General features: G+C 60.1%; 126 protein-coding genes, 1 tRNA gene and 2 pseudogenes (1 of these 129 cut by a window edge). 84 read left to right on the forward strand and 45 right to left on the reverse strand.

Annotated elements, in window-relative coordinates:
- Nucleotides 1-106, forward strand: a 106-nt coding sequence (locus IE038_RS24390; RefSeq protein ID WP_229775624.1) for a hypothetical protein, incomplete at its 5' end; no start/stop codon positions are given.
- A gap of 115 nt (nt 107-221) precedes the next feature.
- Here IE038_RS24390 and IE038_RS03655 read toward each other — a convergent pair.
- Nucleotides 222-1,214, reverse strand: coding sequence for a GlxA family transcriptional regulator (locus IE038_RS03655; protein ID WP_189395159.1), 993 nt, complete (start codon nt 1,212-1,214; stop codon nt 222-224).
- A gap of 136 nt (nt 1,215-1,350) precedes the next feature.
- Between IE038_RS03655 and IE038_RS03660 the strand changes: the two genes are divergently transcribed.
- Nucleotides 1,351-2,463: an S-(hydroxymethyl)glutathione dehydrogenase/class III alcohol dehydrogenase gene (locus tag IE038_RS03660; protein WP_189395160.1), complete on the forward strand. Its 1,113-nt coding sequence runs from the start codon at nt 1,351-1,353 to the stop codon at nt 2,461-2,463.
- Between the two features lie 70 nt (nt 2,464-2,533).
- Nucleotides 2,534-2,917: a VOC family protein gene (locus tag IE038_RS03665; RefSeq protein WP_163931446.1), complete on the forward strand. Its 384-nt coding sequence runs from the start codon at nt 2,534-2,536 to the stop codon at nt 2,915-2,917.
- A gap of 234 nt (nt 2,918-3,151) precedes the next feature.
- Here IE038_RS03665 and IE038_RS03670 read toward each other — a convergent pair whose 3' ends face one another.
- From IE038_RS03670 to IE038_RS03680, 3 genes are all read right to left on the reverse strand, one after another.
- The gene (locus tag IE038_RS03670; RefSeq protein WP_189395161.1) at nt 3,152-3,469 is read right to left on the reverse strand and encodes a DUF6124 family protein; all 318 of its coding nucleotides are present in this window, start codon (nt 3,467-3,469) and stop codon (nt 3,152-3,154) included.
- A 1,058-nt stretch (nt 3,470-4,527) separates the two neighbouring features.
- Nucleotides 4,528-5,163 (reverse strand): LysE family translocator, encoded by a 636-nt coding sequence (locus IE038_RS03675; RefSeq protein ID WP_163931449.1) that lies wholly within the window; start codon nt 5,161-5,163, stop codon nt 4,528-4,530.
- Nucleotides 5,164-5,343: 180 nt separating this feature from the next.
- Nucleotides 5,344-6,408, reverse strand: coding sequence for an SDR family oxidoreductase (locus IE038_RS03680; protein WP_163931452.1), 1,065 nt, complete (start codon nt 6,406-6,408; stop codon nt 5,344-5,346).
- A 73-nt stretch (nt 6,409-6,481) separates the two neighbouring features.
- Between IE038_RS03680 and IE038_RS03685 the strand changes: the two genes are divergently transcribed.
- The 5 genes from IE038_RS03685 to IE038_RS03705 all read left to right on the forward strand — a co-directional run bounded on the left by IE038_RS03685 (nt 6,482) and on the right by IE038_RS03705 (nt 10,453).
- On the forward strand, nt 6,482-6,886 hold the full coding sequence (locus IE038_RS03685; RefSeq protein ID WP_189395162.1) for a MerR family transcriptional regulator: 405 nt from the start codon (nt 6,482-6,484) through the stop codon (nt 6,884-6,886).
- Nucleotides 6,887-7,431: 545 nt separating this feature from the next.
- The gene (locus IE038_RS03690) at nt 7,432-8,121 is read left to right on the forward strand and encodes a B3/B4 domain-containing protein (RefSeq protein WP_163931456.1); all 690 of its coding nucleotides are present in this window, start codon (nt 7,432-7,434) and stop codon (nt 8,119-8,121) included.
- A 12-nt stretch (nt 8,122-8,133) separates the two neighbouring features.
- The gene (locus IE038_RS03695; protein ID WP_189395163.1) at nt 8,134-9,027 is read left to right on the forward strand and encodes a dihydrodipicolinate synthase family protein; all 894 of its coding nucleotides are present in this window, start codon (nt 8,134-8,136) and stop codon (nt 9,025-9,027) included.
- A gap of 62 nt (nt 9,028-9,089) precedes the next feature.
- The gene (locus IE038_RS03700) at nt 9,090-9,725 is read left to right on the forward strand and encodes a LysE family translocator (protein ID WP_163937148.1); all 636 of its coding nucleotides are present in this window, start codon (nt 9,090-9,092) and stop codon (nt 9,723-9,725) included.
- Nucleotides 9,726-9,829: 104 nt separating this feature from the next.
- Nucleotides 9,830-10,453, forward strand: coding sequence for an FMN-binding negative transcriptional regulator (locus IE038_RS03705; protein ID WP_163937139.1), 624 nt, complete (start codon nt 9,830-9,832; stop codon nt 10,451-10,453).
- A gap of 253 nt (nt 10,454-10,706) precedes the next feature.
- Here IE038_RS03705 and IE038_RS03710 read toward each other — a convergent pair whose 3' ends face one another.
- A complete protein-coding gene (locus IE038_RS03710) occupies nt 10,707-11,573 on the reverse strand; it encodes an SDR family NAD(P)-dependent oxidoreductase (protein ID WP_163937136.1) in 867 nt (288 codons plus the stop codon).
- A complete protein-coding gene (locus IE038_RS03715; protein WP_189395164.1) occupies nt 11,566-12,090 on the reverse strand; it encodes a nuclear transport factor 2 family protein in 525 nt (174 codons plus the stop codon). The genes IE038_RS03710 and IE038_RS03715 overlap by 8 nt, the downstream gene beginning before the upstream one ends.
- Before the next feature lie 367 nt (nt 12,091-12,457).
- On the opposite strand from IE038_RS03715, the gene IE038_RS03720 reads away from it, so the two are divergent.
- Both IE038_RS03720 and IE038_RS03725 read left to right on the forward strand, forming a co-directional pair.
- Nucleotides 12,458-13,909: an IS1182 family transposase gene (locus tag IE038_RS03720; protein ID WP_163937145.1), complete on the forward strand. Its 1,452-nt coding sequence runs from the start codon at nt 12,458-12,460 to the stop codon at nt 13,907-13,909.
- 524 nt (nt 13,910-14,433) lie between these two features.
- Nucleotides 14,434-15,363 (forward strand): LysR family transcriptional regulator, encoded by a 930-nt coding sequence (locus IE038_RS03725; RefSeq protein ID WP_189395165.1) that lies wholly within the window; start codon nt 14,434-14,436, stop codon nt 15,361-15,363.
- Here the strand turns inward: IE038_RS03725 and IE038_RS03730 are convergent.
- Nucleotides 15,354-15,797, reverse strand: coding sequence for a GlcG/HbpS family heme-binding protein (locus IE038_RS03730; RefSeq protein WP_189395166.1), 444 nt, complete (start codon nt 15,795-15,797; stop codon nt 15,354-15,356). The genes IE038_RS03725 and IE038_RS03730 overlap by 10 nt on opposite strands.
- A gap of 2 nt (nt 15,798-15,799) precedes the next feature.
- Nucleotides 15,800-17,143: a metal-dependent hydrolase family protein gene (locus IE038_RS03735; protein ID WP_163937131.1), complete on the reverse strand. Its 1,344-nt coding sequence runs from the start codon at nt 17,141-17,143 to the stop codon at nt 15,800-15,802.
- 261 nt (nt 17,144-17,404) lie between these two features.
- Here IE038_RS03735 and IE038_RS03740 point away from each other — a divergent pair, with 261 nt between their 5' ends.
- Nucleotides 17,405-17,785 (forward strand): nuclear transport factor 2 family protein, encoded by a 381-nt coding sequence (locus IE038_RS03740; protein ID WP_163937128.1) that lies wholly within the window; start codon nt 17,405-17,407, stop codon nt 17,783-17,785.
- A gap of 73 nt (nt 17,786-17,858) precedes the next feature.
- Here the strand turns inward: IE038_RS03740 and IE038_RS03745 are convergent, their stop codons facing one another.
- Both IE038_RS03745 and IE038_RS03750 read right to left on the reverse strand, forming a co-directional pair.
- Nucleotides 17,859-19,016 carry an alpha/beta hydrolase family protein gene (locus tag IE038_RS03745; RefSeq protein WP_163937125.1) on the reverse strand — a complete coding sequence of 386 codons (1,158 nt, stop codon included), beginning with the start codon at nt 19,014-19,016 and terminating at the stop codon, nt 17,859-17,861.
- Nucleotides 19,017-19,198: 182 nt separating this feature from the next.
- Nucleotides 19,199-20,137: a LysR family transcriptional regulator gene (locus tag IE038_RS03750; protein ID WP_027916890.1), complete on the reverse strand. Its 939-nt coding sequence runs from the start codon at nt 20,135-20,137 to the stop codon at nt 19,199-19,201.
- 275 nt (nt 20,138-20,412) lie between these two features.
- On the opposite strand from IE038_RS03750, the gene IE038_RS03755 reads away from it, so the two are divergent.
- The 13 genes from IE038_RS03755 (at nt 20,413) to IE038_RS03815 (ending at nt 35,026) form a co-directional block, all read left to right on the forward strand.
- On the forward strand, nt 20,413-21,354 hold the full coding sequence (locus tag IE038_RS03755) for a VOC family protein (protein ID WP_189395167.1): 942 nt from the start codon (nt 20,413-20,415) through the stop codon (nt 21,352-21,354).
- Between the two features lie 3 nt (nt 21,355-21,357).
- Nucleotides 21,358-21,705: a Rieske (2Fe-2S) protein gene (locus IE038_RS03760; RefSeq protein ID WP_163939784.1), complete on the forward strand. Its 348-nt coding sequence runs from the start codon at nt 21,358-21,360 to the stop codon at nt 21,703-21,705.
- 139 nt (nt 21,706-21,844) lie between these two features.
- Nucleotides 21,845-22,969 carry an FAD-dependent oxidoreductase gene (locus IE038_RS03765; protein WP_189395168.1) on the forward strand — a complete coding sequence of 375 codons (1,125 nt, stop codon included), beginning with the start codon at nt 21,845-21,847 and terminating at the stop codon, nt 22,967-22,969.
- A 103-nt stretch (nt 22,970-23,072) separates the two neighbouring features.
- The gene (locus IE038_RS03770) at nt 23,073-24,743 is read left to right on the forward strand and encodes a DUF1302 domain-containing protein (protein ID WP_163939785.1); all 1,671 of its coding nucleotides are present in this window, start codon (nt 23,073-23,075) and stop codon (nt 24,741-24,743) included.
- 14 nt (nt 24,744-24,757) lie between these two features.
- The gene (locus IE038_RS03775) at nt 24,758-26,125 is read left to right on the forward strand and encodes a DUF1329 domain-containing protein (protein ID WP_163939786.1); all 1,368 of its coding nucleotides are present in this window, start codon (nt 24,758-24,760) and stop codon (nt 26,123-26,125) included.
- A gap of 52 nt (nt 26,126-26,177) precedes the next feature.
- Complete coding sequence (locus tag IE038_RS03780) at nt 26,178-27,239, forward strand: WD40/YVTN/BNR-like repeat-containing protein (RefSeq protein ID WP_189395169.1); 1,062 nt, start codon at nt 26,178-26,180, stop codon at nt 27,237-27,239.
- 3 nt (nt 27,240-27,242) lie between these two features.
- Complete coding sequence (locus tag IE038_RS03785; RefSeq protein ID WP_189395170.1) at nt 27,243-29,747, forward strand: efflux RND transporter permease subunit; 2,505 nt, start codon at nt 27,243-27,245, stop codon at nt 29,745-29,747.
- Complete coding sequence (locus IE038_RS03790) at nt 29,737-30,927, forward strand: MFS transporter (protein WP_189395171.1); 1,191 nt, start codon at nt 29,737-29,739, stop codon at nt 30,925-30,927. Before IE038_RS03785 ends, IE038_RS03790 begins: the two co-directional genes overlap by 11 nt.
- Nucleotides 30,924-31,697 (forward strand): SDR family NAD(P)-dependent oxidoreductase, encoded by a 774-nt coding sequence (locus IE038_RS03795; protein WP_163938842.1) that lies wholly within the window; start codon nt 30,924-30,926, stop codon nt 31,695-31,697. Before IE038_RS03790 ends, IE038_RS03795 begins: the two co-directional genes overlap by 4 nt.
- A gap of 11 nt (nt 31,698-31,708) precedes the next feature.
- Entirely contained in the window at nt 31,709-32,281 is a 573-nt protein-coding gene (locus IE038_RS03800) for a cupin domain-containing protein (RefSeq protein WP_163938844.1), read from the forward strand.
- Complete coding sequence (locus IE038_RS03805) at nt 32,278-33,270, forward strand: fumarylacetoacetate hydrolase family protein (protein ID WP_189395172.1); 993 nt, start codon at nt 32,278-32,280, stop codon at nt 33,268-33,270. Before IE038_RS03800 ends, IE038_RS03805 begins: the two co-directional genes overlap by 4 nt.
- Nucleotides 33,261-34,253 carry an NAD-dependent epimerase/dehydratase family protein gene (locus IE038_RS03810; RefSeq protein WP_163938846.1) on the forward strand — a complete coding sequence of 331 codons (993 nt, stop codon included), beginning with the start codon at nt 33,261-33,263 and terminating at the stop codon, nt 34,251-34,253. The genes IE038_RS03805 and IE038_RS03810 overlap by 10 nt, the downstream gene beginning before the upstream one ends.
- On the forward strand, nt 34,244-35,026 hold the full coding sequence (locus IE038_RS03815) for a cyclase family protein (RefSeq protein ID WP_163938848.1): 783 nt from the start codon (nt 34,244-34,246) through the stop codon (nt 35,024-35,026). The genes IE038_RS03810 and IE038_RS03815 overlap by 10 nt, the downstream gene beginning before the upstream one ends.
- A gap of 144 nt (nt 35,027-35,170) precedes the next feature.
- On the opposite strand, the gene IE038_RS03820 is transcribed toward IE038_RS03815, so the two are convergent.
- Both IE038_RS03820 and IE038_RS03825 read right to left on the reverse strand, forming a co-directional pair.
- Nucleotides 35,171-35,593, reverse strand: coding sequence for a hypothetical protein (locus IE038_RS03820; protein WP_163938850.1), 423 nt, complete (start codon nt 35,591-35,593; stop codon nt 35,171-35,173).
- Between the two features lie 249 nt (nt 35,594-35,842).
- Nucleotides 35,843-36,847, reverse strand: coding sequence for a sensor domain-containing diguanylate cyclase (locus IE038_RS03825; RefSeq protein ID WP_163938852.1), 1,005 nt, complete (start codon nt 36,845-36,847; stop codon nt 35,843-35,845).
- Nucleotides 36,848-37,139: 292 nt separating this feature from the next.
- On the opposite strand from IE038_RS03825, the gene IE038_RS03830 reads away from it, so the two are divergent.
- Nucleotides 37,140-37,901 (forward strand): DUF2262 domain-containing protein, encoded by a 762-nt coding sequence (locus IE038_RS03830; protein WP_163938855.1) that lies wholly within the window; start codon nt 37,140-37,142, stop codon nt 37,899-37,901.
- A 14-nt stretch (nt 37,902-37,915) separates the two neighbouring features.
- On the opposite strand, the gene IE038_RS03835 is transcribed toward IE038_RS03830, so the two are convergent.
- Nucleotides 37,916-38,629, reverse strand: a complete 714-nt coding sequence (locus tag IE038_RS03835; protein WP_163938857.1) for a murein L,D-transpeptidase catalytic domain family protein — start codon at nt 38,627-38,629, stop codon at nt 37,916-37,918.
- A 146-nt stretch (nt 38,630-38,775) separates the two neighbouring features.
- Here IE038_RS03835 and IE038_RS03840 point away from each other — a divergent pair, with 146 nt between their 5' ends.
- The 4 genes from IE038_RS03840 to folK all read left to right on the forward strand — a co-directional run bounded on the left by IE038_RS03840 (nt 38,776) and on the right by folK (nt 42,954).
- Nucleotides 38,776-40,347 carry a L,D-transpeptidase family protein gene (locus tag IE038_RS03840; protein WP_163938859.1) on the forward strand — a complete coding sequence of 524 codons (1,572 nt, stop codon included), beginning with the start codon at nt 38,776-38,778 and terminating at the stop codon, nt 40,345-40,347.
- 311 nt (nt 40,348-40,658) lie between these two features.
- A complete protein-coding gene (locus IE038_RS03845) occupies nt 40,659-41,978 on the forward strand; it encodes an ammonium transporter (RefSeq protein WP_163938861.1) in 1,320 nt (439 codons plus the stop codon).
- A gap of 11 nt (nt 41,979-41,989) precedes the next feature.
- Nucleotides 41,990-42,328, forward strand: coding sequence for a P-II family nitrogen regulator (locus IE038_RS03850; protein WP_163938863.1), 339 nt, complete (start codon nt 41,990-41,992; stop codon nt 42,326-42,328).
- An 89-nt stretch (nt 42,329-42,417) separates the two neighbouring features.
- Nucleotides 42,418-42,954: a 2-amino-4-hydroxy-6-hydroxymethyldihydropteridine diphosphokinase gene (folK, locus tag IE038_RS03855; RefSeq protein WP_189395173.1), complete on the forward strand. Its 537-nt coding sequence runs from the start codon at nt 42,418-42,420 to the stop codon at nt 42,952-42,954.
- 106 nt (nt 42,955-43,060) lie between these two features.
- Here the strand turns inward: folK and purU are convergent, their stop codons facing one another.
- The 5 genes from purU to IE038_RS03880 form a co-directional block, all read right to left on the reverse strand.
- Nucleotides 43,061-43,915, reverse strand: coding sequence for a formyltetrahydrofolate deformylase (purU, locus tag IE038_RS03860; protein ID WP_163938866.1), 855 nt, complete (start codon nt 43,913-43,915; stop codon nt 43,061-43,063).
- Nucleotides 43,916-43,985: 70 nt separating this feature from the next.
- Complete coding sequence (locus tag IE038_RS03865) at nt 43,986-45,116, reverse strand: aminomethyl transferase family protein (RefSeq protein WP_163938868.1); 1,131 nt, start codon at nt 45,114-45,116, stop codon at nt 43,986-43,988.
- A 33-nt stretch (nt 45,117-45,149) separates the two neighbouring features.
- Nucleotides 45,150-46,166: a heme-dependent oxidative N-demethylase family protein gene (locus IE038_RS03870; protein WP_189395174.1), complete on the reverse strand. Its 1,017-nt coding sequence runs from the start codon at nt 46,164-46,166 to the stop codon at nt 45,150-45,152.
- A 20-nt stretch (nt 46,167-46,186) separates the two neighbouring features.
- Nucleotides 46,187-47,125, reverse strand: coding sequence for a PDR/VanB family oxidoreductase (locus IE038_RS03875; RefSeq protein ID WP_163938870.1), 939 nt, complete (start codon nt 47,123-47,125; stop codon nt 46,187-46,189).
- The gene (locus tag IE038_RS03880; RefSeq protein ID WP_163938872.1) at nt 47,122-47,670 is read right to left on the reverse strand and encodes a dimethylamine monooxygenase subunit DmmA family protein; all 549 of its coding nucleotides are present in this window, start codon (nt 47,668-47,670) and stop codon (nt 47,122-47,124) included. Before IE038_RS03880 ends, IE038_RS03875 begins: the two co-directional genes overlap by 4 nt.
- Nucleotides 47,671-48,032: 362 nt before the next feature.
- Here IE038_RS03880 and IE038_RS03885 point away from each other — a divergent pair, with 362 nt between their 5' ends.
- The 3 genes from IE038_RS03885 to IE038_RS03895 are packed head-to-tail and all read left to right on the forward strand — an operon-like array spanning nt 48,033 to nt 50,423.
- On the forward strand, nt 48,033-49,013 hold the full coding sequence (locus tag IE038_RS03885; RefSeq protein WP_189395175.1) for an ATP-binding protein: 981 nt from the start codon (nt 48,033-48,035) through the stop codon (nt 49,011-49,013).
- Nucleotides 49,010-49,696, forward strand: a complete 687-nt coding sequence (locus IE038_RS03890) for a response regulator (protein ID WP_189395176.1) — start codon at nt 49,010-49,012, stop codon at nt 49,694-49,696. Before IE038_RS03885 ends, IE038_RS03890 begins: the two co-directional genes overlap by 4 nt.
- Nucleotides 49,683-50,423, forward strand: a complete 741-nt coding sequence (locus IE038_RS03895) for a PAS domain-containing protein (protein ID WP_163938876.1) — start codon at nt 49,683-49,685, stop codon at nt 50,421-50,423. Before IE038_RS03890 ends, IE038_RS03895 begins: the two co-directional genes overlap by 14 nt.
- 54 nt (nt 50,424-50,477) lie before the next feature.
- Here IE038_RS03895 and IE038_RS03900 read toward each other — a convergent pair whose 3' ends face one another.
- Complete coding sequence (locus IE038_RS03900; RefSeq protein ID WP_163938878.1) at nt 50,478-52,820, reverse strand: trimethylamine N-oxide demethylase; 2,343 nt, start codon at nt 52,818-52,820, stop codon at nt 50,478-50,480.
- 34 nt (nt 52,821-52,854) lie between these two features.
- The gene (locus IE038_RS03905) at nt 52,855-54,222 is read right to left on the reverse strand and encodes a trimethylamine monooxygenase (protein ID WP_189395177.1); all 1,368 of its coding nucleotides are present in this window, start codon (nt 54,220-54,222) and stop codon (nt 52,855-52,857) included.
- Between the two features lie 590 nt (nt 54,223-54,812).
- On the opposite strand from IE038_RS03905, the pseudogene IE038_RS24695 reads away from it, so the two are divergent.
- From IE038_RS24695 to IE038_RS03935, 6 genes and pseudogenes are all read left to right on the forward strand, one after another.
- Nucleotides 54,813-55,484, forward strand: a pseudogene (locus IE038_RS24695) (methyl-accepting chemotaxis protein); the annotation flags it as partial.
- A gap of 127 nt (nt 55,485-55,611) precedes the next feature.
- Entirely contained in the window at nt 55,612-56,025 is a 414-nt protein-coding gene (hisI, locus tag IE038_RS03915; protein ID WP_189395179.1) for a phosphoribosyl-AMP cyclohydrolase, read from the forward strand.
- Nucleotides 56,022-57,362: a dihydroorotase gene (locus IE038_RS03920; protein ID WP_189395180.1), complete on the forward strand. Its 1,341-nt coding sequence runs from the start codon at nt 56,022-56,024 to the stop codon at nt 57,360-57,362. Before hisI ends, IE038_RS03920 begins: the two co-directional genes overlap by 4 nt.
- Nucleotides 57,363-57,408: 46 nt before the next feature.
- A complete protein-coding gene (thrS, locus tag IE038_RS03925) occupies nt 57,409-59,349 on the forward strand; it encodes a threonine--tRNA ligase (RefSeq protein ID WP_189395181.1) in 1,941 nt (646 codons plus the stop codon).
- Between the two features lie 123 nt (nt 59,350-59,472).
- The gene (locus tag IE038_RS03930) at nt 59,473-60,672 is read left to right on the forward strand and encodes a GGDEF domain-containing protein (protein WP_189395182.1); all 1,200 of its coding nucleotides are present in this window, start codon (nt 59,473-59,475) and stop codon (nt 60,670-60,672) included.
- Between the two features lie 213 nt (nt 60,673-60,885).
- Nucleotides 60,886-60,959: transfer RNA gene (locus IE038_RS03935), tRNA-Cys, on the forward strand.
- A gap of 99 nt (nt 60,960-61,058) precedes the next feature.
- Here IE038_RS03935 and IE038_RS03940 read toward each other — a convergent pair.
- From IE038_RS03940 to IE038_RS03975, 8 genes are all read right to left on the reverse strand, one after another.
- A complete protein-coding gene (locus IE038_RS03940) occupies nt 61,059-62,108 on the reverse strand; it encodes a tyrosine-type recombinase/integrase (protein WP_163938936.1) in 1,050 nt (349 codons plus the stop codon).
- 1 nt (nt 62,109) lies between these two features.
- Complete coding sequence (locus IE038_RS03945) at nt 62,110-62,352, reverse strand: DUF4224 domain-containing protein (protein ID WP_099774367.1); 243 nt, start codon at nt 62,350-62,352, stop codon at nt 62,110-62,112.
- Between the two features lie 43 nt (nt 62,353-62,395).
- Nucleotides 62,396-62,725 carry a hypothetical protein gene (locus IE038_RS03950; RefSeq protein WP_163938934.1) on the reverse strand — a complete coding sequence of 110 codons (330 nt, stop codon included), beginning with the start codon at nt 62,723-62,725 and terminating at the stop codon, nt 62,396-62,398.
- A gap of 52 nt (nt 62,726-62,777) precedes the next feature.
- Nucleotides 62,778-63,551, reverse strand: coding sequence for a DNA-methyltransferase (locus tag IE038_RS03955; RefSeq protein ID WP_163938932.1), 774 nt, complete (start codon nt 63,549-63,551; stop codon nt 62,778-62,780).
- A 46-nt stretch (nt 63,552-63,597) separates the two neighbouring features.
- Nucleotides 63,598-63,993 carry a hypothetical protein gene (locus IE038_RS03960; RefSeq protein WP_229775614.1) on the reverse strand — a complete coding sequence of 132 codons (396 nt, stop codon included), beginning with the start codon at nt 63,991-63,993 and terminating at the stop codon, nt 63,598-63,600.
- Nucleotides 63,990-64,238, reverse strand: a complete 249-nt coding sequence (locus tag IE038_RS03965) for a hypothetical protein (RefSeq protein WP_163938930.1) — start codon at nt 64,236-64,238, stop codon at nt 63,990-63,992. The genes IE038_RS03960 and IE038_RS03965 overlap by 4 nt, the downstream gene beginning before the upstream one ends.
- Nucleotides 64,235-64,978, reverse strand: coding sequence for a hypothetical protein (locus IE038_RS24405; protein ID WP_229775615.1), 744 nt, complete (start codon nt 64,976-64,978; stop codon nt 64,235-64,237). The genes IE038_RS03965 and IE038_RS24405 overlap by 4 nt, the downstream gene beginning before the upstream one ends.
- A gap of 84 nt (nt 64,979-65,062) precedes the next feature.
- The gene (locus tag IE038_RS03975) at nt 65,063-65,665 is read right to left on the reverse strand and encodes a hypothetical protein (protein ID WP_189395183.1); all 603 of its coding nucleotides are present in this window, start codon (nt 65,663-65,665) and stop codon (nt 65,063-65,065) included.
- A 115-nt stretch (nt 65,666-65,780) separates the two neighbouring features.
- Here IE038_RS03975 and IE038_RS03980 point away from each other — a divergent pair, with 115 nt between their 5' ends.
- A complete protein-coding gene (locus tag IE038_RS03980) occupies nt 65,781-66,110 on the forward strand; it encodes a hypothetical protein (RefSeq protein ID WP_163938926.1) in 330 nt (109 codons plus the stop codon).
- 27 nt (nt 66,111-66,137) lie between these two features.
- On the opposite strand, the gene IE038_RS03985 is transcribed toward IE038_RS03980, so the two are convergent.
- Complete coding sequence (locus tag IE038_RS03985; RefSeq protein WP_163938924.1) at nt 66,138-67,889, reverse strand: DNA cytosine methyltransferase; 1,752 nt, start codon at nt 67,887-67,889, stop codon at nt 66,138-66,140.
- Between the two features lie 44 nt (nt 67,890-67,933).
- The gene (locus tag IE038_RS03990) at nt 67,934-68,884 is read right to left on the reverse strand and encodes a phosphoadenosine phosphosulfate reductase domain-containing protein (RefSeq protein WP_163938938.1); all 951 of its coding nucleotides are present in this window, start codon (nt 68,882-68,884) and stop codon (nt 67,934-67,936) included.
- A gap of 145 nt (nt 68,885-69,029) precedes the next feature.
- Between IE038_RS03990 and IE038_RS03995 the strand changes: the two genes are divergently transcribed.
- Complete coding sequence (locus IE038_RS03995; protein WP_163938922.1) at nt 69,030-69,737, forward strand: hypothetical protein; 708 nt, start codon at nt 69,030-69,032, stop codon at nt 69,735-69,737.
- Between the two features lie 45 nt (nt 69,738-69,782).
- Here the strand turns inward: IE038_RS03995 and IE038_RS04000 are convergent, their stop codons facing one another.
- The 7 genes from IE038_RS04000 to IE038_RS04030 form a co-directional block, all read right to left on the reverse strand.
- Nucleotides 69,783-70,598: a DUF2303 family protein gene (locus IE038_RS04000; protein ID WP_163938920.1), complete on the reverse strand. Its 816-nt coding sequence runs from the start codon at nt 70,596-70,598 to the stop codon at nt 69,783-69,785.
- A 26-nt stretch (nt 70,599-70,624) separates the two neighbouring features.
- Nucleotides 70,625-70,972: a YfdP family phage-associated protein gene (locus IE038_RS04005; protein ID WP_163938918.1), complete on the reverse strand. Its 348-nt coding sequence runs from the start codon at nt 70,970-70,972 to the stop codon at nt 70,625-70,627.
- Nucleotides 70,973-71,060: 88 nt separating this feature from the next.
- A complete protein-coding gene (locus IE038_RS04010; protein WP_163938916.1) occupies nt 71,061-71,522 on the reverse strand; it encodes a hypothetical protein in 462 nt (153 codons plus the stop codon).
- Between the two features lie 226 nt (nt 71,523-71,748).
- On the reverse strand, nt 71,749-72,018 hold the full coding sequence (locus tag IE038_RS04015) for a hypothetical protein (protein WP_189395184.1): 270 nt from the start codon (nt 72,016-72,018) through the stop codon (nt 71,749-71,751).
- 241 nt (nt 72,019-72,259) lie between these two features.
- Nucleotides 72,260-72,445: a carbon storage regulator CsrA gene (csrA, locus tag IE038_RS04020; RefSeq protein ID WP_163938914.1), complete on the reverse strand. Its 186-nt coding sequence runs from the start codon at nt 72,443-72,445 to the stop codon at nt 72,260-72,262.
- Nucleotides 72,446-72,504: 59 nt separating this feature from the next.
- Nucleotides 72,505-72,708: a hypothetical protein gene (locus IE038_RS04025; RefSeq protein WP_163938912.1), complete on the reverse strand. Its 204-nt coding sequence runs from the start codon at nt 72,706-72,708 to the stop codon at nt 72,505-72,507.
- Complete coding sequence (locus tag IE038_RS04030; RefSeq protein WP_163938910.1) at nt 72,705-73,148, reverse strand: tellurite resistance TerB family protein; 444 nt, start codon at nt 73,146-73,148, stop codon at nt 72,705-72,707. Before IE038_RS04030 ends, IE038_RS04025 begins: the two co-directional genes overlap by 4 nt.
- A gap of 139 nt (nt 73,149-73,287) precedes the next feature.
- Here IE038_RS04030 and IE038_RS04035 point away from each other — a divergent pair, with 139 nt between their 5' ends.
- Nucleotides 73,288-73,641 carry a hypothetical protein gene (locus IE038_RS04035; RefSeq protein ID WP_163938908.1) on the forward strand — a complete coding sequence of 118 codons (354 nt, stop codon included), beginning with the start codon at nt 73,288-73,290 and terminating at the stop codon, nt 73,639-73,641.
- Between the two features lie 692 nt (nt 73,642-74,333).
- On the opposite strand, the gene IE038_RS04040 is transcribed toward IE038_RS04035, so the two are convergent.
- Complete coding sequence (locus tag IE038_RS04040) at nt 74,334-74,597, reverse strand: DUF1654 domain-containing protein (protein WP_102051638.1); 264 nt, start codon at nt 74,595-74,597, stop codon at nt 74,334-74,336.
- Between the two features lie 161 nt (nt 74,598-74,758).
- Here IE038_RS04040 and IE038_RS04045 point away from each other — a divergent pair, with 161 nt between their 5' ends.
- Both IE038_RS04045 and IE038_RS04050 read left to right on the forward strand, forming a co-directional pair.
- Nucleotides 74,759-75,064, forward strand: coding sequence for a type II toxin-antitoxin system RelE/ParE family toxin (locus IE038_RS04045; RefSeq protein WP_102051639.1), 306 nt, complete (start codon nt 74,759-74,761; stop codon nt 75,062-75,064).
- On the forward strand, nt 75,061-75,357 hold the full coding sequence (locus tag IE038_RS04050; RefSeq protein WP_102051640.1) for an addiction module antidote protein: 297 nt from the start codon (nt 75,061-75,063) through the stop codon (nt 75,355-75,357). The genes IE038_RS04045 and IE038_RS04050 overlap by 4 nt, the downstream gene beginning before the upstream one ends.
- A gap of 121 nt (nt 75,358-75,478) precedes the next feature.
- Here the strand turns inward: IE038_RS04050 and IE038_RS04055 are convergent, their stop codons facing one another.
- The 7 genes from IE038_RS04055 to IE038_RS04085 form a co-directional block, all read right to left on the reverse strand.
- Entirely contained in the window at nt 75,479-75,715 is a 237-nt protein-coding gene (locus IE038_RS04055) for a hypothetical protein (protein WP_163938906.1), read from the reverse strand.
- A gap of 182 nt (nt 75,716-75,897) precedes the next feature.
- On the reverse strand, nt 75,898-76,776 hold the full coding sequence (locus IE038_RS04060) for a DNA adenine methylase (RefSeq protein WP_163938904.1): 879 nt from the start codon (nt 76,774-76,776) through the stop codon (nt 75,898-75,900).
- A gap of 81 nt (nt 76,777-76,857) precedes the next feature.
- Nucleotides 76,858-78,588 (reverse strand): ATP-dependent nuclease, encoded by a 1,731-nt coding sequence (locus IE038_RS04065; RefSeq protein WP_229775616.1) that lies wholly within the window; start codon nt 78,586-78,588, stop codon nt 76,858-76,860.
- A 172-nt stretch (nt 78,589-78,760) separates the two neighbouring features.
- Complete coding sequence (locus IE038_RS04070) at nt 78,761-79,015, reverse strand: hypothetical protein (protein WP_189395186.1); 255 nt, start codon at nt 79,013-79,015, stop codon at nt 78,761-78,763.
- Nucleotides 79,012-79,245: a hypothetical protein gene (locus IE038_RS04075; RefSeq protein ID WP_163937096.1), complete on the reverse strand. Its 234-nt coding sequence runs from the start codon at nt 79,243-79,245 to the stop codon at nt 79,012-79,014. The genes IE038_RS04070 and IE038_RS04075 overlap by 4 nt, the downstream gene beginning before the upstream one ends.
- Nucleotides 79,242-79,478: a hypothetical protein gene (locus tag IE038_RS04080; RefSeq protein ID WP_189395187.1), complete on the reverse strand. Its 237-nt coding sequence runs from the start codon at nt 79,476-79,478 to the stop codon at nt 79,242-79,244. Before IE038_RS04080 ends, IE038_RS04075 begins: the two co-directional genes overlap by 4 nt.
- A 14-nt stretch (nt 79,479-79,492) precedes the next feature.
- Nucleotides 79,493-80,215 (reverse strand): S24 family peptidase, encoded by a 723-nt coding sequence (locus IE038_RS04085; RefSeq protein ID WP_163937102.1) that lies wholly within the window; start codon nt 80,213-80,215, stop codon nt 79,493-79,495.
- 106 nt (nt 80,216-80,321) lie between these two features.
- Here IE038_RS04085 and IE038_RS04090 point away from each other — a divergent pair, with 106 nt between their 5' ends.
- The 41 genes and pseudogenes from IE038_RS04090 to IE038_RS25180 all read left to right on the forward strand — a co-directional run.
- Nucleotides 80,322-80,528: a Cro/CI family transcriptional regulator gene (locus tag IE038_RS04090; protein ID WP_189395188.1), complete on the forward strand. Its 207-nt coding sequence runs from the start codon at nt 80,322-80,324 to the stop codon at nt 80,526-80,528.
- Between the two features lie 33 nt (nt 80,529-80,561).
- Entirely contained in the window at nt 80,562-80,762 is a 201-nt protein-coding gene (locus IE038_RS04095) for a hypothetical protein (RefSeq protein ID WP_189395189.1), read from the forward strand.
- Nucleotides 80,763-80,780: 18 nt separating this feature from the next.
- Entirely contained in the window at nt 80,781-80,966 is a 186-nt protein-coding gene (locus tag IE038_RS04100) for a hypothetical protein (RefSeq protein ID WP_189395190.1), read from the forward strand.
- 135 nt (nt 80,967-81,101) lie between these two features.
- Entirely contained in the window at nt 81,102-81,719 is a 618-nt protein-coding gene (locus IE038_RS04105) for a DUF8585 domain-containing protein (protein WP_163937107.1), read from the forward strand.
- Nucleotides 81,720-81,781: 62 nt separating this feature from the next.
- Complete coding sequence (locus tag IE038_RS04110; RefSeq protein ID WP_368855848.1) at nt 81,782-82,537, forward strand: phage antirepressor KilAC domain-containing protein; 756 nt, start codon at nt 81,782-81,784, stop codon at nt 82,535-82,537.
- An 11-nt stretch (nt 82,538-82,548) separates the two neighbouring features.
- Complete coding sequence (locus IE038_RS04115; RefSeq protein WP_163934674.1) at nt 82,549-83,316, forward strand: helix-turn-helix domain-containing protein; 768 nt, start codon at nt 82,549-82,551, stop codon at nt 83,314-83,316.
- On the forward strand, nt 83,313-83,981 hold the full coding sequence (locus tag IE038_RS04120; RefSeq protein WP_189395191.1) for a replication protein P: 669 nt from the start codon (nt 83,313-83,315) through the stop codon (nt 83,979-83,981). Before IE038_RS04115 ends, IE038_RS04120 begins: the two co-directional genes overlap by 4 nt.
- Nucleotides 83,978-84,181: a hypothetical protein gene (locus tag IE038_RS04125; RefSeq protein ID WP_229775617.1), complete on the forward strand. Its 204-nt coding sequence runs from the start codon at nt 83,978-83,980 to the stop codon at nt 84,179-84,181. The genes IE038_RS04120 and IE038_RS04125 overlap by 4 nt, the downstream gene beginning before the upstream one ends.
- Nucleotides 84,178-84,474, forward strand: a complete 297-nt coding sequence (locus IE038_RS04130) for a DUF1364 domain-containing protein (protein ID WP_163934668.1) — start codon at nt 84,178-84,180, stop codon at nt 84,472-84,474. The genes IE038_RS04125 and IE038_RS04130 overlap by 4 nt, the downstream gene beginning before the upstream one ends.
- Nucleotides 84,471-84,899 (forward strand): VRR-NUC domain-containing protein, encoded by a 429-nt coding sequence (locus IE038_RS04135; RefSeq protein WP_163934664.1) that lies wholly within the window; start codon nt 84,471-84,473, stop codon nt 84,897-84,899. Before IE038_RS04130 ends, IE038_RS04135 begins: the two co-directional genes overlap by 4 nt.
- Entirely contained in the window at nt 84,896-86,188 is a 1,293-nt protein-coding gene (locus IE038_RS04140) for a tyrosine-type recombinase/integrase (protein WP_163934661.1), read from the forward strand. The genes IE038_RS04135 and IE038_RS04140 overlap by 4 nt, the downstream gene beginning before the upstream one ends.
- A complete protein-coding gene (locus IE038_RS04145; protein ID WP_163934658.1) occupies nt 86,185-86,388 on the forward strand; it encodes a hypothetical protein in 204 nt (67 codons plus the stop codon). The genes IE038_RS04140 and IE038_RS04145 overlap by 4 nt, the downstream gene beginning before the upstream one ends.
- Nucleotides 86,385-86,702 (forward strand): hypothetical protein, encoded by a 318-nt coding sequence (locus tag IE038_RS04150; protein ID WP_189395192.1) that lies wholly within the window; start codon nt 86,385-86,387, stop codon nt 86,700-86,702. The genes IE038_RS04145 and IE038_RS04150 overlap by 4 nt, the downstream gene beginning before the upstream one ends.
- A 10-nt stretch (nt 86,703-86,712) precedes the next feature.
- Nucleotides 86,713-87,291, forward strand: coding sequence for a hypothetical protein (locus tag IE038_RS04155; RefSeq protein WP_163934652.1), 579 nt, complete (start codon nt 86,713-86,715; stop codon nt 87,289-87,291).
- Between the two features lie 151 nt (nt 87,292-87,442).
- On the forward strand, nt 87,443-87,979 hold the full coding sequence (locus IE038_RS04160) for a hypothetical protein (protein WP_163934649.1): 537 nt from the start codon (nt 87,443-87,445) through the stop codon (nt 87,977-87,979).
- Nucleotides 87,980-88,067: 88 nt separating this feature from the next.
- On the forward strand, nt 88,068-88,391 hold the full coding sequence (locus IE038_RS04165) for a phage holin, lambda family (protein WP_163934646.1): 324 nt from the start codon (nt 88,068-88,070) through the stop codon (nt 88,389-88,391).
- Between the two features lie 3 nt (nt 88,392-88,394).
- Complete coding sequence (locus IE038_RS04170) at nt 88,395-88,715, forward strand: HNH endonuclease (RefSeq protein WP_163934643.1); 321 nt, start codon at nt 88,395-88,397, stop codon at nt 88,713-88,715.
- Nucleotides 88,716-88,851: 136 nt separating this feature from the next.
- Complete coding sequence (locus IE038_RS04175; protein ID WP_099774397.1) at nt 88,852-89,319, forward strand: phage terminase small subunit P27 family; 468 nt, start codon at nt 88,852-88,854, stop codon at nt 89,317-89,319.
- Nucleotides 89,279-91,087, forward strand: a complete 1,809-nt coding sequence (locus IE038_RS04180; RefSeq protein WP_163934640.1) for a terminase large subunit — start codon at nt 89,279-89,281, stop codon at nt 91,085-91,087. Before IE038_RS04175 ends, IE038_RS04180 begins: the two co-directional genes overlap by 41 nt.
- Nucleotides 91,084-91,272, forward strand: coding sequence for a hypothetical protein (locus IE038_RS04185; RefSeq protein ID WP_102053542.1), 189 nt, complete (start codon nt 91,084-91,086; stop codon nt 91,270-91,272). The genes IE038_RS04180 and IE038_RS04185 overlap by 4 nt, the downstream gene beginning before the upstream one ends.
- A 2-nt stretch (nt 91,273-91,274) precedes the next feature.
- Entirely contained in the window at nt 91,275-92,546 is a 1,272-nt protein-coding gene (locus IE038_RS04190; RefSeq protein WP_163934638.1) for a phage portal protein, read from the forward strand.
- On the forward strand, nt 92,543-93,517 hold the full coding sequence (locus IE038_RS04195) for a S49 family peptidase (protein ID WP_189395193.1): 975 nt from the start codon (nt 92,543-92,545) through the stop codon (nt 93,515-93,517). The genes IE038_RS04190 and IE038_RS04195 overlap by 4 nt, the downstream gene beginning before the upstream one ends.
- 61 nt (nt 93,518-93,578) lie before the next feature.
- Complete coding sequence (locus IE038_RS04200) at nt 93,579-94,892, forward strand: phage major capsid protein (RefSeq protein ID WP_189395194.1); 1,314 nt, start codon at nt 93,579-93,581, stop codon at nt 94,890-94,892.
- A gap of 54 nt (nt 94,893-94,946) precedes the next feature.
- A complete protein-coding gene (locus tag IE038_RS04205; protein ID WP_189395195.1) occupies nt 94,947-95,204 on the forward strand; it encodes a hypothetical protein in 258 nt (85 codons plus the stop codon).
- A gap of 2 nt (nt 95,205-95,206) precedes the next feature.
- Entirely contained in the window at nt 95,207-95,758 is a 552-nt protein-coding gene (locus tag IE038_RS04210; protein WP_163934632.1) for a hypothetical protein, read from the forward strand.
- A 2-nt stretch (nt 95,759-95,760) separates the two neighbouring features.
- Entirely contained in the window at nt 95,761-96,144 is a 384-nt protein-coding gene (locus tag IE038_RS04215) for a head-tail adaptor protein (protein WP_099774412.1), read from the forward strand.
- A complete protein-coding gene (locus IE038_RS04220) occupies nt 96,122-96,646 on the forward strand; it encodes a hypothetical protein (protein WP_163934629.1) in 525 nt (174 codons plus the stop codon). Before IE038_RS04215 ends, IE038_RS04220 begins: the two co-directional genes overlap by 23 nt.
- Nucleotides 96,647-96,703: 57 nt before the next feature.
- Complete coding sequence (locus IE038_RS04225) at nt 96,704-97,303, forward strand: phage tail terminator protein (protein ID WP_163934627.1); 600 nt, start codon at nt 96,704-96,706, stop codon at nt 97,301-97,303.
- A complete protein-coding gene (locus IE038_RS04230) occupies nt 97,300-97,473 on the forward strand; it encodes a DUF2635 domain-containing protein (RefSeq protein ID WP_083199776.1) in 174 nt (57 codons plus the stop codon). Before IE038_RS04225 ends, IE038_RS04230 begins: the two co-directional genes overlap by 4 nt.
- Nucleotides 97,470-98,969 carry a phage tail sheath subtilisin-like domain-containing protein gene (locus IE038_RS04235; RefSeq protein WP_189395196.1) on the forward strand — a complete coding sequence of 500 codons (1,500 nt, stop codon included), beginning with the start codon at nt 97,470-97,472 and terminating at the stop codon, nt 98,967-98,969. Before IE038_RS04230 ends, IE038_RS04235 begins: the two co-directional genes overlap by 4 nt.
- Before the next feature lie 57 nt (nt 98,970-99,026).
- A complete protein-coding gene (locus tag IE038_RS04240) occupies nt 99,027-99,374 on the forward strand; it encodes a phage tail tube protein (protein WP_099773777.1) in 348 nt (115 codons plus the stop codon).
- Entirely contained in the window at nt 99,374-99,688 is a 315-nt protein-coding gene (locus IE038_RS04245; RefSeq protein WP_189395197.1) for a phage tail assembly protein, read from the forward strand. The genes IE038_RS04240 and IE038_RS04245 overlap by 1 nt, the downstream gene beginning before the upstream one ends.
- Nucleotides 99,689-99,817: 129 nt before the next feature.
- On the forward strand, nt 99,818-102,028 hold the full coding sequence (locus IE038_RS04250; protein WP_189395198.1) for a phage tail tape measure protein: 2,211 nt from the start codon (nt 99,818-99,820) through the stop codon (nt 102,026-102,028).
- Entirely contained in the window at nt 102,025-103,395 is a 1,371-nt protein-coding gene (locus IE038_RS04255; RefSeq protein ID WP_163937442.1) for a DNA circularization protein, read from the forward strand. Before IE038_RS04250 ends, IE038_RS04255 begins: the two co-directional genes overlap by 4 nt.
- A 3-nt stretch (nt 103,396-103,398) precedes the next feature.
- Complete coding sequence (locus IE038_RS04260; RefSeq protein WP_189395199.1) at nt 103,399-104,511, forward strand: phage baseplate assembly protein; 1,113 nt, start codon at nt 103,399-103,401, stop codon at nt 104,509-104,511.
- The gene (locus IE038_RS04265; protein WP_163937439.1) at nt 104,508-104,999 is read left to right on the forward strand and encodes a phage baseplate assembly protein V; all 492 of its coding nucleotides are present in this window, start codon (nt 104,508-104,510) and stop codon (nt 104,997-104,999) included. Before IE038_RS04260 ends, IE038_RS04265 begins: the two co-directional genes overlap by 4 nt.
- A 7-nt stretch (nt 105,000-105,006) precedes the next feature.
- Nucleotides 105,007-105,402: a phage GP46 family protein gene (locus tag IE038_RS04270; RefSeq protein ID WP_438810747.1), complete on the forward strand. Its 396-nt coding sequence runs from the start codon at nt 105,007-105,009 to the stop codon at nt 105,400-105,402.
- Complete coding sequence (locus IE038_RS04275; protein ID WP_189395200.1) at nt 105,392-106,429, forward strand: baseplate J/gp47 family protein; 1,038 nt, start codon at nt 105,392-105,394, stop codon at nt 106,427-106,429. Before IE038_RS04270 ends, IE038_RS04275 begins: the two co-directional genes overlap by 11 nt.
- Entirely contained in the window at nt 106,420-107,022 is a 603-nt protein-coding gene (locus IE038_RS04280) for a YmfQ family protein (protein ID WP_189395201.1), read from the forward strand. The genes IE038_RS04275 and IE038_RS04280 overlap by 10 nt, the downstream gene beginning before the upstream one ends.
- Nucleotides 107,023-107,716, forward strand: a pseudogene (locus IE038_RS25175) (phage tail protein); the annotation flags it as partial.
- A 455-nt stretch (nt 107,717-108,171) separates the two neighbouring features.
- Nucleotides 108,172-108,961 carry the 5' portion of a hypothetical protein gene (locus IE038_RS25180; protein WP_438810746.1) on the forward strand. 17 nt of this gene lie beyond the right edge of the window, so 790 of the gene's 807 nt are visible here — the first part of the coding sequence; the start codon lies at nt 108,172-108,174; the stop codon falls past the right edge of the window.

Consider the following 108,961-nt stretch of genomic DNA (forward strand, 5'->3'; position numbering starts at 1 on the left):
CCCGGCGACTGGCGTCATGCGTCATGCCGATGCCGGTTATCAGATCGCCATCGATTGCGCCAAGGAACAAGGCCTGAACTTGCCGATGATTACCGGAACACGCTGATGCAAAGGCCTATGCGCAGGTAATACATCGTTCTCAGGGGCGAAACTTGCGCATGGGCCCTCTACCGGAAGGCAGGTATTCAAACAACTAACGTCGTTGCTTAAACGAATGAAAGTCAGGTGCCAAGGAAGCGTTCTTGGTATTGCTTGGGTGTTACAGACAAGTGCTTTTTGAATATGTTGCGCATTTGGTCAGTGGTTGCAAATCCACACTTGAATGCCACGCTTTTCATTGGAAGTCCGCTTTCACTCAGTAAGCGCCTCGCTTTATCAACTCTGGCTTTCTCCAGGAACTCAGAAGGGCAGACGCCCACCTCTTTATGAAAGGTCCTCGTAAAGTTCCTCAGGCTCATCGAAGCGTGATTAGCCATGAGCGATACGCTGATCTTTTGATCAATATTGTTCAATACCCACTCTTGAACTGCACGCATGCCTGAAGCCTGGGTCATCTGGCTCGTCAGGTTGGCGCTGAACTGTGACTGACCACCGGGCCGCTTCAGGAAAATCACGAGGTCTTGTGCCACTTGCAGCGCAAGGTCATGACCGAAATCAGCTTCGACAAAGGCAAGTGCCAAATCCACTGAAGCGCTTACGCCTGCTGACGTCCAGAGGTTTCCTTCATGAATGAAAATGGAGTCGATGTCGACCTGGATGCCGGGGTAGTTCTGTTGCATGACCTCAGCCATTCTCCAGTGAGTGGTTGCCCGCTTGCCATCAAGCAGGCCAGTTGCAGCCAGGAAGAACGCTCCTGAGCAGAGGGCGGCAAAACGCTCAACGCTCAATGCAACGCGTTTAGTCCACGCCACAATCTCCGATTGCTCTTCGATGATTCGCTCAATTTCGTGTGCGCCAACGACCAGAATCGAATGGGGAAGCGATTCATCGTCCAACGTGTGAGTTGCAGTTAAGGACATCAGCGTATCTGAGGGGATAGGCCCTAACTGTGTTGAGACAATTCTAACCTCGTATCCGGGCGCCTTTCCCTGTGCTTCCAAGTGTTTATTTGCATACGTGAAGACTGTCATGGGGCCAATGGCCTCGAATGACTTGAATTCAGGATAAATCACGATATCGATTGTTCGGCGTGTGGCCGTATCAGAACGGAGCATACTTACATCTCTTATTTAGTGCTTGGCCCGATTTCATGCCAGCTTGGCCGAATTCAACGCCATTTTTATCAGCGTAACGAGTCGGATTTTCTTATTGTAGGGGCACCTGAATAACACACGGTAGGTACCCGTTACCATGATAAAGTCGCGCGCAGCTGTCGCTTTCGGACCGAATGAGCCACTTAAGATCGTTGAAGTTGATGTCCAGCCCCCAAAAGCCGGCGAGGTTCTGGTTCGGATTGTTGCGACTGGCGTTTGCCATACTGATGCCTACACCTTGTCTGGCCAGGATTCAGAAGGCGTGTTCCCTTGCATTCTCGGTCATGAGGGCGGTGGCATTGTCGAAGCGGTAGGCGAGGGCGTGACCTCTCTGCAGGTCGGCGATCACGTAATCCCGCTCTACACGGCTGAATGCCGAGAGTGCAAGTTCTGTAAATCCGGCAAGACCAACCTCTGCCAGGCTGTACGAGCCACCCAAGGCAAGGGTTTGATGCCTGACGGCACCACCCGTTTCTCGTACAACGGCGAGCCTGTTTACCACTATATGGGCTGTTCGACCTTCTCCGAGTACACCGTGCTGCCTGAAATTTCCCTTGCGAAGATTCCAAAGGAAGCGCCGCTGGAAAAGGTCTGCCTGTTGGGTTGTGGTGTGACCACGGGTATCGGTGCTGTACTCAACACCGCGAAGGTGGAAGAGGGCGCTACCGTAGCCGTCTTTGGTCTGGGAGGTATCGGTCTGGCAGCGATCATCGGTGCCAAGATGGCAAAGGCTTCCCGCATCATTGCTGTTGACATCAATCCGGCCAAGTTCGCTATTGCAGAAGAACTGGGTGCCACTGACTTCATCAACCCGAAGGAACATGATCGGCCGATTCAGGAGGTCATCGTCGAGTTGACCGATGGTGGTGTCGACTACTCCTTTGAATGTATCGGCAATGTCCAGCTGATGCGCGCAGCACTCGAGAGTTGCCATAAGGGTTGGGGGGAGTCGACCATCATCGGCGTCGCCCCGGCCGGCGCCGAGATTAGTACTCGTCCTTTCCAATTGGTCACCGGCCGAGTGTGGCGTGGTAGTGCCTTTGGTGGCGTTAAAGGCCGTACCGAACTGCCGAGCTATGTTGCCCAGGCAGAGAAGGGCGAGATCCCACTCGACAAGTTCATCACCCATACCATGGGGCTGGAGCAGATCAACGACGCCTTCGCACTGATGCACGAAGGCAAGAGTATTCGCACAGTCGTCCACTTTTAAATGATTCTCCGGTGCTTCACAGGAGGTACCGGCTTCTTCCTACAACACCCCACCTGCAATGGAGACTTTCATGTCGATTTTCACTCACGTAACTGTTGGCACCAATGATCTGGTCAAAGCCCGTAAGTTCTACGACGAAGTGCTAGGTAAGCTGGGTTTCAAGCGCCTTGCTGATCTGGGCGACAACGGCTCGATCTGGGGCGTGGACAAGCCCGCTTTCTTTGTACTCAAGCCAGCCAATGGCCAGCCGGCCAGTGTTGGCAACGGCGTGACCGTAAGCTTCGAAGCTCAGAGTCGTGCCCAAATCAACGCCTTCCACGACGCAGCACTGAGTGCTGGCGGTAAGGACGAAGGCGCGGCAGGTACGCGTGACTGGGCACCGAATGCCTATGCTGCATATGCCCGTGACCTTGATGGCAACAAGCTTGCTGTTTACTGCTTCAAGGCCGAGTAAGACCGCTTAAGCGGCACTCATTGGGTGCCGCTTTCTTCGCTCTGCTATGGCTACTGCTGTACGCGATCCATTTTGCTCAAACTGTATTTCCCTCCGCGCCTTGATCATGGCGCCCACTGGATTTCCTGAAGCGTTATCCGCGTCCATGGCGGCATACCTCGCCTGTCAGTACATCTACCGCCTGATAATTGCACACACCAAAAGGCAGCGGCTCAGCCACTGCCCATTTTGCTGCTAGCGCAGTTCCGGCCTTGATCGGTCGGTCTCCATACCACCGAGCAACGCCTGCACCAGCCCTTGTGCCATTTCGACAGCCGTGCGGGTGGACCAGAGCAGATGACGGGTTTCGTTATCGACCACCTGACAGGCTTGTTCGTTGGTGGCGTAGGCGGAACGTAGCAGGATGGTGAGGTGGATCAGCACGTCTTCGACGTTGAGCCCGGCGCGAACACTGAACAGCGGATCGTGGCTGTCTTCGCAGGAACCGAAGGTAGCGCAGGCGGTGGTTTTCAGTATGGTGGTGGGTGGGGGATCGGGGACTATCTTGGTCATGGTGACGCTCCTAGAGTATTGAACCACCACCTATCGCTACCAAACGAATGGGTGACGGCTGTACACAGGTTGGTAGACCGGGACTCTAGGAACCCAGCGCGCACGAGGGCGCCCTGCGCACAGCCGCCATAACACGAAGTAGCAGACACAAAAAAAGCGCCAACTAGTTCGGATGGGGCGCTTGCACGCCATAGAGTAAGCGGGCTACCAAACCCGTTCGCTGGATTTACAGCGACTGTAGAAGGTTAACGGTGCAGAGATTTGGATTCAAGCGCTGGTATGGATGAACTGATACGAATGCCCTTGATGCCCATCAAGGGTGGCAGTTGTACGCGGGTTGACAGGCCAGGCTCCAGGTCCCGGCGCACCCGAAGGCGCCCCACGCACAACCGCCATAGCACGAAGCAACAGGCACGAATTAAAGCACCTGCTGAACGAGAGTTGGGCTGCTGAAATCGGCCGCTGTATTGGGCGCAATGCGGAAGAGGGTAATTGGGCTGAAGTGTGTCTTCAAGCGCAGAAATGTATGAACTGATGCCCATCAAGGGTGGCAGTTGTACGCGGGTTAGCAGACCAGGGATCAAGGAACCCGGCGCACCCGAAGGCGCCCCACGCACAACCGCCATGACACGAAGCAACAGGCATGAATTAAAGCACCTGTTGAACGACGGGTGGGCTGCTGAAATCGGCCGCTGTATTGGGCGCAATGCGGAAGAGGGTAATTGGGATGAAGTGTGGACTCAAGCGTAGGTGCGTATGGAGTCTCCCACAGGACAGTGTTGGCCTCAGCCCTTGCACATTCACTGTGGGAGCGGGTTCACCCGCGAACACGGGTGCAGCCCGTGCCATGCTACTGGGGTAATTGAGTGTTCTCTATGGGGAAAGCAGCCATCCACCATCGACAGCTCACCAGCAATAGCAGTTGTTCAGCCTGAAGCCCAAAAAATAGGCTACCCCCCTTGCAGCATGGTAGCCCTGGTGTTGCTCCAGTCAGGACAACACCTGTCCCATCAGAGTCATTGCATTGGCGTCGTGGACCAAGCAGTGATGACCGACACTCAGGCAACCTTGGCCTGAACGGTAAACAGGCTCGCGCCCAGCGCCATGAACGAGGCGCCGAACAGCCGGTTCATCAACCGCGCACGGTTCGGCGAGGCGAGCTTGCGCCGCAGCACCTGGGCCATGGCCACATAGAAGGCATGGGAGACGATCGAGCAGGCCGCGAAGGTCAGCACGAGAATGCTCAACTGCACGTTCGAGTCACTGCCCGGGCGGATGAATTGCGGCAGGAACGCGGCGAAGAACAGGATCGCCTTGGGGTTGGTCAGCGCCACGGTCACGCCGCTGAGCATCAGTCTGTTGTGGGTGGAGGTGCGCCTGGTCGGCTGGTCGAGCTTGTCGAACGCACTGGTGCGGCTCTTCCACTGCTTGATGCCCAGGTAGATCAGGTAGCTCGCGCCGAGCACCTTGAGCAGCAGGAAGGCCGTCGCCGACGCCTGCAGCAGCACCCCCAGCCCGGCACTGATGGCGGCGGAGATCACCAGCAAGCCGAAGGCGTTTCCGAGCGAGCCGAGCATCGCCCGCCGCGGCCCATAGGCCACCGAATTGGATAGCGCCATGATCACCCCGGGACCTGGGGTCAGGGTAACCAGCATGGCGACGACGACAAAACCGAACCAATCGTGAAGCGACATCCTTGTACATCTCCTAGGGAACACCACATTGACCAGCGGACTGTAACAGATTGTTGCCCGGCTCACGCTTGAATACCGGCCAGCACAGCGCTTTGCCGGAGCGCAATCTGCGCCTCCGATCGCGCGCAGTAGAGCATAGGAAATTTGCTATCTCATCGAAGAGTGCCTGACGTGGTTGGCTCAATTGGGCAGGTGACCCTCGACGTAGTGCACCGTCTTTTCCAACATTCGCGCCATGTCGGGATGTGTTAACTGATACTTCCGCTCCAGTTGCTTGCTCTGACTCATGTCGAAGCGCTGCGTCTGAATAAAGTTCAGTGACTCGGCGCTGATCGCGAGTCGGGCCGCGAGTCCGGGAATCGTCAAAAGCCACCTCAGCACCCTTATCGCTACATGGCGGCGGGGGGCCTTGACCTTCAGTGTCATTGCGATCTGCTGAAGCATCCCCTGTACGTTCGGTGTGCGCTCATCGAGCGCCAGCACCTGCCGGTTGGCCATCGAGGGATCGAACGCCACGCAGGTTATCATCGTCACCAAGTAATCGACGCTGACCAATGGCAACCAGTGCGCGGCGGAACCGGGGACGGCTTTGAACCGGCCGTGTGCCAGATTTCGAATGAGCTCGGCCAGCGGTTGCCCTTCCGGGATGTGACCACTCTCGCTGTGGCCACACACTGTAGCAGGATGAACGATCGTGTAATCCGCGCCCGCTTCCTGCATGTAACGAATGACTGCGAAGTGGGACTCGAGCTTGCTGCCTTCATAGCCACCTACACGGCCGTAGACTGCGGGCCAATCTGTGTTTTCAGGGCGCTCGTTATCTACCCCGATACTGGCAAGGTGGGTAAGGTTCTGCAGCATAAAGCCGCCCACCATCAACAATCGGATACGCTGGCTCGCCGCAAGCCTGGCGACGTTCAACGCCCCTTGCACATTGATTGTGCGGGCGCGCTCCATTGTAAGCCCCCAGGAAAATTGCGCCGCGAGGTGGAACGCCACAGAGGCCGAAGACACACGCTGCTTGTCTGCCTCGCTGAGCCCAAGCCCCTCTCTGCTGATATCGCCCTCAACGGCATGGATGTACGCGGGGTTACCGCCCAGTCGGCCTACCTGCTCCCTGAGACGCTCAATGTTTTCAGGGCTGCGCATAAGCACCCACGTCGTGTGCCCTGTCGCAGTAAGACGGGCCAGTAAATGTTGACCCACAAACCCACTGCCGCCTGTGACGAAGCATTCAATGCTCATGCCTGACTCCTTGTTTGGATGATGGGCGCAGGCTAAGGTGTAGAGCCTGCTCTACAGTCAAGGGGTTTTTAGTGTGAACATTGGGGAGTTGGAGCGTCGCAGTGGCGTCGGGCGCCATGCGTTGCGCTATTACGAACAGCTCGGGCTGATCGTGGCCCATCGACAGGCCAACAACTACCGCAGCTACAGCGATCAGACCGTTGTTGATTTGGCATTCATTCAGAGTGCCCAGAGCGGGGGATTTTCACTCGCTGAGATCGGCGACATCCTCGCGGCCAAGCGGGGTAATACGATCGATTGCGCTCAAGGCGCGGCCTTGGTCGCCAGCAAGATGGCCGAAATTCAAGCGAAGATCACCACCCTGCACACCGCGTATGTTTTTTTGGAAGCGGAGCGTGCAAAGCTTGAAGCCAGTGCCATTGCCAACGGACAGACTGTTCCTTACCTGCCTGTCCATGAGCATGCCTCGAGGCCATAGCCTCCGTGCAAGGCCATTCAGCGTGGCCCCAGCACCTTGGACTTGCCTTGCAAGTACGCATGGCGAACCCTGAGTCGTTTGAAGGTCCTCACAGGTCTGCTGGCCGATTACTGCTGGTGTCGAATGGCTGTTCAGGGTCGATAGCTGTCAGTGGTGACCGGCTGCTATCGACCCTTAGCTGCCTTTCGCAGAGAGCGGAAAATGGCCAGAAGCGGACACTTAGGCAGCAGAGTCTTTGAGGTGAAAGTGACGGAATGTCCATCACCTCAATCCCCGTGTATCTCTCCTCACATTCCATCTCGCGCGTTCGTGCATTCGCGTGCGTTGATTAATCTAATAAGAAAATCTTATGCGTCATGATGGTAAATCATTAGATCTAATGGCAGGGACGGATTAAAACTCCATGCATTGATCACCTTCACTGCGGAGATAGCTACATTGAAATGCAAACTGAAATCGCTGGTTCACACCCTCAATACCCTTTGCTCGGCATGGGGCAGCTACACCATGAGAAACCTTCAGCGTTAGTAGCCGTGGAGGCCAGCATGTCATTTGTCGCTCCGGTTCTTGATCCCCAACTAGCTAAGATCGCACCAGGTTTCCGAGCGCTGAGTATCAGCGTGGAAGCTTCGCTGATCGAACACCCCCAGGTTTCTACAGACGCTCTTGAAAAGGCTTGTGAGTCGCTGGTCGCGGACACCCCGGTTTGGGCTGAGAGTCATTTGGCTGCGTGGGCCAATACATTCAAGCTGTTCGGCGCTAAACCACAGCGCACCCCGTGCTCAGCCGAAGCATTGCGCAAGCGAGTCCTGCGAGACGGGAGCCTTCCCAGCATCGATCCCATTGTCGATTTGTACAACGCAATCAGCATCAAATACGCCATACCCGTTGGCGGAGAAGATTTTGATGCCTACATAGGTGCTCCACGTTTAACCATCGCCGATGGCACTGAGCTGTTTGACACAACCAAAGATGGCCGTGCGGCAAACGAGTCTCCAGAAAAAGGCGAAGTCATTTGGCGAGATGATCACGGTGCGACTTGCCGACGCTGGAACTGGCGTCAGGGCACCCGGACCCGGCTTGATTCGAACGCGAAGCGGATGTGGTTCATTCTGGAGAGTCTTCCTGAAATGCCCATAGAGGCCCTGAGGGCTGCTGGGGATGAGCTGAGCAGCGGACTTCAGCAGATGATGCCAGAGGCAAAAATTGCATCCCAATTGATTGAGTTTTACTGACCGGAGAAACAAATGCTCACAGGTCTTAGCGCTTTTCCTCTGACGCCCGTTACTGAATACGGAATTGAAGCACGCGCCTATATCGAGCTAATCAAACGCTTGGTGGATGCTGGGGTCGATTCTATTGGGGCCTTGGGCTCGACAGGCAGCTACATGTATCTCAATCGCCTGGAGCGGGCGCAAGCTGCTCGGCTCGCTGTTGAACACGCTTCTGGGATTCCTGTCATGGTTGGCATAAGTGCGTTGAGTACGCGGGATGTGCTGCTCCATGCAGAGGATGCTCAGGAAGCTGGCGTTGATGCAGTGCTGCTGTCCCCGGTCTCTTATCAAAAGCTCAGCGATAAAGAAGTGTACGGGCTCTACAATGCAGTGGCGCGCAATCTGTCAGTGCCTCTGGTTGTCTACGATAATCCCGGGACAACAAATTTTGTGTTCAGCGATGAGTTGCATAGTCGCATTGCCGAACTGCCCAATGTTGCATCGATCAAAATTCCTGGCGTGCCTGAAGATCCTGTCCGCGCCAGAGATAGAGTTGATCGACTTCGCAACCTGATTCCTGAGCATGTGACCATTGGTGTCAGTGGTGACTCATTGGCTGCGACGGGTTTAAACGCTGGTTGCGATATTTGGTACTCCGTGATCGGCGGGCTATTTCCTGAAATTGCAGTGGCCATCACTCGCGCTGCCCAAAAAGGGAATGCAAACGAGGCCAATCAGCTCTCCAGTAAACTCCAGCCTCTTTGGAGCCTATTCAGTAAGCACGGTGGTAGTTTGCGCGTGATAGCAACAGCAGCCACATTGCTCGGACGGGCTCCTGATCGAAACCTGCCTTCTCCCCTGTTACTCCTTGAGGGAGAAGATCGCTCGGCTCTACTCACAACGCTGAACCAGCTTGATCTTGTGTAGCGATTTGAAGTCGAATCCGGTCAATGGGTATTGACCGGATTCATATGTGGGAGAGCGTTCAAATGTCATTCGACTTCAACCACCTGTTGCTCGTGCTGACCGTCTACGTAATCGGCGCGGCCAGCCCTGGCCCTAGCAACATGCGAATCATGGGGGTGGCCATGCATCAAGGGCGGCGCCCAGCCCTGATGCTCGCATTCGGTGTTATCAGTGGCTCTTTCTTTTGGGGAGGCATGGCCGCAACAGGTATCTCGGCAATCTTGACGACCTTTGCCCAGGCAATCATCGCTCTTAAAATCGTGGGCGGAGCTTACCTTCTTTTCCTTGGTATCAAGGCCGCTCGTTCGGCACTGACTACGGACGAGCATATGAGCAAGAAGGACGCTACTGCGGCCAGTGTCTCGGGCTTCAAATTGTACAAACAGGGATTGATGATGCACTTAACCAATCCCAAGGCCTTACTCGGTTGGGTAGCCACAATGACCTTAGGGCTGGGGCCTCAAGCATCGACAACGACCGTTGCGATCACTCTGGCTTGCTGTGCTGTGTTAAGCATCACTATTTTTGGTGGATACGCCTTGCTTTTCTCAACGGCACCGATGGTTCGGGCTTATCGACGTGCACGCCGAGGCATCGAAGGCACGCTGGCTTTAGTATTCGGCGTCGCAGGCATAAACCTGCTGCTTTCCAGGCAATGACGGCTATGAGCCCAAGCGTGTCTTGGCATTATTGTCTGGCTTTGAGAGCACTGCTTTGGCGCCTGAGTCGCTAAAGTCTCGTCAATGTACATGGGGCATAGCTGATGTATTTACCATCGCACTTCAGTGCAGCAGATTCAGAAAAACTGCATCAGTTAATTGCGCAGTATCCGTTTGGCACGATTATCACCCATGGCAACGAAGGATTGGATGCTAATCACCTTCCTTTCGACCTCGACACAGGCAAAGGAAGGCTGGGAACACTGCAAGCCCATGTGGCTCGTGATAACCCTCTTTGGCGAGAGGTACAGCCTGATCAAGAGGTGCTGGTCATCTTCCGCGCAGGTGACGCCTATATTTCACCTCAGTGGTATCCCAGCAAGCAGGAGCATCAGAAGCAGGTACCGACCTGGAATTATCGAGTAGTGCATGCACACGGAAAAATTCGAGTGCTTGATGATGTGAGGGCTGTTCGCGGCATCGTTGCCAGACTTACACGAACGCACGAATCGTTTCAGAAACAGCCTTGGAAGATGACTGACAGCCCAAAGGACTACATGGATGACATGCTTCGAAGAATAGTCGGAATTGAGATTGAAATAACTCGGCTCGTTGGCAAATTGAAGCTCAGCCAAGATGATGAGCGCCGGGACGCCCAGAGTGCCGGCAAAATTTTAATTGAGCGAGGCGAAGAAGAGGTCGGGTCAGCGATGATCCCCCATGCCTAAGCAAACCGAGCGTCTTAATTTTAGAAATTTAGCGGGAGTTATGAGCGTCCGCTTCTGGCCGAAACCGGGCCGCAATAAAGGTCCGCATTGGGTCAAAGGCAGCCTTCACGATTGACCACCCTCGACCCAGAGCGTGTAAAAACACCTTGTCGAGCACGCGCCATGATTTCCGAGGATTTCACCACAGGGATTGCCCATGAGGTGCTTTATCCAAGGTGAACATCAAGGCCAAGGCACCTGACCCGCGATCTCGCTACTCGACAATCGCCGGATGTGCCTGGAATGGACTGCCCAGCGTGTCGCGATAGGACGGCGGCTGTTGGCCATTCAGATCGACAATGCCGTAGGTCATCGCGACTTCTGCCCCGATGAGGACCTGTCCGGATTGCGTCATCCGGTCAGGGTCGCAATACAGCGCGTGAATGACCTTGCCGGTGAACTCCGGGCTTTCCATGACGAATGAAAAATCCTCGTAGCGATGCGGGTGGTCTTGCAATGCGCGTATCGTGCGCTCCGTGCGCAGCGGACCCATCCAGATGGACACCACTGCGACATCGTAGGGGCGAAAGTCCACGGCCATGTCTTTGGCGAACTTGTCGACACCGGCTTTCTGCGCGCCATAGGCTGCGCCGTGCATGTAGCAGTTCGCGCCAAATGACGAGGTGAACACGATCAGCCCGCCACGACGTTTGGCCATCAGCGGAGCCGCGTACCAACTCGCCACATAGGCGGAGCGTAAACCGACGTCGAGGATCTTGATGAGATCAAGCGACTTCTCCCAGAACGGTCCGGGGTTTATCAATTGATCGTGTAGAAACGTCGCATTATTGACAAGGATGTCGAGCCGCCCGCTCTCGCGCTCGACCTGCTCGAAGAGGCTGCGCACCTGTTCGTCATCGGCGTGATCACAGGCGACGGCGATGCCCTTGCCGCCTAATGCGTCGATTTCGCGTGCCGTCTCGTGGATCGTGCCTGGCAACGGCGCATCGCCCTCGTTCTGCGAGCGGCCTGTCACGTACACCGTCGCGCCCGCCGCGCCGAGTGCGAGCGCAATGCCTTTGCCGGCACCGCGCGACGCGCCTGTTACAACCGCGACCAATGGGCTGTGATCGTTACTCATCTGCAGGTGCTCCCGTTTCTGTGGCGCTCGCCTGAACACCGGCGAAGCGCACACCGGGCTCGGTTTCCTCATAGCTGGCGATCAGCGTGGACGTCACCACGCAGCGCGTGCTGCTGATCGTCCAATGGCCGTTGATCTTGCGGTACTCGTCGTCATAGTGCGCGCCAAGCTGGGTGATCACTCGCGATTGCGTGTCGATCATCTGGTAATGCAAACCCCAGGTGCCACGGGCGTGCGTGTCATCAAGCACATCGATCTGCGGGTTGACGCCATGGTGCATCTCGACAACATGCGGATGGCAGCCGAGCTGTTGGAAAATCGCCACGAGTTGGTCGCGGTCTTCGAACACACCGATCCGGCCGTAGTCGATAAGCACCGGGCCCGGCGCGAAGCAGTCGCGCATGCCCTGTGGATCCTTCCGGTCGCAACACGCCAGGTAGCGCGCCTTGAGACGGCGAATCGCTTCGACATCTTCGAGCGTGCGCAGGCGGGTTTCCAATTGATCAATTGAGGTCATGCCATCTCCTTGAGCCAGAGTGTGCCCAGGCACCATGGTACAAGTGCGACCGCCTCGGTTATTCATCCATACAGACGATGTGGTTCACGTGCCGGCATGATGATGGGCACTGACAGAAATGGTATTGCAGGCTCACCGCGCAGGAGCTGCGCTTGGGCCGATCGCATTCGCGCGGCAGATTCAGTCGTAACGCCATCGCCTGACACTTTTTTCAAGCCATGCCTGCGCACCAAGCTGGAACAGCGACAGGAAACTGAAACGGCATGCGCTGCTGATTCGACGTAATGGTTTGACGCTGGGGCAAGGGCTGCAATCGACCCAGAGTGTGTAAAAACGCCTTCGTGAACCCTTGCTATGATTTCTGAGGATTTCATCGCAGGGATCGCCCAAGAAGCGCTTTATCCAAGGTGAACATCGAGGCCAAGGCACCTTACTTCCCGAGAGCCTCGACGACTACGTCAGCGATACCAACCCGGTGCGCGTAGTCGACGTCTTCGTCGATGAACTCGACCTGGCCAAACTGGGTTTTGACGGTGCCATTCCAGCCGACACTGGCCGACCTGTTTACCATCCTTCGGTCTTGTTGAAGATCTACATCTACGGCTATCTCAATCGCATTCAGTCGAGCCGACGCCTGGAGCGAGAAGCCCAACGCAACGTCGAACTGATGTGGTTGACCGGGCGTTTGATGCCGGACTTCAAGACCATCGCCAACTTCCGAAAAGACAACAGCAAAGCCATCAGAGGCGTCTGCCGCCAGTTCGTCGTGTTGTGTCAGCAGTTGGGACTGTTCGGAGAACATCTGGTCGCCATCGATGGCAGCAAATTTAAAGCCGTCAACAACCGCGACCGCAATTTCACCAGCGCCAAACTGAAGCGGCGAATGGAAGAAATTGAATCGAGTATCAATCGTTACCTGACGGCACTCGATGCTGCTGATCGGCAAGAACCAACAGCTACCGAGCCCAGCGCCGTGCGGCTGGAAGAGAAAATCGCCAAGCTCAAAACTCAAATGAAAGAGCTTCAGGCGATCGAAATTCAGCTCAATGAATCACCGGATAAACAGGTCTCACTGACCGATCCAGACAGCCGCTCCATGATGACGCGCGGCACGGGAATTGTTGGCTACAACGTGCAGACAGCGGTCGATACGGAGCACCATTTGATCGTTGCGCACGAGGTGACCAACGTTGGTTCCGACCGCGATCAACTCAGTTCAATGGCCAAGCAGGCCCGCGAGGCGATAGCGTCAGAAACGTTGTCGGTGGTGGCGGACCGAGGTTATTTCAAAAGCGAACAAATCCTGGCTTGTCACGATGCCGGCATCACCGCCTATGTGCCCAAACCGATGACCTCTGGAGCCAAGGCTGACGGGCGTTTCAATAACGATGCCTTCGTCTATGACGCGGCAAAAAACGAATACATTTGCCCCGCTGGAGAGGCGCTGATTTGGCACTATTCGTACGTTGAAAAAGGCATGAAGTTGCATCGTTACTGGAGTTTGAAATGCCAGGACTGCGCGTTGAAATTGCAATGCACACCGAGCACGGAACGACGTGTTCGACGCTGGGAGCATGAAGCCGTATTGGAGGAGATGCAGCTTCGGCTAGGCAAAGCACCAGAGATGATGCGAGTCCGAAGACGGACCGTTGAGCATCCCTTCGGGACGCTCAAACAATGGATGGGTGCAACGCACTTCCTGACGCGAAAGCTGGCCGGGGTGAGCGCGGAGATGAGCTTGAATGTGCTCGCCTACAACTTGAAACGGGTCATAAAAATCATCGGCACCCATCACTTGATGAAGGCGCTAACGGCCTAAAAACCGGTCTGTTTTTACGTCTCCCGATGATCTGGCGCGTTGCTGGGGCGCTTTAGCTCATCAGGAAGGGACATCGTGCCTTGATCAGGCTACGAAGCCGGACAGCCACTCAGCCTTGAAGATCGAAACGGGATCTAGCGTTTTTACACACTCTGGGTCGATAGCAGCCATTGGCGATAGCTCCCAAGCAGGGGGATGTGCTCCCCGTAACCCCCCCCTAACACCGCCAAGCACCCCTGAAAAACTGCATATCCATGACATCCAGAAGGCAGACGAGGGCGAGTCATCTGTGAGCCAAGTTTCGGGAATGGGAAGCGATTGGCAGAACGCCGGGGAGGGTGCGTTGGCTAGGGGGGATGGGCCGAAAATCGGTTCCAAAACTGAAACGGCGACCCTTTTGGTATGCGGCCTGTAGCCATGCCGTTTCGTCTTTGTTTTGGAATCGATCAAGTATCGCGCCAGGCGATACCTGCCAGCGCGAAATACGCATTCTTGCCCAGGCTTATTCGCGTATAAGCCTGTTCATGCGCTATCGACGTCTGGACCTCAACCTGCTGGTCGCCCTGGATGTGCTGCTCGAAGAGTGCAGCGTCAGCCGGGCTGCGCAGCGCCTCAACCTTGGCCAGTCAGCGACCAGCGCTGCACTGGGCCGGTTACGCGAGCACTTTCAGGACCCGCTTTTGCTGCCGGTAGGGCGTGGCCTCGAACCGAGTGCCCTGGCGCGCCAACTGGCACCTAAGGTGCGCGAAGTGCTGAGCCTGACGGGCGAAGTGGTGGAGATGTCGGCGGCATTCGACCCCGCCCGCTGTGACCGGCGCTTCATCCTGGTGGCCTCGGACTATGTGGCGGCCACCCTGGTTCCGGCGGTCAGTCGTACCCTGGCGCGGGTAGCGCCCGGTGTGTCGCTGGTGGTGCGTGACCTGCCGCTGCCGCGTGACGGCGATGTGGTGGCCGAGGCGCTGGACTATCGACGCAGCGACCTGGTGATCGTGCCGCAGCCGCGCATCAACCCGCGCTACCCCCACGCCTCGCTGCTCCAGGATGAGCTGTGTTGCATCGTCTGCGCAGACACTCCCGGCTACCAACAGGGCCTGAGCCTGGCCGACTACTGTGCGGCCGGGCATGTGGTGCGCGAATTCAGCCATGGCCAGAACCTTTCGCTGGACACCCAGCACCTGCGCGAGATGGGTATCGAACGGCGACTCGATGTGGCAGTGCAGAGCTTTGCCCTGATGGCTGAATTCGTCGTCGGCACGCCGCGTATTGCCACGCTGTTCCGCCGCCAGGCCGAGGCGCTGGCGCGACGCTACCCCCTGCGCGTGCTGGCGTCGCCCATTGTCTTTCCGGTGGCCTCGCAAGTCCTGCAGTGGCAGCCGCAGCAAGCCTCTGACCCGGCCCTGGCCTGGCTTCGCCAGGTGCTGACGGAGCAGGCCGAGGTGCTGGATCAGGGCTGATGGTCGCCGGTATCTGCGACCAGCCCGTGGCTTTCGATGGCCAGCAGGGCGCAGCGCTCGTCGTTGTCCGAGGTGTCGCCACTGACGCCGATCGCACCCAGGACACGGCCCTCGGTATCACGTATCAGGATGCCCCCGGGCACGGGAATCACCTCGCCGTCGGTTAGGCAGTTGATGGCCGCGAAGAACGCCGGCATCGCTTGGGCACGGCGAGCCAGTTCGCGGCCACCCAAGCCCATGCCCAGGCAACCACGGGCCTTGCCGGTAGCGATCTGCGGGCGCAGGAAGCTGGCCTGCTGGTCGCGCAGCACCGCCAGTGGATGCCCTGCGCTGTCGAGCACGGCGGCTGCCAACGGCCGCATGCCCAGGGTGTGGGCGTGGCGCAGGGTGGTGGCGGCCAGTTGCGCGGCCAGTTCGAAGTCCAGAGTAGGCATGTTCACAGGCTCCATTTGCCGAGTTCGGCTACGCGGTCGCGGGTGTAGAGGTCGGTCCATTTCAGCGAGTTGAAGTCAGACACCTGTTTGGGGTTGTAGCCGGTGCGTTGCAGGCGCACCGGCTCGCCGGCCTTGTACACGGCCAGCAGGCGACTGCGGTCCTGGAGGATGCGGATGTCGTCCAGGGGCGAGCCGTCCAGCACCAGCAGGTCGGCCTGTTTACCCGTCTCGAGCGTACCGAGGGTCTCGCCCTTGGGCATCAGCCGGGCACCGACGTTGGTGGCGGCGTACAGCGCCTCGGCCGGGGTGAAGCCCAGGCGTCGTACCAGCAATTCGAGTTCGCGGGCATGCCATTCTCCATAGGGTGTGATGGCAAAGCCGCTGTCGCTGCCGCAGGCAAAGGGCACGCCGGCAGCCTTGGCGCGCTTGAGTACCGGTGTGCCCACCTCCAGCGTGCGTGCGCAATAACCGGCGTAGCCGGTGCTGATGGCGGGGTCGTGGGGCTGGCAGAAGTCCACGGTGTTCTGTGGGAAGGTCATGGTCGGTGCCAGCACGCTGCCTGCCTCAAGCAGCGCCTCGATGCAGGCATCGTCCATGTAGAAGGCGTGGAACACCAGGTCTACGCCGGCCTTGGCGGCATACATGACCGCCTCGCGGCCATAGGCGTGGGTGGCGACGCGGCAGCCGAGGCGGTGGGCCTCATCGACCATTTCACGGGTTTCGTCGGCGGTGAAGGCGGCGATGATTTCACCGTTGGGGCGACGGTGGGTGCCGTCCATGGCGATTTTAATCAGGTCCACGCCATCCTTGGCCTGCTTGCGGATCTGCGCGATGGCTTCGGTACGGCTGGTGACCAGCGCGGCGGTGAAGTATTCCGGCGCGCCGACACGGCTGGGGAACCAGTCGTTCAGGCTCTGCCGGTTGGTGATCACGCGGCTGCTGGCGGCGATGCGCGGCCCCTCGAACAGGCCGGCATTGACCGTGTTGCGCACGGCGATGCTGAGCTGGCCGCTGTCGCCGGGGCAGACCATCGAGGTCACGCCTGCGGCCAGTACGTGCTGGGCAAAGAACAGGCCGCGCAAGGCGCGAAATTCGTCGCTGGTCCAGATGTCGATGTCCTCTTCGCTCTGTGCATTGCCGAACGCCAGGTGGGTGTGCACATCCACAAGCCCAGGCATGACGAAGTGCCCCTGGGTTTCACGGTCACCAGGCCGGGGGCGCGGTGCCTCTGCGGTCGGCCCGACATGGCGGATCACGCCGCCTTCGATGATCAGCGTGTGCAACGGGCGGGCCTGCAGGCCTGTGCCGTCGAACAAGGTGGAGCAGTGCAGATGAAGGGCGCTCATGGACGAATTCTCCTCGTCTTGTTGTTTGCCGGCAGGCTAGGCCGTGAGCGCTGCCACGCACCAACAGATGCTGTAGATGGCCCGCCATCGATGCCGTCGATACCTGGCCAAGCCCTTGTCCTTTCTGGGCTGCACGGGAGAAGTCGAGGGGACTCAGCGAGTATCGGCAGTGGCGATGCCTGGCATGGCGATTGGCGACTTTTCCTCGGGGCAGGGGTGGGGCGAGGATGCGCTCGCCAATCAATCACCGAGGACAATTCCATGAAGGCTATTCACGATCTGTTGCTGGGCCTGGAGGCCGAACGCCAGCGGGCCCTGGTACAGGAAGATCATGCCCGGCTCCACACGCTGTTCGACGATGACCTGCTGTACGTGCACACCACCGGGCTGGTGCAGGACAAGGCGCAGTACCTGGACTATGCCCGTGACGCTGTGCACTACCTGGCGGTAGAGCGTGGCGAGTTGACGGTGAGGGTGTTTGCCGATGGCCTGGCGCTGATGAGCGGGGCGCAGTGCAACCTGCTGCAAAAGCGTGGCGGCGGCGAGCCGATGCGCGCCGAAGGCTTCGCCACGCAGCTGTGGGTGAAAGGCGAGGAGGGGTGGCGGATTGCAGCGTTCCACGGCACGCGGGCACCGGCCTGATGACGCGGTGACCCGCTAGCAGGTACCCGGTCAGCCCTTGATGAGGCTGGCCGGGAACTGTCGGCGAAGGAGGTCAGGCGGTATGGCCACCGAGGGTCTCGGCGACCCAGTCGGCGATGTAGTGGCCGGCGTTGATGCTGTTGTCGAAGCTGGAGTGCTGCACGCCGCCTTCGCGGTCGGTGAAGATCTTCAGCTCGCGTTTCGGGCTGTTGACCAGTTGCTCGTAGGTGCGATGCGCCCATTTGAGCGGGATCTGCGAGTCTTTCTCGCCGTGGGTGACCAGGAACGGCACGCGAATGCGCTCCAGTACGCCGTCCAGGTGCACGTTTTCAGCGATACGCATGAAGTCGTCCATGTCCTTCGCTCCCCAGACCCAGCATACGTGTGCCCAGTAGTGTGGCACCGGGAAATTGCCTTCCTTCTCCAGGCGGCGCTTCTGCACATCGCGCCAGTCGTGGTTGGCGCCCCACACCACTCCGCAAGCGAAACGCTGCTCGAAGGCCACCGCGCGCGGGCAGTAATAGCCGCCCAGGGAGACACCCTCCAGGCCGATGCGCTTGGGATCGACGTCGGCACGGGTTTCCAGCCAGTCCACCACGCGGCTGGCCCAGTGCTCGCTGTCGTAGCGCGCGGTCAGGCCGTGCAGGCGCAGTGCTTCGCCAGTGCCGGGCTGGTCGATGATCAGCGACGACACGCCGCGCTTGGCCAGCCAGGCGGGCAGGCCGACGCGGTACTTCATCTCCTTGGTCGAATCCAGGCCATTGACCTGCACCAGCAGAGGCGCTGGGCCGCTGACGCCCTCGGCGCGCACCAGCAAGCCCGAGAGGTGCTTGCCCTCATAAGGGATTTCCACCCGCTCGCAGTTTTCTGCGGACAGGTCGATACCTCGCGCGAAGGTGTCCAGGAAGCGCTGGTACAGGTCTGCGCGACCCGGCGCGCCATGGGCCTGCAGGCGTTCGCAGGTGAGGTAGTAGGTGGCGGCGCGGTTGTATTTCTCACCGGCGGAGAGGCGTCGGCCAGCCGCTTCGTCTTCCTCGGCCAAGGCGCAGAGTTTGTCGGCCATGTTCGACCAGGTTTCCCTGAAGGCCTGGGTACCGGCAGCATCTGGCTGCTTGGCGGCTTCCAGCAGCGGTGCGCACATTTCTTCGATTTCGCCCATGCGGGCGCCCATCTCGATGGCCAGGTCCACCGAGAGGTTCCAGACGTAGTTGGTGGGAAAGTAACGGAACATTTTTTGTTGTCCTTCTGCGGTCGTTGGGTACGGCGCCCAAAACTGCGGCAGGCACGCAGGGCGCGGTTCGCAAGCAAGGTACGTAGGCAGGGCAGGGCGGGGCCAATCGTGATAAGGGATGCGAGGTATCGTGAAACGCGATGCCCCGGCACCGTTGCGGTGGCCGGGGCGATGGTGGCGGTTCAGGCGGTGGCGCGCAGGGCACCTGGCTGCGTCTCGGCGCGCTGGATGAACTCGCTGATGCGCTCGCGCAGCCAGCGGTGCATGGGGTCACCCTCCATGCTGCGGTGCCAGAGCATGAACTCGCGCATCACCGGGATCTTCACCGGTGGCGGCAGGATACGCAGGGGCAGATAGCCGGCGTACAGCTCGGCCAGGCGACGGTGCATGGTGGCGATCCGCGGGGTGCCCACCAGTAACTGGGGCAAGGTGTTGAAGTCGTTGGTGATCACTTCCAGGCGGCGGTTGAAGCCGTACTGGTTCATGAACCAGTCTTCGATACTCAGGTGGCGGTTGCGGCCAAAGCCCACCGAGATGTGCCCCATCTGCATGTACTGCTCCAGGCTCAACTGCTCGCCGACCTCGGGGTTGTCGCGCCAGACCATGCAGACATGGTCTTCCTCGAACAGCAGCTGTGCCGGATGGCCGTCGATCAGGTAGCGCTCGGGCACGATCATCATGTCGACCTCGCCGCGCATCAGCAGCTCGGCGCTGCCGTCGCCGGGGCTGATCATTTCGAAGGTGATGTGCGGCGCCTGCTGGTGGATTTTCTGGAGAACCTGGGCGAACAGCACGCTGATCAGGTAGTCCGAGGCCACCAGGCGGAAGTGCCGCTTGCTGCTGGCCGGTTCGAACACCGGCTTGGCAGTGATTGACGAACGAATGGTCAGCAGCACCTCGCGCACCGGCTTGGCAAGCTCCAGGGCGTAGGGCGTGGGCTGCATCTTGCGGCCGACCTGCACCAGCAGTTCGTCCTCGAAGAAGGTCCGCAAGCGGCCGAGCACGCCACTGGTGGCCGACTGGGTCATGTGCAGGCGTTCGGCAGCGCGGGTGATGTTCTGCTCATCGAGCAGGATGTCCAGGGCAACCAGCAGGTTCAGATCAAGGTGGTGAAAGCGCATGTGATAGCTCTCGGTTCTTGTAGTTATTTTCGCGATACCTTCCCGCTGGATTACCGATACGTCAATACCTTCCCCTTCTGCAGCCAGCCAACGCCAGGCGCCATGGGCTGGCGCACAGGTATCGCGATTGCCGATGCCTCGCATCCCGACACGCGATTGGTCACCCCGGCCCACCACCGAGCAACCTGCGCTCCAGTCGAACGGCCGCCATGCCGCCGCGACCCACTACCGGTGACCCTGGCTCGCCGAATAACAATTTCAATGGAGTGGTAGCCATGAACATTCTTGGTCTCGACGCGCTGGTATTCGGCGTCGACGATATACAGGCCTGTGCCGATTGCCTGCGTGACTATGGCCTGAAAGCCGTTCAATTGGACGCCGACGGTGGCCGTTTCGAAGCGCTGGACGGTACCGCGATCATCATCCGCCGCGGCGACGACAGCCGCCTGCCGCCAGCGCTGGGCCCTACGCCGTCGCTGCGTGAAACCATCTACGGCGTGGCCGCCGCGACTGACCTGGAGGCGATCGCCGACGAACTGGGCCGTGACCGCGCGGTGCACCGTGACGCCGGCGGCGCGCTGCGTACCGTCGATGACCTGGGTTTCGCCATCGCCTTCCAGGTGACCTGCCGCCGCGCCTTCGAAGCGCCGGCTGACCTCACCAATGCCCCTGGCAGCGCGCCGCAGCGCCCGCTCAACCAGCTGGGCATCGCTCCAGACATGCCGGCCCTGCCACGCACCTTGTCCCACGTGGTGTACTTCGTGCCCGACGCGGCCAAGGGCGAAGCGTTCTATCGCGACCGCCTGGGCTTCGTCACCACCGACAGCTTCATCGGCGTCGGCCCGTTCATGCGCACAGCCGGCATGGACGACCACCACTGCCTGTTCATGATCCAGACGCCGCCGCACATGCAGGGCTGCGAGCACTTCACCTTCCACATGGGCAGCGGCACCGAGGTGCTGCTGGCTGGCACGCGCTTCCAGCAGAACGGCTGGACCAGCTTCTGGGGGCCAGGCCGTCACCTGCTGGGCTCAAACTGGTTCTGGTACTTCAACAGCCCGCTCGGTTGCCACATCGAGTACGACGCCGACATGGACAAGCACGATGACGAGTGGGCGGCGCGCCAGGCGCCGATGTCGGCTGACAACTCGCAGCTGTTCCTGTTCACCTCGCGGGAGAAATGGGCACCGAGCGGCCCACCGCCGAAGCAGGGTTGAAGCATGGGTTGCGTGGCGCTGTGCCGGCTCGATGCGCTGGGCGAAGGCCAGGCGCGCGGCTTCGACCCGCAGGGCAGGGGCGCGGACAGCTTGTTCGCCCTGCGCCACCGGGGCCGGGTCAGGGTCTACCGCAACCTTTGCCCGCACCTGCTGGTGCCGTTGGAGTACCGCAAGGATCGCTTCCTGAGTGCCGATGGTCAGTGGGTCGTGTGCTATGCCCACGGCGCGCGCTTCCGGCCCGAGGACGGCGCCTGCGTCCACGGCCCCTGCCGTGGCGAGGCCTTGCAGGTGCTGGTGCACCAGGAAACGGACGGCTGGCTGCTATTGCCGTTGGTGCAGCTCGAACGCTGACCTATCGCGCCGCGCGATAGGTCGCATCCCGCGACGCGATTGGTCAACGCCCGGCGCAGCCGGGAAGCTGTGCCCAGGCACAGGAAACGGTCGCCTCGCATGACGGGGCGGACAACAAGAACAAGACGTGAGACATGCCATGAATACTGTGAACAACGTACTGATCGTGGGTGGCGGGATTGGCGGGCTGTGCGCTGCCATCGCCCTGCGCCGCAAGGGCATTGCCGTCGATTTGGTCGAGTTGAAGACCGAATGGACCGTCTACGGGGTCGGCATCATCCAGCAGAGCAACGTGGTGCGCGAGATGCACCGTCTGGGCCTGCTCGAGGCCTATCTCGATGCGGCCTACGCCTTCGAGGATGTGGCCATCTACACCACCGAAGGGCAGCAGCTGGCGCGCTTCCCCGGCCAGCGCCTGGCCGGCCCGCAGTACCCGGCCAACGTCGGTATCTCGCGCCGCGCCTTGCACAAGGTGCTGAGCGAAACCGCCATCGAACTCGGCACGCGGGTGCGCCTGGGCACCTCGGTGGAAAGCGTCGAGCAGGATGCCAGCGGCGTGGATGTCCTGTTTAGCGACAGCAGCCAAGGCCGCTACGGGCTGGTGGTAGGTGCCGATGGCTTGTTCTCGAAAGTGCGCGGCTTGCTGTTCGGCGACCAGTACCAGCCGCGCTTCACCGGCCAGTCGGTGTGGCGCTACAACTTCCCGCGGGCCGCCGGCATCGACCATCTGGCCAACTACCAGGGGCCATCGGGCAACGCTGGCCTGGTGCCGCTGGCCGATGACCTGATGTACCTGTTCACCACCTCGCATGAGCCCGGCAACCCCTGGATGGAGCCCGCCACCCTGGCGCAGGACCTGCGCCAGCGCCTGGCCGGTTTTGGTGGGCTGATCGGCGAGTTGCGCGAGCTCATCGATGACAGCGCCGAGGTCGTCTACAAGCCGTTGGAGGCGGTGTTCGTTGACGAACCCTGGTACCGCGGCCGCGTGCTGCTGATCGGTGATGCCGCCCATGCCACCACGCCGCACCTGGGGCAGGGCGCCGGCATGGCCATCGAGGATGCCGTGGTCCTGGCCGAGGAACTCACCACCGACGGCAGCCTCGACGTACAGCTGCAGCGCTTCATGGGCCGGCGCTTCGAACGCTGCAAATTCATCAGCGAGATGTCCCTGCTGGCCGGCGAGAAGGAGGTCCAGCGTGACCCGTCCTTCGACCGCATCGGCTTGGTCAAGCAGATGCTGGAGGTTACCGCGCAACCGATCTGATTCCCTGACTGGCGCGCCCTGCCTGCCTGGCGCGCCGGCCCCTACGCCAACACCGACGCACAAGAACAAGAACAAGAACAAGAACAAGAAAGAGGAAACCACGATGTTGACTCGCAAAGGTGCATTCGCACGGCCATTGCCGACGCTCAAGCCCCTCAGCCTGGCGCTTGTCGCGCTGGCTGCAAGCCAGGCGCAGGCCTTCGAATTCGACACCGGCAACCCCGACCTGCGGGTGCGCTGGGACAATACGCTGAAATACAGCGCCGCCTGGCGCACCCAGGACGCCAGCAGCAAGCTCACCGAAGGGCAGACCGCGCTGAACCTGGACGATGGTGATCGCAACTTCGACAAGGGCCTGATCTCCAATCGCCTCGACCTGCTGTCCGAGCTGGACATCACTTATCACAACGTCGGCGCGCGGGTCAGTGGTGCGGCCTGGTACGACGATGTCTACAACCGGGGCACCGACAATAACGACCCCAGCCGCGCCAACAGCTATTCAGTCGGCTACGACGAATTTACCGACGACACCCGCACCCTGCACGGGCGCAAGGGCGAGTTGCTCGATGCCTTCATCTTCGGCAAGACCGAGATCGGCGACATGCCGCTGTCCGGCCGTCTTGGCCAGTACGCCATGCAGTGGGGCGAAAGCCTGTTCTACGGCATGAACGGCATCGCTGGCGGCATGGCGCCGGTGGATGTGGTCAAGGGCCTGTCGGTACCCAACACGCAGTTCAAGGAGTTGATCCGGCCGGTGCAGCAGATTTCCGGGCAACTTCAACTGACGCCGGATGTGTCGGTGGGGGCCTACTACCAGTTCGAGTGGGAGGCCAACCGCCTGCCGGCGGCGGGTAGCTATTTTTCCACAGACGACTTTTTCGGCGATGGCGCCGAGCGCATGTTCGTCGGGGCGCCGGTGTTCCCGGGTGGCCAGCCCCTGGCGTTCTTCCACGGCCACGATAAGCAAGCCAAGGACTCGGGGCAGGGCGGTGTGCAGTTGCGCTGGCGTACCGAGACGGTCGACTGGGGCCTGTATGCCATCCGCTTCCACGACAAGTCGCCGCAGCTCAACGTGCGCCCGGACTTCGCCAGCCTCGACCCGGTCAGCGGCAAGGCCGGCGAGTTCTACTGGGTGTACCCCGAAGGCATCGAAGCCTTTGGTGCCAGCTTCTCCACCACCCTGGGCAACTTCAACCTGGCCGGCGAATTGTCCACGCGCTGGAACCAGCCGCTGGCCTCTACCAGCCAGCATGCGTTGGCCGTGGGCGAGGCAATCGACAACGAAGACAACCCGCTGTACGCCACCGGCCGCACGCTGCACGCCAACTTCTCCTGGCTTGCCAGCCTGGAGCCGAACTTCATCGCTGCCGAGTCGAGCTTCCTTGGCGAAATCGCCTGGAACCGGGTGATGAGCGTGAGCAAGAACGCTGATGCCATCGACCCCAACGCCGACCGCGACGCCACCAGCCTGCGCCTGGTGTTCGAGCCGATGTACCGGCAGATCCTGCCCGGCCTCGACCTGTCGGTGCCGATCGGTGCGAGCTACACCAACGGCGCGTCGATGGCGCTGGGCACCGGCTTTGGCACCGACCATGGCGGCGACCTGAACATCGGCCTGAAGGGCAACTACCTCAACACCTGGAGCCTGGGCCTGACCTACACGCACTTCTACGGCCCGGAGAACACCTTCCTCGACGCCGACAGCCACTACACCTTCGAACAGTCGCTCAAAGACCGCGACTTCATCGCCTTCACCGTCAGCCGCACCTTCTGACCGAGGACTACCCGATGAAACACAACAAGAAAGTCGTTTCCCTGTTCACTGCCCTGAGCGCCTCACTACTGTTCGCCCACGGCGCCGTTGCCGCAGTGTCCGCCGAACAGGCGGCCACTCTCAAGACTACCCTGACCCCCTTGGGCGGCGAGCGTGCTGGCAATGCTGATGGCAGTATACCGACCTGGACCGGTGGCTACACCAAGGCCGACCCGGCCTACAAGGAAGGCGGCAAGCGCGGCGACCCGTTTGCCAGCGACAAGCCGCTGCTGACCATCACCGCGCAGAACATGGCGCAGTACGCCGACAAGCTGGCGCCGGGCATCCAGGCGATGCTCAAGAAATACCCATACAGCTACCGCCTTGATATCTACCCGACCCACCGCAGCGCTGCCGCGCCACAGTCGGTGTACGACGCCACCTTCGCCAACGCCACCAGCGGCAAACTGGTGGACGGACCCGCAGGCCCCATGCCTGAAGGCGCATCCGGCGGCATTCCGTTCCCGATCCCGGCCAACGGCGTGGAAGCCATGTGGAACCACCTGCTGCGTTGGCGTGGTGCGTCCTGGCACGCCAGCTTCAACCAGTACCTGACCACCGCCGACGGCAAGCACGTGCTCACCAACGACTCGCGCGCCGACCTGCAGATGCCTTGGTACCTGCCTGGCGGCAGTGGCGACAAGGGGGTGTTCTGGTCAATCCGCATGACCAACGACGGCCCGCCACTGCGCGCCGGCGAGGCCATCACCGGCCTGGAAAACCTCAACGCCGACAAAGCTGCGGTCTGGACCTACCTGCCGGGCCAGCGCCGTGTGCGCCGTCTGCCCAATGCTTGCTGCGACACGCCGACCCCGGCCACCGCAGGAGTCATGAGTTTCGATGAGCTGTACGTGTTCAACGGTCGCCTTGACCGCTTCGACTGGAAGCTGGTGGGCAAGAAGGAGATGTACATCCCCTACAACGCCAACAAGGTGTTCACTGCCAGTAACGCCGAGGCGCTGCTCGATCCGCATCACCTGACCCCCGAATCCATCCGCTGGGAGCTGCACCGTGTATGGGTGGTCGAGGCGACCCTGAAGAATGGCCAGCGCCACGTGATGCCGCGCAGCACCTATTACCTCGACGAGGACACCTGGGCGGCTGTGCTCGGCGAGCGCTACGACGCGCGTGACCAGTTGGCTAAGGTGGTCTGGACCTCGCCGGTGGTGCTGCCCGACCTGCCAGGCGTGGTGACCCTGACCAACGGCTTCTACGACCTGCTCTCCGGTGCCTGGTTCGCCGGGGACCTGTTCGCCGGCAAGAACGAGCAGTACCGCATCGTGCCGCCCTATAAGGACTCGGTATTCACCGCCGACGCCATGGCTGGCGAGGGCGTGCGCTGAGCGGGCGCACTGCGCCCGCGGTACCCACTAAAAGAACAAAAGGTTGCGTGCGATGAACAAGATGCTCTACGGCTGGCTGCTGGCAGCCTGTTGCGGGCTGCCGTCGGCCTTCGCCGGTGGTAGTGTGGATGTACTCGCGCAGCCCGCGGTGCAAGGGCCCCAGGCCCTGCATGCGGTGCTGCAGGACGTGGCCCGCGCCGGCGCGCGCCTGGTGTCGGTGGGCGAGCGTGGCGTGGTGCTGCTTTCCGACGACAACGGCGCGACTTGGCGCCAGGCCAAGGCTGTGCCGGTGAGCGTCAGCCTGACTGCCGTGCAGTTCGTCGACGAGCGCAACGGTTGGGCGGTCGGCCACGCTGGCGTGGTGTTGCACAGCGAGGATGGCGGCGAGCACTGGGGCTTGCAACTCGACGGCAAGCGCGCTGCCGCCCTGGAGGTGCAGGCAGCCGAAGCGTCCGCTGACGAAGGCCGCCTCGCGGCGGCGCAAAGGCTGCAGGCTGATGGCGCGGACAAGCCGCTGCTCGCGCTGAGCTTCGCCGATGCACGCCACGGCCTGGTCGTGGGCGCCTATGGCCTGGCCATGAGCACGGCCGACGGTGGGCGCAGCTGGCAGTCGGCCATGGGCCTGTTGCCGAATCGGCGCGGGCTGCACCTTTACGCACTGGCCCGCCAGGGCGCCAACCTGTACGTCGCCGGCGAGCAGGGCCTGCTATTGCGCTCGCGCGATGGCGGTGAGCATTTCGACGCGCTGCGAAGCCCGTACGACGGTAGCTACTTCGCTGCCGCCGTGTTGCCCGACGGCCGCCTGCTGGTCGGCGGCCTGCGCGGTTCGCTGTTCGCTTCCGATGACGGTGGCGACAGCCTCCAGGCGCTGGCCAACCCGGTTCCGGCATCGCTCAATGCCATGCGCGTCGCGGGTGGCCAGTTGTTGCTCGCCAACCAGGCGGGGATGCTGCTGCGCAGTGGTCTGGAGCGATTTGCCGCGCAGCCTGTGGCGGTCTCCGATGGCCTGCCACTGACCGCCGCCACCGCCGCCGCCGACGGTGCCATCGTTGCCGTCGGCATGGCCGGCGCGCGCCGCCTGGAATCTTCCTCCCTTTCCACCACGACGGACTGAGCCATGCACGCCATGAATTCACCTGCGCCGTCCAGCGGCCGTCTCGACGACTTCGACAGCACGTCCGGTTCGCTGCTGGAACGTGCCTTGTTCAACCACCGTGCGCTGGTGTTGTTGCTGTGCCTGGCAACGACCCTGCTGCTCGGTGGGCAGGCTTCGCGCCTGACCCTCAACGCCAGCTTCGAGAAGATGATCCCGCGCGATCACCCGTTCATCCACAACTACCTGGAACACCGCCAGGAACTTGCCGGCTTGGGCAACGCCGTGCGTATCGCGGTAGCCAACCCGCGTGGCAGCATCTACGACAAGGACTACCTGCATAGTCTGCAGCAGCTCAACGACGCGGTGTACCTGCTGCCGGGGGTCGACCGTGCGGCGATGAAGTCGTTGTGGACCCCGTCCACCCGCTGGACCGGGGTGACCGAGGAAGGCCTGGAAGGCGGCCCGGTGATTCCTGATGGCTACGATGGCGCTGCCGCCAGCCTGGAGGCGCTCAAGCGCAACGTCGAGCGTTCCAACGAGATTGGCCAGCTGGTGGCCTTCGATCAGCGCTCGAGCATCCTCTACGTGCCGCTGCTGGAAAACACCCCGGACGGTCATGCGCTTGACTACTCGGCCTTCGCCCATGAGCTGGAGACTTTGCGCGAACGCTTTCAGGCGCAGGGCGTGGAGATCCACATCAGTGGTTTCGCCAAGGTCGTCGGCGACCTGATCGACGGGCTGCAGCAGATCCTGCTGTTCTTCGCCGCCGCCATCGCCATCACCGCCGGTGTGCTGTACTGGTACACCCGTTGCGTGCGCAGTACCGCGCTGGTGGTGGTGTGCTCGCTGGTGGCGGTGATCTGGCAGCTCGGCCTGCTGCCGTTGCTCGGCTATGAGCTCGACCCCTACTCGGTGCTGGTGCCGTTCCTGGTGTTCGCCATCGGCATGAGCCACGGCGCGCAGAAGATGAATGGCATCATGCAGGACATCGGCCGCGGCATGCATCGCTTGGTGGCGGCGCGCTTCACCTTCCGCCGGCTGTTCCTGGCCGGTCTCACCGCGCTACTGTGCGATGCCGTGGGTTTCGCCGTGCTGATGATCATCCAGATTCAGGTGATCCAGGACCTGGCGGTGATCGCCAGCCTGGGCGTGGCGGTTTTGATCTTCACCAACCTGATCCTGCTGCCGGTGCTGCTCTCCTATGTGGGCGTCAGCGGCCGTGCGGCGCAGCGCAGCCTGCGTGCCGAAGAGGGCGATGCCAGGGGGGCGCGCAAGCATGCGCTGTGGCGCTTCCTCGACCTGTTCACTCGCCGCCGCTGGGCTGCCGCGTGCATCGCCGTGGCCGCACTGATGGCTGCCGGAGGCTACGCCGTGAGCCTGCACCTGAAGGTCGGTGACCTCGATGCCGGCGCCCCCGAGCTGCGCGCCGATTCGCGTTACAACCGCGACAACGCGTTCGTCACCCGGCACTACGGCGCCAGTAGCGATGTCTTTGCTGTTATGGTGCGCACCGCCCCTGGTGGCTGCTCGGCCTATGACACCTTGAAACGCGTGGACGACCTGGACTGGCAGTTGCGTGGCCTGCAGGGCGTGGACTCGACCAACTCGCTGGCGCAGCTCAACCGCCGAGTGCTGGTCGGCCTCTCCGAAGGCAGCCCGAAGTGGTACGACCTTGTCAACAACCAGGCGACCCTGAACATGGTCACCGCGGGCGCCCCTCGCGGGCTGTACAACGACGACTGCAGCCTGCTGACGCTCTACGCCTACCTCACCGATCACAAGGCCGACACCCTGGCACGGGTAGTGGACAGCGTCCAGGGCTTTGCCCAGGCCAACGACAGCGACCAGGCCAGTTTCCTCCTGGCTGCCGGCAGCGCCGGTATCGAGGCTGCCACCAACCAGGTGGTGAAACAGGCCAACCGCGACATGCTCTGGTGGGTCTACGGCGCGGTGATCCTGCTCTGCCTGGTGACCTTCCGGTCCTGGCGCGCGGTGCTGTGCGCGGTACTGCCGCTGGTGCTGACCTCGATCCTCTGCGAAGCGTTGATGGTTGCCCTGGGCATCGGCGTGAAGGTGGCGACCTTGCCGGTGATTGCCCTGGGCGTCGGCATCGGCGTGGACTACGCGCTGTACGTGATGAGCATCGTCCTGGCCCAGTTGCGCCAGGGCGCGAGCCTGTCCCAGGCGTACTACCGTGCGCTGTTGTTCACCGGCAAGGTCGTGATGCTCACCGGCATCACCCTGGCCATCGGCGTCGGCACCTGGATCTTCTCGCCGATCAAGTTCCAGGCCGACATGGGCGTGCTGCTGGCCTTCATGTTCGTCTGGAACATGGTCGGCGCGTTGATCCTGTTGCCGGCGCTGGCCTACTTCCTCTTGCCGCAGCGTCAGGTGCGCGCGGATCAGGAGCGCCAGCCAGCATTGCCGACGTATGAACATACGACGAGGCAGCACGAGCACGCTGGTGCAACGGTGGAGCAGGGTGCCCGCTTGCGCCCGCTCAAGGAGATCAGTCATGGCCGCTGAACGTACCGCCGCAAGCCCCCAGGCCGCCTTGTTGCTGTTCGGCAGTTGCCTGCCCGTGCTGGGCGCGGTGCTGATCGCACCGGTGCTGCCACGCATGCATGCGCATTTTGCCGAGACAGCGGGCGTTGCAGTGCTGGTGCCGGTGGCGCTGACCCTGCCGGCACTGGTGATCGCCTTGCTGGCACCGCTGGCCGGGGTACTGGCCGACCGAATGGGACGGCGGGCGCTGCTGCTGGCGAGCATGTTGCTCTACAGCCTTTGCGGCGTGTTGCCGTTGTGGCTGGATTCACTGGCCCTGATCGTCGCCAGCCGCGCCGGCATCGGCCTGGCCGAAGCCGGCATCATGACCTGCTGCACCACGCTGATGGGCGATTACTTCGATGGCCAGCGTCGGGCGCGGCTGTTCGCCTTGCAGATGGTGGTCACCTCGTTGTCGGCAGCGTTGTTCATGGGCGTGGGCGGCGCACTGGGTGAGAGCGACTGGCGTACGCCGTTCGCACTCTACGCGGTGGGCGTGCTGTGCTTGCCGCTGATGGCCGCGCTGCTGTGGGAGCCGCGCGCCTGCCATAGCGCAGCCGAAGCGACGGCGCAGTCGCGTTTCCCATGGGCCGCCCTGGCGCCGTTGTACCTGCTGACCGGGTTGGCCGGTGTCAGCCTGTTCATCGTCCCGGTACAGGCCGGCTACGTGCTGCAACTACTGCAGGTCGATGCGCCCCGACAGGTCGGCCTGGCCATGGGCGCCAACCAGCTCGGCGTGCTGGCCGGTGCCCTGGCCTTCCGCTTGCTGGCGCGCTTGCCGGTCGCTCGCCTGCTGGCCCTGGGCTTTGCCACGGCGGGGTTTGGTGGCGGCCTGCTGGCGCTGGCGAGCGGCTATGCGCCGGTGGTGCTGGCGGTGCTGGTCAATGGTCTGGGTGTGGGGTTGTTGTTGCCGACCCTGATCACCCGGGTGATGCAGCAGGTCGGTTTCGACCAGCGAGGCCGCGCCACGGGCGGGTTCACCGCGGCGATTTTCGCGGGTGAGTTCATCAGCCCCTTGCTGGTGCTGGCACTGATGGCCGGTATGGCTATGCAGCTGCCGCATGCGCTGCTGGTGATTGCCCTCGGTCAGTTGGCGCTGGCGCCAGCGTGCCTGTCGTTGATGCGTCACCAGCGTGCGGCGGTAGGGATAGGTGCACCATGAGCGAATGGTTTTCCCTGGCGGGCAAGACCGCCCTCATCACTGGCGCCACCCGTGGCATCGGCCTGGCCATTGCCCGCGAGTACGGGCGCGCGGGGGCGCGTATCGCCATCAGCAGCGAATCTGCCGAGGCTTGCACGCAGGCCGTGGCACAGCTGGCGCAAGAGGGCATCGAGGCCATCGCCCTGGTGGCTGACCTGCGCGAAGCCCAAGCGGTACAGGGCTTGGCCAATCAATGCCTGGCGCATTTCGGAGGGCTCGACGCGCTGGTGTGCAACGCAGGCGTCGCGCCGCACCTTGGGCCGTTGTCCACGGCCAGCGACGCCGATTGGGAGCTGACCTTCAGCGTCAACCTGCGCAGCGCCGTATGGCTGACCACTGCATTGCTGCCGACCATGGCCGAGGGCGGTGGTGGCAGCGTGGTGCTGATGGCCAGCATCGCCGGTGTGCGCGGCAACAAGGGGCTGGGCCTGTATGGGTTGTCGAAGGCCGGTCTGGCACAACTGGCGCGCAACCTGGCGGTGGAGTGGGGGCCGGCGAACATTCGTGTCAATGCCATCAGCCCCGGCGTCATCCAGACCGAGTTTGCCCGGCCATTGACCGATAACCCGGATGTCTTGCAACGGCGCCTGGCGCTGACGCCGTTGCGCCGGGTCGGGCGCCCCGAAGAGGTGGCGGCCCTGGCACTGCTGCTCGCCGCTCCCGGCGGCGCATTCATCAGCGGACAGAATCTTATTGTCGACGGTGGCACGACCATCGGCGACGGCAATTGAAAGGAGACAGCATGCAATCGCTTCCTGCATTCAAACGTGTGGTCACCGGCCACAATGCCGAGGGTCAGGCGGTTGTCGCCAGTTGTGGCTCGACGCCGAACAACTTCCCGCTCAAGGCGGTGCCGGGCACCTTGTTCTACGAAGTCTGGAACAGTGTCGGCAGCCCGGCGCAACTGGATAACGGCGACGATCCGACCGCGCAGCCCCTGCAACTGAGCCCTGGCCCGCTGGGCAGCGTGATCCGTGTGGTGGACATTCCGCCGGACAGCGTGCAGAACCAGGTAAGTGCCGAGGAGGCGGCGGCAGCCTTCGCCGAAATCGGCGAGGCCAGTGCCGGCACCGGCAAGTCGGACTCCAGGCACAAGCTGATGCACCGCACCCAGACCCTGGACTACGGCATCGTCACCGAGGGCGAGGTCTGGCTGGTACTGGACGATGGCGAAGTCCACCTCAAACGTGGCGACATCGTGGTCCAGCGCGGTACCAACCACGCCTGGAGTAACCGCAGCGAACAGATGGCGCGGATGGTCTTCATCCTGCTCGACGGGCGCTATGCCGATGACCTGAAGGAGCTGCTGCCATGAAGCTCGCAACGCTGAACGACGGCAGCCGCGATGGCCGCCTGCTGGTGGTGGCGCGTGACCTTGAGCGCGCGGTCGATGCCAGCGACATCGCTGGCAGCCTGAAGGTTGCCCTGGAGAACTGGCCCCAGGTCGAAGCCCGCTTGCAGGCGCTGTACCAGCGGCTCAACGATAACGTGGCCGCAGACGCTTTCGACCTCGACCCGGCGCAACTGGCCGCGCCTTTGCCACGGGCCAGCCAATGGCTGGACGGCTCATGCTTCCTCAGCCATGGCGAGCTGATGCAGAAGGCCTTCAACCTCGACCCGATCGAAGGCGTCGAGCACATCCCGCTGATCTACCAGGGTGCCAGCGACGACTTCCTTGGGCCGTGCGCGGACATCCCTTTGCCGAGCGAGGCCCACGGCATCGATTTCGAGGGGGAGTTCGCCGTGCTGCTGGATGACGTGCCCATGGGCTGCGCGGCGGAGCAGGCCTTGCAGCATGTGCGCCTGGTTCTGCAGCTCAACGACGTCAGCCTGAGGGCCCTGGCCCCGCGGGAGATGAGGACCGGTTTCGGCTTTCTCCAGGCTAAGCCGGCCAGCAGTTTCGCGCCGGTGGCGGTCACCCCGGATGAACTCGGCGAGGCCTGGCGCGACGGCCGGGTGCACCTTGCGCTGCAGGTGCAGTGGAATGGCGAGTGGTTTGGCCATCCCTATGGCGGCGCCATGCACTTCGGCTTTCATCAGCTGATTGCCCACGCGGCGCTGACCCGGCGCTTGAGTGCCGGCACGCTGGTGGGCTCCGGTACCGTTTCCAACGCCGATCGCAGCGTGGGCTCGGCGTGTATCGCCGAGCGCCGCGCCATCGAAACCCTTGCATCCGGTGCGCCGCGCACAGATTTCATGCGCTTTGGCGACCGGGTGCGGATGGAGGCACGCGGGCCGGGGGGCGAGGTGCTGTTCGGCGCCATCGACCAGCGCGTGGTCCAGGGAGGCTGGCCATGCGTGTGATGGTCACCGGTGCCAATGGCTTCGTCGGTCGGCTGTTGGTGCGGCGCTTGCTGGAGACCGGCGAGGTACGCGGGCGGCGGATCGAAGCGTTGCTGGTGCTGGACCAGGCACTGGACGGCCTGCCCGAGGATGCACGCCTGCGTCGTCACCACGGCAGCATCACCGACGCGGCTTTGCTGCGCCGGGCGCTGGCCGATGGCGTGGATGTCGTCTTCCACCTGGTCAGCGTACCGGGCGGTGCTGCCGAGGCGCAGTACGAGCTGGGTTACCAGGTGAACCTGCAAGCCAGCCTCGAGCTGCTCAACCAGTTGCGCAACCCCAATCGCCCACCGGTGCTGGTGTATGCCAGCAGCGTCGCAGTGTACGGCGGTGAGTTGCCGGCTCGCATGGACGAAGGCCAGCCGGCGTCACCGCAACTGTCTTATGCAGCGCACAAGCGCATGGTGGAAATCGCCTTGCAGGATCTGGCCCGACGCGGCGAAGTGGATGGTCGCGCACTGCGCCTTCCTGGCATCGTCGCCCGACCGCGCGAGCCGAACGGTTTGCGCTCGGCGTTCATGAGCGACCTGCTGCATACCTATGCGGCAGGGGAGGCCTACACCTGTCCGGTATCTCCCGAGGCGTGTGCCTGGTGGATGTCTGCGCGTTGTTGCGTGGACAACCTGCTGCGCGCCGCAGAGCTGGACGACCTTGGCAGCCAGCGCATCTGGCAACTGCCGGTGCTGCACCTGTCCATCGCCCAGGTGCTGGCCGGCCTGGCGGACAGCTTTGGTGCGGACAACCTCGCGCGTATCGCCTTCGACCCGGACCCGCAGCTCGAAGCCCTGTTCGGCCGTTATCCGCCATTGCGCAGCCCCCAGGCTCGCGAACTGGGCTTCTGCCATGACGGTTCGGTGGCCGGGCTGCTACGCAATGCCCTCGACCTGCCATCCCGTCGCAACCGCTGCGTCGTCAGCCGCAAAGGAGTCTTCTCATGGCCTTGAACACACGTCGTCTGCTGGACCTGTCTGTAACCCTGGACAACAACCCCTACACAGATCCGCCGCCCCTGCTGCCGAAGATCGACTACATGGACCACCAGCAGGGTTGGCCGGAGATGGCCGCGATGTTTCCCGGGCTGCGCAAGGAAGACTTGCCGGGTGATGAGTCGTGGGCGGCGGAGCGCCTGCAGATCACTACCCACAGCGGTACCCATATGGATGCGCCCTGGCACTACGCATCGACTACCGACGGCGGCAAGCCGGCCTTCGGCATCGATGAACTGCCGCTGGAATGGTGCTTGCAGCCGGGGGTGAAGCTGGACTTTCGGGATTTGCCGGATGGTCACGTGGTCACGGCGGCGCAGGTCGAGACCGAGCTTGAACGTATCGGTCACGAATTGCAGCCGCTGGACATCGTGCTGGTGAACACCCGGGCGGGCAGCCTCTTCGGTCAGCCTGGCTACCTTGAGGCCGGGGTGGGCATGGGGCGCGAGGCGACGCTGTACCTGTTGGAGCGGGGGGTGAGGGTGGTTGGCACCGATGCTTGGAGCTGGGACGCCCCGTTCAAGTACACCCGCGAACGCTTCAATGAAACCGGTGATGCCTCGCTTATCTGGGAGGGACACAAGGCCGGGCGCGATATCGGATACGGACAAATGGAGAAGCTGGCCAATCTGGAGCAGTTGCCGGCAGATGGGTTTCTGGTCAGTTGCTTCCCGTACAAGATCCGTCATGCTTCGGCAGGTTTTGTCCGGGCCGTGGCGATTCTGGAGTAACGGGTCCTCCGCGCCTGCGGAAAACGGCTTTCTATGACCGCTATGGGTCGATAGCTGCCAGTCGCGACTGACCGCTTTCGACCCAAAGCGGACGTCCATCCTTAGTTAGCGCTGATACAGGCAGCATTGTGACGACAAGGCCCATCAGGACCAAATCTGCATCACTCCCACCAGATGGACCAAGCCAAACAATGTACAGATGGCCGAACTGATCGCAATGAACTGAGTGGATCGGCCCGTACCCACCAGGAAAAACGGCCCCACTAGCCCGCGTAACAGGTAGACAAGCGTTATTGCGACGAGCGCCGGACGCAGCAGCGGCAGAGGACTCATCACCCCAGCCCCGGAAAGTGCGTAGGCTGCCCACGACACCAGTACCAGTGCGATGCCCAGCGTGATGAGCGGCGGATGAATCTTACCTCTTTCAGCTGCGCTGACGAAACGTTCGCCAGCGCCAAACAGCCGGTATCCCACTGGCCCCATAAAGATAGCCACCACATGTAAAGTTGCCGCCACGAGGCTTAGCACACCCCCGACGATCAAGGACCAGTTGTAGTCAGCAGCCATGCATCTCACCTCTTCCATGATTGTTACCAGCCTGGTTCCAAGCTATTGACCTGCCGTGGCTCGTTTGCTCACGACCCACGGTCGCCATGCAAGAATAGCTGCTTGGGGCGACTGCTAGCGAGCCGACATTTGTCCGGCTCATCCTGAAGAACAATACCTAGGCCTAAAGCCTCGGCCCGAGCTGGCTGACAGGACGGTCCATTACAGACAGTGACCGCTATCGACCCTTGGCAGAAGCTCACAGGTTCTCTATGAATGATTGGTAGTTGTTTGTTCTTCTGCACGTTCAACTGCAGACCAGCACGCTACCCCCTCCAACTGCACATGTTCAATGCGGTGCCGTCCATTGTTTTTAGCCGCATATAGCTGCTGGTCTACGGCGTTGATGAAGTCTGTAGGCTTTTCCCGCTCACCTGGCACCACCGAGCCCGCGCCTATGCTGACAGTGACGCGGTGGCCATGTGGCGATAGCGCATGCACGATGGACTGCTTCTGAATCAACCGCTGGCAGCGGTCAGCAACTTTACGCGCCACCTCAGCATCGGCTTCGGGCAGCAGCACGACAAACTCTTCGCCTCCATAGCGAGCCACAAGATCACGAGGGCCATCCAACGCCAAACTCAGCGTCTGGGCAATCGCTATCAAACATTTGTCGCCTTGAATATGGCCGTACAAATCGTTGTATTGCTTGAAAAAATCGACGTCAAACAACAGCAGAGACAGTGGCTGGCGCTCGCGGCGCGCACGTTCCCACTCCAACTCGAAACAGCTATCGAAGCGGCGGCGGTTGGCGATATTCGTCAAACCGTCCTTGAACGAAAGCACCTCTAGCTCTTTCTGCAAGCTCAGCAGTTGGTCCTCGGTCTTCTTGCGTTCGCTGATGTCAAACATGAAGCCGATCAGTGCTTCGACCTCGCCCTTGTCATTGCGCACCACGTGCACAACGTCGCGAATCCACACATAGCCGTTGTCCTTGGTCAGCGCTCGGTAGTCCGCCTCATGGTCCACGCCAGCCTGGGATTGTGCCACGCAGAAATTCACCACATATTCGCGATCTTCTGGATGCATGCGCATAGCCCAGTCTTCCACGCTCACCCAACTTTCAGGACTCCAGCCCAGCAACGCCTCGATTTGAGGGCCGATATAGGCGAATTTCATCGAGGTCCAATCAATCTTCCAAGGAATCGCCTTGGTCGACTCCAGCAAGGTTCTGTACACCTCACTGTCATTAACAAACTCGCTTACTTCGGACATACACAATAGCCCTCAGATCCATATCAGTAAGCCACTTTAGCCTGAAGCCGTCAGTCGTGGAAATGTACTGAGCGACTATTGCTGGCCGACTCTTGCCGGTCATGAGGGGTAGAAAACGCCCCGAAGCAACCGCTCACGGCGTCTGCGAAATGAGGTGCGATAACACGAGTAATGGGCACTCTATGGCCCTTGGGTCACAGGGCAATGACCACGCTCTCGTGTGAAGCGTGCGCACAGCAACTGATACGTGGACAATAAGCCGGCCCCCACTACAGACAAAGGAAACGCGTGCATGTTGAACACGGATGAACCCATTATCGGGCTGGTCGATGCCTTTGGTTCAGGGGCGGGGTGTATCGGCAACACTGAGCAATGGACACTGGTGTTCTACCTGGCCGCCTGGAAACGCCAGGACGGTACCCTGACACAGCAGCGGCAGCGGTGTGAGATGCCGGTGGAAAAGAGTGCAGTCGAGCATTGGATGCGTCAGGTTCGTGCCTTCAGTCAGCATACCCTCCAGGTGCAGGGGGAAACGGCGAGCGGTGCAATCCTGGTGCGCAGTATCACACCTTGTCAGGCCGCCGATGCCGAGCTGAAGCGCATTGCGGATGACCTGCAAATCCCTGTGCGGCTGGATACCCCGGAATTTGGCGTGCTTGAGCGGGAAAAGTGCTCCGATCAGTTTGAGGGTACGGCAGTCTGGAACGGTTCAGAGATCAACCTGCTGTTGCGTTGCGCCGATCCCGAGAGCCCTCAGGCTGTCATCTCGCTGGCGGCGGGCTTGTTTCAGGCACAGCAGCAGTGGCACCGCCGTATCAGCGATTTTGCGTTGAGCCAACTGTTGCCGCTGAAGAACGAACACTGGCTTGGCGACGATGAAGGGGCGTGTTCTGCTGCAGACTTCCTGTCACGCATGAAACTGCTCACCATCGAAATCGACGCCGCCGGGGATTTCACCTTTTGGCACGAGGACGGTGAGCTGTTCTTCGGCCATGCCATCGAGGTCCGCGGCAATCTGGTTGATGGGCCGACGGACGCCGATATTGCTGGCTAGTGTGCCGCTGCGTTTCAGCCCCCGCTGGCGGTCAGGATGCTCGCCACCTGCCGTGGTTGGCAGTTGAGGTAGGCCGAGGATTTCAGCCAGCGTTGGTCGGGGTACCAGGAAAACATGAACTGACCGCCCTTGAGTTTGTCTATGACCTGTCGCGCCACTTGTGGTCGAACAGCCGGGCAGCCCTGGCTGCGGCCGATACGGCCCTGGCGTTGGCTCCACAAGGGGTTCACATAGTCAGCGGCATGAATCACGATGGCACGGTCCCGCGCTTGGTCGTTGAAGCCCGGCTCCAGGCCGTCCATGCGTAGCGAGTAACCGTGGCTGCCCTCATAGCTTTCCTGGGTGCGGAACAGCCCGAGGCTGGACTGGTAGCTGCCTTGGCGATTGGAAAACTGGGTGGCGAAATTTTCCCCGGACTTTTGACCATGGGCGACCAGGTCGCGCAGCACCACGGTCTTTTTGTTCAGGTCGAAGATCCAGAGCCGACGTGCCGTGGAGGGTTGGGAGTAGTCGATCACGGCCAGGTGTCGCGCTTGCCGGGCGCCGTTATTGACGGCACATTGCATGGCGCTCAGGGCGCCTTTTAGCGCTTGGGGATTGAGTTCTGGAGCGGCCTGCGAGAGGCTGTCATACAAAGCAGGGTTGTTTGTGTTGGCGGCGAACGTTGGCGTGCAGATCACGCCCAAGGTTGCTGTTGCCAGAAAAAGTCGGCACAAAAAGGTCAGCATGTGTGAAGAGTCTCCCTTGCCACTTTGACTCCTGACATCGTGTCGTCTCCCTCGGCAGCCTAGCGTGTACGCTGGCCCGATTACGTGTCGTATCTGCTGCAGAGGTTGACCGTCAACCGTGACGGCCATGGATTGGAGTAAAGCAGTTGTTCAAAAAGTCCGCATGTTACTTGAGCATTTGCTTGCTCGCTGCGCCATTGGTCGCGTTTGCCGAAGTGGCGCCTGTTGAGAATGAAAGCCCGCTGCAATTAGCGCTCACTCAATTGGCGGTCGCGTGCCCGGGCCTGGCCAAGCACGTGGACACGCCGATGCAGGTGCTGCTTCAGGCGTTCTATCAGCAGCAACATGGCCAGCAGGTCTGGTCGGTCGGCGGACGGGTGGCGGCCTTGCAGGCTGAGTTGCAGCACGTGGCCGACGATGGCCTGGACCCGGCCAACTACAAGTTGCCGACGAGTAATGTGGCAGGCGACGCGCTGTGTACTGACATCCAGATCAGCCAACAGTACCTTCAGGCCTTGCAGGATCTGCATTATGGCCGTTTGCCGCAGGGGCGTTTCGAGCCGTTGTGGCATGCCAACGAGGTGCCGCGTGATCGAGGTGCCGAGGTGCTGGCGATCGCCGGTCCGGGCCTGCAGAACATCGCCGTGGCCTTTGCCCAGGCCCGCCCGAGCCTGGAGCAGTATCAGCACCTGCGCCATGTCTATGCCCAGCAGCGGCAGCAGCCGTTGCCCAATTGGCAGTCGCTTGCCAGTGGCCCTTTGTTGCGCCCGGACATGCAGGATGCGCGCGTGCCGCAGCTTGCTCAGCGGCTGTTGAACGAGGGGTATTTGAGCCACCTCCCGGTTACCGTCGATTCGCACTACAGCGCCACGCTGGTCAGTGCGGTGAAAAATTTCCAGCTCAGCCATTCGCTGCAAGCGGACGGGGTGATCGGGCCGGGAACCTTGAGCGAGTTGAACGTCAGCCCGGCGGCGCGGCGCGAGCAGTTGCGGATCAACCTCGAACGCTTTCGCTGGCTGGCCCAGGACATGGAGCCCGACAGCCTGCTGGTGAATGTCGCGGCCGCCCAGTTGATCGTCTATCAGAACGGCGTACCGGTGTGGCAGACGCGCACGCAGGTAGGCCGTGCCGAGCGCCAGACCCCGCTGCTGAAGTCTCGGGTAACGCGCCTGACCCTGAACCCGACCTGGACCGTGCCACCGACCATTCTGCGTGAAGACAAACTCCCGGAAATTCGCCGGGATCAAACCTTCTTGAGCCGCCAGAACCTGCAGGTGCTGGACAGCGATGGGCAGCCACTGGCGCCGGATGAGATCGATTGGGAAAATCCCGGCAACATCCTTTTGCGTCAAGGCGCCGGGCCGAGGAACCCTCTGGGGCAGATGGCGATCCGTTTTCCCAACCCTTATTCGGTGTACCTGCACGACACGCCCAGCCAGGCGTTGTTCAATAAAGGGCCGCGGGCGTTCAGCTCGGGTTGCGTGCGGGTCGAGCACGCATTGCAGCTGCGCGATCTGCTGTTGAGCCCGGCCGAGCGTGCCCGCACCGACCAACTGCTGAGCACCGGGCTCACCCACGAGTTCCGCCTGGCAACGCCAGTACCGATTCTGCTCACGTACTGGACGGCCCAGGCCGACAGCCAGGGCAAGGTGTCCTATGCCCCGGATATCTACGGGCGTGATGGGGCATTATTGGCCGCGCTGGCTGCGAAGCGCTGACGCGGCGGGGCAAAACGCCCGATTTTGTCCTGTTCATACCCTCGATGCACCACCGCGTAGCGGCGCATACCGTCCGCTACGCGCCTTTTCATCCCAGCACCTCGGTTCCTCCGGTGTTTCTGTCGATTCCTGCGAGTTTTTGTTACCTCCTTGGAGGTAACGGCAGGCAGTTTGGCAAATAGATTGCTTTTACCTTTGGGAATGAAATTTTCTTTTTGGGAAATTTTGTTGGCGAACCTGAAGCTAGGGGGCGGGCGATGGGTCGCACGCCACTCATGAGAGCAATGCTGCATCACTGTTGAGGAATACACATGAACGGTTCTTTCAGAGGTGGCCGATTGGCGGCGGTCGCTGCGCTCACGTCCGGGGCGCTTCCTACATGGGCTGCGGATCAGCCGCCTGCGCTGAATAGCGGTGATACCGCCTTTGTGGCGACGTGCGCGTTGGTGGTGTTGTTGATGACCTTGCCTGGCCTTGCGTTGTTCTATGGCGGGTTGGCACGTAGCAAGAATGTGCTCTCGATTCTGATGCAAGTGTTTTCAGTCGCATCATTGATGTCAGTTCTGTTTGCGATTTACGGCTATTCCCTGACGTTCACCTCGGGTGGCGAATGGCAAGCGATCATCGGCGGGCTTGATAAACTGTTTCTCAAGGGCGTAGGCCCGGACTCACTTCAAGGCACCATTCCCGAGCTGTTGTACTTCCTGTTCATGCTCCTGTTCGCAGCCATTACCCCGGCCATCATCTGCGGCGGGTTCGCTGAGCGGATGAAGTTTTCGGCGGTCATGGTGTTCATGGCTATCTGGTTGACGATCAATTACCTCCCCATGGCGCATATGGCCTGGGGCGGTGGCTGGGTGTTCAACCTGGGGGTTCAGGACTTCGCCGGCGGTAACGTGGTGCACGTCAATGTCGGTATTGCGTCGCTGATCGGCGCCTTCCTGCTGGGGCGTCGTCGCGGCTACGGAACCTCGGCACTGGCGCCGCATAACATGACCATGACCATGACCGGTGGCTCAATGCTGTGGGTCGGCTGGCTGGGTTTCTGCGGCGGTTGTGCATTGGTGGCCAATGGTTTTGCCATGCTGGTGATGGTCAACACCATGCTCGCCAGCGCGGCCGGGGCATTGGCGTGGTTGTTCGTCGAGTGGAAGCATCGCGGCAAGCCCAGCATGTTGGGCGCGTTGTCCGGGGCGATTGCCGGCCTTGTCGCGATCACCCCGGCCTGCGGTTTCGTCGGCCCGATGGGTTCTATCCTGCTGGGCTTCATCGTTGCGCCGATCTGCCTGTGGGCCGTGGAAAAACTCAAGCCGATCCTGGGGCTGGATGACGCATTCGATGTGTTTGGCGTGCATGGTGTTGGCGGCATTGTCGGCGGTTTGCTGACCCCGGTGTTCGCCATGACCTCGCTGGGCGGGCTGGGTTTCAGTGGGGATCGCGGCGTGCTGGATCAGCTGTGGGTCAATGGCGGTGTCTTGGCGTTCAGCATTCTGTTCTCGGCGGTGTCGAGCTATATCGCCTTCAAGGTGGCCGCCGTGCTATGCCGTGGCCTTCGTGTCGACGAAGAGCATGAAGTAGACGGTCTGGACCTCTCTTCTCACGGCGAAGTGGGCTACAAGTACTCGAATTAAGGAGCGCACTCATGAAAGTGATCACTGCGATCATCAGGCCTTTCAAGCTCGACGATGTACGTGAGGCCTTGGCTGAAGTGGGCGTGACAGGGCTGACGGTGACCGAGGTCAAGGGCTTCGGTCGGCAGAAGGGGCATTCCGAAATCTATCGGGGCGCTGAATACGTTGTCGACCTGATCCCCAAGATCAAGCTTGAAGCGATTGTCACCGATGCGCTGTGCGAGGCGGCGCTGGAGTCCATCATCAACGCTGCACGCACGGGCAAGATCGGTGATGGCAAGCTGTTTGTCACCGACGCGTCGGAGGTTGTCCGGATCCGCACCGCCGAGGTGGGCGCCGACGCGGTCTGAGTATCGAGGGTGGGCGAAAGGGGCGACCTGTGCATGCAGGTCGCCCCTTTGCATCACGGTTGATGGTTGGTGTTTTTCAGGATGTTGTTATGACCGCTCTACAGCGTCGCACCTTCGGGTTCACTGACATCCAGGTCCATGACGTCTACCTGGGCCTGGGTAGCAACCTGCGCAGGCAGTGGCATTTGAGTCAGGCGTGCATCGCGTTACGGACGTCACTGGGGCCATTGCGTTGTTCTTCGGTCTTTGAAAGCCGTGCGGTCGGGCTGTCGGCACCGCCATTTTTCAATATGGTCGTGCAGGCACAAACCAGCCGCTCCCTGGCCTCCCTGGTTGCTGAACTGAAGGCGCTGGAGGTGCGTTTCGGTCGCTGCCGGGAGACACCGGAACAGGTCAGCCTGGATATTGATCTGTTGATGTATGGCGATCAGGTCGGACAGTTCGGCGACCTTGAGTTGCCACGGCCGGAGATTCTGGAGCAGGCCTTCGTGCTTAAACCCCTGGCCCAGCTTGCGCCAACCTCCCGGCATCCGCGCAATGGGCAGACGTTCAGCGAGCTGTGGAACGGCTTTGCGGTAAATGCCCCGCTGACGGCGGTTGAGTTGAGCTTGCCGTCGCTGGGTTGAGGTAGCGGTGGTGGTGCAGGTGGTGCAGGTGGGTCAGCGGCTGCGCAGGGTCCACCGACATTTCTGCCGGTGGACCGCGTCTCTGGCAAGCGCTGGCGAGTTGGACTCAGCTGAAGATAACGGTCTTGTCGCCGTTGATGAACACCCGATGTTGCAAGTGGTATTTCAGTGCTTTCGAGAGTGCGATGGTCTCGGTATCCCGGCCGATAGCCACCAACTGATCGGCCTGGTGGGCGTGGTCAACACGCTGCACTTCCTGTTCGATGATCGGGCCTTCGTCGAGGTCGCTGGTCACGTAGTGGGCGGTGGCGCCGATCAGTTTAACGCCACGGGCGTAGGCCTGGTGGTAGGGTTTGGCGCCCTTGAAACCGGGCAGGAAGGAGTGGTGGATGTTGATTGCGCGGCCAGACAGCTTGCGGCAGAGGTCGTCAGAAAGAATTTGCATGTAGCGCGCAAGCACCACCAGATCGGTTCCAGTGTCCTCGAGGATTTTTATCAGTTCGGCTTCCTGCTGGGCCTTGTTGTCCTTGTTCACCGGCAGGTAGACGAAGCGGATACCTTCGCGTTCGGCCATGTGCCGCAGGTCGAGGTGGTTGGAGACAACGGCGGTGATCTCCATGTCGAGCTCGCCTTTGTGATGACGGTACAGTAGGTCCACGAGACAGTGGTCGAACTTGCTGACCATGATCAGTACTTTCGGCGGCTGGCTGGAGGAAAACAGTTCCCACTGCATATCCAGGGGGATGGCCACGTCAACGAACCCGCTGCGAACCCGGTCGATGTCGGGTTCGCAGCCGTCGTTGAAGCGGAATACTGCGCGCATGAAAAAGCGCGAGGTGACCTCGTCGTCGAATTGCGCGAGTTCGCTGATGTAGCACTGCTGGTTCGCAAGGAAGGTGGTGACGGCGGCGACGATACCCGAGCGTGCCGGGCAACTGATGTTCAAGACGAACTGGTTCATGGCGGGGTGATCCAATGAGGGGAATGGGTGACAGCACACGGGGCGCGCGAGTGCGGCCCCGTGTGTCGGGTTAGCCCTTGGCGGTACGTTTTTTCTTTTCGGGGTCGTCGAACGGCATTTCATGGGCGATGGCGCTGGCTTCCAGGCTGCCTTTGACCCGCAGGGGTGTGCCATGCACGGCGCTGGCGGTGTCCATCCGGGCGATGGCCAGGGAGCGTTTTGTCAGGCGTGAGTACATGGGGCAGGTGATGACGCCGACCTGTTTGCCGTCCTGCCACAAGGTATCCCCAGGTTCGGCGGCCAGTGGGGCGTCTATCAGTACGCCGAAGATCTTGAAGCGCTCCTGACCTTGCAGGCGGTAGTGCTCGTGGGCACCGCGAAAGTCCTGCTTGCCTGGTGATACGGTGAAGTCCAGGCCCAGCTCCCAGAGCGTGTCCCCGGCTTTTTCCTGCGCAAACGGGTACATCTCGGAGTTGTCATAGGGGAAGAACAGCAGATAGCTTTCGGTGCGCAGCCAGTCCAGGGCGAGGAACGCACAGGGGACGATGCCCAGGGCGCGGCCTTTCTCCAGAATGGTGTCCCAGATCGAGGGGGCATCGGCGGCCTTGCAGAAAATTTCGTAGCCCCGCTCGCCGGTGTAGCCTGTGCGCGAGATCATCACCGGGTGGCCGAAGAGCGTGGTCTGGACATGGTGGAAGTAGGGCAGGTCGCGGATGCCCGGCACGTGTTCGGCAAGAAACTCCACGGCCAAGGGGCCTTGCAGCGAGAGGTCGTGGAGGTCGTCGTCGAACAGCACGGCGACCTGCCGGCCTGCCGCTTGGCGAACCAGCATCTCATGGCCGTTACCTGCCCCGTGCACGACCATGAAGGCGTTCGGGCCCGTGCGGTAGATCACGCAGTCATCGGCGAACTTTCCGTCTTCGTTGAGCATGCAGGCATACACCGACTTGCCCGGGTAGACCTTGCTGATATCCCGAGTGGTGGCGTAGCTGAGCAGGCTTTCGGCATGAGGCCCGACGTAGTGGACTTTTTTCAGCCCCGAGACATCCATCAGGCCCGCCTTGGTGCGGATCGCCTCGTGATGGTCGGCCAGGTCCGAGCTGTAGGTCCAGGCGGTGCCCATGCCGTTCCAGTCTTCGAGCGTGGAGCCCAGGGCCAGGTGTCGGTCGCGCAGTGCGCTGATGCGCCATGAATGAGCCATTGATCGTTTCCTTATAACCGGTCGTTGAGAGAGTCAGGCGTGTGGGTCGAATTGGCTGAGCCATGCCAGCAGCGGCTGGCGGTAGCGGGTCATGCCCTTGTAGTCGGCGATGGGGTCGGGCAAGTCGCGCAGCACCCGATGCAGGCGCGTGGCCCAGACCGGGTTGGTGACGAGTTCGTTGAGGCTGATCAGGTAGGTGCGGATGCTGAACATCAGCCCGTTGCTGCGCGGCAGGCGCGCCATGAATTGCAGCTCGACCCGCAGATGCACCAGGGCGCCGGCGTTTTCTGCGGTGACGGTACTGCGGTCGTGGCCCCATTCGTGGAAGGTTTCCGGCGAGGTGTCCATGCGCGGATTGATCGTCAGTGTCCAGTTCAAGCGGCGTACCGGCTTGTCCACTTGAATGTTCAGCAGGTATTTCAGGGCCCGGTCAAACACGCCCAGTTCATGCGCCATGGGCACTGGGGTGTGCCATTGCTTGAAGCTCATGCCGGCGTCGAAGGCCAGTGACCAGTCCGCCGGGCTTGTGACCATGCCAGCATCCATGAACAGGTCGTTGTCGCGCTGGTCGAGCAGGGCGATATCCCCCTGGACCTGGCGGGTAATGAACTCCAGTGGTTCGCAGGGCAGTGTGCCGGGATCACCAAAGGTGAAGTGCTGGTCGATACCCAGAACGTGGTTCCGCCAATGCCATTGGTCACCCGCGCGGGTGAGGCTGAACAGTGCCGGGTAGTCGTTGCTCAGGTGCTCCATGAACATCTGCAGCGCGTCCCACGACGCCGTCTGCATGTGTGGCATGACCAGATAGCGTCGCGGGTCTTGCTCCAAGACCCGCGCCCGCTCGGCCATCTCGGAGCGGTAGTGCTCGTCAATGTCGAACCAGTGCTCGAACACCGAGCCCGGATCGCGCGATGTGGCCGGCTCGATGTTGACCGAGTACCTGTACTGGTCTTCTGGAAATGGGAACGGAAAGCGTGCGATCGCGTGGGCACTGTTGCTGAAGGTGAAGTCGTCGCGATAGGTCTCGACGGGTTTGAGGATCAGGGTCATGGCCAGGCTCCAGGCAAAAGTCAGAGGTCGAGCACCAGCGAGCTGCCGCAGCCGCGGGACACACACGGCATCAGGCGGTCAGCGCGCTCGTTAGCGGCAAGGAAGTGGTCGCGGTGGGTTACATCGCCCTTCACGTAGCGGGTTACGCATTGCCCGCACACCCCGCCACGGCAGAGGTTGGGGATCTCGACAGCGTTGGCCTCCAGGGCTTCGAGCAGGCTTTGGTCAGCACCAACCTCGATACGGCGCCCGCTCTGTGCCAATTCAACGCTGAACGGTAGGCCGGGTTCGGCGCTGCTGAAGGCTTCCCAGTGAATGCGTCCGTCCGGCCAGCCCAAGGCACTGGCTTGTTCCCGGACGCTGGCCAGCAGTCGCTGTGGCCCGCAGATGTACAGGTGGCTGCCCAGCGGTTGGTTGCTCAGGATCGGCGCCAGGTTCAGTGGTCGCTCCAGGCTGTCGTAGGCATGCAGCCTGTCGCCCAGGCGCTCGGCCAGCGGTTGCACATAGGCATCGGTGAGGCCGCTGCGATAGGCGTAGTGCAGCTCGAATGAGGCGCCTTCGCGCAACAGGTGCTCGCTGTAGGCCAGGAACGGCGTGATGCCGATACCCCCGGCGATCAGGATGTGATGGCGACCCAGGGTGTGAATGGGGAACAGGTTGGCCGGGCGAGAGAGGTTCAGCACGTCACCCACCTTGAGGTTTTCGTGCAGGTACCTCGAGCCGCCGCGCGAGTGCTCCTGCAAGCGCACGGCAATGCGATAGGCCGTGCGGTCTGCCGGGGCGTTCAGCAGGGAATAGGCATTGCGCAGGGTGCGTTGTGCCAGCGGAATATGCACCTGGACATGACTGCCCGCCGAGTAAGCGGGCAGGGCGGTGTCGACCGGTTCAAAGGTGATCTCGCGAATCACCGGGGTAATGTTGAGGGCGGCGTGTACGCGTACCTGGATAACGTCGTTCATGCTGGCAGCCCCGAGTACGGTGCGTCTGCATTCCGGCAGACCCCCAGGTAGGCACCCAAGCGTCGTGAGAAATGCTCACGCACTTCCAGTGCCACAGCGCAGGCCGGGCATTTCACTGCGTCGGCCAGCGGGTGGCTGTGCACGTTGGCGCAATGCACGCAGTAAACAAGGCGTTGCATGGCGTCGGTTGGGCTGCACAGGCTGATTTCCTCGTTCGACAAACCGTGCGCGGTGGCCTGTGCATGGATCGTCCAGAGGAAGGCTTCGCTGCCAAGGACATGCAGCTGTACACCGACATGCAGGCCTGCAAACCACTGCGCCAGGACCTGCAGCAGGCGCTGCAGCGACGGGGTATCCGAGGCGCCCAGAACCAGGCTGTCGACCCGTGGGGTTTGCGCCAGGCGGCTGACCAGTGCCTGGGTGCGCGGCAGGTCACTGCCGTCGCTGATCACAAGGTGGCACCGGGCATCGGGATTGATCGCCATGGGCGGGTAGTAAGGGACGCTTTTGAATGGAGCATGGGGGCTTGCCGTTGAGTTAGCCATGTGCGCTCTCTGCTGTGTGGATCACCCTGGCAAGCCTGAAGGACTGGCCAGGCGGGATAGGCTCATCAGTGGCAGGGTCAAGTCGTCAGGTTGCGTGCAACGCTTTGATGCAATCGAGGCCTTCAGGCCTTCTGTTGGTGCGCGCTGTATTGCCTCGGGCAGCGCCTGCGCCCTACGCGGACAGGGCAGGGCGTGCTTTCCTGTTGGTGGATATAGTTTCCTACAGGGAATTACCTGGCAATTCGCTCATTGGGAGTACCTCTTAAGGGGTAGCGCAAAGAGGTACGGAACTTGCTCGTTGATTCACCCTGCAATGACGCCACTGTCGGCATGCAGGAGGAGGGTCTTTGACGGATTGTCCAATGAGCGAGTACTCGGCTATCGACCAGAAGGCGTTGGCGTTACTGCAAACCGAATTGCTGTTTGCCATGCTGGGGGAAGAGGACGTCAATCGGGTGCTCGAGGGCTTTGTTGCTCAGGTCTCCAACCTGCTTGTGGGTGCGAGCCTGCACCTCGACCTGCACATGCCGGCAGCACCTGAAGACGAACTGGCGGTCAGCGTTCACGTGCCCGGCCAAGAGGGGCATGGACGGCTGACGATGAGTGCTGCGAAGGTTGCTCCCGAGGGTGCGCGGACGCTGCTGCTGGAGCTTGCCCGCTTTATTGAGCGCGTATTGCAGCACGCGTTCAAAGGCTCCCAGCTATCGCCCAACAGCCGAGCAGTGCCGCAGTCGATGATTGCCCGGGAGTTGCACGATGGGGTCGCCCAGGAGCTGGCCTATTTGTCATTGCAGACCGCTCGGTTGCAGCGCCGTATTCAGCAGCCGGACAAGGCGCTGGCTATCGTCGAGGTGCTCAAAGGCGGGCTGTCGAGGCTACAGCGGCAAGTCCGCGAGCTGATCAGTGAAGCGCGCTTGACCATGAACGGTAAAACCCTGCGCGAGTCTCTCGGTGAATCCGTCGAGGAGCTCTCACGGCGCAGCAGTATGGTGTTTCACCTGGATAATCGATTACCCGATGGCCTGTTGTCTGGCGACGTCGAGCTGCAACTGCTACAGATCGTTCGTGAGGCACTGGTCAACGCGCTGCGCCATGCGCGGGCGCGCAATGTCTGGATCAGCCTGGTCCGTGACACGGCTGCAGGGGTGTTGATGCAGGTCGAGGACGACGGCATCGGGCTGCAACCGGCTTCACGTGAAGTGGGGCATTTTGGCATTTCCATCATGCAGGAACGGGCGGCGCTGATCGGCGCCGGGTTTGAGGTCGGGGCACGCCAGGGTGGAGGTACGCGCCTGGCGCTGGTGCTCCCAGCGGACGGATTTTCCATGAGGAGTCACCCATGAATCACACATCGATCGTCTTGATTGATGACCATCCCTTGTTCCGCCGTGGGCTTTCGGAAATGTTCGCCGACAGTGGCGACCATGAAGTGGTCGGGCAGGCGGCGGAAGGGTTGCTGGGAATCGACCTGGTGCTGGGGCTCAAGCCCGATTGCGTCTTGCTCGACCTGCACATGCCAGGCATGACGGGTTTGCAAGTGCTTGAGGAATTGAACCGACTCAAGTGTGAGTGTCAGGTGATCGTGCTGACGGCCTCGCTTGACCGGGTGGAACTGGTCACCGCGTTACGCCTCGGGGCCCAGGGCTTCCTGCTCAAGGACACCGATCCCGAGGTGCTGCTCGACTATGTCCGCTGTTGTGGCCGAGGCTCGGCGGTGCTTAATGAGAGCTTGGTGGCATTGCTCGCTGATGCTCCCGGCGCGGCGGTCAGCGATGCGGCAAGCACCGCCCATGGCCAGTTCGCGGGCCTCACCGAGCGGGAGAAGCAAACCCTCAACCTGCTTGCCCATGGTTTGAGCAACAAACTTATTGCCCGTGACCTGCGGATCAGCGAAGGGACGGTGAAGGTGTACGTCAAGAACCTGATGCGCAAGTTGCAGATGCGCTCGCGCCTTGAGTTGGCGGCCTGGGTTCACCAGAACTGTGCCACCCAGCTTGTCGGAGGGAGGACGAATGCCGTTCACTGAGCTCGCGAGCCTGGCCAACCTGCTGGATGACTTTCCTGTCGCCCTGGTGGTACTCGATGGCGAGGCACGGATCATCGGGCACAACACCCACTGGTCACAGCGCATGACACCCACGGTCGGAGACCTGCTCAGCGATGCGGTGCACCATGAAGACCAAGGGCTGTGGCAGGCTTTCATCGCCCGTTGGAAAACACCTGATCCTGCACCGCAAGCCCTTGAACTGCGGCTGATTGATCAGGGCAACGGGTTGCTCTGGTGTGAGGTGTCTTGCCGGTTCAAGGCCGGGTGTGCGCTGTTGTCGCTCCAGGACCGCACCTCTCGGCGTCAGCAGGAATTTCAACTGCGGGCCAGCCACCGCAGTGCCAGCGATTTGTTACACAACCTGCCGTTCATGATTTATCGCGGCCGGATCAACCGTGAGTGGACGATGGAGTTTGTCAGTCGAGGCTGTGAGCAACTGACCGGTTTCAGCGCCGAGGCGATCGAGGACCGAGAGGCCGGCGGCTATGGTCGGTTGATCTTGCCAGAGTACGCTGACTACATCTGGTATGGCGTCCAAACCGCATTGCTCCGGCGCGAACCCTATTCGCTGACGTATCAGATCCGCTGCGCCAACGGTACGGTCAAGTGGGTTCAGGAAGAGGGGACGGGCATTTTCACCGATGGCGGCGAGGTGCTGGGTATTGAAGGGGCGATCTTTGAGGTGCGGGCAGTCGCCGCTGGCTGACCAGCGGCGATGGGTTCTTGTGGTGTCGGCCTGTGTTCCGCTTGGCGTGCGGGGTCAGGCGCGCACGCGGCTTTTGTCCGGGTCATAGAAGATCGGTGCACAGACCGTGGCGTCGATGCGTTTTTGCACACCATCGACTTTGCCCACTTGCAGCGCCTGCCCCAGCTCCGCGTAAGCCACATCCAGGCGGCACAGGGCAATGTTGCTCGCCAGCAATGGCGAGCGACAGGCGCTGGTGATGACCCCGACCTGCGCCCGTCCGTGGTACACGCCATCGCCATGATGGGCCACTTCATTGCCTTGGAGTGTCAGCCCGACCAGCTTGTGCGTGGGGTGCGCACTGCGCCGCAGCAAGGCCTCACGGCCAATAAAGTCATCGGTCTTGCTCTTGAGTGGCACACTGAAGCCGATCCCGGCCTCGAACGGATCGGTCTGGTCGTTGAACTCGTAGCCAGCAAATATCAGCCCGGCCTCGATGCGCAACATGTCCAGGGCTTCCAGCCCCAACGGCACGATCCCCAAGGGTTGGCCCAATGCCCAGATACGGTCCCAGACCTGTTCCGCATCCTGCGGGGCGCACCATACCTCGTAGCCCAGTTCGCCGGTGTAGCCGGTACGGGAAACCATGACCGGGCAACCGTCGAAACCGTCCAGGCGTCCGACCAGAAAGCGGAACCAGCCCAGCGCGTCCAACCCTGGTTGTGTGGCCGGGGTCCAGATCATCTGTTTAAGCAGCGCTCGGCTCAGCGGGCCCTGCACCGACAGGTTGTGGATCTTCTCGCTGGCCGACTTGATCCAGACTTTCATGCCGAGCTTTTCGGCCTGCTCACGTAGCCATACCCCGGCGTACTCTTCGCCGCAGATCCAGCGGAAGTTGTCCGGGCCAAGGCGCAGTAATGTGCCGTCGTCGAGCATGCCGCCATGTTCATGGCACATGGCCGAGTAGACCACTTGGCCGACGGCCAGGCGCCTGACGTCACGGGTCAGGCAGTACTGCAGCAACGCCTCGGCATCGGGGCCCAGAATCTCGAATTTGCGCAGGGCAGTCAGGTCCATGACGGCAACACGCTCACGGCAACCGTAGTACTCGTCGATTGCGCCAAAACCATCGAAGCGCAGCGGCAGCCAACAGTTGCGGTAATTGGTAAAGCTGCCGGTCAAGGCGCTGGTGCGGGAGTGGAATGCTGTTTCTTGGGTCAGCACCGGGTCGGCATCCGCCGTTTTTCGATTGGCCATGGCGATAGAGAATCGTTCCTTGTCGGCGTAGACACGAATATGGATATCGGTCGGGTTCCAGCCGTTGGCCGGGTCGATGTCATCGGGGCAGGAGGAACTGGCACAGATCAGGTCGTTCATTGCCCGCATCAGCACGTAGTCACCCGGCCGCGACCAGGGTTCATCCATGACCATCTGTTGATGGGCGTCGATGGCCGTGTTGAAGAAGAAGTTGATCGCCGGCCAGCCGCTGCGAGCCTGAACACCATGGGCCTGCAGGGCACGGCTGAGGTTGTCGCTGCAGTTGTCATGGGCAAAATAGCCATGGCTTTCGTAATAGCGTGCGGTGCAGGCCAGGGCAAAGGCGTCGTGACGGCCGACGGTGTCGCGCACCACCTCGAGCATGGGGCGCATCTGCCGGTCGAAGAACTTGCTGAACAATCCAGGTGCGGGATAGGCGTTGCCGTTCAGGGTGCGAGTAACGGTCTGGTCAAGGTCGAACTCAAGGCCCTTGTCCAGGTCTCGTCGGTTCAGGGCAACGAAGTCCGAGGACTGGCGCCCGGCGACATCGATGACCTGAATGTATTGCCCCTTGCCCACGGTGTAGCTGCGGGCGCTGCCGGCAGGCAAGGTGAACTCGTCCACCAGGTCGGCCAGGGGTTCTGGCAGCGTGGGTACATGGACCACGGATGGATTGGCGCGATGCAGCCGTATCCGCAGTTCACTGGGCGTTTGCTGGGCGTCCACTGACGTTGCGTGAGCGGGCGCGGCAATGATCAGCAGCAGTGGCTCACTGAGGGTGAACTGGCGACTGTAGCCCGCAGCCGAATCAAAGCTCCAGAGCATCCCAGCGCCCGGCAGGCGCTGGGTGTCGAAGCCACGTTTGGTGAGCGCCTGCAGTATGCGCATGACCTGTCGGCTGTTGCCTGCCAGCGTTTGCTGGATAAAACCGCAGCCGCTGCCAGCGAGCAAACCCAGGCCCGCCAGAGCCGGGTTGGCCCTGGCGCTGAAGGCCATGACTTCACACGGTTGGAGGCCCTCCACATCAGTAATCTGCAGGGTATCGCCGGGGTCCAGCTCGACCAGTGTCAGGCCGCCGCCGTTGACCCGGTAGTGCTCGGTTGCCGGTGTCCGGGTGAACAGGCCGGGTTCCCATGGTCGTGAAATACGGGGTGCGTGCATGCCGCTTCTCCTCTGTCCTGAGTCCCTGGGCGGCTTAGCTGGCGGATTTGACGCTAACGTGTGGCGCGTTGAGGTAGGCCTCCATTGAGTCATCCAGCGCCTCAAGCCACGGCGTATGGTGGGGCGGTGACTGCGTGCCGGTCATCAGTGAGCGATAGGATTTATCACGGTAGCCCATGATGTTCGTCGCTTTATCGTGCTTCCAGTGCAGGAAGGTTTCGTTCACAGCAGGGATGTTGAAGCTCGGGTAGTCCGTTGCATCCACCAGTTGCTGGATGTACGCCCCCTGGTATTCGAACATTTGCTGGTTGGTTTGCAGCTCGGCTTCGCGTGCTTGCCATTGCAGGCAGTCGGCGTTGCGGGTGGCAGCGTCGGGCAGGGCGATACGCCCCAGGATCACGTCGCGGGCATACCAGGCTTGAGCATCAAACATGTTGAAGGAGTACCACTGGTCCTGCATGCCGAGGTAGATCAGCTTCGGGTTGGGTTCCCAGAAAATGCCCTTGTAGAGGTTGCGCGGCCAAAGGCGGTTGTCGGTCTTCAAACACAGCGATTCGGGCAGGAACGGGAAATGGTGTTTGTACCCCGTGCACAGAATCACCGCGTCGATCGGTTTGCTGGTGCCGTCGATAAAATAGGCCCGGTCGTTCTCAAGGCGTTGCAGCAGAGGTTTTTCTTCCCAGTTTGCTGGCCACTTGTAGCCCATGGGTGCCGTACGATAACAACTGGTGATACTGCGGGCGCCATACTTGTAGCACTGCGAGCCGATGTCCTCGGCAGAGTAGCTGCTACCGACAATCAAGAGATTCTTGTCTTTGAATTCCAGTGCTTCGCGGAAGTCATGGGCATGCAGAATACGCCCGGCAAAATGTTCAAAGCCTGGGAAGTACGGGACTATTGGCGTCGAGAAGTGCCCGCAGGCATTGATCACGTAATCAAATTCTTCCAGGGTCTCGGTGTCGTTCTTGTAGTCATGGGCCAGAACAGAGAAACGCTGGGTGTGTTCATCGAAGGTGACCTGACGCACCACCGTGTTGAAGCGGATGTAATCGCGCACACCGGCTTTCTCGACGCGGCCCTTGATGTAGTCCCAGAGCACTTCACGGGGTGGGTAAGAGGCGATTGGCCGACCAAAATGCTCTTCAAAGGTGTAGTCGGCAAACTCCAGGCACTCTTTCGGCCCGTTCGACCAGAGGTAGCGGTACATGCTGCCGTGGACCGGTTCGCCGTTTTCATCCAGACCGGTGCGCCAGGTGTAGTTCCACATGCCGCCCCAGTCTTGTTGCTTTTCGAAGCAGACCAGTTCGGGAATGGCAGCGCCTTTGTCCCGAGCCGATTGGAACGCTCGAAGTTGTGCCATGCCGCAAGGGCCTGCACCAATAATTGCAACGCGTGAGTTCATGGGTATGCCTCTTAGTCCGAATTGACATCAGCGTGTTCCGCATCAGCGATGCGATAATTCCTGCCTGGAAAAATACTTGCCCAAAAGGAATTTCCGCTCAATCCGGAAAAAGAGGTACGTCTAAAGAGGTAGCCCGCTAGAAACCGCAGGCGGTATACCCACAAAGAGGTATCTGCCTGGCGCGAAGCCCCTTGTTATAGTCCGGCAGGCGTTTGCTCACCCAAGCACTCGCCAGAACAATGTAGGGGTCGTGTTCGCTGTCAGGAGAAGTCGCCATGTGGTTCAGACATTCCGCAACCGCGCTGGCCGTCGACCTTACCCGGGTGATGAATTGCCTGTTGGTCGAACAGCAGACCGATATCAATCAGCTCTCGGGGTTGAAGCGCCAACCTGAGTTGCTCGCAACCTTTCAACAGTTGAGCGAGCAATGGCACGCTCACCTGCAGTCGCAGCGTCAGGCTGCCATGCTGCCTGCTGCACCCTGCAGCGCCGAGGACTATCAGCGCTTGCTCGGGCAATTGGCCGATGTCGAGCAGCAACGTCGTGGGCTTGAGGCCGAGTTGTCGCGTTACCGTGAAGAGCGCGCGGCAATGGTCGCGGTGCAAAACCGTCAGCTAGAAGATGAGCAAGCCTGGGCACTGACCAGGCAGGCGCTGACAGAAGGGTGTTGGGACCTCACGGTCGTGAACGGTGATGCGGATCATCCGAAGAACGTGATCCGCTGGTCTGACCAGTTCCGTCAGCTTATCGGCTATGGCCCAGGGGAGTTCGCAGACGGTTGGGACAGTTTTTTTACAGTTGCCCAGCCGCAGGATCTGAAAAATGTCATGCAGGTGTTTGGTGACTGCACGGCCAAGAACTCGACGCAGTCTTCCTACACCGTTGAATACCGCATGCGTCATAAAACCCGTGGCGAAACCTGGTACCGCGAGCGTGGTTGTTGCCTGCGCGATGCTCAAGGGGTGTTGCTCAGGGTCGTCGGTGCGGTACGCGACATCAGCGACGAGAAGGCCGCTGAAGCGCTGCGTACCCGCGAGCAAGATACGATGAGGAGCACCTACGGGGAAATTGCCAAGGTGGCAGGTGCGATCAAGGGGATCGCCGAGCAGACCAACCTGCTGGCACTGAACGCGGCCATTGAAGCCGCCCGTGCGGGGGAGCAGGGGCGCGGTTTTTCTGTGGTGGCAGATGAGGTCCGTAACCTGGCCAAGCGTACTCAGGAGTCGGTGCAGCAGATTCAGACGATGCTCAAGAGAGACCAGTGAACCGAACCTCCAGCACTTGCGCATGGGCTAGACAGTCACCATACGCAGTGATGCGCTATAAAGGCACTTGGAAAGTTAATGTTATAAGGTAACATTACGCTTTTCCAGATTCAGGTGCTTCAGCATGCCCTTTCTCGCTTTGGAGCAAGCCCCGGCGGGCTTTCGTTACCCCCTTTCACAGGCGCTCGATGCCATTGCGTGGAATGAGCAGGGCTTGATTGCGGCCATTGCACAGCAACACGACACGGGCCAGGTGTTGATGCTGGCGTGGATGAATCGCGCGGCCCTGGAGGAGACCCTGGCAACCGGGCGTGTCTGCTACTGGTCACGCCGTCGGCGTCAGTTGTGGCGCAAGGGCGATACGTCCGGGCATGTTCAGCAATTGATCGCAGCGCGCCTGGATTGCGATGGCGATGCCATCCTGCTGCAGGTGGAGCAACACGGGCCCGCCTGCCATACCGGGCGCCCAAGCTGTTTCTACAATGCGATTCTCGATCAGCAGATCGAAGTACAGGGTGCGCCGGGAGATCAGCCGTGAGCAGTGTGCTGATCCGTAATGCTCGCTTGGTCAATGAAGGGCGTATCGTCGACGCTGACCTGCTGGTTGCCCATGGCCGTATCGAAAAGATCGCCAGCAGTATTGAAGGGCGCAACGCCAGCGTGGAAATCGACGCGGCCGGGCAATGGCTGTTGCCCGGGATGATCGACGACCAAGTGCATTTTCGTGAGCCTGGTGCACCACACAAGGCCAGTATTGCCAGCGAGTCACGGGCCGCCGTGGCGGGTGGCATTACCAGCTTCATGGACATGCCCAACACCCATCCGGCAACGCTCGACCTGAGCGCGCTGGCCGACAAGAAGTCCCGGGCTGCGCGCAGTTCGCTGGCCAACTACGGCTTTCACTTTGGCGTCAGCAAGGACAACCTTGAGACGGTCGCGCGTCTTGACCCGCGCGAAGTAGCCGGCGTGAAGGTGTTCATGGGCGCGTCTACCGGCGACATGCTGGTCGATGACCCATTGCTGCTGGAGCGGCTGTTTGCCTGCGTGCCGACCGTGTTGTTGGCCCATTGCGAGCACACCCCCTCTATTCGTGCCAACGAAGCGCGTTTTCGCGCGCGCCACGGCGACCGGATCAGCCCGGCGATGCACCCGCAGATTCGCAATGCCGAGGCCTGCTTTCGCTCATCGAGCCTGGCGGTGGAGTTGGCACGGCGTTTTGGCACGCGGCTGCACGTCCTGCATTTGAGCAGTGCCCGTGAGCTGGCACTGTTTGAGGACAAGCTGCTGGCGGAAAAGCGCATCAGCGCCGAAGTCTGTGTGCATCACCTGGTGTTCGATGATCGTGACTATCCGGTGCTGGGCAACCGGATCAAGTGCAACCCGGCGATCAAGTCCCAGGCAGACCGCGATGCCTTGCGTCAGGCCGTGCTGGGCAACCGCCTGGACGTGATCGGCACCGACCATGCCCCGCACACCCTGGAAGAAAAGAGCCTGCCTTACAGCCAGGCGCCGTCTGGCCTGCCGTTGGTGCAGCACGCGTTGCCAGCGTTGTTGGAGCTGGTTGAGCAAGGTCTTCTGCCGCTGACCCGCGTGGTCGAGAAGACCAGCCATGCCGTCGCTGAGTTGTTCGCGATTTCAGAGCGGGGTTTCTTGCGGGAGGGCTACTGGGCGGACCTGGTGCTGATCGAGCGTCTCGCACACCCCCGCGCAGTCGACCTCGACCCGTTGTACGCGCATTGCCAGTGGACGCCGTTCAGCGGGCGCGCCTTTCGTCATCGCGTCGCCACCACCTTGGTATCAGGGCAGTTGGCCTGGCACCGGGGGACATTATTCGACGATTGCCAAGGCCTGCCGCTGTCCTTCACCCGCCGCTAGTTCCCCTTGATAGGGGCTGACTGATTCTATGCCTGAGGAGTTACCGATGATCCGCGTTACCCTGCCTGATGGGGCTGTTCGATGCTACGACTCGCCTGTTTGTGTTGCCGCCGTGGCTGCCGACATTGGCCCCGGTTTAGCCAAGGCGACCCTGGCGGGCAGGGTGGACGGGCGTTTGGTGGACAGCACGTTTGTGCTGGATCGGGACGCCAGCCTGAGCCTGGTGACTGCACGCGATACTGACGGCCTGAGCATCCTTCGTCATTCCTGCGCGCACTTGCTGGCCATGGCGGTGAAGCAGTTGTTCCCCACGGCACAGGTGACCGTAGGCCCCGTGACCGAGGACGGCTTCTTCTATGACTTCGCCCATGAGCGTGCCTTCACCCCGGAGGACCTGTCGATTATCGAGGTGAGGATGCTGGACCTGGCGGCGCAAGACCTGCCGGTGCTGCGTCGCGAGCTGTCGCGTGAGCAAGCGCTGGCGCTGTTCACTGCCGCAGGCGAGCAGTACAAGGCCCAACTGATCGCCGAGATTCCACAAGGCGACGTGGTCAGCCTGTATCGCCAGGGTGATTTCGAAGACCTGTGCCGTGGCCCACATGTGCCGTCTACCGGAAAAACCGGTGCATTCACCTTGACCAAGGTGGCGGGTTCCTATTGGAAGGGGGATGCACGCAATGCCTCACTGCAGCGGATTTACGGCACGTGTTGGGCGACCGCCAAGGACCTCAAGGCTTACCAGACTCGCCAGGAGGAGGCCGGCAAGCGCGATCACCGCAAGCTGGGTGCGCAACTGGAACTGTTCCATTTCGACGACGCCGCGCCTGGCTCGGTGTTCTGGCACCCCAAGGGCTGGAGCCTGTTTCAGAGCCTGTTGGGCTACATGCGCAAGCGCCAGGACGCGGCGGGCTATGTCGAGGTCAACACGCCCGACGTGATGGACCGCGGCCTTTGGGAGACCTCCGGGCATTGGTTCAATTACCGCGACAACATGTTCACCACGACCACTGAAGACGAGCGGGTGTTTGCCCTCAAACCGATGAACTGCCCCGGAGCGGTATCGCTGTATGCCCGGGGCTTGAAAAGCTACCGCGACTTGCCGTTGCGCATGGCGGAGTTCGGCAAGGTACATCGATACGAGCCTTCCGGTGCCTTGCATGGTTTGCTTCGGGTGCGCCATTTCACCCAGGATGATGCGCACATCTTCTGCACCCCGACGCAGATGCAGGAGGAGTGTGCCAGCACCATCGCCCTGGTGTTCGACATCTACCGTGACTTCGGTTTCAGCGAAGTGGCGGTCAAGTTGTCGACGCGGCCAGTCAATCGTATTGGCTGTGATGCTACATGGGATGTGCTTGAAGGCGCGTTGACCGGCGCGCTGGAGCGGATGCAGATCGACTATTCGCTGAACCCCGGTGAGGGGGCGTTCTACGGTCCGAAACTGGAATTCGTGCTGCGCGATGCCATTGGCCGTGATTGGCAATGCGGCACGCTGCAGGTTGACCTGAACCTCCCCGAGCGATTCGATATCCACTACATCGACGAAAGTGGCGAGCGTCAGCGCCCGGTCATGCTGCATCGGGCGTTGTTCGGTTCTCTGGAGCGTTTCATCGGCATTCTGATTGAACACTACAGCGGTGCATTTCCCGTATGGCTGGCACCGCAGCAGGTGGTGGTCTTGAACATCAGCGAGGGCCAGTCGGATTATGCCCATCAGGTGGCTGCCACACTGAAGCAGGCTGGCGTGCGTGCCGCAGTCGACCTGCGCAACGAAAAAATTGGCTACAAGATCCGCGAACATACCCTGCAGAAAGTGCCCTATCTGATTATCGTCGGCGAGAAGGAGAGGGCAGAGGCGACCGTTGCTGTGCGGACGTGGCGTGGTGAAGACCAGGGTGTCGAGCCATTGGCTGTGCTGGTCAACCGCCTGGCAGGAGCCATTGCCGGGCCGGGTAACCCCTCGGTTCCTGCGGGAAGCCAGCCATAGGGTGTCGTGTACAAGCCTGCGGCCTTGAATCGTGCGGCGTTCGCTAGGCTTGCCAGCACGACTGGGTAAGCGCAAGATTTGGCGATTATGCGGTATCCCCCCTCAAGGACGCAGTGAACTGCCATGGTCGCGCATACACCCACGTTGTTTGCTTCCGTTGCCCTCGTGGCGACGATCATGGCGTTCTGCCTGATTCTCGTAGCCCAGTACAACCAGCGTGACGGTGTATTGACCACGGGGGTTGGCTTGCTTGCGCATGCGGCTGCCTATGTCTGTTACACCCTCTACGGGCATGCGCCGCTGTGGCTCACCTACGGCGCTGCCAACACCTTGCTGTCGATAGCGCTGGGTTACTACGCGATCAGCATCTACCGGATTCGTGACCTGACGGTGCCTTGGCTGCCGGTTTTCAGCCTGCCACTGCTCATGTCGGTATTGATGGCGCTGTTGATCGAGACCCTGGAACTGCGCATGTTGGCCGCGTCGCTGGTGCTTATCCTGCAGTGCCTGTTGATCGTTCGGCTGGCCTACCGGTACAGCGAGCCTGGAGGACGGGCGCAGGTCTTGCTGATTATTGGCGGGAGCATCAGCCTGATCGGCCTGGGGATGCGCGTGGTTGCGATCCTGCTTGGCGGCGCGACCGAGATGCAATACAACGTCAGCAACCTGACACAAACCATCTCTGTGAGTATCGGCACCGCGACGGTCATGATGTACTCACTGGGCCTGGTATTGCTTTCCAAGGAGCGCAGTGAGTCGAAACTGCAGCACATGGCCCATCGCGATGTGTTGACCGGCATGCTCAATCGCCGGGCGATCCTGGAGCGTTTTTCGGACGAGCTGGAGCATGCGCATCTGGCTCGGACTAGTCTGGCGGTGGCGTTAATCGACATCGACCACTTCAAGCAGATCAATGATGCTTACGGCCACCTGGCCGGGGATTCGGTGCTGGTCCACTGTGCGCGTCACTTGAGCCGGCGTTTGCGTCACTTGGACATCATTGGCCGTTACGGCGGCGAAGAATTCCTCGTGCTGCTGCCTTCAACCGACACCGCGGGCGCGCTGGCCGTGCTCGATGCGCTGCGCGTGTCATTGGCGCACACACCGGCAGCGGTCGATGGGCAGAGTATCCCGGTGCGCTTCAGTGCTGGCTTGTGGTGCGGCATACCCGAGGCAGGGGACAGCACGGCGAAGCTGATTGCCAAGGCCGATGTGGCCCTCTATGACGCCAAGGCTTCCGGGCGAAATACAGTGTGCTTGTCACCGGCTGGGCCGGCAGCCTCTGCAGCCTGTGCAAACGACAGCCTTGAGGTGCCTGGTTGACGTGTAAGGGTCTGCGCTGCAGGCCTGCCGATTGCCAACGCCGGCTTTGTAAGGCGAAGCGCCCACTTAGAAGAAAAAAGTTGAACAGGGGGTTGCCAAGGTCAAAAAACGAGTACATAATCCCGCTCACTCCACAGGGAGTCAGCAAAAACTCTTTAGATAACAAAGAGTTGAAGCAAGTTTGAAGCAGCGGTAACCGCTTCAGACATTTGAGGCCGAGTAGCAAAGTGGTTATGCTCCGGATTGCAAATCCGTCTACGCCGGTTCGATTCCGACCTCGGCCTCCATATTTGAAAGCCCCGCAGATTAACGTCTGCGGGGCTTTTTCGTTGTGGTGCGGAAAGCCAAGAGTTCCGAAACTTTGAGGGTGGAGTTCCGAAACTTTCCTACTTCGAAGGCTTGGCGATGGCGCCAACCCGGCGGTAAACGCGCTCGGTAATGCCTTCCTTCGAGTGCCCCAGAAGCAAGCTGGCATCGCCCAAATCTGTGATCTCCGAGGCCGCCTTGGGCCTGATATCGCGAAACTGGAACTGCACGATCCGGTTGGCCAGCTCGGGCTGCTTCTCACTGATGGCCTTCAATCGGGCCGACTCCCGCGCCTCCTGCCACCGGTTGCGCAGCATCTCCCAGGACAGCCGCTTGCCGTTGGCGCTCAGGATGAAGAACGGTGACAGGTGGTCTCGGTTCCTGAGCTTAATTCGCTCCAGCAGCGTACCAAGGCTGTTGTTCACCCCATCCACTTCCAAGATGATCCTCAGTCGCTTGCCCGTCTTGCCTTGGCTGACCAGCAGGTAGATCCCTTCCACATCGTCCTTCCGCATGGACAGCACATCCGCCGGTCTCTGGCCGGTCAGGTATGCCAGGTCCATCGCATCCTTCAGCTCCGCCGGGGCCTCCTCATACACCGCTCGCCATACCGCCTCGTTGGCATAGTAATCGCGCGGCTTCTCTTTGTTCTTCCTTACCCCCAAGCATGGATTCTGCTGCGTCGTCAGGCCCCATTCCCGGGCCGTGTTGAATACGTGCGACAGCAGCGCAATCTCGCGGTTGGCTCGGGTCTTCGCAGATCGACTATCTCGGTACTGCGCGATCATGGCTGGCGTGATGGCATCGATTGGCGCCGAGTCGAACACCGTTCGCAGCTGCTTCAGTTCGTAGATGTTGTCCTTCTGAGTCCGGGGCGCTTTCTTGGGCAGGATGTGCCGCTCGTACTGGTCGAAGATCCCCTTCATGGTTGTGAGCTCGGCCGGCACGGCTTTCGCCTCCAGCTCGGCCCATTTGAGTTTGGCCTGGGCCAGGTCGGTACCGAGGGGAATCTCCTTGCCAACCGGGTCGCGGTAGTAGTACCCGACCCATACCTTGCCGTTCTTCCTGGTGCGCTTGCGCCGGTAAACTCCCGGCGGCAGGTCGCGATTCTCGGTACTTCTTGGGCGCATTTCATTTCACTCGGGAAAAGTCAGGTGTCCATGCCGTGGTCGGCAAGGGTGGAGGTGTAACAGGCAGGACGCCTACCGTGACGCCCAGCTTCATGCGGGCGTACTGTCGACCCACCAGGGGGCGACCGCCGCGGCTCTCGACAAAGTGCCAGTGACGCTCATTGAGCCAGCGGCGCTGCCAGCCCCTGGCCTTGTAGCCGGTCAGTTCGGCCAGTTCTGTGTCCGAAAGGATTTCGGTTTCCATGGGATAGGCTCCACGCCGCGCATGGCGGCAGAGGTGGGGAGGGTTAGTAGTCGGTGCTGGAGCTTGAGCTGCTATCGCTCGAACTGGATGAGCTACAGCTGTCGCTCGGCGAGTAGCTGCTGCCGCTGTCATGTCCGCCAGAGCTGTGGCTTGAGCAGCTGCTATGGGAGTGGGGTGGTTCGTAACTGTCGATCTGGTTGACCGGGTTCAGCGGACTGAACGGACTCAGGGGGGTGAGCGGGTCAAGCATCGGGCCTGGTCTTCCGGCAGCCGTGCTGCGGCCAGCGGCGTAACCGGTTGATGGTGGTGCAGAGGGCGCCGGGCGCTGCGGCTTTGCCTTTCGGCGAAACAGGCGGGTCAGAAAATTGGGCATGACTCATCCTCGCCCGCCTACCGGCAGGCTTGAGTTGTTGTAGGGGGAGGGGTTAGGCGCGGGCTTCGAACAGATCGATCTGCGGTGCGGGGGTATCGCGAATGGAGATGGCTTCGGCTATCCGCTGTTTTGCGGTACCGAAGTGCGCTTCGTCCTGTTCGATTCCGATAAAGCGACGACCGAGCTGGATGCAGGCCACGCCAGTGGTGCCGCTGCCCATGGTGTTGTCGAGAACCACCTGGCCTGAGTTGGTGTAGGTGGAGATCAGAAAGCGCATCCATCCGACGGGCTTCTGGGTTGGGTGAAAGCTGCCGGACTGCTTATCGCTTGAGAAGAACTGCACTGATCGTGGGTACCGATCGGTTGAATCGTACTCGGTGAGCGACAGGGCTTTGCCGTAGCACTCCGAGTTGACCGTCTTGCGCTTCGCCGTCCTGCGTTCGTGTCCGCTGGTCATCTGCGGGTTGTATGTCGGTTGTCGTCGGTAGAAGACCTGGGCACTTTCGTGGGCTCGCAGCGGCTGCTTCTTGGCGTTTAGGAAGCCGGTGGCGTTCCCTTTCTCCCAGATCCATTCGTAGCGGTAGTCGGCTGGGTTGCTGGCAACGACCATCGATGCGAACGGCTGAGCAGCGCAAAGCACAATGGCCGCTTCCGGCTTTGCGATCCTCAAGTACTGCTCCCACAGCGGCGCGAAAGGAATGATCACATCCCAGGCGCACTGTGTCGTGCCGTAGGGCAGGTCGGCCAGCACCAGGTCAACGCTGGTGCTGGGTATCGACTTCATTACCTCCAGGCAGTCGCCATGGTGAAGGTTGATTTCTGTCATTGCCTTGGCCCCTTCCAAATCAGGTAGGCCATATAGGTGAGGGCGATCATGCTCGATCCTCCTTTCGGCGCTCCACGTCAATCTGGTCGTACAGGGCGTCCACTCGCTTCTGTTTGCGGTTGATCGCCTCTGAACGCTTCAAGTGTTCCGACATGGCCTTGCTGTACGGCTCGATCTTCTCAATGAGCCGTAGCCGCTCATGGTGGCAAGTCGATTCGTTGAACTTCCTGGCCAGACGGTCGCGCTCACCGAAATCGAGGTGGTCGAGCGCCCGATTCTCCTTCTCCATCTCTGCCAGCACTTCCGCCGACTGCCGCTTCCAGCGCAGGTACAGAACTTCGCTTTTCTTCGGCTTGAGGAAGAAATGTTGGGACCTGATCCAGTCCAGCAGGTCATCCTTGGTCATCTCGTCGAGCACGTCTTTCCGGGCGGGCTTACTCACAGCGAATACCTCTCTTCATTCCAGCGCGCTGGCGCCTGTGTAGGGGTAGGGATGTCTTGTTCGTGCGGGGAGAGCTGGCGCTCGCTTCCGGCCTGGAGCTGGCTGTCGGGGATGCAGCTGATGCCGACCCCATTCAGCAGGTAGCAGGTGACGCCACGCTGACTGTCGTGCTGCACATCGATGACGTTCTCGGTTGCGCTGGCGCCGGTGGCCAGCAGCAGGAGGCAGAGGGTTAGGCGGGTCATAGTAGCGCCCCGCTGGCCTTGGCCAGGCGCACGTCTTCCTCGGTTACGGTGTGCTGGGCCATTTTCTCGATGGTGAAGAAGTTCGGCTGGCAGAACTTGCGGGCCCAGGCCTTCAGTGGCTCCAGTGCCTGCTCAAGAGCAGCTTTCGCCTCGTCGTCGACGTCCGGGTAGTTGTCGACCCATTCGCCCGCATCGCTTCCGGCGGCTTCTTCAAACATGTGGTCGAGCAACTCTTCGGCATCAGGCAGGAACCCGACAGGGTCTGCTTTGCAGACGATGCCGGTGTGCACGATGTCGCCTACCTTGAGGCCGCTACCAAGTCCCTCGCCGAAGCTTGTGTGGTCTTCCGCGCTGCCATAGTTGTCCCGGAGCAGTTCGGCAAGGCTCGGATAATCCCATGTCCCGTCGTCGCCACTCACCGACCAGGCTTCCTCTGCTTTTCGGCGCGCCCAGCTCACGCACGGGCCATCTTCGGTGTCGAAGATCCCGAGCAGGAACCACTCGGGGCCTGGAGATTCTGGCTCCCACCCGAGGCAATGGCACGCGCCGTCGTCGTAGGGGTGGTGATCGGAGATGTCCGCTTCCATGTGCCACTGCTTCAGCTCCAGACCCTGCTGCACGAGCCAGGCTTTGAACGCGGCCAGATCCTCGTCGAAGTCCGGCTCATCGGGGTGGCTCCACCAGCCGTCCTGATCGCGCTCGACGGCTACACGTTGAATCAGCTTCATTTCTTCAGACATGACTTCGTCCTTGCCGCCATATCGCGGCTGTTCAATAGAGGGGGGAGGGGTTAAGGCGGGGTGGAGTACAAATGTACTCTTTGGTCAATTTGGCTCTGTGTCGGCGTTCAGGGAGTCATGGAAAGCAACTACCGCTCGATTGTATGCAGCAGAACCCTGCACGCTCATGCCGATGATTCGCAGCAGCTCTCGCGCTGAGTGTTCCTGCTCGGCCAGCTGGGCGCGCAGGGTGGCGATCTGGTTGTTGCGCCCTTCGCAGAGGAGCGCCCACTTTTCCTCGCGCCGCTGAACACTACGCAGCATCTTGCGAGCAAGCTCCAGCTCGCCAGCATCGGCGTGGGTGTAGAGCGGGGTTTCAACCTTGCAGCAGATCTCGAAGGAATCGCCGCAGTCTGCCTTGGTCAGCACGGAACCATTTGCGTACAGCACGGCAACCGGCTCGCCCTGGTGCTGCTCGGCTGGCTGGTACTGAGCTGTGACCTGTGCCGCACCGGCGCGGAGATGCTGGCGGGCCTTGGCGTGCGCCATTTCATGTTCGGTCGCCTTGCGCACTGAGTAGGGCCAGCCGCCCTCGATCTTGCGGAACACCCAGCCGTAGTGGCTGTAGTTCTCGTTGATCTGGATAAGGTGAATGCCGTCGTCACACGACACCCAATTCTCTGTGTCGCTGGGTTTTTCTGTGGGCATGGGGATACCTCGGTGTAGTGGCAATGGGCTATTAATTTCGGTAGCGTGGGAGGGCCGGGTAGGCATACCGACCCGGTTCAATTTGAAGGCACGTAAGACATGAGGTCTAAATCGAATGGTTAAAGCTGTAGATGTAAAGACTCAGCGCCCGAATCAACCGGGTCAAACGCTTCTGATGTTCTGGAACAGCGTTATCAATCTCCAGCACGTCGCGGAGATTGACAGCATTACTGAGGAGAAATACGCCATCGTGTTTCGATTCGCCGATGGCCGAGAGCGAGTGTTTACTTACGGCTCACAATCTGAGCACTCACTCGGCGTGCAGACGCTGCACTACTGTTTGGAAAACAATCTAATGTCAGTGGAGCTGACCGAAGACTGCTACATGAAATGGGCGGGATATCGGAGAGAAGAGGCTGACAGAGCCTATCGATACAACAAGTGAATCAGGCGGCATCCTGCGAAGGAACTGCTATGCGGCGTTAGCTTGGAATTGGCTGATCCTCCAAGGATCGTTGGCCCTGGCTAGCGCAGCCATAGGCGGTGGGCTGACGCTGTTGCCGCACATATGCACCTGCTCGGTCTTCGTGAATGGCTTGCCGTCGGCGCCTTTGTCGATGATGTAGTCGGCCGGGAAACCCTGAGCTCGGTAGAGCTCATGCGGCTGTAGCATCCGCAGGCAGATGTCGACGATTACGTATGGCGTGCCTCTGACATGCACGGTCACTAGGCCGAGCCGGTCCTTGGTGGTAACTGTTGGTGCCGGTTGATTGGCCGCACTGGTGTTCTCAGTGCCGTAGTAGCTGATCAGAAATGCGGCCACGCGCAGCGCTCCAGCTTCCTGCTCAGGCGACAGTTTCAGCTCCACCAGTGAACTCTTGCCGCCGCCTCCAGCGGTGATGGTTGGGGCCGGCTCATCCAGTGCCTGGCCAACACTCGCGCCAAACTGCCGCTCCATGAAGGCCGTCATCAATCCATGATGGGTACCGCCAGCACTGATGGTATGCAGCGGGTCTGTCGCGTCCCTCGCATCACAGTTGCCGCGCAAGTGAACCAAGTTTGCCGTCACTAGCTGTTGCTGGCTGCCAGTGTTGGTCACCGTGGTCATTGGCTCGTCGATGCCCTTGGCGTCGGTGGTGTTGAAGCCGCCATTCATCTGGGCCATTAAGGCCGTGACTTTGTCGCTCGCCTGATGTGTGGCTGGCGCCATTACCGGGCTAGCCATGGCAAAGCTTCCGCCCCGCGGCCATGACGTGATGGTGCGCAACGGCTCCTGAGCAGACTGAGCAAGCTCACCAGACCAGTTCGCAATCGGCACAATGAATGGCTGCGGGTTGTCGATGACGAACTTCTTCAGCCCCTTGGCGACACGACGTAGGGTGGCTGGTGCCAAGTCTTTCTTGCGGCCGAAGATGCTCTTGCTCGGTACCGTCCAGTCGATGCAGTCGGCTGCGGTACGCCACTTCTGCTGGCCCTTGGCGGGCTTCTTGGCGTGGGTGGGCTCCGGCCAGACGATGGGCTGGCCATCGCAGCGAGCGATCATGAACAGCCGTTCCCGGCTGGTTGGAGCGCCGAAGTCGCAGGCCTTAATGATCTGCCACTCGACTACGTAGCCCATTCCCTCCAGAAGAGTGACAAACCGGCGCCAGGTAATGCCCCGACGCTTAGGGTCTGGCACCAAGAACTGCTGCTGGACCGGCACGCGCTCACCTGGTGCAGCAATGCTGCCATCCAGCTTCATCACTCTACCGGTTGCCTTGTCGCGCTTCGCCATCAGCGGACCCCATTGCAGGATCTGCTTCACGTTCTCCAGGCTGATCACCCGGGGCTTCTTCTTGCCTGCCCACTTCAGGCCGATCCATGAAAGGTTGCGGATCTCGCGCTTGCGGGGCTGGCCGCCAGCGGCCTGGCTGTGGTGTGTGCAGTCCGGGCTCATGTGGAACCAGCCCACAGCACGACCGCCGCATTCTTCGTCAGGATCACCCTCGAACACGTCGGTGGTGAAGTGCTTGGCGTGCGGGTGGTTGGCGGTGTGCATGCTGATCGCTGCCGGGTTGTGGTTCTTGGCCACGGTAACAGGCCGACCAAGACCCATCTCCAGCCCGGTACCGGCGCCGCCACCACCGCAGAAGAAGTCGACCACGATCTCATCATCTTGCGGATTGAGGCCCAGTCCGTACTGGGTTTTGAAGTCGAAGGCGGGCTTTTTCTGAAATGCAGACATAGGCGTTCCTCGCCGCGGTGGCGTGAAGGTTGAAATGGAGAGGGTTATTCGCAGAGGCCGTAGGCCGAAGAGCAGCTGTTTTGGCTATCGGTGCGAGCGATCAGGTTGATCATGTCGAACTGGCGCCCGCCGCGACTTGTGTTGGCCCAGTCCACCATGCGGTCTATGCCGTGGGTTTCGGCGCTGACCTTGTCGTCTGATCTGACGGTAGGGTCGGTGACGGTGGCGAAGAACGTGGCTGCGCCGCGCTTGCTGGCGATGCTGACCAGTCGCTCCCACTCGCGCACCCGAGAAACCTCCTCAGGCCACCTGGTGGCGATTTGGCGCAACTCATCCTTCGCGCACATGATGCAGGGCATGCATCCGACGCGATTGCAGCCCTGCAGATAGAGCGGGTTGGGCTTGATTCCCGCGGCCCGGTGCGCTTCGAACACTGCATCGACGGGCCACTTGAGGATGGGCCGGTAGTTGAACAGGCCGCCGCCGACTTCGTCGCACTCGGGCAGGTATCGCCTGCTCAGCGACTCATCAGCTCGCACACCCTGCCAAGACAACACCAGGTTCTCGCCAGTCATCAACGGCAGAAACACGTCCTCGATGATCGGGTTGCGCTTCAGCTCATCAGTGCAGAAGCGTGCTTTGGTGCTGGGAAATCGGCCTTTCCAGAGGCACATATCGAGGAAAGGGTTGCCGGTGGGGTGCAACACCCCCAGGGCGGCCAGCACCACTGCTTCGGGCACTCCCTTCTCGCGCCACTTCGTTTCAATGAACTTGCGCTTGCCGGCGATCTGCCGTGCAAAGTCGGCTTTTACCCAGCGGATATCTATGCCCGTGGCGTCGGCCAGGTAATGCACGTAGTCATAGGTGGCTGGGTGTTCGTGCCCGGTGTCTGCAAAGACGGCGCTTAGGTTCGGCACCTCCAGCTCGCGGGCGAACAGTAGGGTGGCCGTGCTGTCTTTACCGCCGCTCATGCTGACGATGTTGTGTTCGGCCATTGTGTGGTCCTTGCGTGCATGCGCCGCCCTCGCCGGGGTGGCGTGATTCGTTGAGGTCGGGAGGTCTTTTTCGGGTGGCGCACGCGCCATTCGCTTCGCAGGACATATCGCCGGCATAATTCGCGTTGTGATTGGAGAGCTGCTGATGAAAATTGATTGGATAGTTTGGCTTGGGTGCGTTTTGCTGTTTGGAGCGGGAGTAATTTTGGGGCTAGCTCCAGCAGGCGATAGTTTCTACAAGGTGGAAAATATTCATGACTTTTTTGAAATAATTGCAGCTATCGCCACTGTTACGGCGGTTGTAGTCGCAGTTCTGAGCGTAAATGCCTGGAAGAGCCAAATGCGCGATACAGCGGATCATGACCTTGCCAGAAAAATTTTGGTGTCCGCATACGAGTATCGCGAAGCCATAAAGGCAATCCGAAGCCCGGTAATAATGTCCTATGAAGCTTCGCCTGAGGCCGGGGAAAAGGCCGTAGAGGATCCAAAACTCGAGAGTTTTAGAGGAGAGTGTCGTGCTTACCAGCGCCGGTTCAGTAGGGCTGAGCCAATCAGAGTTCGCCTGCTTACATACTCGCTTGAGGCGGAGGTGGTATGGGGGGAAGAACTGAAAGACTATCTAATCCACTTGATGCGACTGGAGACCGAGATAAGTATTTTCCTGCGGTCGCACTTGATTGCTCAAGATCCAAGTTCGCCGGATGATTCCAAGAAGGCGCATAGCGAAATCCTCCTAAGCAAAAGAGACGCGCTGATGGACGATTTTTCTGAAGAGGGTGACGCATTCACTCAGGACATGAAAAAAAGACTTTCAAAAATTGAACAGTTCTTAAAGGAAAAGCTGATCCGATGAATCTTTAGATGGGTAGCCCTGACGATGAGGGCTACCTTGTGGTGGTCACTTCGCGTCGAAAGTGCCAAGGGAAAGCGAAGCGGCCGCCCCTACTTTTTCATCGAGCACCGCCTTAAATTCTTGGGCGATCTCTTCGCGCTGGGCTTCTTCGCCGATCCAGCGCAGCTTCAGCACCGGCTGAGTGCCGCTGGTGATGACCGAAACGCGCAGTCGAATCACCTGTTCGCCCAGGCCCTCAAACGGGATGACCTTGAAGTCCAGCCAAGCCGGCAGGGTCTCTTTGCTACTGGCTTCGATCTGGTCCATGGTGCTGCGGCTGGCGCGGGTCTCGCCAACTGCGTGATCGCTTTCCGACGAGGCTTTCACGGTGATGGTGCGCACTGCAGCGATTGCCTTGGCGATCGACATGCCGGTGCCATCTTCGGCTGTGGCTACCAGGTGCTGGTGCCAGTCTTCAATCCAGTCGCTCATGGCCTTCTGGTTCATGGCTTGGCCGCCCACCGCCTGTACAGCGGCGAACGCTGCCGAGGCCTTCAGGCGCAGCACGGCTCGATCATCGGCGTGTCCTGGGTTCAGCGGGGTGCCGATGTTGAAGAGCACAACGCAGCTCATGGCGTCCTGGTCGATGAAGCCTTTGGCGTCAGGCGCTGCGCGCTCCACGACGTACCCGCTGAAGTCAGCCAGCGAATGGGTGGAGTAGGTGCCACGGAAGCGGCTACGGCCGAGCTGGTAGCGCTCCAGGTCGACAACTGTGGCGCTGTCAGGAACCAGAACAGCAGGGGTGTTGGTCGGCAGGACTTTGCCAGCTGCGGCCAAGGCGTTATCGGTGATGAGCTGGACTGCTTCTTTGCTGAGAGACATTCGTGTTTTCCTTGCGAGCGATGAGGTTAGTTGCGGGGAATTACAGGCGCTTGTTCACGGCTGAACAGCTGGTCGTGCTTTTCGGGGAACAGGGAAAGCTTGCCGCCGACGCCGACGTGCATTGGTGTATCGAGGCTGGTGTTCTCGCTGCGGGTGCCGCGCTTGGTTGGCACCTTGTAGTCGAGCTTGTGCTTGATCTTGACCTGGCTCGACTCACCGATCTGGCTGAAGTCGAGAGTGATGGTCAGCTTCCCGGCTTTGCCGTGATCGACGACGCCCGCAGCGACTTCGGAAAGAGCGTGGCCGATCTGGCTGGCGAAAGCGCCGCCGTTAAGCTCTTCGAGGAACTCGGCTGTATCGGTTGGGGTTGGCATGATTTCGTCTCCGTGGGCAGGATGCCGCTGGGTGGTAGGTCGATATGCTGCTGGCGCCGGCCATGCCGGACGCGGTTTGAAATTCGCTTCACGCTGCGGCCTTCTCCTGTCTCCAGGCGCCGACGGCTTCAAACACTGCGGCGGCCTGGGCCTCTTCAAGCGTCAGGTCTGCCGGAATCGCGATCCACCCGGCTGCCACGATATGCTGCGGGTTGCACTGGGCGCGTAGGTCCGTGTAGGTGACTTCGATCACGTCGGTGAGATGCGAGGCCAGGTAGTTGCCATGGGGCGCGACTTCGACGGATTTGCAGTACTGCTCGCCATTGGCCTTCTGGCACATCACGCTCAGGTAGATGGTCCAGCGATGCGGGATGTCGCACACCGCGTCGACGATCTGGCGACTCCGGATGCGGCTGCAGCTCTTCCAGTTGACCAGGCACTGCTGGCCGCTGGGGTCGATGTTCACCACGGCTACATGGTTGGTGCCCAACAGCGCCCGACAGGCACGCTCGATCCTGGCTCGCATGTTGTGCGGCTTGCGTTTGCTCATAGATCCTCCGCGAGCCTTCGCAGGACTGCGCGCTCTGCGGTGCTTGGCCGGCGCCGCCGACGCTTTAGGATTGTTTCGGGATCGACCGTCGTGGATCGTGCAGGCAGGGGAGTGTTTCGGAAGCCTTCCACTTCGGTGGCCTGGCCTCCAGCGGCGAAGAACTTGTCGATGCTCGCGTTCAGCTGCTCAAGTACCTGGAGGCGCGGATCTGGGATAGGTTCGCCGATCATTGCCGCGGCACCAGTTTCTGGTCTGCAGCAGTCTCCATGGCTTGCGCGAAGTACATCGCTACTTGGTAGCGAGGACATTGGCCGATGGGCTTACCAGTTGAGCGCTCAATCACACTCCAGATCTTCTTACCGGAAACCACTTGATAGCGCACAAGCTCTACCGGATCAGGCTGATCCATCATTGCGCAAAGGTCAGATGGCGTGAGTCGTTCGCGCAAATGAAAGGCGGCCACGCCCTTCACGCGCTCCTGCATGGCTGGATGCATGTTGGTTTCCTCTAGGTTTTGATGCCCGTCGACCGGGCGGGGAAGGGCTAGCCGATGGCGGCTGCATCGGACTTGGATCGTGAAGGCTGGGCAATCGACCGGCTAATCCGCGTCGAGGTGGCCACCCCGCTGTTTGCTGGCAACTCATCCGAACCAAGTCCGATGCAGCCTGGTGATGGGGAACCAGGTGATCGGGCAGTTAACGTCAGGCTGACGTGGCGCTGGTTGTTCTTTGGCTGAGTCAGGCGGCTTCTGGGCTGCGCTTCTCAGCCTGGATGCGTTCGTAGATCTCTTCGCGATGCACGGCAACGTCTGCCGGCGCCGCGATTCCCAGCTTCACCTGCTGGCCATGGACGCTCAGCACGGTCACGCTGATGTCGTCATTGATGCGGATGGTTTCGCCAATACGGCGGGTGAGTATCAACATGGTCCTTCTCCTTGGTTGTCATCCCGCTGCCCACTCAGTGAATGGGCAGAAGTGATGCTCTATTGCTCGGTGCGCATCTCGTGTCGCGGTGTCCAGCCTGTTGGCATCTTCACCATGCAGCCGACGCCAAACGCATAGCGGGTTGTGCGATCTGTTTGGTAGCCGTACCAGGCGCAGCCGGTCCAGTTGACCAGTGACATGGCCGTCATGAACAAAGCCAGTACTCCGACGCTGACGATCAATGCCGCCCGCGACGCCTTCATACTTCGATGCCGTAGTCTTGAGGGCGCAGACCGAAGTGCAGGCCGATTTCCTTCAGGACGACCAGCTCTGCCTGTTCGATCTCGCCGTCGGCCTGAGTGATGGCGATCATGTTCACAAAGGCTTCCTCGGCATCAGCTTGGACGTTCTTCACGTCGGCCAGCTCGCGTTTGATCGCCAGGCGGCCGACTTGGAAGTTGGCATTGAGTTGCGCGGTGAAGCGGTTGATGGTGTCGGTAATTTCGCTGCCGAAGTGCGTCAAGTTTGGGTTTGCGCGGATCAGCTCGTCGAGCTTGGCGACTTCGGCGGCTTCGATCTCGCCATCAGCTGCGGCGATCAGCAGGCCGCCACCCACAATGGCCTGCATCAGGTCACGGTTGACGACCTTCTTCATCTCGGCCTGAGCGTTGCCTACTTTCTTGCCAAAAAATTTGCCGAACATGGTGTTTCCTCTGGTTGGGTGATTTCCCGTCTGGCCCTGTCACCAAGGCCAATCGGTGAAATTCGAGTGGAGCGTTGGCATGGCCTTTCGCTACTGGTAGCCTCGCGGTGTTGAAACCACTGTCAAAGCTACGGAGTGCATGGAAGTGATGATTAAAAAAGCGGTGAGCAGATGCCTGATTGCTGTTTCTATGTTCGGCATCTACTCGGCAGCAGCAAGTGCGGGCGATGAATCGGAGCAGTCAGTAAGCAATGCTTTTACGTTGTGCAAGATGCTGGACAGCACTGGCCAACTCACTCAGCCTTGCGAGGTATCCGGCTGGGGTAGCCGGGTTGATATCTCATTGGATGCGACTGCAGCGCAGGCAAGAACACTGTGCCCAGCTGTGAAAGGGATGCTCGCCAAAAATAAAATGGCGTTCGGCCCAGGCTGGACCATGAAGGTTTCCTCTCCATATAGCGGCGATAAAGCTATCGCTACCTGCCCGCTTTAAGCAGACTTGCGCGATTCATCTATCGTCTCGTGTACCTCCTGTTGATTTCCCTGATGCCCCTCGCGAGAAGGGCATCGAGGAAATCTGAGTCCCGACCTCGCTACTGGCGACAGGCTGGGGTGTTGCGTCAGCGATGTTTGCCTTGCCCCACTACTGATTGCAGGTCCGGCGTCCTTGTGGCGTGGGCGTCGAGCTTCCTCCCCATGGCGTCAATCAGCATCTGTTCGCCATGGATCGCAGGTCCTTACAACATGCACGCTGCAGCTCTGTGTGCCCGGTTGAGTTGGGCAGGGTGCATGAGGTCCGGCGCCCCTCAGTGCCGAAGCTCGGGGCGCTAATTCTGATACTGGTATTCCTGGCCTCCGTTACTCGCCACGGTTGGCTGGGCGCATTTCTTTCCATACGTTTACGGTTTGGGCTGCCATCACTACTCAGATACGGCGCAGCAGGGTGGGAGTCGCCCACGCCCGGTGCGTCAGTCTTTTCGCTGGCTGGCAGCCTTTCTGCGATTTGGTTGTTAAAGAGCGGTCGGTCCTCTTGAGGTCCTGTCGCTGCCGGTCCCGATGTGGGGACTGGGTTGCGATGAAAATAGTATTGCCGCCGGAGATAAGTTAAGTCAACTCCGGCGGCGATATATTTTGTTGCGCTTATAAAAAAGCCCGCACTAGGCGGGCAAAGAGGGATTCGATAAATCAGTCTTCCTTGGGCACAGTCCAGAAGATCTGCACATTGCCATCGTCACGATGTGCCAGGGTCACGTTGTCGTTTTCGGAGATCTCGTCGATCAGCCTATCCCAGTCCTCAGGCAGGTCGCCGGGCCGTCGCTCCAGCAATGCTGACTTCGATGTCTGGGCACCGGTGCTGTTGATGATCTTTTGGATCCTCATGCCGAGCATCTCGTAAGAGCTGGGCAGGGCGGGTGTCTGAGGTTTCGACGCGGGCTTGGGTTTGGCCATGAAGAGCACTCCATTACTGTATGAATGAACAGTATTTTATCTGGAGATGAATGGCAATACGTAAAGAGTACATTTGTACTCTTTGTGCCGGCCTATCAGTCATGAACTCAGATAGGGCATGATCGCTTGTTCGTCTGTAGCTCAAGGGCTACACTCTCGACATGACCGAGATCATCCGAAGCGAAACGTTCTCTACTTGGCTCTCCGGCCTTTCGGATAGTCGCGCCAAGATGCGCATCATCACCCGCATAGATCGCTTGGCCGATGGCAACCTCGGAGACGCCAAGCCCATTGGTGACGGCCTGAGTGAGGCGCGCATCGACTACGGCCCAGGCTACCGGGTGTATTTCATGCAGCAAGGTCGGCAACTGATCATCCTGCTATGTGGCGGCGACAAAAGCAGCCAGCCCCGTGACATCAAACAGGCTAAGCAGGTCGCAAAGGCCTGGAAGGAGCAAAATCTATGAGCGAACAATTCTCCCGCTGGGATTCTGCCGAATACCTCAAGACAGAAGAGGATATCGCCAACTACCTGGATGCTTGTCTGGAAGAGGCGGGCGACGATCCAGCCTTCATTGCCAAGGCGCTCGGCACTATTGCTCGCGCTCGAGGCATGACCCAGGTGGCGCGTGACGCGGGATTGTCTCGGGAAAGTCTATACCGCGCCCTTTCTGGCGAGGGAAACCCAGAGTTCGGCACAATCCTCAAGGTGGTCAAGGCGCTTGGTCTGAAGCTGCACGCGCAGCCGGCGCACCCCTAGCGGCAAGTAAGTCAGGAGAGTCTGATCTGATGAGCGCCATGCTGCTCTCTGAACGATCTGACCCGTAAGGCGCTGAGTGAGTACTTGGAGCACCACGCCTAATTTGGTGTGAGCGCTTTGCTCAGTCCTCCGGATCAGCCTCTTCCTCTGGCTTCCACCTGGCAATCAGGTCAGCCATCAGCTCAGTAATGGTGTCAGCATTGTCTGCCAGTACCTCAAGATGCTCACTGACTCGTTCATACGTTTCCGTAGAGCCGCGCTGATCGATCCAGATGCTTATTTCTTCCACGGCGCTGCCGAGAGCCATGATGTTCTGGTTGAGGCGGTAGAGAAGGGCGGGAGTTGGATCGTTTGGCATGGCGGTTCCTCCGTTGTGAAGGAAAGCGTAGCAGTCACAAAAAAGCCCGGCGCTTGGCCAGGCTCTCTGTAGACGGGGCCAAATCCATTTGGCTGAGCTCATCGTGTTCTGACGGTGTTACGAGCGGATGACAGGAATGAAAAAGCCCACAGAGGCAGACAGTGGGCCCTGCCTTTCGAGCTTCAAGCTACAGTGGTGGCCTTTGGAATCTCGGCATCAGGAATCTGGAGGCTATTCTTGAAGAACATCACTTCGTCGCCGACGTACCTGGCCTGGGCAGTGTAGTGAAGGCCATATTTTAGGGCTTCGGTCTTACTGTACATTTCGCAGATTTGGGGAGCATTGTCGTAGGACACTACCCATTGCCTGTTGAATTCCGATAACTGGAGCAGTTGAGCGATTTGGAGATGGTCGTCGTGCTTGTAGAAGTTTCGATATAGATCGCGGCCCTTCACATAGTAGGGAGGATCTAAGTAGATCAACGAGCGGTCTGGGAGCAACTCCGACACCTTGCTCAAGAGGCTATACGCATCCTCTTGGTGGACCGTGATGCTGTTTGTATGCAGGCCGATGCGCTCAAGCCTCGCCGCGATCATTTCTTTATTGAATCGAGCATCGAGCTTGTAGGTACCAGTTTGAGCCTTACCTCCGATAACGCCCCCTTTGAGGATTCCAGAGCGGTTGGTCCGATTGATGAACAGGGTGGCGAATCCCTTCTCAGTAATGGACAGATCTGGATCTTGTGCAAGCATCACTTGGCGTAGGCGATACCATTCATCCATTGTGATAGGAGTGTCATAGAGGAGCCTTAACAAGCCCTCAGGATCCGACGTCGCAGCGGACCAAAAAGCATGCACCGCAGGGTCTAGGTCGTTGATGTGGATGTGGCTTGCATGGCCATCGAACAGAAGCTCAAGCGCTACACCTGCACCGCCAGCAAACGGCTCAAGGTAATGACCGCCATCCAAGCCATTGGCTCGCATCACCTCGGCGATGAACGGCGCAAAACGCGCCTTGCCACCAGGGTAGCGTAACGGACTGTATAGCTTGTTGGAATACATCTGGTCTCTTCCTTTGAGGCTTTCAGACCTCAGTTTAACGGCGCGCAGTATACTTGGCCAGCCTCCGGTTGGCGTTGTGTATCATGCTTTTTTTGCTTCGACCGGAGGATCAAGGGCCCTCAGCATTGCGGGATCCACTCCGTGTCCGCCGCTCATCGTGTTTTGAAGGCTTGACCGCACACGTGAGCGGAAATCCTCGACCGCCTCAGTATTGTGTTTTACCCACGCTCTGTATGGATTTTTTGCTGCGCCGCCGTTAACCATGCTCAAAAATGTAGTGTCATTCGCAAAGTTTTTGAAATGACTTCTCAATCTCTGGTCTTGTGGCGTAGATCTAGCTTTATGGCTTTCAATAAGTGCGAACAGGTCTATCTCGGTATTAGCAGGATCGATCTGAAGGGTCTCAGAAATTTTTTCGCAAAGAGTCATAAAGACAGGCTTGGTAAAGCCAATATTGTTTTTCCAATACGAGTCATTCGGAGGTAGGTTGAACAGGAATTCAAAAATTAACTGGTCTGGCGGCAGTCTCCCCGGTAGCTTCAAAATACTGTCCATTCCTTTTACGCCTTCTACATCGCCATCTAATACAATCAGACTTCGAGTGGAAAACTCGGGGATTTTCCTCTTGACGAGTTTTATGTATTCTGTGCAGCCTAATGCTACGTCTTTAAGGGGGTTGGTTACTTTTTTAATTGTTCTATCAGTTATTATTGCAGAGTAGAAATCGAAAGCTTCTTTGTCTTCGAAATAAATATTAATTTGCGGAAGTAAGTTGGTGTCTACTGGAATTGTTTGTACATGTAAATCAGCAAATATTTGAGGCCAGGTCACGTTTTCCTGGATTCTTATGGGGCCAAAAGTGTCGCTTAAATAAATATTTTGATAATTTTTTTCGTCTGCTGCAGAGAGTTTTTGAATGTCCTCAATCATCGTTGGAGAGTGAGAGGTCATTATGACTTGCAGGTTCAGTTTTTTACATTCGTCTGTCAGTATCTTGATGAGTTGACGCTGTGCAGCAGGGAAGAGACCTGCGTCAGCCTCGTCAATCAACAGTAATCCGCCTTTATAATCCGGGTATTCTTCTGCAAGCTTACGGAACGAAAATAGAGCTAGTAATATTTGTCCTGCGTTATCTTCTCCTGCTGATACTGAGTCATGATCGTAATTCGTGCCGTGTGCAGCAGCAGATTTAATCGTGCCAGTGGTCGCGGTAACAGAAGTTGCGGACCTTTTACTTAAAAGTTTATTGCTGAGAGATACAAACTCGCGTTTATTTTTCGAGAGGAAATCAATGTCATGTTCAGAGTATTTAGCGCGTTGAGATATGGGTGTAAGCCTTTTTAAACTGAGGTATATCACCGGGTGCGTAGCGTTTCGGCTGGTATTTTCGCCGTCTGCTAGGGTGTTACCTCGAACGATAGGTCGCGGCTTGTTTCTGTCCTTTGAATCATAGAGCTTTAGGGTAAGGTCAACATCTTCAGCTGTATAGCCATCATGAATCGAGACCGATGTATTCATGGAGTCTGGCTGGTCGAATTTTTTCGACAATCGAAAATGCTCAGAAACTCGAGACTCAAACTTTGTTCCGGTTAGCGTTCGGAATTCTAGTGGTGTATCTTTCGTGTAATCTTTTTCGAAGCTGAATACTTGTGCGGCTATGCCAAGAATGGACGATTTCGATGTCCCGTTTTTCCCGCATAATAAGGTTATCCGCTTTCCTAAGGGTACTGTAAGGTCAGATAATCCTCGGAATCGGACGATATTTATTTTACTCAAGTATGTGGTGCTGTTATCGCCTTTGTTTGCGCCCAATTTCAGCTTCCCTGCATTTTTCATATTTGTAGATTTACCAACAACACCGGAAACTAAATTTAGGTGTTGTCATTCAACAATCTAAACTTTGCTTTGCTATCAAATCAATTTTACGCCTGCTTAGTATACTCCGCCAATCGATCCTCCCTAGCTATCATCACCTGAAAGATCCTCATTCCGGCACGGAGACAGGTGTCTTCGTACGAACAATCAGCCCCAGGTGCGCTTCCTCTGCATATCCAGTAAGCCTTTCCTCACCATCCTGAAAGATGCGGCACATCCTCAGCACGGCTTGGGCATCAGCATCATTCCCGGCCAAGCTTAGGCGCTCAGCGATTCGTAGCAGCTCAACCGCTGACCACTTCAGGTCAGATGCAAGGCCTTGGAGGTTGCGGCGTAGTTCTTGGCTCGATTTATCCAGAGTCATTCCTTTGTCCTCGTTACTCGGCCAGCCTTCACCTCTTCCGCATACCCCTCCAGCCTGTCCTCAATCTCCTGAAAGGCCAGAGCGATTTTCATCAGCTCGTTCGCCCCATCTTCGTCTCCCGCTGCGAGTAGCTTTTTGGCGAAAGTGAAGAGGTCGACACCGGACCACTTGAGGACAGCCGCAGCATCTCTCAGGTCGCGGCGTAGTTCTTGATTGGGCTTCGTGGTCATAGTTCTTTCCTGCAGATCAGTCCATCCAGAACGTCATCAGCGCAGGAGTAGAGCACTTCTTGCTCAATCCGGAGTTCCTTGCTGATCCCCATCAGTTCCATAGCCTCGTCGGGCAGCCCCGCATTGTTGATGCGCTTGGCTATCTCTATCAGCTCAAGCGCCGCCCACTCCATGATGGATGCGGATCCTTCAAGTTCTGCGTGGAGCTCTTGGTCGGGTTTGGTGGGGCTCATGAGGCTTTCCTTGCTCAGAGGCGGCCAAGAACTTTGCTTGGGGCCAGGATGGTGCCGACGTAATGGATGGTCTCGATGTCGTCCCAGGCAACGGTCCTGCGCTCACCATAGGCTGCATTCACTGACATTAGACTTACGCCGTCTTCGCTTTCAAACAGCAACTCTTTCACCATGCTCTGACCGTCAGTGGTCGTAACCATGACGTATTCGCCAGGCACAAGGCGGTGATTCGGCTCGCAGACCGCCACCCAGCCGCTACGAATTGCGGGTGCCATAGAGTCGCCCTTCAGGCGCAGAGCGTAAGCATCTTCGTCCCTTGACCAGGTCTCGACCCAGCCGGCGGAATTATCTAGCCCAACCCAGTAACCGTCGGTGCCAAGTTGCGCGGTACCCACGATTGCGATCCTTCGTGTAGGTGATGTGATTGGAGGACCTGGCTCAACGTTAGCCTCCAAACTAGAGCGAGCCATCTGGGCGATTTCTTTAGCTAAGCGAGGGCTGAAAGAATCCACGGGCCTCGAAATCAGTCCCGCAATGACACTGGCAACCTTGGCATTCAGGGCGTTATAGCCGTTCAAGTAGGCGCTGACAGACCCTTGGTTGATCCCAAGCGCATCTGCAATTTTTCCTTGAGTGAGGCTATCGCGACGAGGTTTACCTTCGTTGAAGGCGTCCACTGCCGCTTTTAGCGCTAAGCACTCGGCCTTTTCCCACTCTTCAAGTTCGCGTTTTTTCATACGCCGATTATTCCTTGCGGCGATATTTATTCAATCGCCGCCGGGGTTGATAAAAGAATCTCCGGCGGCGATACTTGTGTCGTGTTTAGCAAAGGAGATCGGCGACATGAGCCGTACAACTCTTCATGAGTTTGCTCGCCAGTATGGGCAGACCAAAGCAGCAGCCCTTTTAGGTATGACCCAGAGCTCTTTGAACAAAGCCCTGCGGGTTGGTCGCGATATCTACGTAACCAAGCACATAGATGGCACATACAGCGCTGAAGAAATCAGGCCGTTTCCGTGCCAAGTGCAGTCCAAAAAATCTGCCGCCTAGCCCAATCCTTCCCCTCCGGATACGGATACCACCATGGCCTACGACGACAAGACGCACCGGCATGAGCACCAGGTGAAGTCGCGCTTCGATGACGAGGTCTTTCAAGAACTGAAAGACGTCGCCTGTGAGGTCAAGCGTCAACACAGCGTACTGGCTCGCGAAATCGTCGAAGCCGCCCTGAGGTTCAGGCGAGAGCACGGCGAGCTGCCATTCGGTTTGGAGAAACGCGCCTGATCAGGCCAAGGAGGCGTTATGCCTGACGTAGTGGAAAGCGTGGTGAAAAGTCTTAGCAGGAGCGACCAAGCAGAGTTGGCGCAGTGGGGGGCGGAGAAGGGCATGACCTCCGAAGAGGTGGTAGTGGCGCTCATGCGACTGATGGACTCCATCCCTAGCAAAAAGCCCAGCAGCAACGTCGTCCCGTTTCCCCTGAAGAGGTAACGGCCTCCCCTAATTAGGGACCGCCCGCAACGAATGAACAGGGTCTCTATTGAGGGACGAGAAAAGTCGGTCATGGATGCGGCCTTGATCAGTAAGCAGATTTCTATGAGCCCAGATTACGAGCGAGAGAACCACATGGATACGTCCAGCTTCAGACACTCGATTCAAACCCGCGATCAGGTGTTGGTTGCTCACGCCCAGAACCAGATTGCGCGCACCAGCCTAAGCCAGGACGACTTTGCTCAGGCCTTGAGTCGCGAGCTGCACCGATCCTGTCCGGGCAAGGCAAGCGCAAAGGACGTCCCGGATTTCAGCTCTACCGAAATCGGCGGCGACGTCACTGAGTTTGTGAAGGCAACCGGCCGCTGGCTTAAGCGCGTTCAGCGCTGGCTCTCCGGTGATCAGGACCTGCCGTCCTGGCTGGAAGAGGCATGGGTGAGCGCGCTAGAGCCAGAGTTTCGCGACCACTGTGTGAATGAACTCGCTAGCCGGCACGGCCTGATCGGTGCTCGCCAAATGGAAAGCCAGCAGTGCGCTAACAAAAGCTTCGGCGCACTAGTTCGTGCGCTGGGCGATGTGATCGATACCGGCAGTGAAGTCTTTGATGACCAAGTGATGTGCGAGGAGGACCTGCCTCACCTGCCGGCGTTCGCAAAGCAATGCCGCCAAGTTGAAGCAAGGGCAGGGGAGTTAGGCCGTAGGGCTGAGGAGCTTCTGGCGAATGCTCGGCCGGCACTGAAATCAATCGCCTGAATCGCAGGCACAAAAAAGCCGGTGGCTAGACCGGCTTCTTCAACAACATTGTGGAGTCGATTATGCACACTGCAATCGATACAGGCAATACCGCCACTGTCGCGTCAGGTTCTGGCATCACCGCGAATCTGTCGCGTCAGGTCATGTCATCCATTGAGATTGCCGAGCTGCTCGGGAAGAGGCATGACAACGTCAAACGCACGATCGAAGATCTTGCGGCCAAGCGCCTGGTCCATCCTCAGGCTGAGGATGAATGGTCTAAAGACAAGATGAACCGGCCTCGCGCCACTCGAATTTACAAGGTGGGTGAGCGTGACAGCTACGTCATTGTTGCGCAGCTTTCACCAGAGTTTACCTCCCGCCTAGTTGATCGCTGGCAAGAACTGGAGGGTCGGGTAGTCGCGCACCTTCAGGTGCCTACCACCTTCGCCGAGGCGCTGCGTCTTGCAGCCGAGCAGGTTGAGCAGAACCAGCAACTCCAGCAGGTCATCGAAAAGCAGGCCCCGAAGGTTGCTGCGATCCAGCGTCTCGCTGGCGCTGGTGGGGCGATCTGCATCACTGATGCGGCCAAGCATCTGCAAGTTCCGCCCTCGAAGCTGTTCGCCTGGCTTCAGCAGCATCGCTGGATCTTCCATCGCAACGGATCGACGCGTTGGATCGCCTATCAGCCCCGCATCAGCGCCGGTCTGATGGTCCACAAGGTCACCGCCCTGAAGCCGGATGCCGAAACCGGTGCCGATCGCGCTGCGTATCAACCCCTCGTCACCCCGAAAGGCCTTGCTCTGCTGGCCGAAAAGAATATTGGAGCCTCGCTGTGAGTGTTCAAGCTATGACCTGGGCGCTCTCTCGTCGCGACCTCGGGAAAGACTCAAGCGCACGCCACGTGCTGCTGTGCCTTGCCAACTATGCCGGTACCGATGGCCGTGGCGCCTTCCCATCGGCCAAGACCTTGACCGAAGACACGGGCCTCTCTGAGCGCACTGTGCGGTCGAAGCTGGATCTACTGGAAGAGAAGGGTTTGATCGTTCGAGGTAACCAGGCACTGGCTGCTGTGTACATCGATCGTCACGACCGCCGCCCTGTGGTTTACGACCTCCAGATCAAGCGGGGTGCAGTGGCTGCACCTCGTAATGAACGGGGTGCAACTGACGACACGGGGTGCAACGTACAGCAGAACGGGGTGCAATCTACGACAGAACGGGGTGCAGCCATTGCACCCAATCCGTCACTTAACCATCAAGTAACCGAAGAGCAGCAGCCGCGCGAGTTGCAGGATGTGATCGCCGATCAAGATCGCCAGGCGCTGGAGTCTCAGGACGACCTGCAGCGGTTCGCCATGTTCGCTGAATGGAATCCACCGGTCGACAAGGTGTCCGCCCAACTGACCCTAGCCGGCCTCACCCTCGAAGCGCTCACCGAAGAGGCGCTGAAGGGCTTCCTGGGTTACTTCGTTGCTAGGCCCAAGGTGTTCGACAGCAATGGCGGCTGGTGCTTCCGCCTGGCCAAGTGGCTCAAGAGCGAGAAGGCCAAGGCTGCAGCCGAAGCAGAACTGGACGAGACCAAATCCAACTGGGCACAGAAGGGGGTGCGCCTGTGACCGCGACCAATGTTCGACAACTCCTCGCCAATCGCAAAACCGATCCGACCTACCAGCCACCGGCTGAGCCAGGCCATGTACCGATTGACCCAGCAACCCAGCAGGTGATCGAGGATTTGTTCCTGCGGTTGCGCGGCGCCTGTGGTGCTTGGCGCCAATCCTGGCCAACACCTTCCGTGATGGATGCGGCCAAGCTGGAATGGCTTGGCGAGTTCATGCGTTCCGGGATCACTCGCCTCGAGCAGATCGACCACGGCATGCGCGTGCTGAGCGCGAGCAAGTCCGCGTTCGTTCCGGCGCCGGGGGTGTTCGTCAGTTGGTGCTTCGCGCCGGAAGGCCTGGGCCTGCCCAGCGTCGAAAAGGCTTACGCCCAAGGCCTGCGCAACTGCCATCCAGCTATGCGTGGATCGGCGAAGTGGATGCATCCAGCCGTTTACCACGCAACTGCTGCCGCCGGTTTCCATAGTCTGCCGCTGATGTCCCGTGAGCTCGGGCTGATCTGCTTCGAGAAGCACTACCTGGTGCAGTGCAGGAAGATTTGGAAAGGCGAGAGCCTGGGGCCGGTACCGGTTGCCGAGCTTGCTGCACCGCCCGCGCCACGCACTCTCGATGTGGGGCGTGCCGCGCTGCAGGCGCTGCGTGCGGGTCGAGGTGCACGCGCATGACCGATCCGATGCTGGCTGCGCCCGACCTCACCGAGTACCGCTGGGCGCTGTATGCCTGCGGTCACCTGCTGGACCTCACCAATAAACCCCAGCCGCCTGTTGGTCTGTATCGCGACGAAGCATCGGCGCGAGCTCACGGCCTGCGTATGTGGCCATCCACTTTCACTGTCATCGATCTTCACGGAGACGACCGCCAATGAAGCAATCCAAGCTGACCAAAGCCGCGCGCGGCCGGGAGTGCCAGGTGCGCATTCCTGGTGTTTGTAACGGCAATCCCGAAACCACCGTGCTGGCCCATTACCGCATGTCCGGTACCTGCGGTGTCGGTATGAAGCCGAATGACCTGCAGGGTGCGCATGCTTGCAGCGCCTGCCATGACGCCTGTGACGGGCGCAGTCAGTTGATCAGTCGCGCCGAAGCCCGTCAGCACCACGCCGAGGGCGTAATGCGTACCCAGGCCCTGCTGATCCGTGAGGGGGTGATTGCCGCATGAAGACCGCCCAGCCAGCGCTATTCGGCACGAAGAAGCCCCGCGCCAAGCCCGTTGACCGCGAAGGTCTGGAGCAGGCCGCCCTGATGCGGGAGATCGAGCTGCGCTACCCGCAGGTCTTTGAACTGATCTACCACGTCCCGAATGGTGGTCACCGGCACAAGCTGGTGGCGGCCAAGTTGAAGCAGCAGGGTGTGAAGGCCGGTATCCCTGACCTGGTGCTGACCATGGCGCGCGGTGGTTACTTCGGCCTGTATATCGAGTTCAAGGCAACTATTGAGCCTGCCCCTGTGTCGGCCAGTCAGTCGGCCTGCTTGCGCCGGTTGAACGAGCAGGGCTACCTGGCAGTCGTTTGCCGGGGGCACTTCGATGCGATGGAGCAGATCCGGGCCTACCTGCGCATGGCGCCGACCGTGGTGGCCGCATGACGATGGCGGTCGCGTTCTCCGATGCCGAGATTCGTCGGCAGGCGGCTGACCCGTCGGCGGTGCTAATGCGTGATCCTCGTCACCCAGGCTTGTATTTCCGGTTCACCGAAGCACGCCCGCGTGGTACCTGGTATCTGGTGGTGCGCAAGCGCTGGAACCGGATCGGCGCCTATCCTGACCTGCCGACCAAGACCGTGCTGGCTGCGCTGCCGGACCTGCGTCAGCGTCTGGCGAGCGACACCCAGGCCAGTGCTGCCGTTTCGGCATGGAGCACGCTGGGGGAACTGCTGGCCTGGTACAGCGACCGCATGAGCCGAGATCGCAGCCTGTCGGCCAAGCGCAAGGCCACGGCCAAGTCGGCGATTGCTTGCCACCTGATTCCACGTGTAGGCGGCTTGGCCTTTTCCGACGTGCGCCACGGCACCCTCGACGCCCAGCTGATGTGGCCGCTGCAGGCCACCCTGTCACTGGAGTTCGTCCGACTGATCTTCGGTTTGCTGGTGGTGGCCTGTCGTCGGGCACACACGCTGGGTCTGATCCCGAGCAACCCGATGGCCGGGATCAAGTTCAGCGACTTCTCGAAGGCCAAGATCAAGGCGAAGGCTGCACGGCTGCGTGGTGTGCAGATTGAGCCGCTGCTTGCTCAACTGGAGGGTGTATGGGCGGAGGAACCAGCCGACGCGATGCTGGCCTTGTTGATGCTGTGCCACGGTACCCGCGTCGGTGAGACCCGAATGGCTCAATGGCCACACTTCAGCCTGGCCGAGCGCAAGTGGCACATCCCGGCTGAGCACACCAAGACGCGTGTTGAGCATTCGCTGCCGCTGACCGACCAGGCGTGCGTCCTGCTGACCCAATACAGAGACACCCAGCTCGCCAGTGGCTACACCGGCCAGTACCTGTTCCCGGCCCGTAACGGCAAGGGCATGAGCGAGGGCCAGGCCAGCGCCGTGTTCGCCCGACTGGGGAAGGGCGAGTGGACCAGCCATGACCTGCGCAAGTTGGCCCGCACCGGCTGGGCTGACCTGGGTATCGACTTCCTGATCGGCGAGATGCTGATCAATCACGCGATGGGCCACAACGTGCAGGCCTATATCCACACCACGGTCGAGGAGCGTAAGCGCATTGCCCTGGAGCAGTGGCACGCCCATTTAGACGGCAAGGGTTTGATCCTCATTCACGGGTTGAAGGAGGGTAGAAACGAAGATTCGCGCAATGCGCTGGAAGCCGCGCAGAACAAGGGCTGCGGCACCATCAACAAAACAACCATAGGCGAGGATTCGAAATGATGATTTTGCTCGATCCGGGTAGCGGCCTGGCGGTGAATCCGCAGGACATCAGCACCATGCGCATCGACCAAGTGCAGAGCTACGAAGGCGTCGTCCTGTTGCTTCAGATTCGGATGCGCACTGGCGAGCAGTTGACCATCAGCGGGCACCGGGACCGGCCAGTGTCTCTGCTCCATAAGCAGCTGCTGGAGGCGAAGTGAATAAAACTCACGGACCCGCCTTCAAGAAGGCCGTGATCGAGCTGGATCGGTGCCCAGCATGCCGGGGGATGGCAGTCATCAAAGGGGTGTTTCACGAGATGGCCTGCGTGCAGTGCAATGCCTCTGGCTGGGTGGTGGCAGCGACTGGCGAGGCGTTGCCGGTTGATGAGTTGGTTACCCAGTTGAGTCTGCGGTTGCAGGCCGCTCAGCGACAGATCGAACAGTTGAACAAGCCAGCGCTCATGGGGCCGGCTGCGCAGTACCAACAGAACAACCGTCGCGGTGCCGGCGGAACGAATTACACCGGGGATTGAGGGGAAGGACATGATCTACAGCAGCGTACTCGCGGCGGTCGTCTCTGCCCTGGCTGCAGAAGCGATCGACAACACCAGTAAGCAGGCCTGGCAGAAGCTATACGAGCCCGGCAGCGAAGACGGCCACGACATGGCCACCTTGAGCAGATCGCTCGAGCGGGGCGAGATCAGCCGTATGGACGCTGATTGCTGGGTGTTCGCCCGGTTGCATAGCCAGCTGAAGCCGCGCCACTGGGATGTGTTGGTGGCTAGGTTCAGCACGCATAAGGGCCGAAAGGTTCAGTCGATCAGCCGCCTGATCCCAATGGTTGCGTCTCATGCGCCGAAGCTGTTCATCACCAGCGCCGTGACGGCCTGGGCGATTCCGAAGATGAAGGGCGTCGATGGAAAGCGGTCGAGCGACATCATCGTGTTGCCTGCCCAGTTCTACGACATCAACCGCTGGGACCCGGATGCGAGACCAGAGCGGACCCGTCGGCGCTGGAAGAAAGGTATCGAAGATGTGCTGGAGGAGATGGTCGGGGAGGCTTTGGAGGCGGCAGGAGGTATTCTGAACCACGAAGGCTTGTCGCTGGAAAATGCCGCTTGACATCAAATGGCCGCATGGCCGATTATTTCTTCATCCTGTCATTCCTATGCGTTGCTGAGGAGTGACCCCAAAGCCCGGCAATTGTGTCGGGCTTTTGCGTTTCTGGTGCCTTTGAATCATCCTTGTCGTTCTTACGCTAGGAGTGACTCTTGTGGATAAGGAAATGATGGGGATGCTCAAGCCGGAAGTCAGCAGGCTTTTCGGGGAGATTGTGGACACCGCGATAGCGCATGGCGGCGCGGAAAGGCACCTAGAATTCTCAACCCCGTTAAACTCTGAGTACTTTGCATATGGCGGCGAGATTGCGGTGTTGCTCGAGGAGCATTTCCCCAACGCGGAAATCTTTGCAACTCTAGATGTTGAAGCCTTGCCCGAGATGCTTAACGTGAAGGTTGTCTATCCTCCACGGTACGAAGTTGATGCGCGTGATGGGCGATGGTTCGTTGATTCCCCCTTTGAAGACTGTTGGTACTTCGAGGTGGCAAATGGCGAGAGCGCTAGGTCTTTGGCAAAACTTCTAAACGGCTCTCCGTACGCGAGGAATCTCCGTCGGCTTAGACCTAGCGTTGGCACTGACGAAGCATCGTTGAGGCTTTTGTTGCTCGGCTTCCGTGGTCAAGGAATCGAAGTGACCACCTTCGCCCACAAGGGTACTGGGATATTCGATAGAGACAATCTCCTTAAGTAGATGCTGCTGTTGACTGTATGCGCCTTTTTGAGCCTCGGCATTAGCCGGGGCTTTTTCTTTTGTGCTCCCCGAAAAGGGAGGAATTGAGATGCCAAACATGCCCGAGAAGGATCCTGGCCTGTGGGCCGCTGTGCTCGCCTGGGTGCTGGCCCACCAGCCTCAGCTTTATGCCGCCGGCTTGTCCGTCGCAATCGCCGTCCTTCGGGTGGTATACGGCGGTGGTACCCGTCGGCAAATGCTTTTGGAGGGCGCGCTGTGCGGCCTAATCACCCTGGCCTTGGTACCGCTGCTCGAGTGGATGGGGCTGCCGCAGGGTATGGCTACATTCGCCGGTGGCGCTGTCGGCTTCATGGGTGTGGAGAAGCTGCGTGGATACTCCGATCTGTTTCTGTCCCGCAAAGCACAGGGGTGAAGCATGTCTCTACCTGATGCACGCAAAAAGCCGAGTCTATACGGCCATCGCTGGCAGCAGGCCCGCGAAGGCTGGCTGCGTAAGAACCCGTTGTGCGTTCGTTGCGAGAAGTCAGGCATAAACAAGCCGGCCACCGTCGTCGACCACATCAAACCACACCGCGGCGAAATGTCCTTGTTCTGGGATCGGACCAACTGGCAGTCGCTGTGCACCAACTGTCACAGTTCCTACAAGCAACGCCTGGAGAAGTCAGGACGCGAGGTTGGGTGCGACGTTAGCGGCAGGCCGCTGGATCCACGGCACCACTGGAATCGGCCCTCCTGAAAGCCTCCGGGCGCTGCGGGGCCCCATGACCCAGGGTAGGGGGGGTGAAAATGTTTTTCTTGAAACCTTTCCTGACCGTTCGCCCCCCTTCGTGCGCAAAGCCGCGAAATGAAATGATTTTTTTTGGGATCAAAAAATGGCTGGGAGACGACCGACCCCGACAGAGCTGAAGCTGGTCAGGGGGAATCCCGGCAAGCGCCCGATCAACAAGAAAGAGCCACTGCCAGCCAAGCGCATCCCCAGCACTCCGGCTCATCTCACGGATGAAGGTCAAGTGGCCTGGGGGCGACTTACTGTCCTGCTCGATCGCATGGGCGTGCTCACTGAAGCAGACGGCTTTGCGCTTGAGCGACTCTGTGATTGTTACTCCGAGATTCTCGCTTTGCGCGAACTTGTTGACGCCAATGGGCGAACCTACGAGACCACCAGCACCCAAGGTGAGTTGGTGATTAAAGCGAACCCGGCTGTTGCCATGCTTGCTGACGCCGACCGACGCTTTAAAAGTTACCTGGTCGAATTCGGCCTCACCCCAGCCGCCCGATCTAAAGTCCAGATAAAAGCCGATGACGACCAAGAAGACCAGTTCGCGGAGTTCTTCGGTTGAGGATCCTGCTACCCAGTATGCGCGTGAAGTGCATTCCGGTGAGCGAGTCGCCGGGCCGGACATACGAAACGCATGCGCCCGTCATCTGAAGGACTTAAAGGAAGGGCATAAGCGTGGGTTGGTTTGGGATCTGGAGGAGGCCAATAAGGCCATTCGGTTTTACCGCACGGTCCTAAAACTTAACGGCGGTGAGTTCGAAGGCCTGCCATTTGAGCTGTTGCCTTGGCAGAAATTTATCGTCGGCAGCATTTTTGGTTGGAAGACCAATGATGGCTACCGGCGCTTTCGCGTGGTTTACGTCGAGAGCGGGAAGGGCTCAGGAAAGTCACCGTTAGCCGCCGGAGTGGGGCTGAAAGGCTTGGTCGCAGACAATGAGGCACGGGCCGAAATCTACGCAGCGGCGACGAAAAAAGACCAGGCGATGATCCTGTTTCGAGATGCCGTTGCCATGGTGCAGCAGTCGCCGGAGCTGACGAAGCGCCTGGCCTGCAGTGGCACCGGCCAAAACATCTGGAACCTGGCTTACCTCAAGGCCGGGTCGTTTTTCCGTCCGATCAGCTCCGACGATGGTCAGTCTGGCCCCAGGCCGCACATGGCGCTGATTGACGAGGTGCATGAGCACAAGACCAACCTTGTCGTGGAGATGATGCGAGCCGGCACCAAGAGCCGTAAACAGGCACTGATTTTCATGATCACCAACAGCGGCTCAAACAAGCGCGGACCGTGCTGGGAGTATCACGAGTACGGGGCCAGGGTTGCTTCCGGCGCGCTGATCGACGACGGTTTTTTCGCCTACATCTGTTCGCTGGATGAGGGTGATGATCCGATCAAGGATGAAAGCTGCTGGTTCAAGTCGAACCCGTCACTGCAGGACGCCGACCTACCAGGCATGAAGTACCTGCGTGAACAGGTGACGGAGGCGCGAGGGATGCCGAGCAAAGAGGCGATGGTTAGGCGGCTGAACTTCTGCGAGTGGACGGGCGCCGAATCGCCCTGGATCTCATGGGATGTTTGGAGCCAGGCCGAAGAGCGCGTACCGATGTCGGTCCTGCGAAATCGCCCGTGTGTGGGTGGACTGGACCTGTCCAGCACCACCGACCTGACATCCTTCGTGTTGCTGTTTTATCCAACCTATGAGGATCCGCACTGGCGGCTGCTTCCGTATTTCTGGATTCCCGATTTCGAGCTGGATAAACGTGAAGCGAGGGACAAGGTGCCTTATGCGGCCTGGATCAAGTCGCGGGATCTTGAAACAACGCCGGGTCGAGCCATCAGCAAGCTGCACGTACTTCGCAGGATGCAGACCATTTGTGACTTCTTCCAGGTGGACAAGATTGCTTTTGACCGGTGGCGTATTGAAGACATGCGTCAATTGATGACTGAGTACGATATCTCGCTGCCGCCGCTGGTTGAATTCGGGCAGGGCTTCAAGGATATGGGGCCAGCGGTAGACGAGTTCGAACGCCGTTTGCTTGGGATGGCAGAACTCAGGCCTGAGGGTGGCGATTCATCAGATGAACTCTTTGATGATGCACCCCCAGTCGAAACGGTGGAGTCCTTGCGTCATGACGGTAACCCAGTCATGACCTGGTGTGCGGGTAACGCGGTGATCGTTTCTGATCCGGCAAACAACCGCAAAGCAGACAAGGCCAAGGCTACCGGGCGAATCGACGGGATTATCGCGGCCATCATGGCGACCGGTATCAGCGGGGCAGTCTCATCCGGTAGCAGTGGTACATCCATCTATGACGAAGGAGTCGGGGTTTGAACATCATCGCAATTGCAGCGTGGCTGGCTGGTCTGGTCGGCTTCGGCCTGCTGGTCGGCGGGGTCGCTCTGATTCATGTGCCCACTGCTTTTATCATTGCGGGGCTTGGCCTGATTGGCTGGGCCTGGCTGGCTGACAAGGCTGCCGCCCGCGCTCAATTCAAACGCAATCCCGAAGGGGGCTGAGCATGTTCTTCAGCAATCTGCTCGGTGCCAATGAGGGTGTAGTTTCCGACGGGAGTAGCGGCTTCTGGCGCGGCCTGATTGGCTCTGGTCGATCGGCAGCAGGGGTGACTGTCACGCCTGACACCGCCTTGGCAATCACGGTTCTCCAGAATTGCGTCACGCTGTTGGCAGAGAGCATTGGCCAGTTACCGCTTGAGATGTACCGCCGGCTCGGGGATGGCAAGCGTGAAGTCGCTTCAGGTCACCCGCTTTACGATGTGCTGCGCTACCAACCCAACCCGTGGCAGACACCCTATGAGTACCGGGAAGCAGGGCAGCTGGCATTGGGTTTGAGAGGCAATTGCTACAGCTACATTGAGCGGGGTGATGACGGCGCAGTGAAAGCGCTTTATCCACTTCACAACGATAAGGTGCTGGTCCTCAAGGGCGGAGATCTTCGGCCTGTGTATCGCATTGGCGGACATGAGCCGTTGCCTATGCGCTTGATACACCATGTGCGTTGGCACACGAAAAACCATTACACGGGCCTGTCGCCCATTGAGCTGCATGCAGATGCGGTCGGCTTGGCCCAGGCGGTTAGGCAGTACGCGGGAAAATCATTCGCCAACGGTACCGCCGTCAGCGGTGTAATTGAGCGACCGCGGGAGGCGCCGCCAATTAAGGAGCAGGTCAGTATTGATCGCATCCTTGATCAGTGGGGGGCCAAGTTCTCCGGTATCGACAACGCCAAGAAGGTCGCGATGCTGCAGGAGGGTATGACCTTCAAGCCGGTATCGATGAATAACGTTGATGCCGAACTACTGGGCATCCTCAAGGCTACCGGCCTCGATCTGGCGCGGATCTACAAGATCCCCCCTCACATGGTTAACGACCTGGAAAAGGCCAGCTACAACAGTCTTGAACAACTGCTGATTCAGTACGTGATCTTTGCCTTGATGCCATGGGTCAAGCGGCATGAGCAGGCGATGATGCGCGACTTTTTACTGCCGGCCGAGCGGCGGGAGTACTTCATTGAGTTCAACCTTTCCGGCTTGCTGCGAGGCGACCAGAAGAGCCGCTACGACGCATATGCGATCGGTCGCCAATGGGGATGGCTGTCGATCAATGACATTCGCCGCCTGGAAAACATGCCGCCGGTGGCCAACGGTGATAGCTACCTGCAGCCGCTGAACATGACTGATGTGGCGCATGGCCTACCCAACATGAACAACCCTGACGTCCGCGCTCAGCTCGAGCAGCAGCGCGACGACATCTTGAGGATGCTTGCCGCATGAAACGACATCTGCGCGCTGCCAGTCTGCTGTTCAATCAGCCGCTGTTGACCACCCCCGATATGCTGGATATGGCTGTGCGCTGGGCCAACCAGACGATGAGCCTGAATATCGTCAATTTGAACATGGGAGGAGCGGCAGCCAATCCCAAGCTGTTTTATGACGATGAGGATTACCAGGCGCAGCAAGATCGCCGTGAAGAGCAGCGACGTGCGGCGATCGCCCAAACGGGTGTTGAGGTGATTCCGGTGCACGGGGTGCTAGTGAGTCGCGGCAGCCATCTGAATGCTTGCGAAACGATGACCAGCTACGAAGGGTTACGTGCTGCGCTGAATCAAGCGGTGGCCGACCCCATGGTCGAACATATTGTGCTCGATATTGACAGCCCAGGTGGCAGCGCAGTCGGCGCCTTTGAGCTGGCAGCGGATATTCGCGCAGCAACCAAGATCAAGCCCATCACCGGCTTGGTCAACTTCATGGCGTACTCTGGTGGCTACCTGATTGCGGCCGCATGTACAGACGTAGTGGTCAGTCTGACCTCTGGCGTGGGGTCCATTGGCGTGATTGCCAGCCACATGGACCGGTCCAAGATGATCGAGGGTATGGGCGTCAAGGTCACCACGGTGTTTGCAGGGGCGCACAAGAATGACCTGAGCCCAAACGAGCCAATCACCGAGCAGTCGCTTCAGGTGCTCAACGAGATCGTGCAGGAGAGTTACCAGCTCTTCACAACCCATGTTGCCGAATATCGTAATCGTGACGTGGCCGACATCATTGCCACCGAGGCCGGATGTTATCGCGGCGCGACTGCCATTGCTGTTGGCCTCGCAGATCGCCTGGAGTCACCGCAGCTCGCGGTAGATAACTTATCTAAAGCAGTCACCCTCAGTCGCGCGCAACGGCAGGGCGGCGTTCAAGCACGACAGCGAATCAGTGTGCAGGCCTCAGCCTTCGCCATTCAGTCTCAACTCTGACCGCGTTCGCGGCAGTGATCTCAACCGCCTGTTGGCGGTTTTTTTATGCCCAGGAGGCAGTATGTCCCTCGTAACTCAATTGCGTAGCGAACGCGCCACTATTAATGGCCAGATCCAGGCGCTGGCCCAACTTGAAGCTGCGGGCACCTCGCTCAGTGCAGAGCAGTTGGCCCAGTTCGAGCAACTCAGCGTTCAGTTCAACAGCCTGACCGACAAACTTTCTCGAGCTGAAGCCGCCGAGCGAATGGCCGCGACCAATGCGGTGCCTGTCGAAGAGAGCGCTCAAGGCTTGAATGGTCCGCCCAGCAACATCAGTGGCCCATTTACTGCCAAGCCTGTGCCAGGTGCCAACATGGCGCAGATGGTTCGCGTGCTCGCTGCCGCGCGCGGCGATCAGCATGCCGCCGCCAAGATGGCGAAGGATTCAGGCTACAGCCCTGAAATCGCCATGGCTCTGAGCACCGTTACTCCGGGTGCTGGCGGGGTTCTGGTACCGCAAAGCTTCTCCAGCGAAGTAATCGAACTGTTGCGGCCGAAGTCGGTGGTGCGCAAGCTCGGCGCTGTCTCCTTGCCGCTGCAAAACGGGAACCTCACAGTACCGCGCATTAAAGGCGGCGCAGTCGTCGGCTATATCGGCACCGAGGAGGATATGCCGGCTACCGATATGCAGTTCGACGATCTGAAACTGTCGTCGAAAAAGCTGGCGGCTCTGGTTCCGATCAGCAACGACCTGCTGGCGTACTCGGGCACCAACCCGAGCGTTGATCGTCTTGTCGTCAACGATCTGACTGCCTCTGTAGCAACGGCAGAGGACCTGTCCTTCCTGCGTGGTGCAGGTACCGGCAACCTGCCCAAAGGGCTGCGTTTCTGGGCGCCGGCTTTCAACGTGTTCGCGGCACCGGCAGCAGTCACGCTTGAGGCTGTCGATTTTGCCTTGTCTGCCTTGATCCTGCGCCTTGAGAATGCCAACTCCAATATGACGGCTCCCGGCTTTGCCATGGCGCCGCGTACCAAGCGCTGGCTCTCGGCGCTACGTGATGGCAATGGCAACAAGGCTTATCCAGAGCTGGACCAGAACATGCTGAAGGGCTTCCCGGTAGGCTCCTCTACCCAGATCCCGATCAACCTGGGGGCCGATGGCGATGCCTCGGAAATCCATTTCGCAGACTTCGCGGACTGCTTCATTGGTGAAGACGACGCGATGGTTATCGACTTCAGCAAGGAGGCTACCTACAAGGACGGCAGCGGCAACGTCATCAGCGCCTTCCAGCGTGATCAGACGTTGGTGCGCGTGATTGCCAAGCATGACTTCGGCCCACGGCACGTTGAGTCGGTGGCAGTGATGACCGACGTCAAATGGGGCAGCACCCTCTAACACACCCGGCCCGGAGCTCCGGGCCTTCCATGACTCAGTTTAGGGGAGCATCCCATGTCCAAAGTTATCGTTACCTTTGAAAAAAACTGGCGCGGTTATGCTGCCGGAGAAACTGCAGGCTTTGATTCAAGCGTTGCAGATAGCTTGATTGAGGCAGGCTATGCCATTGAGGCTGACAAGAAGGCTTCAAAAAAGGGCAAGACTGGTGCGAATAGCAATGCACCCAGTGCGGCACAGAGTAGTGCCGGAGCAGATGAGTCCGATACCGGTGACAAGCCAGGTGCGAAATCGGATGCTGATGGGAAGCCCTGATCATGGCGCGCCGTATCGCCTACACGGGGCCGCCTGTGCTGACGTTGGAGCAGGTTGCGTATCAATGTCGGGCTGAGCCGGAAGATCTGCAACCAGAGTTGATCGAGCAGATCATCATTCCCGGTGTTACCGCGCAATGCGAGTCGAAAACCGGCGCCGCGATTAGGGCTGCCCTGTATGAAGAGGACTGGCCTGAGCACTACGCGTCGGGGCACTCGTTGGATGTTGGGCAGGTAATACAGGTCGAATCAGTTCACCTGCTGGACGACGGCGCAAGTCCCGAACTGTTTTCCGGTGCGGTTGAGGTTCGTTCCAGTGGGCGGGAAAGCTACCTGCATTTCCCTGGTGGCCGGCCATCAGGTGCGTTGCGTATTCGATACCGCGCGGGCGTGAACATTGAGGCCTACCCCGGTGTGTTGAGCTGGTTGCTGATGGCGGCGGAAACGGTCTTCACCCACCGGGGGCTTTTGGTCGTCGGGCAATCCCTGACAGAAGTCCCGGCGAGTTTCGTCGACCACCTGTTGGCAGATATCACCGTGCCGCCGAGGTTCTAGCCATGGCGATCAGAGAGCCTTCCTCGGGCGAGCTTCGCGCTCGCATGGCTGTTCGAGTTCGTGTCGACAAGCCAGCAGGTGCCGGCCTGGCGCCTGAGTTCACCCACGTTTGCAACCGCTGGGTAAAGGTTGAGCCGCTGGGAACGGCGACCTATGCCAATGCTCAGCAAACCGGCAACAAGATCACTCACCGCCTTTACTGCCGTCACATTCCTGGCTTGGACTCGGCGCATGAACTCGTTTGGCATGATCGGGTGTTTCGCGTCCGCCGGCCAACCGATCTGGCAGGGCGCATGGTGTGGTCGGTGATCGAAGTTGAGGAGCTGGGGCCAGATGGTCCGCCTGCCAACGAAGGGGGAAGCGATGAGCAATTCGGTTTCCGTTGACGGCTACCTTCATATCGAAGGCTTTGAAAAGTTCGACTTTGAGGCCTTCAACAAGCGCAAGGTTCGGGCAGGCATGCGCAAGGTTGGTGCCTTGGTCACTGGCCGCGCGCAGATGAACCTGGCGCTTGGCGGTGGGCAGGCGGGCTACCCAGAAAGTCGAACCGGCGCGACGATCGATTCGATCAGCTACAAGGTGTCGCGCTCTGGCTTTCTGGTGCGTATTGCACCGACCAAGACCGAAAGCATGGAAGAGTTCTATCCCGCGTATCTGCACTATGGGGTGCGGCTTGGGTCCAGGCCTCGGGCGTTAGCCCCGGGCAAGGGGCGTGGAAAGAGTAATCGCCGTGCCAGTGGCCAGCGGCAGGCGTTGGTGGCTGCCCGGCAGGGAAACGGGTGGCGCATCACGCCGCGAGACAACTACATGACCGATGCCTTGGCGGACACCAAAGCGGACGTCCAGCGCATCTTGCGGCAGACCTTTGCCGATGCGCTGTTGAACTGACGGCCCAGGCGCCGCCCAAGCCCCGTAATGGGTTTTTTTTGTGCCCGAGAGGAAAGCATGCGAATCACCCCAGTGATTGAGCAACTGAAACAGCGCTGCCCGGATTTTGAAAGTCGGGTGGCGGGTGGTCTGGATTGGGACCCGGTAAAGGGCAGTGCGCTGATGAAGCTGCCTGCAGCGTATGTGATCCCCACGGGTGACGGGGCCGATGAACCGGAGCAGCAGAACGTCATTGTTCAGCAGGTCAGGGACGCCATTGATGTGTGCGTCGTACTGAAGAACTACGACGAGCGCGGGCAGCAGGTTGCCGACCAGTTGCATTTGGTTCGGGCCAGTCTCTGGCGCGCTCTGGTTGGGTTTGAGCCTGATAAGGATTACGGGCAGCTGCTGTATGACGGCGGGTCTTTGCTGCTGATCGACCGTGATCGAGTGGTTTACCGGTTCCGGTTCTTCGCTGACTTCCAGCTGGGCAACTTCACCATTGGGTCTGGTACCAGCCCGGAAACATGGCAGGAATGCACGCTGCTGGGCCTTCCTGCGCTGGAGGGGGTCGACACGTCGTTCGACTTTATCGACCCCGTGGTCGACCGGAATGTCGCCCCCGAGGGGCCTGACGGGCGTATCGAAATCAAAACCCGAGAGGACTTATCTCAATGACTCAGATTTACCTGAAGCCGGTAGCGGGGCGTGACAACCCGATGCCGGAGAAGGGCGGCGAACTGCTGCCCGAAGAGGGCGCCTATGTGCCCCGTAATGCGTACTGGGTGCGCCGCCTGAATGCGGGTGACGTGGTAGAAGCCAAGCCCAAGAAAGAGGCCAAGGTATGAGCGTCGGTTTCAGCAACATTCCGTCTGATATTCGTGTCCCGCTGTTCTATGCCGAGGTTGATAACTCGATGGCGAACAGCGGCGCCGGTGCTGGTCTTCGCCGCCTGATCATTGGCCAGGTCAACGACAATGCCGATGCCGCCGAAATCGGTAGCCTGGTGCTGGTGTCGCGCACCTCTGAAGCCATTGCCATCGGCGGCGCCGGCTCGATGCTGGCCGCAATGCACCAAAAGCACCGCGCTATCGACATTGCCGGTGAGGTCTGGTGTCTGCCGTTGAAGGTCGACACCGGCGTGGCAGCGACCTGCAGCGTTACCGTAACGGGCAACGTGACAGCGGCGGGCCTGATCAACCTGTACGTGGCTGGCCAGCGTGTGCGCTCTGCCGTGGTTGCCTCGGCGTCGGCTGAGGCGGTTGCCACAGGCATGGCGGCCAGCATCAACGCAGCCACTGACTTGCCAGTGACCGCTCAGGCTGCAGGCGCTGTCGTGACGCTGACGGCAAAGTTCAAGGGTGACCTCGGCAACGACATTCAGGTCGAGCTGAATCGCCTGGGGCGCGTCAATGGCGAGGTGACACCGGCAGGCCTGGTGCTGGCAGTCACGGCCATGACTGGCGGTGCCGGTTCGCCTGACATGGCTATGGCACTGGCGGCGCTGGGCGATGAAGAGTTTGAGTTCATCACCCAGCCCTGGACCGACAGCGCTACGCTCGATGACTGGAAAGAAGTCATGGATGACAGCGCCGGTCGCTGGTCGTGGGCCAAGCAGCTCTATGGCCATGTGTACAGCGCCAAGCGCGGTACGCTTGGCCAACTGGTGGCGGCGGGGCGCTTGCGCAATGACCCGCACATGACGATTCACGGCTTTGAGCCCGGCGTGCCCCAGCCCGTCTGGGAGGTCGCGGCGCAGTGGGGGGCACGCACGGCGGTGTTCATCAGCGCGGACCCGGCTCGGCCCACGCAGACCGGTGTGTTGGGGGCTATTGCTCCCGCTGCTGCGAGCGACCGTTTCATGCTATCCGAGGCGGATTCCCTGCTGAAAAGCGGCATCGCTACGGCATCGAGCAGTGGCGGCGAGTACCGCATTCAGCGCGCCGTGACGACCTACCAGCGTAACGCCTTCGGCCAGCCGGATGATTCCTATCTGGACAGCGAAACGCTGCACCAGTCGGCGCACGTTATCCGCTACCTGCGCAGCCGGATTACCAGCAAGTACGGGCGCTGCAAGCTGGCCAACGATGGCACCAACTTCGGCGCTGGCCAGGCAATCGTCACGCCGCTGGTGATCCGTGGCGAACTGATCGCGGCGTACCGTGAGCTGGAGCGCGCCGGGATCGTTGAGAACACCGAGCTGTTCAAGGCGCAGCTGATTGTCGAGCGCGACGCGAGCAACCCGAACCGCCTGAACGTGTTGTTCCCGCCGGATCTGGTCAATCAGTTGCGCGTGTTTGCGCTGCTCTATCAGTTCCGCCTGCAGTACGAAGACGCGGCGTAACCCTTCCACATCCACCCCGGCCCGCCTTGCGCGGGCTTTTTTATGGGAGATCCCTTTATGGGTCAGAAAGTCGCGGGCACCTGTTACATCAAGGTCGACGGCGAGCAGTTGACGATTACCGGCGGTGTTGAGGTGCCGTTGTCCAAGTTCAAGCGCGAGACGATTACCACGGGGGTGTTCAAGGAAGAAGACCTGACGCCCTATGTGTCGGTCGATGCGGTCAAAACCCCGGGTTTCCCTCAGGCGAAGCTGGAAAACGGCACCAACATGACGGTCACCGCTGAGTTCAAGGACGGCAGTTGTTACGTGCTGTCCGGTGCGTATGTGGTGGACGAAATGAAAATGTCTGCCGATGACGCAAAGGTTGCGATCAAGTTCGATGGTATTTCTGGAGACTGGCAGTAATGAGCACTACTACCCATAAGTTGGCCGTACCGATTCAGGCTCACGGTGGTCAACTGACCGAACTGACTCTGCGTCGCCCAACCCCTCAGGAAGTTCGCAACATCAAAGTGTTTCCCTACGTCTTGGGCGAAGACAGTCGCCCAGTCGCGGAGACTGAAGCCGCGTCGAAGTACATCGCGGTGTGTGCCGGTATCCCGCCCAGCTCGGTTAACCAGTTGGACCTGTTCGACCTGAACACGCTGGCGTGGATGGTCATTGGTTTTTTCCTTACACCGGCGACGAAAGCCCCCGATTCCGAAGCCCCGAGCAGCTGACCGAGTTGGTCTATGACCTCGCCTGGTTCTGGAAGGTGAACCCGAACGAGGTCATGAACTGGCCGTTAGACCAGTTGTTTGAGAGTGAAGAAAACGCGTGGCGAATCCAGGCGATGTTAGGGGGCGGCAATGGCGGATAAGTTCCAGCTAAAGGCGCTCATCACTGGCGTCGACAAGTTGTCGCCGGTGTTGAGTGGAGTGCGCAAGAACGCAGCCGTTCTGCGCAAGCAGTTGAATAGCTCAGGCCTCGGCAAAATCACCTTCATGGATGCGATTCAAGGGGGGGCCATTGCGACCCCTTTTGTCATGGGGGTTCAGGCTGCCATCGGCTTTGAAAGCGCGATGGCCGACGTCAAGAAGGTCGTCAACTTTGAGACGCCGGCCCAGTTCAAGGAAATGAGTGAGGACGTGCTGAGCATGTCCGAGCGGTTGCCGATGGCTGCCGAAGGCATCGCGCAGATTGTCGCGGCGGGTGGTCAGTCGGGCATCGCCCGGGAAGACCTGAAGCAGTTTGCTGAAGACGCGGTGAAAATGGGTGTCGCCTTCGACCAGACGGCTGACGAATCCGGCAAGATGATGGCAACGTGGCGTACGGCGTTCCGCTTGACCCAAGATGGCGTGGTAGAGCTGGCAGACCAGATCAACTACCTGGGGAACTCTGGGCCAGTCAATACCAAGCAGCTGTCCTCGATCGTGACCGAAGTGGGGGCGCTGGGTGAGGTAGCGGGCTTTTCCTCGGCGCAGATCGCAGCGATTGGCGCCACGATGGTCGGCGTGAAGCAGGATGTTGCGGCTACGGGCATCAAGAATTTCATGCTGGCCATGACAAAGGGGACGGCTGCGACCAAGTCACAAGCCGAGGCCTTCAAGTCGTTGCGCCTGGACTCCAAGAAAGTCGCGGAGGGCATGCAGAAGGATTCGCAGGGCACCATGCTAGACCTGCTCAAGCGGATTTCCGAAGTGGACGCGGCCAAGCGTCCGGCGCTGCTGACCAACCTGTTCGGTAGTGAGTCAGTGGCGGCAATTACCCCGCTCTTGACCAACTTGCAGCTGTTGAAAAGCAATCTGGCCAGTGTTGGGGATTCGACGAAATACGCAGGTTCCATGCAGGGAGAGTACACGTCTCGGGCGGCCACGACGGCAAACGCTCTGCAGCAGTTGAAGAACCGCGTGACCCGGCTGGGCATTACGGTCGGTTCTGTACTACTGCCGCCGCTTAACGACTTCATGGCGACGGTCGGGCCGATCATCACCGGCGTGACCCAGTTGGCCGGCGCGCACCCGTGGCTGATCAAGGGCATCATCGGGGCGGCGGTCGGCTTCACCGTGTTGCGCTTGGCCACGGCGGGGGCTACTGCAGCACTCGTGCTGATGGATGGCGTGGCAAAAATGAGCGTTATCGGCCTAGTTGTGCGTGGTGTTGCGATTGCAGCGGGTGTGCTGATTGCGAACTGGTCGAGCGTCGCGCCTTACTTCGCTTGGGTATGGGAGAGGATCAAAGACCCGGCTATGACGGTCTGGTCGTGGATGAAAGAGGCCTTCAACTGGAGCCCGCTCGGCCTGGCCATTGCCAACTGGGGGCCGCTGACTGAGTTCTTTAGCGCGCTGTGGGATCTGGTCAAGGCGTTGTCGGTACCGTTTGCGGAGTTCATGGGGACATTGTTCGATTGGTCGCCGCTGGGTTTGATCATCAAGCACTGGGAGCCCATCAGCGGCTTCTTCAAGGGGCTTTGGGATGAGTTGCGGCCCATCGTTGAGCCGATGATGAAGTTCCTTGGCATCGAGACGGACGGCGCCGGGGTGATTGGTGCTGCGACGGATAAGGTCAAGCAGTGGACTGCCGAGCAGGAAGCGCGCAACGCGCAGACCGGCATGGCGCCGGGGCAACTGGTCAAGCCGATTGCTCAAGCCCCTGAGTTGATGCCAGAGGCCACGAAGGTGGCCAGCCTGATGCGCAACCCCGCCAATCAGCCGTTGCCCGGCATGGCGCCTTTGGCGCTGGTCAGTCCGGTGGTAGATGCGCAAACGGTAGCCAAGTTGTCTGCACCTGGTGATTTGATGAAGGGAACCCAGGCGGCGATGAGGGCCGCGAGCGAAGGGCGCCCGCCGAGCCTGGCAGCTTCGGGAGCGCCTGCAGGTAGCCTGCCGCAAAGCCGTGGCTCGTTGGTTCAGGCTGCTGCTGCGACAGCCGCGGCGCGCACCGAACTGGAGGGGTCAATGGTGGTGCGCTTTGAAAATGCACCGCCGGGCATGCGTGTTGATCCTGCGAAGACCAATCAACCCGGACTGTCGGTAAGCCCGTCAGTCGGTTATCGCTCATTGGGTAGGGAGGCAGGATGACGACGTGGCGCGATCAACTGCACCCGGCTTCGTTTCGCGGCGTGGCGTTTCTGGTCGACAGTGACGCTACGCCAGTCGGGCGGCGGGTGCAGGTCCACGAATACCCCCAGCGGGACAAGCCGCTGGTGGAGGATATGGGCAGCAAGACCCGCGAAATCAAACTGACGGCGTTTATCGGCGGTGACGATTGCCTGGATCGGCGAGACGATCTGCTCAATGCCTTGGATAAACCCGGGGCGGGCGAGCTGGTACATCCGTGGTTCGGGCGCTTGCTGGTCACCGCCGGGGATGGCTGCCAAGTTTCGCATGAGCGCCGCGAGGGCGGCATCGTGCGGTTTGAGCTGGTGTTTGTCGAAGCCGGGGAAAAGGGCTACCCGGTCGGGGTGCCGAAGGCATCGCGGCAGGTAGAGGCATCCAGCGAGAGCTTTTTGGAGTCCGCGCTGGCCCGCTACAAAGCTGCAATGGCGGTGGTCAACCGGGCACGCATGGCGGTAACGGCGCTGCAGAACAGTATCGCCGGGATTCAGATGGCGATTCAGCGGGAGTTTAGCCAGGTGCTTGGCCTTGTCAGTTCGGCTGAGGCGCTGGCTGACATGCTGATCAATGCCCCGGGTAATTTCTCGGCCATGATCCGGGCGCAGTTTTCCAGCGTGGGCGGCAGCACTCGGTCGTCGGGTTACAGCTGGTCGCCGTCGTCCAGCAGCTCGGCCACGGTGGCGGCTGACCCAGAGTTTGCCAATACCGTGGCGCGCCTGGCGAGCACCGAAGAGGTCTTTTCGGGGTTCGTGGACTCAGGTCGTGGCATCACGTCACAGCTTGAACTGGCCCGGCAGTTGATGGCCGAACAGCAGTTCGATGACCTGATGACCAATCCGCCGGGCGGGCTGGCGACAGCCGCTGCCGTCAAGGCGGCACGGGAGTTGATGCGTGATGCCTTGATCGTCAAGGCCGTGCGGGCAGCGGCACTGATGCCGGTGGTGTCGGCGCCTGCCGTACTGCCCGGTGTTCCAGCCTTGGCGCAGCAGGTGGCGTCACCCCTGGAGCGGCCAGAAGTCCCGGCAGCAGATGACGTGATTAGCCTGCGTGATGGGCTTAGCGCGGCGCTGTGGGAAGCCGGGCTGTCGGCATCGCATGAACACTTTGAGGTGATCGAGGCGGTGCGCAAGCACGTTAAAGGGCACCTCTCCGAGGTGGCCCGTTCGGGCGTTCGCCTGGTTGAGATTGAGCCGAAGGAAAGCCTGCCCGCGTTGGTGCTGGCCTATCAGTGCTTTGGCGACGCATCCCGCGCCGCTGAAATCGTTACGCGTAACAAAGTATCGCACCCGGGTTTCTTGCCTGTTGGGGTGCTGCACATCGCCCAGGAGTAACCCATGGACCCGTTAAACGCTGTCACGCTGCGCGTGAACGGCCTGGATTATCGCGGCTGGAAGAAAGCCAGCATCAGTGCCGGCATTGAGCGACAGACCCGAGATTTTTCGCTGGATGTGACATGGCGCTGGCCGGATCAGGCCGAGGAAATTCCGGTAAGGCAGGGCGACTTCTGCGAGGTGTTGATTGGTGATGACCTGGTGCTGACTGGCTGGGTCTTCGCTACCCCGGTCAACTACGACAGCAAGACGGTGAACCGGGCGATTAGCGGGCGTTCGCTGACGGCCGATCTGGTCGACTGCTCGGCGATCAATCAGCCCGGGCAGTGGCGCGGCCAGAGTGTGCAGCAGATCGTTCAGAGCTTGGCCGAGCCCTACGGGGTCAAGGTGCTGAGCCAGGTGGCCGAGACAACCAAATTGGCCGAGCACAGCATCGAGCCCGGGGAGACGGTGTTTGAGTCGATAGACCGGCTGCTGACGCTGTCGCGGCTGCTGTCTACCGACGACTCCCGAGGGCGCCTGGTGATCATCAACCCGGGCAGCGCGGGGCGGGCGGTTGACCGGCTGGAACTGGGTCAGAACATCCTGACCGGCTCGGCGTCGCTCGACTTTTCCGGGGTGTTCTCCGACTACAAGGTCGTTGGCCAGCGTTCGGGCACGGATGACGAACACGGCGCCAAGGCCTCCGAGGTACAGGCTGAAGTCACAGACCCACGCGCGGCGCGTAAGCGGGTGCTGATGATTCACGAAAGCGGCCAGATGACCCCCAGCCTTGCCGAGGCGCGGGCGAACTGGGAGCGCGGCAGCCGCATGGGTAAGGCACTGACCCTGCAGTACAAGGTGCAGGGCTGGCGGCAGTCGAACGGGGCGCTGTGGCTGCACAACATGATTGTGCGGGTGGTCGACCCTTGGGTCGGTATCGATCGCGACATGCTCATCAGTGAAATCCAGTACAGCCTGGATGAGAGCGGCACCGTGGCCAATATCACCGTAGCCCCACCAGACAGCTTCGACCCTGAACCGAAAGACCCGCACAAGAGCCGCAAGCTCAAGAAAGGCGGCAAGGCGGACAACTTTGAATACTTGATCCCAGCAGATTGGAAGCCCGAGCAATGAGCGGACTAAAACAGATTTTGGCCCGGGGCGTGGTCACGCTGGTCAAGGCCACGAGCAAGCTGCAAAGCCTGCAGATGACCCTGTTGGCCGGTGAAGTGAAAAGCGGCATGGAGCACTTCGAGCCGTATGGCTTCACCTCAAACGCGCACCCGGGCGCCGAGGGGATCGCGCTCTTTGTGGGGGGCGACCGTTCGCACGGCGTGGTGGTGTGTGTCGCTGATCGAAAGTTTCGCCTGCAGGGGCTGAAAAGTGGCGAGGTAGCGTTGTACACCGACGAGGGCGACCGCCTGCACTTCAAGCGCGGGCGGGTGATCGAGGTCGAGACGCTGACGCTCAAGGTCAAGGCCGACGACGCCGTGGAGTTTGACACGCCTGTGATTCGCACCACGGGCCGTATCGAGTCAGCGGGCGATCAGGTTGCCGGTGGTGTGAGCCAGATGCAGCACGTTCATGAAGGCTCGGACAAAAAGCCAGTGGCAGGAGGGTGATATGCCGCTGATTGAAAGCGACGACACCGACCGGGCTTGGCGTCGGGCGACAGAGATCAGTCTTTTGACCTGGCGCCGTGCAAGCCCTGATGACCCGCTCGATGACGCCCAGCGCTTTGGCTGGTGGGGCGACAGTTTCCCCACGCAGGCCAACGACTGCATTGGCTCACGCCTGTGGCTGTTGCGTCGGCGGACGCTGACGGCGGACACCGAGCGTGATGCTCAAGCCTTCGCCCGCGAGGCCTTGGCCTGGATGCTGGAAGACGGGCGCGTTACGGCCGTGGGCGTAACGACGACACGCGGCGTTGACCGGCTGGCAATGCGGGTGGTGTTGACCTTGCGCGATGGCCGAACCATCGACGTTCCATTTGAGAATTTATGGGTGGTGATCAATGCCGTTTGAAACCCCAAGTTTGCCCGCGCTGATCAGCCGGGCGCAGTCTGACCTGGGCGGCTCGGCCCTGCTGCGATCCGACGCCGAGGTTCTTGCTCGGGTGCAGGCGGCGGCTTCATTCGGTCGCTACGGCCATCAGGAATACATCGCCGCGCAGATCCTGCCGGACACAGCGGATGAAGACACCTTGCGGCGAATGGCCCGGGTTCGGCTAAAGCGTGACCGCTTGGAGGCGGTGGTTTCCAGTGGTGCCGCGACCTTTACCGGGGCTGCCTCGGCGCTGCTCGATGCAGGCGTGCTGCTGCAGCGTGATGACGGTGTGCGCTTTCGCGTGACGGCCAGCGTTGCCTTGGCTGGTCAGAGCGGCACGGTCAAGCTGGAGGCCTTGGAGGCCGGCCAGTTGGGTAATACCCCAGCCGGTACGGTCCTGCGCTTGATCTCCCCGGTGCTGGGAATCAATGACACGGTGACTGTCGATGCGCCTGGCCTGCAGGGCGGTACCGAACAAGAGAGCATTGAGGCGCTGCGCGCCCGGGTGATTCGCTCGTATCAGGTGATCCCTCACGGCGGCAACCAAGATGACTATGTGACCTGGGCGTTGGAAGTCCCAGGCGTCACCCGCGCCTGGGTTGTGCGGCACTGGATGGGACCGGGCACGGTTGGTTTGTTCTTCGTCCGTGACGGCGATCTAGACCCCATCCCCAGCGCAGCAGCCTGCGAAGAGGTGCGGGCGTACATCGAGAAACAGCGCCCGGTCACCGCTGAGCTTTATGTACTGCCGCCGCTGGAAAAGCCGGTTCAGTACGAACTGAAGATTGTCCCCGACAGCGGGGTAGTGCGCCGGGCGGTGGAGAGCGCCCTGGTCGACCTGCACAACCGCGAGTCGGACCTTGGTGCCGGTCTGCTCTGGACGCACATCGGCGAGGCCCTCAGTGGTGCGCTAGGTGAGCGTGATCACCAGTTGATCAGCCCGGCTGCCGATGTGGTAGCGGCGCGCAACGAGATGCTGACCTATGGGGGTGTGCTGTGGCGATAAGGACCGCCTCCGACTACTACGCGCAGTTACGGGCGCTGCTGCCACCCGGTCCCGCATGGGACAAAGAGCTGAACCCCGAAGTGGACCAACTGCTGCGGACAGCCGCCCAAGAGCTGGCCCGGGAGGATCTGCGCGCCGCCGACCTGCTGGAGGAAAGTTTTCCCGAAACCGTTCGGGAGCTGGTCCCCGACTGGGAACGGGTTATGCGTCTGCCCGATCCCTGCCTTGGGGATTCGCCCAAGTTTGAGGACCGTCAGTTGGCTGTGCGCCGTCGTCTGGTCGAGGTTGGCGGTCAGTCACCGGCGTATTTCGTTGAACTGGCCATCAGTCATGGCTACCCCGAGGCCCGCGTAATTGAGCACCGAGCCCCGCGCTTCGGGCGCTCACGCTTCGGTGCGGCGCACTTCGGTACGTGGGTCGCGCAATTCATGTGGACGCTTGAAACCTGGCCTCGGCGCCGCCTTGGTCGCCGGTTCGGCGTGAGCTACTTCGGCGAGCAATTCGGCGGCAACCCAAGCGGCGCCCTGGAGTGTGTGCTGCGCCGTAGCGCGCCGGCGCATGCGGTTGAATTTATTAAGTATGGTGAGGACTGAATGGATTATCCAAAGAGCGTGCCTAATGTCGGCCTGGTGGATGGCCAGTTTGCCGACGAGAACCCCGCAACCGGTCAGGTGGGTTCCCTGATCCCATCTGCCTGGGGTAACGCGGTCACCCAGGAACTGCTGAACGTGATCAAGGCGGCAGGCTTTGTGCCTGCCGAGGGTCAGACCAACCAGTTGCTCAAGGCCATTCAGGGGCTGGTGTCTCAGGGCATTAAAAACTCTGTCCGGGTTGCTACCACGGGCGCCATTGCACTGAGTGGCATCCAGACAATCGACGCCATTGTGCTGGTGGCCGGTGACCGGGTGCTGGTGAAGAATCAGGCCAGCGGTGCACAGAATGGCATCTACGTCGTGGCCGCTGGAGCATGGGTGCGTGCGCTCGATGCTGACGAAAGCGTCGAGGTGAAGCCGGGCATGCTGGTCGGTGTGGATGCGGGGACGGCCAACGGCGGTTCTGTTTGGCGCTTGTCCAATGCTACGCCGCCAACGCTGGGTACCACAGCGCTGACCTTTGAGCAGGTCTTTGGCAAGACCGGGGTAGTTGCGGGTAGTTATAAAAGTGTCACGGTGGGTCCTGATGGTCGTGTTACGGGAGGCACTAACCCGACGACCTTGGCTGGATTTGGCATCACCGACGCCTTTACCAAGGCTGAAAGCAATGCGGCCATGCAGGCGGCCATTGCGGCCTTGGTGGGTTCTGCTCCGTCGTCATTGGACGTCCTTAGCGAGCTGGCAGCAGCGCTGGGCAATGATGCAAACTTTGCCACCACGATGACCAACGCCTTAGCAGGCAAGGCGGCCACCGTGGATGTGGTGCGCAACAAGACCGATGGCACTGTGGATGTGGGAGTGGACTGGAACACGATCGTTTCTGCCGGACGACACCCGAAGCTTGCGCCGGGCGACTCCCCGAGCGGCCCTGGCTCTGCTGGCTCCTATTTTTATCCAGAGGTGATGTATCACTCCACGCTGGCATTTACCCAGATGGCATATCCGTATGCGACGTCTTTTGAGGGCGCGGACTCAATCTGCTTCCGCTCCCGTTACAACGCGACGTGGCACCCATGGCGTGCGCTGCAGCACTCCGGTCACTATGCATCGAAGACCGAGGCGGAGGGAGGTACCGCGAGCAACCGCCTTATGAGTCCGCTGGCGGTTTCCCAGGCCATTGCCAGCCATGCCCCGCCGGGTTTCATCAGCGGCCTGTCGCTGGCCGTCAACACGACCACGCCGAACACCGATATCGATATCGAGGTGGGTCGGGCACGAGATTCGACCGATACCGTTGACCTGATCCTGGCTGCCCCAATGACCAAGCGCCTGCAGGCGTCGGGCGCTTGGTCCGCCGGTGCTGGTGGTAATGCTTTGTTCGCCGGGGCAAAGGCGGCTAACACGTGGTATCACGCGTTCATGATCCGAAAGGACAGCGATGGCACTATCGACTTCGGGCTTGACACGTCTCTGGTCGCGGCCAACAGGCCGGTGGGCTATAGCAAGTTCGTGCGCCTTAAGGGGCGGGCGGTCAAGACCGATGCCTCGGGCAACATCATCCCGTTCATCAACATCGGCAACAGCACCGAGTTCAAGGCGCTGCAGCAAGACATGTTTGTGACGAACGTCGCCACAACGACCAGCTACACCTTGACGGCTAGCGTTCCGCCTGGTGTGCGGGTACGAGCCCGGTTCTATGCGCGTACTCAGGGTGAGTCGAGCGTGATCTTTGTGCGCTCGCCCGATGCCGTTGCCGCCGCGTTGGTCAATACCGGTGCCGACGGGTTCGCGGGCGGTATCGGCATCAGCTGCGACTCGATCTCGAATGAGAACGTGTCGGGCTACTGCGAGTCACTGACGAGCCAGAGCGGCCAGGTGGTGGTCCAGGTGCTTACGTACCCCGGATACAGTGTGTTTCGCGCCTCGCTGCATACTCAAG

Source organism: Pseudomonas laurentiana, assembly GCF_014648275.1.
GTDB lineage: Bacteria > Pseudomonadota > Gammaproteobacteria > Pseudomonadales > Pseudomonadaceae > Aquipseudomonas > Aquipseudomonas laurentiana.

Coding starts and splice junctions, on each gene's coding strand:
- IE038_RS03745 (WP_163937125.1), bottom strand. CDS start 19,016: ATGTTCCGTTACTTTCCCACCAACTACGTCTGGAACCTCTCGGTGGAC.
- IE038_RS04155 (WP_163934652.1), top strand. CDS start 86,713: ATGATCTACAGCAGCGTACTCGCGGCGGTCGTCTCTGCCCTGGCTGCA.
- IE038_RS03980 (WP_163938926.1), top strand. CDS start 65,781: ATGGTTAAAGCTGTAGATGTAAAGACTCAGCGCCCGAATCAACCGGGT.
- IE038_RS03870 (WP_189395174.1), bottom strand. CDS start 46,166: ATGACCCTGATCCTCAAACCCGTCGAGACCTATCGCGACGACTTCACC.
- IE038_RS04035 (WP_163938908.1), top strand. CDS start 73,288: ATGGAAGTGATGATTAAAAAAGCGGTGAGCAGATGCCTGATTGCTGTT.
- IE038_RS03760 (WP_163939784.1), top strand. CDS start 21,358: ATGGGTTGCGTGGCGCTGTGCCGGCTCGATGCGCTGGGCGAAGGCCAG.
- IE038_RS03995 (WP_163938922.1), top strand. CDS start 69,030: ATGAAAATTGATTGGATAGTTTGGCTTGGGTGCGTTTTGCTGTTTGGA.
- IE038_RS04090 (WP_189395188.1), top strand. CDS start 80,322: ATGAGCCGTACAACTCTTCATGAGTTTGCTCGCCAGTATGGGCAGACC.
- thrS (WP_189395181.1), top strand. CDS start 57,409: ATGATCCGCGTTACCCTGCCTGATGGGGCTGTTCGATGCTACGACTCG.
- IE038_RS04145 (WP_163934658.1), top strand. CDS start 86,185: ATGATGATTTTGCTCGATCCGGGTAGCGGCCTGGCGGTGAATCCGCAG.
- IE038_RS03835 (WP_163938857.1), bottom strand. CDS start 38,629: ATGCTGACCTTTTTGTGCCGACTTTTTCTGGCAACAGCAACCTTGGGC.
- IE038_RS04245 (WP_189395197.1), top strand. CDS start 99,374: ATGAGCACTACTACCCATAAGTTGGCCGTACCGATTCAGGCTCACGGT.
- IE038_RS04140 (WP_163934661.1), top strand. CDS start 84,896: ATGACGATGGCGGTCGCGTTCTCCGATGCCGAGATTCGTCGGCAGGCG.
- IE038_RS04135 (WP_163934664.1), top strand. CDS start 84,471: ATGAAGACCGCCCAGCCAGCGCTATTCGGCACGAAGAAGCCCCGCGCC.
- IE038_RS03945 (WP_099774367.1), bottom strand. CDS start 62,352: ATGGAAACCGAAATCCTTTCGGACACAGAACTGGCCGAACTGACCGGC.
- IE038_RS04075 (WP_163937096.1), bottom strand. CDS start 79,245: ATGACCACGAAGCCCAATCAAGAACTACGCCGCGACCTGAGAGATGCT.
- IE038_RS04070 (WP_189395186.1), bottom strand. CDS start 79,015: ATGACTCTGGATAAATCGAGCCAAGAACTACGCCGCAACCTCCAAGGC.
- IE038_RS03715 (WP_189395164.1), bottom strand. CDS start 12,090: ATGACCTCAATTGATCAATTGGAAACCCGCCTGCGCACGCTCGAAGAT.
- IE038_RS03850 (WP_163938863.1), top strand. CDS start 41,990: ATGAAAGTGATCACTGCGATCATCAGGCCTTTCAAGCTCGACGATGTA.
- IE038_RS03830 (WP_163938855.1), top strand. CDS start 37,140: ATGTTGAACACGGATGAACCCATTATCGGGCTGGTCGATGCCTTTGGT.
- IE038_RS04050 (WP_102051640.1), top strand. CDS start 75,061: ATGAGCGAACAATTCTCCCGCTGGGATTCTGCCGAATACCTCAAGACA.
- IE038_RS04200 (WP_189395194.1), top strand. CDS start 93,579: ATGTCCCTCGTAACTCAATTGCGTAGCGAACGCGCCACTATTAATGGC.
- IE038_RS04105 (WP_163937107.1), top strand. CDS start 81,102: ATGGATACGTCCAGCTTCAGACACTCGATTCAAACCCGCGATCAGGTG.
- IE038_RS04100 (WP_189395190.1), top strand. CDS start 80,781: ATGCCTGACGTAGTGGAAAGCGTGGTGAAAAGTCTTAGCAGGAGCGAC.
- hisI (WP_189395179.1), top strand. CDS start 55,612: ATGCCCTTTCTCGCTTTGGAGCAAGCCCCGGCGGGCTTTCGTTACCCC.
- IE038_RS03880 (WP_163938872.1), bottom strand. CDS start 47,670: ATGGCTAACTCAACGGCAAGCCCCCATGCTCCATTCAAAAGCGTCCCT.
- IE038_RS03875 (WP_163938870.1), bottom strand. CDS start 47,125: ATGAACGACGTTATCCAGGTACGCGTACACGCCGCCCTCAACATTACC.
- IE038_RS03815 (WP_163938848.1), top strand. CDS start 34,244: ATGGCCTTGAACACACGTCGTCTGCTGGACCTGTCTGTAACCCTGGAC.
- IE038_RS04240 (WP_099773777.1), top strand. CDS start 99,027: ATGGGTCAGAAAGTCGCGGGCACCTGTTACATCAAGGTCGACGGCGAG.
- IE038_RS03940 (WP_163938936.1), bottom strand. CDS start 62,108: ATGCGCCCAAGAAGTACCGAGAATCGCGACCTGCCGCCGGGAGTTTAC.
- IE038_RS03805 (WP_189395172.1), top strand. CDS start 32,278: ATGAAGCTCGCAACGCTGAACGACGGCAGCCGCGATGGCCGCCTGCTG.
- IE038_RS03825 (WP_163938852.1), bottom strand. CDS start 36,847: ATGTCCGAAGTAAGCGAGTTTGTTAATGACAGTGAGGTGTACAGAACC.
- IE038_RS04225 (WP_163934627.1), top strand. CDS start 96,704: ATGCGAATCACCCCAGTGATTGAGCAACTGAAACAGCGCTGCCCGGAT.
- IE038_RS03905 (WP_189395177.1), bottom strand. CDS start 54,222: ATGAACTCACGCGTTGCAATTATTGGTGCAGGCCCTTGCGGCATGGCA.
- IE038_RS03795 (WP_163938842.1), top strand. CDS start 30,924: ATGAGCGAATGGTTTTCCCTGGCGGGCAAGACCGCCCTCATCACTGGC.
- IE038_RS04085 (WP_163937102.1), bottom strand. CDS start 80,215: ATGAAAAAACGCGAACTTGAAGAGTGGGAAAAGGCCGAGTGCTTAGCG.
- IE038_RS03975 (WP_189395183.1), bottom strand. CDS start 65,665: ATGCCCACAGAAAAACCCAGCGACACAGAGAATTGGGTGTCGTGTGAC.
- IE038_RS04210 (WP_163934632.1), top strand. CDS start 95,207: ATGGCGCGCCGTATCGCCTACACGGGGCCGCCTGTGCTGACGTTGGAG.
- IE038_RS04250 (WP_189395198.1), top strand. CDS start 99,818: ATGGCGGATAAGTTCCAGCTAAAGGCGCTCATCACTGGCGTCGACAAG.
- IE038_RS03710 (WP_163937136.1), bottom strand. CDS start 11,573: ATGAGTAACGATCACAGCCCATTGGTCGCGGTTGTAACAGGCGCGTCG.
- IE038_RS03810 (WP_163938846.1), top strand. CDS start 33,261: ATGCGTGTGATGGTCACCGGTGCCAATGGCTTCGTCGGTCGGCTGTTG.
- IE038_RS03985 (WP_163938924.1), bottom strand. CDS start 67,889: ATGTCTGCATTTCAGAAAAAGCCCGCCTTCGACTTCAAAACCCAGTAC.
- IE038_RS04095 (WP_189395189.1), top strand. CDS start 80,562: ATGGCCTACGACGACAAGACGCACCGGCATGAGCACCAGGTGAAGTCG.
- IE038_RS03955 (WP_163938932.1), bottom strand. CDS start 63,551: ATGACAGAAATCAACCTTCACCATGGCGACTGCCTGGAGGTAATGAAG.
- IE038_RS04215 (WP_099774412.1), top strand. CDS start 95,761: ATGGCGATCAGAGAGCCTTCCTCGGGCGAGCTTCGCGCTCGCATGGCT.
- IE038_RS03740 (WP_163937128.1), top strand. CDS start 17,405: ATGAAGGCTATTCACGATCTGTTGCTGGGCCTGGAGGCCGAACGCCAG.
- IE038_RS04045 (WP_102051639.1), top strand. CDS start 74,759: ATGACCGAGATCATCCGAAGCGAAACGTTCTCTACTTGGCTCTCCGGC.
- IE038_RS03780 (WP_189395169.1), top strand. CDS start 26,178: ATGAACAAGATGCTCTACGGCTGGCTGCTGGCAGCCTGTTGCGGGCTG.
- IE038_RS04175 (WP_099774397.1), top strand. CDS start 88,852: ATGGCTGGGAGACGACCGACCCCGACAGAGCTGAAGCTGGTCAGGGGG.
- IE038_RS04235 (WP_189395196.1), top strand. CDS start 97,470: ATGAGCGTCGGTTTCAGCAACATTCCGTCTGATATTCGTGTCCCGCTG.
- IE038_RS04165 (WP_163934646.1), top strand. CDS start 88,068: ATGCCAAACATGCCCGAGAAGGATCCTGGCCTGTGGGCCGCTGTGCTC.
- IE038_RS04265 (WP_163937439.1), top strand. CDS start 104,508: ATGAGCGGACTAAAACAGATTTTGGCCCGGGGCGTGGTCACGCTGGTC.
- IE038_RS04260 (WP_189395199.1), top strand. CDS start 103,399: ATGGACCCGTTAAACGCTGTCACGCTGCGCGTGAACGGCCTGGATTAT.
- purU (WP_163938866.1), bottom strand. CDS start 43,915: ATGAACCAGTTCGTCTTGAACATCAGTTGCCCGGCACGCTCGGGTATC.
- IE038_RS24405 (WP_229775615.1), bottom strand. CDS start 64,978: ATGTCTGAAGAAATGAAGCTGATTCAACGTGTAGCCGTCGAGCGCGAT.
- IE038_RS03790 (WP_189395171.1), top strand. CDS start 29,737: ATGGCCGCTGAACGTACCGCCGCAAGCCCCCAGGCCGCCTTGTTGCTG.
- IE038_RS04205 (WP_189395195.1), top strand. CDS start 94,947: ATGTCCAAAGTTATCGTTACCTTTGAAAAAAACTGGCGCGGTTATGCT.
- IE038_RS04110 (WP_368855848.1), top strand. CDS start 81,782: ATGCACACTGCAATCGATACAGGCAATACCGCCACTGTCGCGTCAGGT.
- IE038_RS03785 (WP_189395170.1), top strand. CDS start 27,243: ATGCACGCCATGAATTCACCTGCGCCGTCCAGCGGCCGTCTCGACGAC.
- IE038_RS04015 (WP_189395184.1), bottom strand. CDS start 72,018: ATGCATCCAGCCATGCAGGAGCGCGTGAAGGGCGTGGCCGCCTTTCAT.
- IE038_RS04005 (WP_163938918.1), bottom strand. CDS start 70,972: ATGCCAACCCCAACCGATACAGCCGAGTTCCTCGAAGAGCTTAACGGC.
- IE038_RS03765 (WP_189395168.1), top strand. CDS start 21,845: ATGAATACTGTGAACAACGTACTGATCGTGGGTGGCGGGATTGGCGGG.
- csrA (WP_163938914.1), bottom strand. CDS start 72,445: ATGTTGATACTCACCCGCCGTATTGGCGAAACCATCCGCATCAATGAC.
- IE038_RS03775 (WP_163939786.1), top strand. CDS start 24,758: ATGAAACACAACAAGAAAGTCGTTTCCCTGTTCACTGCCCTGAGCGCC.
- IE038_RS03665 (WP_163931446.1), top strand. CDS start 2,534: ATGTCGATTTTCACTCACGTAACTGTTGGCACCAATGATCTGGTCAAA.
- IE038_RS03655 (WP_189395159.1), bottom strand. CDS start 1,214: ATGCTCCGTTCTGATACGGCCACACGCCGAACAATCGATATCGTGATT.
- IE038_RS03725 (WP_189395165.1), top strand. CDS start 14,434: ATGCGCTATCGACGTCTGGACCTCAACCTGCTGGTCGCCCTGGATGTG.
- IE038_RS04000 (WP_163938920.1), bottom strand. CDS start 70,598: ATGTCTCTCAGCAAAGAAGCAGTCCAGCTCATCACCGATAACGCCTTG.
- IE038_RS04115 (WP_163934674.1), top strand. CDS start 82,549: ATGACCTGGGCGCTCTCTCGTCGCGACCTCGGGAAAGACTCAAGCGCA.
- IE038_RS04230 (WP_083199776.1), top strand. CDS start 97,300: ATGACTCAGATTTACCTGAAGCCGGTAGCGGGGCGTGACAACCCGATG.
- IE038_RS04030 (WP_163938910.1), bottom strand. CDS start 73,148: ATGTTCGGCAAATTTTTTGGCAAGAAAGTAGGCAACGCTCAGGCCGAG.
- IE038_RS04080 (WP_189395187.1), bottom strand. CDS start 79,478: ATGAGCCCCACCAAACCCGACCAAGAGCTCCACGCAGAACTTGAAGGA.
- IE038_RS03930 (WP_189395182.1), top strand. CDS start 59,473: ATGGTCGCGCATACACCCACGTTGTTTGCTTCCGTTGCCCTCGTGGCG.
- IE038_RS03735 (WP_163937131.1), bottom strand. CDS start 17,143: ATGAGCGCCCTTCATCTGCACTGCTCCACCTTGTTCGACGGCACAGGC.
- IE038_RS03690 (WP_163931456.1), top strand. CDS start 7,432: ATGTCATTTGTCGCTCCGGTTCTTGATCCCCAACTAGCTAAGATCGCA.
- IE038_RS03660 (WP_189395160.1), top strand. CDS start 1,351: ATGATAAAGTCGCGCGCAGCTGTCGCTTTCGGACCGAATGAGCCACTT.
- IE038_RS03865 (WP_163938868.1), bottom strand. CDS start 45,116: ATGGCTCATTCATGGCGCATCAGCGCACTGCGCGACCGACACCTGGCC.
- IE038_RS03670 (WP_189395161.1), bottom strand. CDS start 3,469: ATGACCAAGATAGTCCCCGATCCCCCACCCACCACCATACTGAAAACC.
- IE038_RS03900 (WP_163938878.1), bottom strand. CDS start 52,820: ATGCACGCACCCCGTATTTCACGACCATGGGAACCCGGCCTGTTCACC.
- IE038_RS03890 (WP_189395176.1), top strand. CDS start 49,010: ATGAATCACACATCGATCGTCTTGATTGATGACCATCCCTTGTTCCGC.
- IE038_RS03695 (WP_189395163.1), top strand. CDS start 8,134: ATGCTCACAGGTCTTAGCGCTTTTCCTCTGACGCCCGTTACTGAATAC.
- IE038_RS03990 (WP_163938938.1), bottom strand. CDS start 68,884: ATGGCCGAACACAACATCGTCAGCATGAGCGGCGGTAAAGACAGCACG.
- folK (WP_189395173.1), top strand. CDS start 42,418: ATGACCGCTCTACAGCGTCGCACCTTCGGGTTCACTGACATCCAGGTC.
- IE038_RS04130 (WP_163934668.1), top strand. CDS start 84,178: ATGAAGCAATCCAAGCTGACCAAAGCCGCGCGCGGCCGGGAGTGCCAG.
- IE038_RS03885 (WP_189395175.1), top strand. CDS start 48,033: ATGAGCGAGTACTCGGCTATCGACCAGAAGGCGTTGGCGTTACTGCAA.
- IE038_RS04220 (WP_163934629.1), top strand. CDS start 96,122: ATGAGCAATTCGGTTTCCGTTGACGGCTACCTTCATATCGAAGGCTTT.
- IE038_RS03675 (WP_163931449.1), bottom strand. CDS start 5,163: ATGTCGCTTCACGATTGGTTCGGTTTTGTCGTCGTCGCCATGCTGGTT.
- IE038_RS03845 (WP_163938861.1), top strand. CDS start 40,659: ATGAACGGTTCTTTCAGAGGTGGCCGATTGGCGGCGGTCGCTGCGCTC.
- IE038_RS03800 (WP_163938844.1), top strand. CDS start 31,709: ATGCAATCGCTTCCTGCATTCAAACGTGTGGTCACCGGCCACAATGCC.
- IE038_RS03950 (WP_163938934.1), bottom strand. CDS start 62,725: ATGCCCAATTTTCTGACCCGCCTGTTTCGCCGAAAGGCAAAGCCGCAG.
- IE038_RS03750 (WP_027916890.1), bottom strand. CDS start 20,137: ATGCGCTTTCACCACCTTGATCTGAACCTGCTGGTTGCCCTGGACATC.
- IE038_RS04010 (WP_163938916.1), bottom strand. CDS start 71,522: ATGAGCAAACGCAAGCCGCACAACATGCGAGCCAGGATCGAGCGTGCC.
- IE038_RS03965 (WP_163938930.1), bottom strand. CDS start 64,238: ATGACCCGCCTAACCCTCTGCCTCCTGCTGCTGGCCACCGGCGCCAGC.
- IE038_RS04255 (WP_163937442.1), top strand. CDS start 102,025: ATGACGACGTGGCGCGATCAACTGCACCCGGCTTCGTTTCGCGGCGTG.
- IE038_RS04025 (WP_163938912.1), bottom strand. CDS start 72,708: ATGAAGGCGTCGCGGGCGGCATTGATCGTCAGCGTCGGAGTACTGGCT.
- IE038_RS03770 (WP_163939785.1), top strand. CDS start 23,073: ATGTTGACTCGCAAAGGTGCATTCGCACGGCCATTGCCGACGCTCAAG.
- IE038_RS04125 (WP_229775617.1), top strand. CDS start 83,978: ATGACCGATCCGATGCTGGCTGCGCCCGACCTCACCGAGTACCGCTGG.
- IE038_RS03705 (WP_163937139.1), top strand. CDS start 9,830: ATGTATTTACCATCGCACTTCAGTGCAGCAGATTCAGAAAAACTGCAT.
- IE038_RS04170 (WP_163934643.1), top strand. CDS start 88,395: ATGTCTCTACCTGATGCACGCAAAAAGCCGAGTCTATACGGCCATCGC.
- IE038_RS04190 (WP_163934638.1), top strand. CDS start 91,275: ATGTTCTTCAGCAATCTGCTCGGTGCCAATGAGGGTGTAGTTTCCGAC.
- IE038_RS04055 (WP_163938906.1), bottom strand. CDS start 75,715: ATGCCAAACGATCCAACTCCCGCCCTTCTCTACCGCCTCAACCAGAAC.
- IE038_RS04040 (WP_102051638.1), bottom strand. CDS start 74,597: ATGGCCAAACCCAAGCCCGCGTCGAAACCTCAGACACCCGCCCTGCCC.
- IE038_RS03700 (WP_163937148.1), top strand. CDS start 9,090: ATGTCATTCGACTTCAACCACCTGTTGCTCGTGCTGACCGTCTACGTA.
- IE038_RS04180 (WP_163934640.1), top strand. CDS start 89,279: ATGACGACCAAGAAGACCAGTTCGCGGAGTTCTTCGGTTGAGGATCCT.
- IE038_RS03820 (WP_163938850.1), bottom strand. CDS start 35,593: ATGGCTGCTGACTACAACTGGTCCTTGATCGTCGGGGGTGTGCTAAGC.
- IE038_RS04275 (WP_189395200.1), top strand. CDS start 105,392: ATGCCGTTTGAAACCCCAAGTTTGCCCGCGCTGATCAGCCGGGCGCAG.
- IE038_RS04060 (WP_163938904.1), bottom strand. CDS start 76,776: ATGTATTCCAACAAGCTATACAGTCCGTTACGCTACCCTGGTGGCAAG.
- IE038_RS03680 (WP_163931452.1), bottom strand. CDS start 6,408: ATGAGCATTGAATGCTTCGTCACAGGCGGCAGTGGGTTTGTGGGTCAA.
- IE038_RS03895 (WP_163938876.1), top strand. CDS start 49,683: ATGCCGTTCACTGAGCTCGCGAGCCTGGCCAACCTGCTGGATGACTTT.
- IE038_RS04195 (WP_189395193.1), top strand. CDS start 92,543: ATGAAACGACATCTGCGCGCTGCCAGTCTGCTGTTCAATCAGCCGCTG.
- IE038_RS03730 (WP_189395166.1), bottom strand. CDS start 15,797: ATGCCTACTCTGGACTTCGAACTGGCCGCGCAACTGGCCGCCACCACC.
- IE038_RS03755 (WP_189395167.1), top strand. CDS start 20,413: ATGAACATTCTTGGTCTCGACGCGCTGGTATTCGGCGTCGACGATATA.